Origin of the sequence: Prauserella sediminis, assembly GCF_014195435.1 — a bacterium.
Classification (GTDB): domain Bacteria; phylum Actinomycetota; class Actinomycetes; order Mycobacteriales; family Pseudonocardiaceae; genus Prauserella; species Prauserella salsuginis.
This window is the reverse complement of the sequence record NZ_JACIBS010000001.1, coordinates 3,934,474-4,049,506: the sequence shown is the minus strand read 5'-3', so window position 1 is coordinate 4,049,506 and position 115,033 is coordinate 3,934,474. Positions and strand designations below refer to the sequence as shown.

Here is a 115,033-nt window from a genome sequence, read left to right as displayed (position 1 = left end):
CAAACACGAGCGCACGCAGCAGGCCGCGACACAGGCCCGCGAGCGTGCCGAGCAGGCCAGCGGCGCGGCGGAGTCCGCGGCCGCACGCGTGCGCGGCATGCGCGGCGACGTCGACCGGTTCGCCTCCGCGAGCTTCCGGCAGGGCAGCACGGTCGGCTCGATCTCGGCCTACCTCGGAGCGGAGAGTGCGACCGAGATGCTGGAGCGCTCGTCGCTGCTGAACGCGATCAGCGACGATCAGCTCAGCGTCCTCGACCGGATGCGTGCCGCGCTCGACAAACGGCGTGCCTCGCAGCGCGAGGCCACCGCAGCCCTGCGCGAAGCGTCCAGCAACGAACAGGCGGCGGAGTCGGCGAAAACGGAGGCGCAGCGCGCCTTCGGGGCGGCGAAGGCCAAGAAGCAGGAGGCGCAGTCCGAGATCGACCGGCTCTCGGCTGCCACCGCACAGGTCAGCACCGGCGGTGCCGCCAAGCCCGCCGAGGGCGAGCTGACCTCCGAATACGGCGCCCGATGGGGCACGGTCCACTACGGGATCGACATCGCCAACAGCATCGGCACGCCGATCCACTCGACGCTGCCGGGTGAGGTGATCGACGCCGGCCCGGCGAGCGGTTTCGGCATGTGGGTGCGCGTGCAGCACTCCGACGGTCTGATCTCGGTGTACGGCCACATCGACCAGGCGACCGTGTCGGTGGGCCAGCAGGTCGCCGTGGGCGAGCAGATCGCCACGATGGGCAACCGCGGTCAGTCGACCGGTCCGCACCTGCACTTCGAGATCCACGAGAACGGCAACAAGATCGATCCGCTGCCGTGGCTGCGCAGCCGCGGCGTGGACATCTGAGACCCGGCCTGCTGCACGGGCGCTCGTACGAGGAGGCGGTCCGCCGGGGTCACCCGGTGGGCCGCCTCCTCGTCGGTCACGCGCCCTCGGTCGCGACGAGCCGTCGGCGAGACGCCGCGGGACCGCGGACGACCCGGGGCTCCGGGTAGGGGTGGGTGCGATCGCCGTCCGGCCGGCGCAGGCCGGACGGCCACGTCACCAGCTGAGCAGTTCGCGCGGGATGCCGTGTTCGGCCGATCCGCGCCCGCCGACGGGCACCGATGAAACGGCCGCGAGCACCGCGCCGAGGCTCGGCAGCCAGCGCCGGGCCGCATCCGGAGCGACGAGCCACCGGGCCGCACATTCGTGCCTGCCGTCCGGCAGGGGCACGACCGATCCGGCGGGCAGCACGCGGATCCCACCGGGGAGCGGCTGCTGCATCGTGCCGAAGTCGTCCGCCTCGGCCAGCAGCACCGTGACGCGCTCCCGCCTGGTCGGTAGCGCGAGAGCGGGACCGGCGCAGTCGAGTTTCCGCAGGTCCGCCAGGACCGTGTCGGACAGTGCGCGCGGCACGACGACGGCTGCGACCCCGGAGCCGGTGATCAGCCGCTGCCCGCCCGCGTGCTGTTCGACGGGCCAGCCGTACGTGCCGCGGTAGTCGGGACGGGTGCCCTGGGACTCGTCCAGTTCGAGGGTCATCGCGGTCCTCCTGCGGTGCGTCGTCGCTCCACGTACATTCTCACGCTAGTGGCACTGAGTGCCGTTAGCAAGGGATTCCTGGTATCTTTCCCGCCATGGCCGCCACCGCGTCATCGCCGTCGCCGTCTTCGCGGGCCTCGCCGCCGGCGCGGCCCGCCGCAGCACAGGCCGCATCACTGGAACCGGACCCCCCGCGCCCCCGCGCCGGGCGTACCGCCGCGGGCAGGCGCAAGGTGCGGCGGAGCATCACGCGCGCGGCGATCGACCTGTTCCTCGCCCACGGCTACGACACGACGACCGTGGACGACATCGCGGCGGCCGCAGGGGTCGGCAGGCGTACGTTCTTCCGCTATTTCCGGTCCAAGGAAGACTCGATCTTCCCCAACCACGACGAGCTGCTCGCCGACATCGAACGCACCCTCGCCGAATCCGATCCCGCCGCGGAGGCGCCGGTCGACGTGGTGTGCCGAGCGGTCCGGCTCGTCCTCGACTCGTACCTCGCCGACCCGGACGTGTCCCTGAAGCGCTACCGGCTCACCCGCACCGTGACCTCCCTTCGGGACAAGGAGGTCGCGAGCGTGGACCGGTACCAGCGGGTGTTCACCCGCTTCCTGCGCGGGCGCCTGCACGCGGCGGGAGACCCAGCGGCCGACATGCGCGCCCCCATCATCGGCGCGGCCGTGGCGGCGGCCCACAACCACGTGCTGCGCCAGTGGCTGCACAGCGACGGCGAGGTGGACGCACACCGCCTCGCCGACCGGGCGTTCGCCATGGTCCGGCAGGCGAACCCGCCCTATACGACCGGCGCCTCCGACACCGTCGGCCCTGGCCGGCAGGAGACCGTCTCCCCGGACCGGCCCGCGGAGGAACGGGAACACCCATCCCAGAAGCACCCGGCAGCGCAATCACCCTCGGAGCCCGCCGGCGGCGAGACCCGGGCGGATGCAGCCGAACCCGTGGTGGCCGTGCTCCACACCTCGGTGCCGGCCGACGAACTCGTCCGGCGGATCAACGCCGCACTCACCGACGCCGCCGCCGACACAGCGGGTACGGCCGGCACGACGAGCGCACCGACTGACACCGGTACGGGTTGAGATCCGGCATGGAGCCCGCACCGGTCGGCTCCGCTGGCCCACGACGGAAGGGCGCCGAACACGTGTCGGGGACTAACGGCACCCCGTGCCATTAGCCCCCGACGTGTGCGACGCGACGCGCCGGGCCGGTCCCGGCTCACGCCGGCAGTCAGTTGGCGGTCAGCGACCTCCGCGCGACGGGGAAGTCGAAGTAGGTGTCCGGATACGGCTCGTCGTCGAGCGTGAAGTGCCACCATTCGAGCGGGTAGTTCGAGAACCCGGCGTCGGCCATCAGCCCGCGCAACAGGAACCGGTTCGCCCGAGCCTCGTCCCCGACGCCGGGTGCCTCCGTGGCAGCCAGCTCGTCGAAGCAGTCGTAGCCGGTGCCCATGTCGATCGAATTGTCGGGGAACCGCTCCCCTTCCGGTGCGAAGCACTCGGTGAGTGGCTCACCCGGCCGGTAGGGGCGCTGCGGCTGGGCCGGCAGTTCGACGAGGGTCAGATCGACGGTGCTGCCCCTGCTGTGCCCCGACCGCTCGGCGATGTAACCCTCGGGGAACAGCCGCGACTTCTCGATCCGCGGGTAGAACTCGTCACGCATCCGCGCGTTTCCGTCCTGCTGAGCCCAGCGGACGAAGTCGTCGACCGAACGCTGCGGCCGGAAGCAGTCGTAGACCTTGAGCGTGTAGCCCCGTGCGAGCGCCGCGCGCTGAACCTCGCGTAGTGCCTCCGCGGTCTCGCGGGTGAGCAGGCACAGCGGTTCCTGGTAGCCGAGCACCCGGCGGCCGACGAAGTTGTGTGCCGTCTCGTACCGGATGTCGTGCCGGATTGTCGGATCGACATCACTCAGCGCGACGAACGACTCCGGTGCGCGATCGTCGCCCTGGGTGCCGGCGGCACCGGCGGGCACTCCGCCCAGCATCGCTCCGCCCAGCAGGACACCGACCAGCACACCGACGACCCCGCGCTTCCGCCATTGACGTTCTCGCCACAGACTCAGCATCATCCGGGTTTCTTAGCACCGCCTCGCAGGCCGGACAAGGTCCGTCCGAGCGGCATCGCGTCGCGTCCACTGTGGACCAGCGCGACCGCGAGTCGTGATCACGGCTGAGACACACGTCACCGGCCGTCCGCTGTGGGCGAAACTCGTTCGCAGCGGATTTTGTCGGTGTGCCAATCTAGACTCGGGACCTGCGCCGGGTGAGCCGTGTCAGCCACCACCGGCGGCGTCAACTCCCGCCGAGCCGAGCCGGTCGCCGGACACCCCGGACCGACGGCATCGTCCGGCCCGAGTGAACCGCCACGCGCTCCGGCACGCCGAGCACGCCCGGTCCACCGAACACGCCAGTTCACGAGGGGGATGTATGACCGACACTGCCCAGACCGGCACCCACACGGCGGAGCCCGGGCAGCAGGATCGGCAGGCGGTGGACCCGAAGGCACTGCTGCTGATCGGCGTGCTCGTCGCATCCGCCTTCGTGATGATCCTGAACGAGACGATCCTGAGCGTGGCACTGCGGCAGCTGAGCCAGGAGCTCGGCGTCGCGACGACCACCGCCCAGTGGGTGACCAGCGGATTCCTGCTGACCATGGCCGTGGTCATCCCGACCACCGGGTTCCTGCTCGAACGCTTCACGCCGAGGCAGGTGTTCCTCGCCTCGCTCACCTCGTTCAGTGCGGGCACGCTGCTGTCGGCGCTCGCACCCGGCTTTCCGATCCTGCTCGCGGGGCGGGTCGTGCAGGCGTGCGGCACCGCCGTGATGATCCCGCTGCTGATGACCTCGGTCATGCGACTCATCCCGGAGAACCGCCGCGGCTCGATGATGGGCACGATCGGCATCGTGATCGCGGTGGCGCCGGCGCTCGGGCCCACCATCGGCGGTGCGATCCTGTCCGGCCTCGGCTGGCGCTGGATGTTCTGGCTGGTGCTGCCGCTGGCGATCGCGGCGCTGCTGATCGGCGCGCGCTGGCTGCGGCTGGACAGCGAAACCCGGAAGGTGCCGCTCGATGTGCTGTCGGTGATCCTCTCGGCGCTCGGCTTCGGCGGCCTGCTGTACGGCCTGTCCTCGATCGGTGAAGGCGGAGGCGGCCACGCCGTGCCGCCGCTGGTGCCCATCCTCGGCGGCCTGGCGGTGCTCTCGGTGTTCGTCTGGCGGCAGCTGAGGCTGCAGCGCCGCGACCGCGCGCTGCTGGACCTGCGCCCGTTCGAGTCCCGCGACTTCGTCGTCTCGCTCACGCTGACCGGCCTGCTGTTCATGTGCCTGCTCGGGGTCGCCTCCATCATGCTGCCGCTGTACTTGCAGACGGTGCTCGACGCGTCGGCGTTCGAGAGCGGGCTCGCCGTGCTGCCAGGCGGCCTCGCACTCGGACTGCTGGGCAGGCCGGTGGGGTCGCTGTACGACCGCATCGGTCCGCGACCGCTGGTCATTCCCGGCACGGTCGCCATGGCGACCGGACTGTGGCTGTTCACCACGCTCGGCCACGGCTCGGCCATCACGACGGTCGTGATCTACCACGTGATCATGATGATCGGGCTGGCGCTGATGATGACCCCGCTGATGACGCAGGCGCTCGGCTCGCTGACCGAACACCTGCACTCGCACGGCAGCGCCATCCTCGCGACACTGCAGCAGGTCGCCGGCGCCCTCGGCACCGCGGTGTTCGTGACCGTCGCCGCGGTCGCCAGCGGCGCCGGCTCCACAGGCCCCGATGCGGACGGACTGCGCGTCGCGTTCATGATCGCCGGCGCCATCGGGCTGATCGCGGTCGCGACATCGCTGCTGTTGAGCAAGCACAAGTCGAGTTCGGCCGCGGGCGGCCACGGTCACTGACGGCCCGCACCGAGTGGTGTCCGCCGTGCATCCTGCGCGACGGGCACCACTCGCCTGCGCACCGCTCAGGTGAGCTCGAAACCGTGATAGCCGGCGACGGCCACGCCGTCGCCGATCTGCTTGTAGGTGCCGACACCGCCCACGAAGGGCATGAACACCCGCTGTTTCCCGGGAATGTTCGCGCCCATGTACCACGATGCGGCACGCGGCATCAGCGTCAGATCGCCGACATCGTTCGTCGTGTTCACCCAGTTGTCCTCGGCCGCGACAACCGGCTCCATGCGGCGGCTCCCACGCGTCCGCAGGTGGTCGAGCGCCCTGGTGATCCAATCGACGTGGTATTCGATGGACGTCATCATGTTCGACAGCACCGAGGGGCTCTGCGGTCCGGTGATCATGAACAGGTTCGGGAAACCCGCCGTCATGAGGCCCAGGTACGTGCGCGGACCCGCCGCCCACTTCTCCGCGAGCGTGCCGTCCGTGCCGCGGACGTCCATGGCGGTGAGCGCGCCCGTCATCGCGTCGAACCCGGTCGCCAGGATGATCACATCGAACTCGCGCTCCGCGTCGCCGGCGACGATGCCGCGTTCGGTGAACCGCTCGATCGGCTCCTCGCCGAGGTCCACCAGCGACACGTTGTCCCGGTTGTAGACCTCGAAATAGCCGGTGTCGACACACATGCGCTTCGCCCCGATCGGATAGGAGCGCGGCGTGAGCTTCTCGGCCGTCACCGGATCGTGGACCTTCTCCCGGATGCGCTCCCGTACGTACTCGGCGAGCGCCTCGTTCGCCTCGGCGTCGAACAGCACGTCGCGGAACGACAGCGTGAAACACAGGCCGCCGTCGGACCACCTGCGCTCGAGCTCACGGCGCACACCGTCTGCGGGCGTCTCGGCGTAGTATCCCGTCGCGTCCTCCCCGCAGTGGAATCCCAGCCGGGACAGCCTGCTCTCCTCACGGAACTCCGCGTAGCCGGGTTTGACCTCGTCGAGTCGTGAGGAGATCGGACCGTTGTGTGCGGGCACGGCGTACGACGGGGTGCGCTGGAACACCGTGAGCGACCCGACGACCGGGGCGATCGCCGTGATCGTCTGCAGCCCCGACGAACCGGTGCCGACCACCGCCACCCGCTTGCCCGCCAGGTCGACGCCGTCGTGCGGCCAGTTGGAGGTCCAGTACAGCTCCCCGGCGAAATCCGCCATGCCCGCGAAGTCCGGTCGGGACGGCACCGACAGGCACCCCGTCGCGGCGATCACGAAGCGAGCGGTCCGGCTGCGCCCGTCGTCGGTCCTCACCGTCCACCGCTCCGAGACGTTGTCCCACCGCATCGCCTCGACGCAAGTCTCGAACGTGATGTCGCGTCGCAGGTCGTACCGCTCGGCGACGTGGCGGATGTAGTCGAGGATCTCCGGCTGCGATGCGTACCGCTCGGTCCAGTTCCATTCCTGTTCGAGGGCACGGTCGAACGAGTAGGAGTATTCGATCGACTCGACGTCGCACCGCGCTCCCGGGTACCGATTCCAATACCAGGTCCCGCCGACGTCGGCGCCTGCTTCGAGCACACGCACCTCGTAGCCGGCCTGGCGAACGCGGATCAGCTGGTACAGACCCGCGAACCCGGCTCCGATGACGATCACGTCGTGGTCGTTGCGTTCTTCGGTCGTCACGGGGCTCCCACCTCTCGCCTTTCGGCCCGGCGCTGGGCGACGAACTCGTTGATGTGCCCCGACACGAGCCGGATCCCCTCCTCGTAGCCGGGCAGGATGTCGGCCATCTGGAAGAACGCGTGCATCTGATCGGTCGCCTCCTCCAGGACAACGGGCACGCCCGCTGCTTCCAGCGCACGCGCGTACGCCACGCCCTCGTCGTGCAACGGGTCGTACCGCGCGACGTACACGAGAGCGGGCGGCAGACCGGTGTGGTTGGCCGCCCGCAGCGGCGATGCGTCCGGGCCGGTGCGCGCGGCCTCGTCGGGCAGATAGTGGTCCCAGAACCACCGCATGGTCTCCCGGTTCAGCAGCAGCTGATTCTCCGGAGCCGTATAGGACGGCGTGTCGAGGTCGCAGTCGGTCACCGGGTAGATGAGCGCCTGGTAGTCGATCGCCGGGCCGGATCGGTCGCGCGCCCGGAGCGTCATGACCGCGGCGATGTTCCCGCCTGCACTGTCCCCTGCGACGATCAACGGTGCGCCGTCGGGCGCCAGCTCGGCCGCGTGGTCGGCCGCCCACCGCAGGCCGGCATAGCTGTCGTCGATCGCCGCCGGGAACCGGTGTTCCGGGGCCTTGCGGTAGTTGACCAGCACCACGGTCGACGAGGTCAGGTTCGCCAGCCTGCGCCCGACGTGGTCGTACTGGAGGTCGATGTCGCCGATCACCCAGCCACCGCCGTGGAAGTACACGATGACCGCCTGGGGCTCGGCGGGCCGGAGCACCCGCATCCGGAACCGGCCGCCGTCACCGTCGGCCAACGTGACGTCGGTGGTCTCGGCGACGTCGGGACCGGGACCACTCATCCCGGCGAAGATCGGCCCGCTCATCCGCGCGATAGCGGGTGTGGACTCGTGGATCGGTGGCGTGCCGGACTCGGCGAGCTGGGCCAGGAACTCCTGGGACGGACCGTCCAACGGCATGTCGAACCTCCTGGAAGAACGGGTGACGAGGAATGTCCACAGTGGCGTGGCAAAACGCCGGGGACGGGGATCAGTGGTCGCCGTCGGAGAACAGGACGAGACCGCGAAGATTCTTTCCGTCGGCCAGGTCCTGATAGCCCTGGTTGATGTCCTCGAGCCGGTACGTCGAGGTGACGAGCTCGTCGAGTTTGAGATGTCCCGCCCGGTAGAGGTGCAGCAGCCGGGGAATCGTCGTCCGCGGACCGGCACCACCGAAGATCGCGCCCTGCACCCGCTTCTGCAGCAGAGTCAGTTCGAAGAGGTTGAGCGAGACGTCGGTGTCACGGAAATCGCCCATGCCGGTCACCACGACCTGACCGCCCTTACCCGTCATGTCGAGCGCCTGCTGGATGTGCTCACCACGGATCTCGCCCACCGTGACGATCACGACCTCGGCGCCGCGGCCCCAGGTCAGATCCGGCACTTCCGCCGCGGCCTCCTCTACGGACGCGTACGCGTGTGTGGCACCGAAGTCGAGCGCCGTCTTGCGCTTGTACTCCACGGGATCGATCGCCAGCACCTGCCGCGCTCCCGCGAACACCGCGCCCTGCACGGAGTTGATCCCGACTCCGCCGACACCCATCACGACGACCGTGTCGCCGGGTCGGACCCCACCGATCTCCGTGGCCGAACCCCAGCCGGTCGACACCCCGCAGCCGAGCAGCGCCGCCTTGTCGAGGGGGATGTCCTTCTCGATGGTCACCACCGACGATTCGCTGACCGTCACGTACGGGGAGAACGTGCCCAGCAGGCACATCTGCACCGCAGGCCTGCCGCCGACGTGCGCCCGGAACGATCCGTCGGCGATCGCTCTGCCCGTCAGCAGGCCGGCACCCTCGTCGCACAGGTTCTGCAACCCCGACGCGCACGCCGGGCAACGCCCGCACGCCGGGACGAAAGCCAGCACGACGTGGTCGCCCTCCTCGACTCCGCGTACGCCCGGGCCGACCTTGGTGACGACACCCGCTCCCTCGTGTCCGCCGACCACCGGCAGGAACGCCACCGGGCTCGCACCCGAGACCACGTGGGCGTCCGAATGGCACAGTCCCGACGCGGCCAGGCGCACCTGCACCTCACCGGCCACCGGGTCGCCGAGTTCCACGTCCGAGATCTGCCACGGAGCGCCGACTTCTTCGAGGACTGCCGCCTTCACCTTCATGCGAGGTCTCCGTACGTCGATGGGCAGGTGTGGGCTCGTGCGGATCGCCCGACCCGAATGCCGGCATGTGACCCGAGTCACGGCCCGTGAGTCAACGTACGGTCATCCGGCGCGGCATCCATAGCGCCATCGCGGCCACAACCGTGCCGTTCCGGCCATGCCGCCCTCGTCGCCGCGCGGGACGCGGACTGCGACCGCGGGCCGGCTCGGCGTTTCTGCGAACGTTGACGCGCGATTCGGGCTCGACGAAACTGGCCCGATGGATCCCGGCAGCGCTGCCGACGACGTTCCACCGACTGCAGGACCCGACTCCGTCGAACGGCACACGGCGCACCGGGATGCCGCCGCTGCCGACTCCAACCGGGTCATCGCCGCCATCACGGACTCGTGGGACCACCCACGGACGATGGTGGGTGTGTCGACCCTGCTCGACTGGGCCGCCGAGCACGGTCTCGACCGGCAGGCGCTGCTCGACGGATCACACATCGAACCCGCGCTGCTGCCCGATCCGGTCGCGTTGATCGAAGCACGCCAGGAACTCGCCGTGATCCGTAACCTCGTGCTCGCGTGCGACGACCGCCCGGGACTGGGCGTCGATGTGGGTGCCCGCTACCACCTGACGGCGTACGGGCATTTCGGCTACCTCCTCGCGACCTGCGGTTCGGCGCGGGAGATCGCCGAACTCGGCCTGCACTATGCACTACTGACCTTCGCCTTCTCCACGATGACGGCTCACCTCCGTGACGGGGACGGCTACGTGCTGGCCTTCGACGCCGACGACGTGCCTTCCGGCGTCCGGCGGTTCGCCGTCGAGCGCGACGCCGCGGCCACGATGCAGATCCAGCGCGAAGTGTTTCCGGGTGCCGACCGCGTGCCACTGCGCGCGGCGCGGTTCGCGTTCCCGCTCGACCGGCCCGGTGACGCGGCGGCCTACCGCAGGCATTTCGGAGTGCCGGTCTCGTTCGACGCGCCCCGTACGGAACTCGTCTTCGACGCCGCCTACCTCGACCAGGTCCCGCCGATGGCCAACCGCCACACGGCCAAACTGATGACGGCCGAGTGCGAACGCATCCGCACCGAACGTCTCCACCGCACCGGGGTGGCCGCGCGGGTGCGGGCACTCCTGCTCGATCAGACGTCGCTCGGCCTCACCCTGGAGACGGTCGCCGAACGGCTGCACTACGCACCGCGCACGCTCCGCAGACACCTGGAAGGCGAGGGCACGACGTTCCGGGCGATCCTCGACGAGGTACGGCGCGTCGTTGCCGAGAAGCTGCTCCACGATCCGTCGGTGCCCCGCTACGAGATCGCGCGCCGCCTCGGCTATCAGGACTGGTCCAGTGTCGCCCGCGCACGCCGCCGCTGGTCGAGCCGCTCGGTGACGGCGTGACGGGCCTGCCGGTCACCGTTCCGGACGGGTGGGCGGGACCCACGCCGGGGCCAGGGTGAGCTGTTCGAACGCGTGCTCGCGCATCGCGGCGACGAGCGTTTCCACGGCGCCGGGCGCCAGCTGATGTCGGCGTCCAGGTTCTGCATCCTGGGGAACGGATGGACGAGCAGTCACTCGAGCAGCGGCTACACCGGGCGAGCAACGCCGGGTCCGGTGAACTGGACCGAACCTGCGAGGCCGCGGCCCACGAGTCGATCAACGCGGGTGAGCAGCCGCCGTTCGAGGTCGACAGCGCCGACTTCGCGGGCGACGACCCCTCTCTGATCACGGCCTACCGCCACTGGCTGCGCCTTATCGAACTGCCCACTATGGACACTGCCGCGCCCGGTGCGGCGAATGACTGGAACGGCGCGTCGCCGATGAACGCCGTGCCGAGAACCGGCAACACGGCCCCTGAAACACGGCCGCGCCCCAGCGCTCGGTGAGAGGTGGCGGGTTGGGCGCAGGCACGCGTGGCCGGAGTGCAGAACACGCGTGGGCACGCCCTCACGCGTCAGCGTGTCCTGGAGGGGTGGCGGCCGGGTGACGGGTGGGCGCAGAACACGCGACCCCTGGGGCGGGGATTCCCTCGCACGGCGTAGTGTGCCATCTTGTCCGTACAGCTTATGCGTACAAGTTCTCGGCGCGAGTGTTCGTGCCGGATGCCGACAAGGAGGCCGGCGTGAGCAACCAGGAAACTTCGCGCGTCCCGATCTTCGCCACGATGCAGCGGATCCCCGGCGGGCTGATGCTGATCCCGCTGATCCTCGGGGCGATCATCGGCACGTTCGCGTCCGGTGCCCTCGAGATCGGCAGCTTCACCACGGCACTGTTCGCCGACAGTGCGCTGCCGCTGATCGCGCTGCTCATCTTCGCCACCGGCACCCAGGTGAGCGCGCGCACCGGTGGGCCGATCCTGGCGACCGCGGGCACCCTGCTGCTCACCAAGAGCCTCATCCCGGCAGGACTGGCCGTACTGCTCGGCCTGTTCGTGGGCCTCGACGGCATCTTCGGCATCTCGCTGCTGGCACTGCTCGCCGCGGTCGACAACAGCAACGGTGGCCTGTGGCTCGCGTTCACCGGCCAGTACGGCGACGAGCGCGACCGTGGCGCCTACCTCGCCAGCGCGATCAACGACGGCCCGTTCCTGACGCTGCTGTTCCTCGGCGCGTCGGGGCTCGGCGACATCCCGGTGCTGGCCCTGGTCGGCGCGATCGTGCCGTTCCTGCTCGGCGTGCTCGTCGGCAACCTCGACGCCCAGTGGCGCAAGGTCGTGGCGCCGGTGCCGAACATCGTCATCCCGTTCTTCGCCTTCGCGCTCGGCACCGGTATCGACCTCGGCGACATCGTCACCGGCGGCGTCAGCGGCCTGGTGCTCGGCGTGATCGTGGCGCCGGTCACGGGCTTCCTCGTCTACCTCGGCTACCGATTCCTGCTGCGCCGCGGAAAGATGTCCGGCATCGGTTTCGCCGCGGGCACGACGGCGGGCAACGCGATCGCCACCCCGGCGGTCGTCGCCGCGGCCGACCCGACGTTCCAGCAGTACGTGGGCACGGCCACCGCGCAGATCGCGGCGTCGGCGCTCGTCACCGCGATCCTGGCGCCCTCGATCGCCGCGTTCATGCTCAAACGTTCCGGGGCGCTCGTGAAGCCGGATCCCGCCCGGGACGCCGCCGGCTCGGCGGAGCCCGCATGACCGGCAACCTGGAACCCGGCGCACCGCTCCAGCGCCCGCACGACGTCGTGATCATCGCCGACGACGTCACCGGAGCCGGCGACACCGCGGTGCAGTTCGCGGAGGCGGGTTGGACGGCCGAGTTGCGGTTGCAGCCGGGCACGAGCGATGCCCAGGTCGTCGCCGTGAGCAGCGACTCGCGGGCATGTCCGGCCTCCGACGCCGCGGCACGGGTCCGGCGGGCCATGGCCACGACGCCGGGCAGCCGGGTGTTCAAGAAGATCGACTCCACGGTGCGCGGCCCGATCCGTGCGGAGGTCGACGCGCTGCTGGAGGAGCTGGGACCGGACGCCGTCGCGGTCGTGTGCCCGGCGTTCCCCCGAGTGGGCCGCACGGTCGTCGACGGCACCGTGCTGGTCGACGACGTGCCCGTCGGCGACACGCCGGTGGGCCGCGACCCGGTCACCCCGGTGACCGAGAGCCACCTGCCCACGCTGCTCGGCGCGCCCCTGGTGCGGCTCGACCCGGCGGGCGATCCGGCGGAATGGGCCGCCCGGCTCCGCGAGGCCGGGCCGGTGGTGGTCGTCGACGCCGCGACCGACGCCGACCTCGACCGGATCGCACGGGCCGTCGACGCACTCGGCGACGACGGCCTGCCGGTCGGCGCCGCGGGCCTGGCGGGCGCACTCGCCCGCCGGTGGCGCCCGTCCGCGCCCGCAGCCACACCCGCACCGGCGCCCGCGCCGGCCGACCCGGACGCCGCGGTACTCGTCGTCGTCACGAGCCTGCACGCCGCGGCGCGCGCACAGGTGCAGGCACTCCTCGACGACGGCGCCGCACACCACGAACCGACGCCGAGGCAATTGCTCGACGACAGCGCCTGGCGTGCCCTGCTGGCCGGCCTCCCCGGCGCACCGACGGCCGGTGCGGCCACGTCGCAGCCACGCACGGTGGTGCTCAGCGCCCCGGAGCGCGGCGACACCCCGGTGCCGCCCGACCTCGTCGCACGCCGCCTCGCCGAAGCCGCGGCCGAACTCGTCCGCACCACCGCGCCCGCGGGCCTCGTCGTCACCGGCGGCGACGGTGCCCGCGCCCTGCTGGCCGGGCTCGGCAGTAGCGGCATCCGGCTCGACGCGACCGGCACCGGGGCAGGAGTTGGTGTCGCAACGGGCACGGTCGTCGCGGGCCGGGCCGAAGGACTGCCGATCGCGACCAAGGCCGGTGGTTTCGGCGAACCCGACGTGTTGATCACGGCCGCAGACGCGGTCCGTAGAAAAAGGAGTGACCGTTGACCGCTGCAACGCAGCCACACGTGCCGACCCTCGCCCTCACGCTCGGCGATGTCGCGGGCATCGGGCCCGAGATCACGGCGCGGACCCTGCTGGCCCATGATGAGCTCCGCAGCATCTGCCGTCCCGTCGTCATCGGTGACGCCGACGCCCTGCGCCGCGCGGTCACCGACGTCCTCGGCCTCGACCCGGCCGTCGTGCGCACCGTCGGCCGTCCCGCCGATGCGACGAACGACCCCGGGATCATCGAGGTCGTCCAGGAAGGACCGTCACTCGGTCACGTGCCGTACGGCGAACTCAGCCCCGATGCCGGAGACGGCGCGGCGCGGTTCGTGATGCGCGCGTGCGCACTCGCACGCGCGGGCGAGGTCGACGGCATCGTCACGGCGCCGCTCAACAAAGCCGCGATGCACGCGGGCGGACACAACTGGCCCGGCCACACCGAGTTGCTCGCGCACGAGTTCGGCGTCGACAACTTCAGCCTCGTCCTGTCGGCCGGCGAGCTGTACTTCTTCCACCTCACGACGCACGTATCGCTGCGGGACGCGATCAGCGGCGTCGACGCCGAGCGCACCGACAACGTGCTCCGGCTCGTCGGTTCGTTCGCCGGTGCCCTCGGCAGCCCGGACGAACCCATCGGTGTCGCGGGGCTGAACCCGCACGCGGGCGAGAACCGGCTCTTCGGCGACGAGGACGCCGACGTGCTCGAACCGGCCGTGCAACGTGCCAGGGCCGCCGGTGTCAACGCCGTCGGACCGCTGCCCGCCGACGCGCTCATCCCCCAGGCCGTCAACGGAAAGTGGCGCTTCGTCGTCGTCTGCTACCACGACCAGGGGCACGCCCCGTTCAAGGCGGTGTACGGCGACGACGGCGTGAACATCACGGTCGGTCTGCCCGTGGTGCGTGTCTCGGTCGACCACGGCACGGCGTTCGACATCGCGGGTAAGGGCATCGCACGCGAGGCCAGCCTGGTACTCGCCGCGCGCCGCGCCGCCGAGCTCGCGCCCGGCTGGCATCAGGTGTGGGAGACGGCGCGGACCGGGTCGGCGTCGTGACCGGCACGGCCTCGCCGGCCTGCCACTGCTGGGCCGCGCCGGCTTCGTAGACTGCTCCGTCATGGGCGTCGACCGCAGCACTCGCGCACCGCTGCACCAGCAGGTCGCGGACACGTTGCGCCAGGAGATCCTCGGCCACGACCTCCCGGCGGGCGAGGCCCTGCCGAGCGAAGCGGCACTGTGCGAGCGGTTCGGCGTCGCGCGCAGCGTCGTGCGCCAGGCCGTCGCCGGTCTCGCCGGGGACGGCCTGGTGATCCGCAGGCAGGGCAGGCCGACGATCGTCGCACCGCCCGCCGAGTACCGCCGCCTGGTGCAGCGCGCCACCGGCATGTTCGACCAGTTCGCACGACGCGGCCACCAACTGCGCACGACGATCCGCGACCTCTCCCCTGCACCACCGCCGCCCGGCGGGCGCGACTTCCTCGGCACCGACGACACGATCCGGATCGAACGGATCCGGCTCGTCGACGGCGACCCGCTGTCCTATGTGCGCACCTGGCTGCCCGCCGACCGCGTGCCTGGCCTGCGCGCCGAGCACCTCACCGACGCCTCCCTGCACCGGCTGTTGGCCCGGAGCTACGACCTGCGCCCGATGCGCGGCAGGCGGCAGGTCCACGCCGTGGCGGCCGACGAGCGCCTCGCCGACGCGCTCGCCACGGCCACCGGTGACCCGCTGCTGCTGCTCGAAGGCGGCACGACCGATCAGCACGACCGTCCTCTCGAATGGTTCAGCGCCTGGCACCGCGCCGACCGCGTGGTGTTCGACATCGACGTCTCCGAGTCCATGGAGACGCTGCGCCTCGACACGGTCGACACCGGACACTCCGCTGCCGACGATGGCCGTGACGCTGGCGAGGACGGCGACACCGGCGGCGACGTCACACGTGGTGACCGCGAGCCGGGAAACACCGGCGCCGACACCGTCGACCTCGAGCGCGCACGCAGGCTCCTCGCCGAGCTGACCCGTATCCTCGGCTGAACCCCGCGCCCGCGGCGATCGCGACGCCGGAATGTCCGGACCACAACGTCGCGCGGGCACACAGGGCGACGGCCCGAGTCGCAGCACACACCCGAGGGCGCAGTCACGCACGGCGCGTCGGTGGGAGGCGGCGACCGGGCGACGGACGGAAGCAAACCCACTCCTGCATTCCGCCTGTCGGAACATTCGTTCGTTATCACCCGTTAGTGATCCTGCTTGACCGTCAATTTCGCCTGGTGGGACACTTGACCCACCTATTCCTCCAACAGAAACGATGTCGTGGCCGAACGCACTGTGCCGTCCTCACCGCAGACGTCCTCACAACACCCGCCCTCACAGCACGCCGTGCCACCCCAGGGCGGCACCGGGACCGAGGCCGCCGCGCGGGTCGCCGACGTGCTGCTGCTGTTCACCGGCGGTCCCGAGTATCTGGGCGTCAGCACCATCAGCCGCAAACTCGGCATTTCCAAGGCCGTCGTGTACCGCATCCTGCAGTCGCTCGTGTCGCGGGACGTACTGGCCACCACGCCCGGCGTGACCGGATACCGGCTCGGTCCCGCCGCCGTCGCACTCGGGGCCAGCGCGCTTCGCCGGTTCGACGCCAAGACCGCGGCCGCGCCGGTTCTCCGGCGCCTCCGTGACGAGACCGGCGAAACCACGACACTGTCCGGACTGGTCGGCGACGAACGCGTGTACCTCGAGCAGTTCGAGAGCCGTGCCGAGATCAAGATGACGGTCGACATCGGCACCCGGTTCCCGCTGCACGCCGGCTCGTCGGGCAAGGCCATCCTCGCGCAGCTGCCGGAGTGGCGCCGCGAGGAGATCCTCGCCGGAGACCTCGGCGCGCTGACCGACCGCACCGTCACCGACCCGGCCACCCTGCGCCAGCAGCTCGACGCCATCGGCTCCGACGGCGTCGCAGTGTCCCTCGGCGAACGGCAGAGCGGCGCCGGTTCCGTCGCCGCCGCGCTCGTCACACCCGACGGAGAGGTGCACGGCGCGATCAGTGTCTGCGGCCCCGAGTACCGATTCACGCCGGAGAAGATCGACCGTTACCGGACTCTTGTGCGCGATGCCACCGCCGAGATCATCCGGAACTGGGCCAACGGAAAGGCCACGGGCGGGCACCGGAGCTGATCCGGCGCCCGCCCGTGGCCGGAGTGCTCAACGACCGCGCGCCAGATACCGGCCCACCGGGTCGCCCTGAATCTTGCCGTCGGCGAACACATGGTGGCCGCGCACGAAGGTGTCGGTGACCCTCGCCGTCATGTCGAAGCCTTCGAACGGCGTGTACTCCTGCGTGGATTCCGAATCGGCCGCGCGCACCGTCCACGAGGCCGTCGGGTCGACGAGCGCGATGTCGGCGTCGTAACCCTCGGCGATCGTGCCTTTGGTGAGCAGTCCGTAGCGCCGGGCCGGATTCCACGACGTCAGCTTCGCGACGCGCTGCGGGGACAGGCCACGCTTGGCGCCCTCGCCGACCAGGCCGGGCAGCAGGTACTCGGCGCCGCCGAACCCGGACTTGGCGACGAACACGTCGTCACGGTCCTCACCGAACTTCAGCTCGTCCTTGCAGCACGCGTGATCGCTGACGACCCAGTCGACCTCGTCGGCCAGCACGTGCCGCCACAGCGCCTCGACGTCCTCCCGTTCCCGCAACGGCGGGTTCACCTTGCCGCCGATGCCGCTGGCGGTGTCCACGTCGGCCAGCAGGTGGCCGACCGTGATCTCCCGCCGGAAATCCACGTGCGGGAACGTCTTCGCCATCCGCAGTGCCGCGTCGAGCGCCTTCTCCGACGACAGGTGCAGCAGGTTGATGTTCGGCAGGCCGGTCTCGTGGGCCAGGTACGACGCGATCGTCACCGCAAGCCCCTCCGAGTGCGGCGGACGCGACCGGCTGTAGGCGCGCAGTCCGGACAACGACGGGTCCTGCTCGACGAGCTTGGTGTAGGCGGTCATGATCTCCGCCGTCTCGCAGTGCAGCGACAACGAGAGATGATCGGCGTAGTCGGGAAGCGCCTCGCGGGCCGCCTGGACGCCGCGCATGACGAACTCGAAGTGCGCCAGGTCGTAACGCTCCTCCGGCGGTGTCATGAGGAACTCGCTCTGGCTCGCCGACCGGCCGTGGAGACCGTGACTGCCGTAGAACATGAAGATCTTGAACGACGTGACGCCGTGCTCCTCGACCAGATACGGGATCTCGTCGATGTGCTGCGACATCATCGGTGCAAGGTGGAAGGCGTAGTCCACGTAGGCGTTCCCCGACGCGGCCGAGAGCACCTCGGGGAAGAACTCGCGGTACGGTCCGCCCTTGTTGAGGTAGTACTGGCCGGTGCGCATGTACGTCAACGCCGTCGTCACACCGCCCTGCGCGCTCGCGCGGCTCTCCGTGCGCGTGTCGGCGGGCAGTTCGTTGTAGATGCCCCAGTGTTGATGCGCGTCCACCACTCCGGGGAACGCCAGCAGGCCGCGGCCGTCGACGACGGTCGCGGCGTCCTCACGCGACTGTCCACTTGCGACGCGCACGATCGTGCCGTCGTTGACCGCGATGTCGGTCGTCGCCGGCGTCGCGTTGTCGGGATCGTCGGGGCGCACCACCCGGACATCGGTGATGAGCAGTTCCGTCGTCGCCATCTGTCGTTCTCCTTACTGCGTGTGCGAATACCGGAGGGCCACGTCGTCGGCGGCCAGCCAGGACAGGCCGAACGCCGGCAGCAGCCCGTTGCCCGGCAGATAACCGGCGGCGCCGCGGCCCGAGATTCCGGCCGCGGCACCCCCTGCGGCGTACAGACCTGGGATGGGCCGGTCGGCGGCGTCGACGACCGCCGCACGCTCGTCGACCAGCAGGCCCCCTTGCGTGTGGAACAGCGCGGGCACGACCCGGACCGCGGCGAACCTGCCCGTCAGCGGACGCTCCCAGTTCGTCCTGCCGAACCGGTCGGTGCGTTCACCGCGCGCCGCCGCCGCGCTGTCGGCGAGCTCGGCGGCGAGCGACTCGGCGGGCAGGCCGGTCACCTCGGCCAGCTCCGCGGCGTCGGCGCCCCACACGATCGCGCCCGCGTCGACGTTGTCCTGGAAATCGCGGAACGGCAGGCACTGCTGATAGATCGTCTCGTCGAGGACGATCCACCCGGTCGAGCCGCGGCGGGCGGCGAGTTCCGCGGCGTACTCCGAGTAGCCGCGTGTCTCGTCGCCGAAGCGCCTGCCGTCGAGGTCGACGAGCACGCCGCCGTGGATGATCGTCGCCCACCCGACGAGCGTGCCGGATTTGGCCCCGACCGCGCCGTGTCCCTGGTAGGCGTCGAGGAATCCGGATGCGGCACCGAGCTTTCCGCCGATCCGCAGTGCGTCGCCGAGCGAGTTCTCCCCGCCCTGGTACAACGCCCCGACGATCTCGGACAGGTGCTCGGCCACGAGACCACGGTCGGCACCGAAGCCGTTCGTGGCGAGCAGCACCGCACGAGTCGGGATCTCCTCCTCCGTGCCGTCGGGGTACCGCACGGCCACCGCACGGACCGCGCCCTCGCCGTCGAGGCGGACGTCGGTCAGCCGCGCAGGCGCCAGCAGTTCGACGTCCGGATGTTCGGTGACGGTGCGGGCGAGATGGTCGATCACCCCGGAGCCGTGCCTGCCCGGGATGGTGTGGCAACGCGGGACGGCGTGCCCGGGATAGTTGAAGTCGGTGACCAGCGACAGCGGCAGCCCCGCCGAATCGGCCAGCCATTCCACGAGCGGCGCGCTGATCCCGGCCAGTGTCCTGGCCAGCCGCGGATCCGCGGTGCCGTGGGTCTTGGCCATGATGTCGGCGACGAACCGTTCCGGCCCGTCGTCGATCCCCGCATCTGCCTGCCAGCGCGAGCCGGCCCCGGGGAACATCGCCGTGGACATCGACGTGTTGTTGCCCCTGCGGAAGTGCTCACTCGCCTCGACCACGAGCACGCTCAGCCCGTGTTCGGCCGCGCGCAGCGCGCCGGCGAGGCCGCCGCCGGCACCGGCGACGACGAGGTCGGGCCCCTCGGTCTCGGTCGGGTCGGGACCGGTCATGCGGTCGGTGCTCCTTCCACGGTCAGCAACCGCAGCGCGAGCGCGGTCGGGTCGACGATGCGCGCGGCCAGGTCGGCGGGTTCGACGTCCACCGCGGAACAGCCGTTGAGCACCGCGGTGGCTCCGCGCTCGGCGAGCCGGGTCACCGCCCCGCCGAGCGCGGCGTTCCAGGTGGCGGTGTCGGCGATGGCGTCGAACGGCAGGTCCAGCACCTCGACACCCGCCGAGTACGCCACCAGACCGTACGCCGCGAGCCGCCGGGTGAGTTCCGCGCCGATCGCCTCGTTGCGGACCACCGCGCCGAACCGCTCGCCACGGGCGGCGAGGAAACCGGCCGAGAGCTTCAGCAGGCCGTGCACCGTCGGGCCCGCGGTGGCCGCGCCGTCGGTGCCGACACCGTCGGGCACGGCCGGGTCCAGCACACAGTCGGGAAACGCCAGATCCCAGCCCGCGGTCCGGTCCGCCAGCGCCGCGTCCAGCGCGGATTCGACGGCCCGTTCGGACGCGCGCACGGCCGCGTCGGTGTCCAGCGCCGCCGGTGCCGCCGTCCCGACGTCACGCAACACGATCTCGAACCCCGGCGGTGCCAGCCGGTCGTACCGGTCCTGCCGCCTGCTGATCTCCTCGTCGGGCAGGTGGATCGGGGTCACGGCGAACGCGCGCATCACGCTCATTCCTCCTTGTCCGGGGCCGTGTTGTCCGGGGCCGTGTTCTGCGGGGTGGTGCCGTCCGGGGTGGTGCCGTCCGGGACATGGGCGAGTCCGCGCAGCGCCTCGCCCACCCGCGGCGACGCGGCGAAGCGCGTGCTGAACGCCACCAACCGGTCGAGCAGGTCGTCGTCGCCGAGCCAGCCGCGGAGCAGTTCGGTGACGGCGTCGCGGTCGAACGGGCGGTGATCGGCGTCGCCGACCGGATTGGGCACCTCCGCGGTGCGGGTGTCGCCGTCGGCGTAGCGCACGGTCACGCGGGTGGCCCGTTCCGCAGGCAGGCGAGCGGTGAGGTCGTCGGCGGCGACGACGGTCACCCGGCGGGCGAGCTCCCGCAGCCGCGAATCGGCCTGCCGGTGGCGGGTGTAGGTCTGCGGGCCGACGGCACCGTCGAGGGCCGCCGCCGCGACCACGAACGGCGTCGAGAACATCGCCGACAGCCGGTTGTCCCAGTCCGTTCCGGACAGGCCTGCGCCCAGCGCGTGCGTCTCGACGCGCACGTCGGCGATCGGCCCGCCGTCGGCGAGCTCGAGAATCGCGTCCGCGGCCGGATGCGTGAACGAGCACGACGCGTGCCGCTTGAAGTATCCGGCCGTGATGTCCCAGCGCGTACCGAGCCCGGCCGTGAGCTCGCGGGGGTCGAACTCGCCCAGCAGCGACCCGAGTGACAGCGCTGCGGTGCCGGTGTTGCGGGCGACACCCGCGGCTGCCATCCGCGCTGCGGCGAGGCCGGAGGTGTTGGCGGCCCCGAGCCAGGCGTCCCGCACCGGGTTGCCGGTCGTCGCGGAGTCGAAGTGCCCCGCAATCGGCATCCCGGCTCCGGTGTCGATGGCGGCGGCGCACGCACCCGGGCCGAGGCCGAGCAGCCGGGCGCATCCTGCCGCCGCGCCCGCGACGCCCCAGTTTCCGTGCGGGTGCGCGCCCGCACGCAGGCCGGTCGCCCGGCCGAACCGGGCCGCCACCTCGTAGGCGGCCAACAGCGCCGCGGCGGTGTCGTCGCCGGAGGCGTCGCGCTCGGCAGCCAAGGCGAGCACGGCGGGAAAGCCGTGCACCGCCGGATGACCCTTGGCGTATTTGTTGCCCTCGTCGAGTTCGAGGCACGCCATCGCCACGGCGTTCAGCCACGCGGAGGTGTCCACCGGTGCGGTCTCGCCGGTGCCGAACAGGGGCGCGGGCCCTGCCGGTGCGGCCCAGGCGTGCCGCAGCGCCCGGTGATCGGCGGTCCTCGCGCCGACGGCGGCCACGCCGACGACGTCGAGCACCACGAGGCCGAGACGGTCGACGACGGTGGCCGGCACGGCAGCGGGGTCCAGTTGCGAGACCCACGCTCCGAGCTCGGCGGTGGCGGCCGCCGCATCCCGCCCCGCCGGCGACGTCGTCGTGTGCGTACCCATCACAGTCCCAGGTACGCCTTCCGCACGCGTTCGTCGCCGGCGAGTTCCCCACCGCCGCCCGACAACACGACCGATCCACTCTCCATCACGTACGCCCGGTCGGCGATCGCGAGCGCCTGTTTCGCGTTCTGCTCGACGAGCAGGACCGACACCCCCGTGTCCCGGATCTCCCGCACCGCGTCGAGCATCGTCCAGGTCAGCTTCGGCGACAAGCCTGTCGACGGCTCGTCGAGCAGCAGCAGCCGTGGGCCCGCCATGAGGGCGCGTCCGATCGCGAGCATCTGCTGCTGGCCACCGCTGAAGGTCTGCGCCACCTGACCCCGGCGTTCGGCCAGGATCGGGAAAAGCTCGTACACCTGTTCCAGCCGCTTCGTGGTGTCCTCGGCCTGCGCGGTCCACGCACCCATCCGCAGGTTCTCCTCGACGGTGAGCGTGCCGAACAGGGCCCGGTCCTCGGGCACGTGCACCAGGCCGTCCCGCACGAGCACGTCCGGCCTGCGTCCCGCGGTGTCGCTGCCGTCGAACACGATCCGCCCCGCCTGCGGCGGGAGCTGGCCGCAGATGCTGCGCAGCGTCGTGGTCTTGCCGGCACCGTTCGCGCCGACCAGCGCGACCAGCTCACCGGCACCGACCTGCAGGTCCACCTCGTGCAGGATGCGCATGCGGCCGTATCCGGCACTCAGGCTCTCAAGCGTCAGCATGGGTCGTCGGCTCCTCCCCGAGGTAGGCCTCGATCACGCGTGGATCGGCCGTGACCTCGTCGGGCGTACCGGTGGCGAGCACCGCGCCCTGGTCCAGCACGAGCACGCGATCGGACAGCCGCATCACCGCGGCCATGATGTGCTCGATGAACACCAGCGTCGTGCCGTCCTGCTCGCGCAGTTCGGCGAGCAGATCGAGCACGGGCTCACGCTCGGCCGGCAGCAGTCCGGCGAGTACCTCGTCGAGCAGCAGCACTCGTGGCCGCGCGGCGAGCGCCCTGGCCAGTTCGAGCCGTTTCAGGCCCGCCGTGGGCAGCTCGGTCGCCGGCCGATACGCCCACTCCCGAAGGCCCACCCGCTCGACGATCTCCACGGCGTGGCCGCGCAGCCGCTCCGCCCCGCGCGTGTGATGCTGCGCGGCCAGACTCACGTTCTCCGCGACCGACATGGTCGCGAACGGCCGCATCAACTGGAAGGTCCGCACCATGCCGCTGCGGGCGATCTTCTCGGGCTTGTGGCCGGTCACGTCCTCACCGGCGAAGCGCACCGATCCCGCATCGGGTTTCAGCGCACCGCAGATCACGTTGAACAGAGTCGTCTTGCCGGCACCGTTGGGTCCGATCACTCCGACGATCTCGCCTTCCGACACGGCCATATCCACATCGGACAGGGCGCGCAGACCCCGGAAACTCTTGTCCACACCGGATAGTTCGAGCACGCTCATCGGCGCCGCCTTTCCGAAAACTTCTCCGCGAGAGTCCCGAAGATGCCCTTCGGCATCAGCCGCACGATGAGGATCAACATCACCGCGTACAGGATGACGTCGAGGCCGCTGCGGCCCTGCAGGAAGCTCAGGAACTCGGGCGGGGTCGCCAGCAACGTCGCGGTCACGTCCGAGAGCGAGCCCACGATCACGGCTCCCACCACCGGGCCCCAGATGGTGCCGATCCCGCCGATCACCGCGGTGACGATCGCCTCGATGGACACCGAGGAGCCGAACGCCAGCTGCGGGTCGATGAACAGGTAGTACTGGGTGTAGAACGCGCCCGCGACCGCCGTGATCGCACCGGACAGCGCCACCGTCAGCAGCTTGTGCCGCATCACCGGGGCTCCGACCGACGCGGCGGCCAGCTCGTCGTCGCGGATCGCCACGACGTAGCGGCCCGCGGCCGAGTGTCGGAACAGGATGCTCAGTGCCACGGCCCCGCCCGCCAGCACGAGCGCGATCCAGAAGTACGCGGGCGACCCGGCGGGGAACTGCATCTGCCCCAGCGACGAACCCTGGATCAACGGCACCTGGTAACCGACGGCACCGTTCACGGCGTCACTGCTGGTGGTGATCAGCCGCAGCATCTCGGCGAACGCGAACGTCGCCAGCGCGAAGTACGCGCCTTTGAGTTCGTAGCGGAACGAGAAGTAGCCGATCACCATCGCCACCGCGGCCGCCACGACCATGCCCGCGGCCATCCCCACCCATGGCGACACACCGTGTTCGACCAGCAGGTACGCGCTCGTGTAGGCGCCGAGGCCGAAGTAGGCGGCGTGACCGAAGCTGAACATGCCGCCGAACCCGCTCATGATGTTCCAGCCGACCGCCATGATCAGGAAGATCAGGATCCGGACGGCCACGGCGCCCTGCGCTGCCGGCAGGATCAGCGGTAACGGGATCGCCAGCAGTACCAGGACCGCGAGGACGGCGAACTGCCGGTTCTGGGGACGCAACGGCGGCGCCGCCGGCCCTGCGGACCGGGTCTCCCGCCGCGACTCGACTGCGGTGTCGGTCATGTTCGCCTCCCGAACAATCCTTGCGGACGCAGGAACAGCACCAGCACGAACACCACGAACACGCCGAGCAGCGAGCTCTGGCCGTCGAGATAGATCGTGGTGAGTTGCTCGACCAGTCCGATCAGCAGCCCGCCGACGAGCGCGCCGACGACGTTGCCCATGCCGCCGAGGACCACCACGACGAACGCGGTGATGTTGAACTGCTCGCCCAGCGTCGGTGTGACCGACAGCAGCGGTACGGCCAGCGCCGCGGCCGCACCGGCGCACGCCGCACCGATGGCGAAGGTCAACGTATGAATCCGGCGCACGTTGATGCCGACCAGTTCGGCACCGGCGCTGTTCGATGCGACCGCACGGATCGCCGTGCCGAGCCGGGTGTGCTGCAGCATCCAGTACAGCAGCAGTCCGAGCGCCATGGCTCCCAGGAACGCGTACAGCCGCGACCCGGCCACGACGGCACCGAACACGTCGAGGTGTGTCTCGCCGGGCAGGCCCACGTTCTTCGGCTCGGCGCCGAAGAACAGCAGCAGGCCGTTCTCCAGCAACAGGGACAGCCCCAGCGTGATGAGCAGTTGGTTCTCCAGCGTGGCCCCGCCCGAGCCGGACAGCAGACCGCGGTGCACGAGCACGCCCACGAGGAACAGTGCGGGCACGGTGATCAGCATCGTCAGGTACGGGTGCAGACCGGTCACGGCCACCACGCCGAACGAGATGAACATGGCCACGGCCAGCATGGCGCCGTGGGCGAAGTTCACGATGTCGAGCACGCCGAAGATCAACGTGAGGCCCATCGCGATCAGTCCGTACAGACCTCCGGTGAGCAGTCCGGTCACCACCGACTGCCAGACCACGATGCCGCTGCCCGACTGGACCAGTGCGACCGCGACGGCCGCCGCCACCAGGGCGCCCACGACGCCCGCGCGCTTCAGTACCGCCAGTGTGGCCGACGGGGCCCGGGTCTCCGGGGCGTCGGTGTCGATCGTCGTCGTCATCGTCACCAGGCCACCGAGTAGTCGGGGTCGGATTCGGCCTTCTCCGGGGGATACACCTGTTTCACCCGTCCGTTCTGAATCTGCATGAGCACCGCGGCCGAGTTCACGTTCTCCCCGTCGGGTCCGAACCGGACAGGGCCGTCGCCGACGGTGAGCGGGTCGATCTGCGCCCTGGCGATCCCGTTGCGCACAGCCGCCGGGTCGGTGCTGCCCGCCTCCTCGACACCCGCGGCGATGGCCTGCACCGCGTCGTAGGACAGGACCGCACCGGTGCGCATCGGTGCTCCGAAACGCTGTCGGTACTCCGCACGCAGCCGCCGGGTCTCGGGGTTCTGCGCGTCGAAGTGGTAGTTGGTGCTGAAGTACCGGTCGCCGAGTTCTCCGGCGTCGGACACGAATTTCGGCTGGTCGTAGGCGCCGTTCGAGACGCCCCACACCGCGTCGAGGTCGGGTTTGACGGCGTCGATGGCCTGCGCGATGAGCAGGCTGTCGCCGTAGTACCCAGCCACGACGAGGACGTCGGCATCCGAGGCCTTGACCTGCGTGATCTGGGAGGTGAAGTCCGAGGCCGTCGTCGCGTCGTAGCTGACCCGCGGGCCGACCTCCATGCCCAGCTTTCGGGCCGCGGCCTCGAACGTGTCGGCCGCTCCCGTGCCGAAGTCCGTCTGTTCGTGGAGCACGGCTACCCGTCCGGCCGGTTCACCGGCCTGCTCGGACACCTGTTTCAGGTGGTCGGCCGCGGACTCGGAGATCTTGGCACTGCCCGGCTGCACACGGAACGAGTGCCGATAGCCGTGCTGGAAGATCTCGTCGGAGGCGGTCACGTCCATGACGAACGGCACCTCGTTGCGCTCGGCCACGACGGCCACGTTGCTGCTGACCGAACTCTGATAAGTGCCGACCAGGCCGACCGCGCCGTCCGAGATCAGCCGCTGAGCCTCGCTCTGGCCGATCTCGGGTTTTCCCTGGGTGTCGGCGGTCGTCAGCTGAACCCTGCGGCCGCCGAGCGAGGCGATGCCGCCGGATTCGTTGATCTGCTCGACCGCGAGTTGTGCACCACGTCGCATCTGCAGTCCGTCGACCGCCATCGACCCACTGACCGGGTGCAGCGCCCCGATCCTGACCGGACCGTCACCACTCCCGGCGGCATCGACCGCGGCGCCGGACGGTGCGGAACCACCGCAGCCCGCGGCGGCGAGCAACGCGCCCACGCCGAGGACGGCGATCAGCCTGCGAACGATCATCTCTGATCCCTGTTCCCTGAAGTGTTCCACCGAAGGAAGTTGTTCCGCTCGAAGAAACATCATGTCGAAGTTGAGCTATCGTGACACCGGCCGCAGTGCTAGGTCAACAACCTTGCACAGCTTGACTCTCCGCGATCAGCAGTGCGAACTTGGTCAGCAGGGGAAAGCGTGGGTCGCGAAACACGGCGTTCATCGGTGTTCCCCTAACCGAAACGCACAACGAAAGGCAGGTGCCGCCCCATGACGGGCGCATTGTCGGGAATCCGCGTCCTGGACGTGGCAACGCTGTTCGCCGGCCCACTGGCCGCGACCACACTCGCCGATTACGGCGCCGAGGTCATCAAGATCGAGCACCCGAACGGCGATCCGGTCCGCAACCACGGTGCACAGCGCGACGGTGTCGGCCTGTGGTGGAAGCTGCTGGGACGCAACAAGAAGGCCGTCACGCTCTACCTCGGATCCCCTGAGGGCCAGGAGATCTTCCGCGAGATGGTCGCCGACGCGGACGTGGTGATCGAGAACTTCCGGCCCGGCACGCTCGAACGCTGGGGTCTCGGCTACGACGAGCTCCGCGCGATCAACCCAGGGATCGTCCTCACCCGGGTCACCGGGTTCGGCCAGGTCGGGCCCTACGCCAAGCGCCCCGGGTTCGGCACGCTCGCCGAGGCGATGAGCGGATTCGCCGCCATCACGGGCGACCCGGACGGCCCGCCGATGCTGCCGCCGTTCGGGCTCGCCGACGGCATCGCGGCATTGGCGACGTCCTTCGCGGTCACGACGGCCCTGCGTGCGAGGGAGCAGACCGGCCACGGGCAGGTCGTCGACATGGCCATCATCGAGCCGATCCTGACCCTGCTCGGGCCGCAGATCATCGCCTACGACCAGCTCGGTGTGCTGCAGGAACGCACCGGAAACCGCTCGAGCAACAACGCGCCCCGCAACACCTACCGCACCAGGGACGGCAGCTGGGTCGCGATCTCCACGAGCGCCCAGTCGATCGCCGAACGCGTCATGCGCCTCGTGGGCAGGCCGGAGTTCATCGACGAGCCCTGGTTCGCCAGCGGAGCCGAGCGCGCCCGGCACGCCGACGAACTCGACGAGGCGGTCGGATCGTGGATTGCCGCGCGCGACCGCGACGAGGTCATCAAGGCCTTCGAGGAGGCGGAGGCCGCGATCGCGCCGATCTACACGGCGGCCGACATCGTCGAAGACCCGCAGTTCCAGGCGCTCGGCACGATCGCAACGCTGCCCGACGACGAACTCGGCCCGGTTCGCATGCAGAACGTGCTGTTCCGGATGTCCGAGACGCCCGGTGCGATCAACTGGACCGGCCCGCCGGTCGGCGCGCACACCGAGGAGGTCCTCGGCGAGTACGGCGTGACGCCCCAGCGCCTGGCCCGGCTCCGCGAGCAGGGGATCGTCCGGTGACCGCACCGGTGCGGACGTGGCTCTACGTTCCCGCCGACCGCTCCGACCGGATCGCCAAGGCGCTGGCCTCCGACGCCGACGCCGTCATCCTCGACCTCGAGGACGCCGTCGCTCCGGAGGCCAAGGAGCAGGCACGGCGCAACGCCGTCGCGACCCTCGCCGACGGCAACCGCGCGTACGTACGCGTCAACGAGCCCGGCACGCCACACGGGACGGCCGATGTGGACGCACTCGCCACGGCTTCCGTGCCACCAGCTGGGGTCCGGATTCCCAAGTGCGAGGACCCGGAACGGCTGAGCGCCGTCGCCGAGAGACTGTCCGTTCCCGTGCACCCGGTCGTCGAATCGGCACTCGGCGTGGAACGGGCCTACGCACTCGCCACGGCGCATCCCCTCGTGTCCGGCATCTCCCTCGGGGAGGCCGACCTCGCGGCGGACCTGCGCGTCACCGACCGGAACGCGCTCACGTGGCCGCGGTCGCGGGTGGTCGTCGCGGCCCGCGCGGCGGGCCTGTCCAGTCCCGCGCAGAGCGTGTGGACCGCGGTCCGTGACCTCGACGGCCTGCGCGGTGACACCGAGGAGGGACGACGGGCGGGCTTCTTCGGCCGGTCGGTCATCCATCCGGCACAGATTCCCGTGGTGCACGAGGCCTGCCGCCCCGACCCCGACGAGGTGGCGTGGGCACGGTCGCTCGTGGACACGGTGCGCGATTCCGGCGAAGCGGCGTGGATCGACTCCGCGGGCCGCTTCGTCGACAAAGCAGTCGTCGAACGAGCGCTGTGGCTGCTCGCCATCGCCGACGAGGACCCGAACGTCAAGGAAGGCCAGACGTCATGACACGTTCCCAGGACCCGCTGCTCGCCGCCGTCTCCGGCGGGGTCCGGCTCTACGAGCTCGGGCAGCCCTTCTTCACGGGCATGCCCTGCTCGCCGAACCACCCAGGTTTCCGGATGACGCTCATCCGCAGGCACGGCGACATGGAACGCCCCGACGGCGGTTCGGCCGCCAACGAGATCATCGTCACCGGCGGCCACGTCGGCACCCACATCGACGCGCTCTCGCACGTGAGCCACTGCGGCGAGCTCCACGGCGGGGTCGACGCTGCGGAGGCTCAGCAGGGCGGCACGTTCAGCACGCACGGCGCGGAGAACCTGCCCGGGCTGCTGCGGCGTGCGGTGCTGCTCGACGTCGCGGCCGTCCACGGCGTCGATACGCTGCCGGCCGGGTACGGCGTCACGGCCGACGATCTCGCCGAGGCCGCCAAGCTGGCGGGTGCCGAACCGGGCCAGGGTGATGTCGCATTGGTGCGCACCGGCTGGGCACGCAACTTCGCGGATGCCGCGACGTACATGGGCAAGGAGACCGGTGTGCCGGGGCCGACCGTGGAAGCGGGACGGTGGCTCGCCGATCGGGGCGTCGTCGCGACGGGCGCCGACACCACCGCCTACGAGCAGATTCCCGCGGGCGCGGGACACGCCGTGCTGCCGGTGCACCGAGTCCTGCTCGTCGAATCGGGCATCTTCATCATGGAGCACCTCAACCTCGAGGAGGTCGCCGAGGCGGGCGTCCGCGAGTTCACCTTCCTGCTCGCTCCCCTGCGCATCACCGGCGGCACCGGTTCGCCGATCCGTCCGCTCGCGGCGGTGAGCGCATGACCACACTCGTCCAGCACCTCGCCGGATTCGCCACGACCACCCGCGACGACGGGCTCGCCCCCGAACTGCGGGACGACGTCGCGCGCCGGGTCCTCGACGTACTCGGCAACAGCCTCGCCGCGACGGCCGAACCGCCCGCGGAAGCGGTCGGTGCGCTCGTGCGCGAATGGGGCGGCGCAGGAAGATCCACCGCGATCGGCGCGCAGCCGGTACCGGAGCCGAGCGCCGCACTGCTGAACGGCACCCTCGCCCATTCGCTCGACTTCGACGACACGCATCTGCCGTCGGTGCTGCATCCGTCCGCCTCCGTGGTGCCCGCCGCGTTGGCGGTCGCCGAGTCGCATGGCGCCGGCGGCGCCCAGCTGCTCGACGCGATCGGCGTGGGTATCGAGGTGGCTGTCCGGCTCGGCATGGCGGGCTACGATTCCGACCTCGGCAACTCGGTGTTCTTCGAACACGGCCTGCACGCCACGGCGATCTGCGGCGCCGTCGGTGGCGCGGTGTCTGCCGCCATGCTGTCCGGTGTGGATACCGACGGCATCGCCCACGCCGTGGGCATCGCGGCGAGCATGGGGTCCGGGTTGCTCGAGGCGAACCGGACGGGCGGCACCGTCAAGCGGATCCACTGCGGCTGGGCCGCGCACGCCGCCGTCACCGCCGCGGGGCTGGCACGCACGGGCATCACAGGACCCCCGACCGTGCTCGAGGGCCGCTTCGGCATGCTGCAGGCGTTCTGCGGCGACCGGGTCGACCTCGACGCCGTCACGTCCGGGCTCGGCGAGCGATGGGAGCTGCCGGGCATCTTCTTCAAGCCCTACCCGTGCAACCACTTCACCCACGCGGGCATCGACGCGGCGCTCCGGCTACGGGCCCGCGGGGTCGACCCCGCCGCGATCGAGAGCATCGAACTCGGCGCGCCCACGGCGGTGTTGCGGACCATCGGCGAGCCTCCCGAGGAGAAGGCCGTCCCCACGTCGGGATACCACGCGGCGTTCTCCGGCCCGTACACCGTGGCCGCGGCGCTGCTCGGCGGCGGCGGGCTCGGCGTGTTCCACGAGGACTTCACCGATACCGCGGCCGCCGATCCGGACCGGCTGGCCCTCGCCGCCAAGGTGACGTGTGTTCCCGACGCGGAATGCGACGGGATCTTCCCGCACCAGTTCCCCGCGGTGCTCCGAGTCCGGCTCTCCGACGGGAGCGAGCTCACCGAGCGGGTGAACGCCAACCGGGGCGGCCACGGCAACCCGCTGTCGGCCGACGAGCTGGCGACGAAGTTCCGCCTCAATGCCGGCCGGGCGGTCACCGAGGAGCGCGCCGAACGCATCACCGAGCTCACCTACGGACTCGCCGGGCTGCCCGGCGTCACCACGTTGACCCGGGAACTCGCCGCAGACGCCTGACGTCGATCCGCTCGCCCGTTCCCGGAACGCCCGGGAACGGGCGAGCACCTCGAAGCCGTGTTGCGCTATCCGGGGCCCATGTTGCGGATTCCGGGAGCCGTGTCGCGCCCTCCGGGGCCCGTGTTGCGGATCCCGGGCACCGCGACGCGGACCCGGTCGACCATGTCCCGTCGCCCGCGGGAACCTCGGGTCAGGAGTTCACATCCACGGCCTGGAACGTCGTGTAGTGGTCGGGCGTGTAGACGATCTCACCGTCCTCGCCGGAGATCACGCGGTCCTCGGAACCCACGTCGAACAGCTGGTAGTAGCCGGCGTCGCAGTCCGGCAGCACGCCCTCACGGTTCTCGTAGGTGGGGCCGGTGGCACCGCCGCGGACGTCGGCGACGACGGCCTGCGCCTCCTGCGACAGCGACGACAGCGCGACCGTGTCCAATCCGGACGTGTCACCGCACGCCGGTTCCTGCGGCGGAGGCGTGCCGCCGTCGCCGGTGTCGATGAGGATGAAGCTCGCATAGTGGTCGTCGGTGTAGAAGTACTCGCCACCGCTTCCCGCCACGATGCGCCGCGCTCCGCGATCATCGCTGCCGGGGGTCTCCACGGTGTACTCGCGGTAGTAGCCCTCGTCGCAGTCGGGCAGCAGACCCTCACGGTTCTGGAAGACCGTGTCGTCCTCCGGGTACGGGTACGGCCCGTCGCTCTGGATCAGTTCGTAGGTGTCGGTCGCCTCCGCCGGCAGGTCCCCGAGCGGAGTCGTCTCGAATCCGGAGGTGTCACCGCATTCCGCCTGCGCCGCGACCGGGGCCGCGAGCTCGGCACCGGCGGTCGGAGCCGCCGATCCGAGGCCGCCCACGAGAGCCACGAGCAGACCGAGAAGCATCGTCACGAGTCGTGATCGGTGAAAGCGCGATCGGTGAGTGCTCATGAGCGGACGGTAGCCCTCCGGCGTGACACCCGCCTAGCCGAGAAATGAACGATTAACCGAATCATCGCAGACAACGTCAGCTCTTGACCGGCATTCAGGGACATCCGGACACAGGACGGACGTATGGGGTGTACATCCGCAGTTCGGACGCTCACGGTGGTCACATCAGCCGACCGGCCGATCAGCCCGAGTCGGCGCCCGCGGCCGTCAGCGCCGGGATCTCCGGGTGGTCGAGCAGGGCGTCGACGACGGCGTCCACGGCCGCCCGCGGGGCGCTGCCACTGCGCACGACGATCGTGACGTTGCGGTGCACCGGCGTGGTCAGCTCGCACGTCGCGACCGCACGGTCGGCGGGGACGGCCAGGGCCGGCAGCAATGTCACCGCCCTGCCCGCCTCCACCTCGCCCAGCTGCAGCAGGTAGTTGCTGAAGCGGCTCGCGGTCCGTGGTTCGAAGCCGGACTGCCGGCACAGTCTGCGGGTCAGCTCGGCCATGTACGAGCCCGTGCGGTCGCCGGTCCACGTCTCGTCGGCGCACGCGGCGAGGTCCACGGCACGTCGGCGCGCCAGTGGATGCGCCCTGGGCAGCACGAGTACGACCGGATCGGTGCCCAGCGGCACGATCTCCAGGTCACGGCCCCATGGGAACTCGACGTAGTCGGTGGTCGTGATGATCACGTCGAGGTCGCCGGTCCGCAGCGCGGGGCCGCTCTCGTGCGGTTCGGACTCCACGAGTTCGACCTGCAACTGCGGGTGCGAGTCGGCCAACCGCGTCACGGCAGGCACGGCGAGCGGCTGGATCGCGCTCTGGAACGCCCCGACCCGGACCGTGCCGATCGGCTCGTCACCGAGCATGCGCAACTCGGCCTCGGCCTCGGCCATGCGGTCGAGGATCTCCCTGCCCCGCCGTGCCAGCAGGCTGCCCTGCCGGGTGAGCCGCACACGCCTGCCGGTCCGTTCCAGCAGCGTCGCCTTGGTCTCCGATTCGAGCACCGTGAGCTGCTGCGACACCGTCGAGGCACTCAGGTGCAGCGTCTCGGCCACCGCACGCACGGTGCCGAGACTTTCCAGCAGGGACAACAGCCGCAGTCGCCACGGGTTGAGCATGTCCCCAGTCTGCGCCGGATCGTTCGGGAAAACCGAACAGCGGCGTCGACATCGTGTGATGGACGCGATGCAACGAGCGTTCGTAGCGTCGGAGTATGACCGACACCGCGCACCTCATCCGCTATCAGGGCCGAGGCGGGTTCAACCCCTCCGTGATCGACCGTGCCGCAGGCACCTCGGTGTTCACCGAGGACGGCCGAGAACTGCTGGACTTCACGTCCGGCCAGATGAGCGCCATTCTCGGCCACTCCCATCCCGAGATCGTCGCCACTATCGGCGACCAGGCGGGCCGGCTCGACCATCTCTACAGCGGCATGCTCAGCCGGCCCGTGCTCGAGCTGTGCCGCAGGCTCGCCGACTCCCTGCCCGCACCGCTCGAGAAGACCATGCTCCTCAGCACCGGTGGCGAGGCGAACGAGGCGGCACTGCGCATGGCCAAGCTGGTCACCGGCGGACACGAGGTCGTCTCGTTCGCGCGGTCGTGGCACGGCATGACGCAGGCGGCCGCCGGCGCCACCTACAGCGCGGGCCGCGGCGGTTACGGTCCCGCGGCGCCGGGCAACTTCGCCCTTCCGGTGCCGGACCGGTTCCGGCCCGACATCGTCGACGCCGACGGCGAACTCGACTGGCGCCGCCAGCTGGAGCTGGCGTTCAACCTCATCGACGCGCAGTCAACCGGCAGTCTCGCCGCATGCCTCGTCGAGCCGATTCTCAGCTCCGGCGGCATCATCGACCTGCCGCCCGGCTACCTCGGTGCGCTGCGGGACAAGTGCCACGAACGCGGCATGCTGCTGATCCTCGACGAGGCCCAGACCGGCCTGTGCCGCACCGGCGACTGGTACGCCTTCGAACGGGACGGCGTCGTGCCGGACATCATCACGCTCTCCAAGACACTCGGCGCAGGACTGCCGCTGTCGGCGGTCGTGACGAGCGCCGAGATCGAGCAGCAGGCCCACGACCTCGGATTCCTGTTCCTGACCACCCACGTCAACGATCCGCTGCCCGCGGCTGTCGGCAACACCGTGCTCGACGTGCTCACGCGCGACCGGCTGGATGTGCGCGCCGCGGAGCTCGGCGTGCGGTTGCGTGACGGCCTCGGTGAGCTCGCGACGCGGCACCCGGCCATCGGGGACGTACGCGGCCGGGGGCTGCTCGTCGGACTCGAACTGGTCACCCCCGGCGGCACGGCCGACAGCGACCGGCTCGGCGCCGCCGTGACCCAGCGGGCGGGCGAACTCGGCCTGCACATGAACATCGTGCAGCTGCCGGGCATGGGCGGCACGTTCCGCATCGCCCCGGCGCTGACGGCCACCGAGGCCGAGATCGATCGTGGGGTGGAGATCCTCGACAAGGCACTCGGCGACGTCGCCTGAGGGCAGCGGCCCGGGTCGCGCCACCGCAGGCGCCACCCGGGCCGCGCGAGAGCCGGAGCCGTCAGCCCGTGCGCGTGTGCTGCACGGCGGTCACCCCGCCGTCGACGAGCAGGTCCGTGCCGGAGATGAAGCCGGCCGAAGAACCCGTGAGGAACGCGGCGACCTCAGCGACGTCGGCTGCGGTGCCGACACGTCCGGCATTGGACACGGCGACCGCATCGCGCATCCTCGCGCCGTGCTCGCTGTCCAATTCGGACTTGCCCATGGGCGTGGCGATGATGCCGGGGCTGATCGAGTTGATGCGCGCACCGCGCCGGCCCCAGGCCTCGCTGGCCGCCTGCACCTGCATCAAGTTGACGCATTTGGCGAACGCGTACGCGACCCCCGGGCCTGCGAAACTGCCCTCCTCCAGCAGCGGGGACGCGGCGAGCTCGGCGGCAGGCATCGTGGCCAGTGCGCGCAGGTCCGCGGCCGGGACACCCGGGTTGGAATGGCCTGCCATACTGGCGATCACCACCCCCGACCCGCCCGGCGCGATCACCGCACCGAACCCATCGAGCGCGTACGCCACGCCGAGCAGGTCGACGTCGAGAATCGCCCGGACCGGCGCCTGCACGGGGGACAGTCCCGCAGTGTGCACCACGGTCCGGACGTCGCCGAGCGCCGCGGCCCGCTCCGCCAGGGCGCCGACCGATGCCTGCGAGGACACGTCGACCTCCGCGGACATCGCGTCGTAACCCTCGTCGAGCAGCCGGTTCGTCGCCGATTCCACTGCGGACGCGTCGACGTCGGCCAGCAGGACCCGCCTGCCCGGCCCGAGCCGCCGTGCCACCGCAATCCCCATGCCGCCGACGCCGGTCACCACGAGCACGTCCTCAGGCACTGTGCCCACCTCCGTTCCGTATGTAAACTAAGTTTACACTCACTCGAGCGACCGTCCCGCGAACGCGCCCGGAGGCAGCCATGAGCACGACACCCCGCGTCCTGACCGCAGCCAGCACGGTCGGCACCTGGCTCGAACACCCCGAAGGCGGCGCCGCGATCCGCGAGCTGCTCGAACAGGCGGGCGTGGGCGCCGACGCGCTGGCACCCGTGGCGAACCTCCCGCTTCAGGAACTCGTCACCCTCAGCCAGGGAAGGCTGTCGCAGGACGTCGTCGACGCACTCGTGCGGCGGGTCGGCGGCGGACCCGCCGACGCGGACGAGTCCGTGTGGCGGGAACGCATCACTCCCGGCCGCTTCGACGGCCGCACCGTCGTGGTCACCGGCGCGGCGTCCGGCATCGGCCGCGCCACGGCGCACCGCATTGCCGCTGAAGGCGGCAGTGTCGTGGCGGCCGACATCACCGAACCGGGGCTCGAGACACTGGCGTCCGAATCGGACACCGGCCGCATCACCACCGTCACGGGCGACATCACCCGCGACGACGACATCGACCGCATCGTCACCGCGGCGGGCGGCCGCATCGACGGACTCGCCAACGTCGCGGGGATCGTAGACGACTTCTCCCCCGCCCACGAGACGTCCGACGAGATGTGGCGCCGCGTGTTCGCGATCAACGTCGACGGCGTGTTCCGACTCACCCGCGCCGTGCTGCCCGCCATGCTCGAACGCCGTGCGGGATCCATCGTGAACGTCGCGTCGGAGGCCGCGCTGCGCGGCAACGCCGCCGGTGTCGCCTACACCGCGGCCAAGCACGCGGTCGTCGGTATCACGAAGAACACGGCGTTCATGTACGGCCCGCACGGTATCCGCGTCAACGCGGTCGCCCCTGGCGGAGTCGCCACCGGCATCGCCCACGGCGGCGCGCCGGATTCGGCCTGGGGCAACGAGCGCACTCGTGACTTCCTCCGCATGATCCCGCCGATCGCGACGGCGCAGCACCTCGCGGCGTCGATCACCTTCCTGCTCAGCGACGACGGCGTGAACGTCTCCGGCGCGATCCTGCCCTCCGACGGCGGCTGGTCGGTGCAGTGACGTCGTACGGCGTGTCAGGGCAGCGGCGTTTCAGGGCTGCCGGGTTCCACGACTGCGGGTTTCAGGGCTGCGGGTTTCAGGACTGCGGGTTTCAGGGCTGCGGGTTTCAAGGCAGCGGGTTTCAAGGCAGCGGGTTTCAGGGCTGCGGGGCGACGAGCTGCTGCACGATCGCGCCGTAGCGCGCGACGAGTTCGTCCCGGTCAGCGGCCAGGTCTTCGTCCCCCACCACCCACAGCGAGTACAGCAGCCCACCCACCGCGGCGGCCGCCATCCGGGCGCGCAGATCCGCGTCCGCACCGGACAGCCGGGCGCGCAGCGGCGCGACGAGCGCCTGTTCGTGAACCTCCCGCAGCCGTTCGGCGATCCGGCTCTCTCCGCTGCCGCGTACGAGTGCGAGGTACACGCCGCGAATGTCGTCCGTGGACAGCACGACCTCGACGAAGCGCCTGCCGAAGGATTCGATCGGCACGTCCAGTAACGGCTCGTCGTCGATGGTCAGCCGCATCGTCTCGAGGAACAGTTCCTCCTTGCTACCGAAGTAGCGGATGACGAGCGCCGCGTTCACTCCTGCGGCGCCTGCGATGTCCCGCACCGGTGTCCGCGCATATCCGCGGTCGAGAAACAGCCGCTCCGCGGCCGCCCGGATCGCCTCCCTGGTGGCCACTCCCGATCCCCGCTCCGACATGAGCGCCAGCCTAGGTGTTGCCGGCTGGGACGGCGCGATGCGCCGCGCTCACTCCCCGGTCGCGCAAGCTGTGAGGCACAGCACGGTGCCCTCTCCACCGGCCGCGACGTACAGGGTTCCGTCCGGCCCGGCGTCGATACCGGCGAACGGCACGGCCACTCCCGGGAGACCGTGGTTGAACAGGGCAGGCTGGGTGCGCCCACGTCCCGCCGGGAATGCGAGCGGCAGCTCGTCGGCCACCACCACCGGCTCACCGACGTCAGGGTCGACTGCGACCACCCGCCGCCGACCCGCCTCGACGACGAACACCACGCCGTCGGCGACGGTGACGCCGTGCGGTGCGTCCAGGCCGTCCACCACGATCTCGACACCAGTTTCCGTGATCAGGCCGACGGTTCCCGCATGCTCGTCGGTGACGTAGCAGCTGCCGTGAGTGCCGATCGCGACATCCACCGGTTCGGCGAGGCCGTCCGCGAGCACGACGACGTCGCTCACCCCACCGGCCGTCGTCACCGCGTCGGCGGGATCGACCTTCACGACCCGGCCCGCTCCGGTTTCCGCCACGACGAGTCCGCCGTCGGGCAGCTCGGCGATCCCCGTCGGACGCGCGAGCCCCTCGGCGTGCGTGATCACGCTGCGCGCTTCCGGATCGTAGGTTCGCACCGTCCCGAACTGGGAGGTCAGATGCAGGCCGCCGCCCTCGGTGGCTGCGGCGACACCATGGGTGAGCAGCAGCAGTTCCCGGGTGTCGGCCCTGCCGCCCTCGAGGCCGGCGAGCTGGTAGTTGTCCGCCGCGAAGACGGTTCCCGAGAAATGTACGGCCACGCCGTACGGACCTGCCAGGCCCGGCGTGACGATCTCGCGTGCGCGTCCGTCGGGTGCGAGCTCGGCGATACCGCCCGCCGCAAAGCGGGAGACGAACATCCGGTTCTCGGCATCGAAGGCGGCGTTGTCCATTCCGGACAGATCACCGGGCGTGACACGGCGCCGACCGCCGGCGGACGATTCGAACCTGGTCACGATGCCTTCCACGCCGCGCGACAGCACCGTGAGCGTGCCCGCACGGTCGAAGCGCACCGCGACCGGCGCGTCGACGCCCGTCGCGACGACCTCCGGGCCGCCGCCGTCGGGCGAAACCCGATGCACCTCGCCGGTCAGCATGTGCGGGTAATACAGCATCCCGTCCGGCCCGAGCTGCATGGCGTTGCCCAGCATCAGATCCTCGGCGAGAACCGTTTGCCCGCCATCTGCCGCCAACTCCAGCAACCGGCCTCCGGCGCACATCTCGTTGACGAACAGCCGGTCGCCGACGCACGCGATCCCGTTCGGCACCGCGACGTCGTCGGAGACGAGGGTGACGGTGCCCGCGTGATCACGCCGCCACACGCGCCCGGGCGTGAGGTCCGTGATGTACATCGATCCGTCCGCGCCGAACGCGAGGTCGTCGGGTGCCTGCACCGGGCCGCGTTCGTCGACGACATGCTCGACGTCGCCCGAATCCAGGTCGAGGGCGCTGATCCGGCCGGCGACGAACTGCGCAACGTACAGCCGGCCGTCCGGCCCGAACGCGACGCCGTTCGAACCACGCAGTGGTCCCGGGCGGTTCATCCGCGTGACGTTCCGCATGTGGCGTGCCGACGGACGGGGCGCGCCGTCAGCCACCGCGGAGCACCTCCTCGATGCCGTCTCCGGAGCGCCACTCACGCAGCAGTCGTTGGAACGGACCCGGGCCGGGGCCATAGGTCTGCCGCGGACCGCGGGGACGACCCTCGTTGTTGTAGTACCCCGGCGTGCACTCGGCGTCGAACCATTCGCGGTCCGGAGACGTGCGGCCAATCGTCTCGGCCCACGAGGTCTCGGCCTCGACCGTCGGCTCGATCGACTTGACACCGCGGCGGCGAGCCTCCGCGATCGTTTCCGCGACGTGGATCGCCTGTTCGTCCAGCACATGGGTGAAGTTCACCGACGGTGCGTTCTGCAACGAGCCGAGGTGGAACAGGTTCGGAAATCCGTTGCTGGTGAACCCGTGCAGGGTGCGTGGCCCGGCGACCGCCCATGACTGCAGCAGGTTCGTGCCGTCCCGGCCGTACACGGGCAGCCGCCCGGTCATGACGTCCGACATGCCGACCTCGAATCCGGTCGCGAAGATGACGCAGTCGACCGGGTACTCGGCACCGCCGACGACGATCGCCCGCTCGGTCATCCGTTCCACACCGCCGTTATCCGCCGTGTCGACGAGCGTGACGTTCGGCCGATTGAACGCCTGCAGGTACTCGTCACTGAAGGTCGGCCGTTTGCAGGCGTAGCGGTACCACGGTTTCAGCAGCTCCGCCGTCGCGGGATCGTCGACGACCCGGTCGACCCGCGCCCGGATCTCCGCCATCTTCTCCAGGTCGAGGAACTCTTCGATCTGCTCCCATTCGTCGGGGTCGACATCGTCGTGGGCGTCCGTGCTGATGATCTTGCCGAGGACTTGGCCACTCGCGGTCCACGCGTCGGCCACGAGATCCTCGTCGGTGGCGTGCCCCGTGACGACCGCCTGGAAGTTCTCTCGCCGCCGCGTGTGCCAGCCGGGTTCGAGGGAGGCCGCCCACTCGGGATCCGTCGGCCGATTGTCACGGACGTCCACAGTGGATGGCGTGCGCTGGAAGACGTAGAGGTGCTCGGCGTCTCGAGCGACGGCCGGCACGACCTGGATGCCGGTGGCGCCGGTGCCGATGACGGCGACGCGCTTGTCGGCAAGACCGGCCAGACCGCCGCCGGGGTCGCCTCCGGTGTAGCCGTAGTCCCACCGGCTCGTGTGGAACGTGTGCCCGGCGAAGTCCTCAATACCGGGAATACGCGGCAGTTTGGCGTGATCGAGGGTGCCGTTCGACACGACGACGTACGTCGCGCGCACCTCGTCGTCACGGTCGGTACGGACGATCCATTCGCCGTCGTCCCACCGGAGCTCGCGGACTCCGGTCTGGAACAGCGCATCGGTGTAGAGATCGAACGTGCGGCCGATCGCCATCGCGTGCTGGCGGATCTCCTCACCCGGCGCATACTTCCACCGCGGCATGTACCCGACCTCTTCGAGCAGCGGAAGGTACACATACGACTCGATGTCGCAGTGGATGCCCGGGTAGCGATTCCAGTACCAGGTGCCGCCGAAGTCGCCGGCCTTCTCGACGATGCGAATGCGTTCGAGCCCGGCCTGCCGCAGCCGCGCACCGGCGAGCAGGCCGCCGAACCCGCCACCGACGACGACGGCGTCGACCCGGTCGGTCAGCGGCTCCCGCGTGAACCCGGATTCGACGTACGGATCCGCGGCGTAGTAGCCCCATTCGCCCTCCGCACGCCGGTAACGGGTTGACGTGTCGGTGCGGACACGGCGTTCGCGCTCCGCGCGGTACCGCTCGCGCACTCCGTCGAGGTCCGCGCCGAGCCGTGCACTCAGCTCGGACAACCGGGGAATCGACATACCGCCCCTTCTCGTGCCGGCCCACCACACGGAGGCGGCAGGCCGTGACACATTTTCAGTCAAGTGCCTTACCTGGACGATAGACTACCGGGACGGCTCATCGCCGTGACATATGGGGCACCTGGCCGCGCCCGGCCAGGTCAGGGTCGGCGGAACGACCGCATCCGCCGCAGGTACCGGAGCAGACCACGCAGCGGCACCGGTCTCGGCCACGCCTCGGGTCGGAAGTAGGCGTCGGTTCCGCCGTCCACGAACACGACGCTGCCCACCATGAAGTCGGCGGCATCGGACAGCAGGAACACGATCCAGTCCGCCAGCTGTGCCGGATCGCCGAAACCACCCGCCGGGACCGGGAACGAGGCCACCGCCCTGGCCGACGACGGATCGGCGAGCTGATGTTCCAGCAGCGGGGTCAGGATCGCCCCCGGCGCCAACGCGTTGAGCCGGATTCCGGAGCCCGCCCACTCCGGCGTCACGGCTTCGCGCCGGACCCAATGACTCACCGCGAGCTTCGATCCGCCGTAGCTCATCACCGCACGGGCCGGGCCGTGGCATCGCAGGGCCCGCACGGCCTTGGCGCCGTCGCCCGCGAGCAACGCCCGCACCACGCGCCGCGGCACCAACGGAGTCGTGGTGGTCGAATTGCTGGACAGGACCACCACTCGGCCGCCTCCTCCAGCGGCCAGCGCGGGCCGCCACGACCGCAGCAACTCGGTCACGCCGAAGTAGTTGACCTCGACGATCTCGCGTTCCCGGCCCCGCACCGGGCCGAGCCCGGCGGCCAGCACGGCACCGTCGAGCCGCCCGGCGCAGGCCTCGAGAACCGCCTCCGCAGCGTTCCGCCGACCGGCCGGTGCGGCCAGATCGACCACCACGTCCGCGTCGCGCAGATCCACGCCGAGGACGGTGTGCCCGGCGGCACGCAGGTTGTCGACCGCCGCCCGGCCCATTCCGGAAGCGGCTCCGGTGACCGCGTACACACCCATGCCACTCACCTTTCCGCGCGTGCGGCGGAACATAGCAACGACCCACCGCTGCGCCGCAGTACCGTTTCAATCAGTGGTGGACTGCGTCGACCGGTGGTGGTGTGCCGCTCGGTGGTGGTGTGCCGCTCGGTGGTGGTGTGCCGCTCGGTGGCGACGTCGGCCGGTCCCCGAGCGATTCACGCATCCTCCGGCAACACCGGTTGCCGGAGGATGGTCCGCCGCTTCTCCGACGGTGTCCTGCGCGGATCGCTGAAGTAGATCTCGTGATGGGTCCCGGTCATCCGCAACCCGCGTGCGGGGATGACGTCGTGGTGCATCGTGGCGAGCACGGGCGCCTCGTCGTCAAACGAGCCGACGTGCAACGTCTGGACACAGGTTCCTTCGGAGAGCACGTCACACCGGACGTCGTCGATGCGCGCGGGGCGCTTCTTCGTCGCGACGGCGGAGATGGCGGCCTCGACCATGCCGCCGTCGACCCACTCCGGCACCATGATCAGCATCGTCCACGACCACTGTGTCTTGTCCCGCCCCGTGGTGAACGCGGCCATGTCGTCGGCCCACCACAGTCCTTCCAGCGGCGGCACGACGTAGTCCCTGCCGAGGTCGCGTTTGCTGGCGAACTTCAGCGTGTAGGCCACCGGGTACAGCGCGCCGAGGGCGTCGGCGAACGCGGCCGACGTGTTCGGGTCGCCGTGCCCGTCGACCATCAGGAACCGCTGGTCCGGCACGTCGACGACGTCGAACCTGCCTTTCCGGGCGCGGTAGCCGTCGATCGTCTTCGTGACGTCGACTTTCTCGGTGGCGGCCATGGTCCGATCGTCCCGCATCCGGGTGCGGGTGTCGTGGGAACGGTCGTCCCGGGAACCGTTGGCCGGGAGGTCGTACGGTGGTCGATATGACCCCGATGCGCGTTCTGCCCGTCGTCGGCACCGCTGCGCTCGTGCTGCTCACCGGTTGTTCGTCCGCCCCCTCCGACGGCTCGGCGGAACGTGCCGACGCCCGAGGCAGCGCCGAGACCGTGGTCACGGGACTCGACGCACCGTGGTCGATCGCGTTCGCCGGGGACACGCCGCTGGTCAGTACGCGCGACGACGGCGAGATCCTCGAGATCATCGACGACGGCACGCGGGTGGCCGGGACGATCGACGACGTGGAACCCGGCGGCGAGACCGGATTGATGGGACTGGCCACCGACGACCGGGATCGCCTGTACGTCCACTCGACCGGGCCGGACGGCAATCGCGTCGAGCGCTACGCCGTCGAGGGTGAGCCGGGGGCACTGTCGCTCGGTGACGCCGAGACGATCGTCGACGGCCTGCCGTCCGCGACGATCCACTCCGGGGGCCGGATCGCGTTCGGGCCCGACGGCATGCTGTACGTCACGGTGGGCGATGCCGGGGACTCCGACGACGCGCAGGACCGCAGCAACCCCGCCGGGTCGATTCTGCGGTTGACACCGGACGGCGACGTGCCCGACGACAATCCGTTCGACGGCTCGCCGGTGTTCAGCTACGGACACCGCAACCCGCAGGGACTCGCCTGGGCCGCCGACGGCACCATGTTCGCGTCCGAGTTCGGCGCGGACACGTGGGACGAACTCAACGTCATCGAGCCGGGCCGCAACTACGGCTGGCCCGTCGTCGAAGGGATCGGCGGCGACGAGCGGTTCACCGACCCGGTCCAGCAGTGGCGGCCGGACGAGGCCAGCCCGAGTGGCATCGAGATCCACGACGGGACGATCCACATCGCCAACCTGCGCGGCGAAGTGTTGCGCACGGTGCCGGTCGCCGACCCGTCGTCGTCGTCCGAGTTGCTGGCGGGCGAGTACGGCCGGCTGCGCGACGTCACCACGACACCCGACGGTGACCTGTGGATCCTGACCAACAACACCGACGGCCGAGGGTCACCCACCGACGGCGACGACCGGATCCTCCGCCTGACCGGCCGGTGACCGGCAGCGGGTCGGCGCTACCCGGCAGGCTTCGCCGCCCCGCGAACCGAGCGCGTCCGGCCCCGACGTCGCCACAGTCGCTCGGACCGGATCAACCGACCCGTTCGACGGCTGCGGCGCCGATCCCTTCTTGGCCTGCGGAGTCCGCATCGCCGGAACCCGGGTCGGCGGCGACCGGCCGGGAATCGGACGGGTCGCGGTCCAGCATCCCGGCCACAACCGCGATTCCGAGGCCGACGACGGCCAGCACCGCGCCGATGATCGCGGGCGAGGCGTACCCCAGTCCGGCACTGATCCCGACGCCACCGAGCCACGCTCCACCGGCATTGGCCAGGTTGAACGCCGAATGGTTGGACGCCGCCGCCAGGGTCGGAGCCCTCCCCGCCTTCTGCATGATCAGCACCTGCAGCGGTGCGGTGACCCCGAATCCGACGGCGCCGAGCACGACGGTCATGACCACCGCCGACCACGGCGCGTCGATCGCGAACCAGAACACCAGCAGCGCGACGGCGAGTGCCATCAGTGAGCCGTAGATCGTCGGCCGCAGCGCGCGGTCCGCCAGCGGACCCACGATCAGCGACCCCGCGGTCATACCGGCACCGAACAGGGCCAGCACCACCGGCACCGCGCCGTCCGACAATCCGGCCAATTCGGTCAGCATCGGGGAGATGTAGCTGTAGACGGCGAAGACCCCGGCGAACCCGAACACCGCGGTCGTCAGCCCGAGCACGACCTGCTTCCTGCCGAGCGCGACCACCTCCGTCCGCAGGCCGACGCCCTCCGGCTTCGGCAGCGCAGGCACGAACGCGGCTACACCGGCCGCGGCGAGCAGCCCGAGCACGCCGACGACGAGGAACGCAGCGCGCCAGCCGAAGACCTGGCCGAGGAACGTGCCAGCCGGGACGCCGACGATGTTGGCCACCGTCAGCCCCATCAAGACGCGGGCGACGGCCGTGGCCTGCCGCGCCGGCCCGACGAGCTGGGCGGCGACGAGGCTCGCCGCGCCGAGGTAGGCACCGTGCGGCAGCCCGGCGATCACCCGCGACGCGAACACGCCGCCGTAGCCCGGTACGAACACGGTCGCGACGTTGCCCAGGACGAACAGCGCCAGGAACGCCAGCAGCGCCTGCTTGCGGCCCAGCCTGGTCGCCACCGCCGTCAGCAGTGGCGCGCCGACCACCACGCCGAGCGCGTAGGCCGAGATGAGGTTGCCCGCGGTGGCCACGGACACGTCGAGACCGCCCGCCACCTGCGGCAACAGGCCCATGATGACGAACTCGGTGGTACCGATGGCGAACGCTCCGAGCGCGAGAGCGCACAACGCCACAGCCATGAGGGCATACCTTTCCTGCACATCGGACGAGGGAAACGGCGACGGACGGGCCGGGCCCGCGGCGATGGAGGCCGGTTTGGCACGTGCCAAATCCACGGTCTCAGGACCTCTCGGGATCGTTCAAGTCGCAGGGCTGTGATCTGCCTCGCCGGCCGACGTCGGCCACGGCGCCGTGCGGGTCGCCGGTACGATCCCGGACACACCTCGCGCCGGTCCGGAGGCAGCGATCAGGAGGCAGTGATGCCGCGGTCGGAGGACTGCGAACCCACCCGACGTCCCACGATGGCCGACGTCGCGGCACGCGCCGGGGTGTCCCGCCAGACGGTGTCGCTCGTACTCGGCGACAAGCCGGGCCCGAACCCGCACACCCGTGAGCACGTCCTGCGCGCAGCCGAGGACCTCGGCTTCCACGCCGACACGGCGGCCCAGCTGCTGCGGCGGGCGCGCAGCCGTCAGCTCGGCGTGCTGTTCACCATGGAGCATTCCCTCGACCCGCTGGTGATCGAGGGGCTGTACGCCGCGGCCGCCGGTCTCGACTACAGCATCGTGCTCAGTGCGATCCTGCCCACCCGTGGCGTACGGCAGGCCGTGGACGAACTGCTCGGCCTCCGCTGCGAAGCGATCATCCTCATCGGACTGTCCATCGAGTCGCCTTCCCACCTGACCAAGATCGCGCGGCAGGTTCCGGTCGTCGAGATCGGCCAGCACACCGGCGGAGCGGGCATCGACAGTGTGCGTACCGCCGATGAGGAGGGTACCCGAATCGCCGTCGATCACCTCATCGAACTCGGCCACCGCAGGATCGTCCACGTCGACGGCGGCCACCTGCCCGGCGCCGCCGACCGGCGGAGTGCCTACCGCGGGCGGATGGCCGAGCACGGGCTTTCCGAGTACGTCGAGATCCTGCCGGGTGACTACACCGAGGAGTCCGGCGTCCGCGCCGCCGTGAAGCTGCTGTCCCGTTCGGACCGGCCGACCGCGGTGTTCGCCGCCAACGACAGCTGCGCGGAAGGACTACTGCACACGTTCGGCCGCGCGGGCCTGCGCGTGCCCCGCGACCTGTCGATCGTGGGCTACGACGACACCCGCGCGGCCGGCATGTCCTACGTGGACCTGACCACCGTCAGGCAGGACGCCACCGCGATGGCCGAGTTCGCCGTGCAAGCCTGCGCGGAACGCCTCGACGAACAGCGCACCGCCGCGAAGGACGTCGTCCTCACCCCGACGCTCACCGTCCGCGGCAGCACCGCCACACCCTGAACCACTGCGACGTCAACCCACCGGCAACCACAGCGCCGGCAACCACAGCGCCGTGATCGTGCTCGGTGCCGACGCACCGATCCGCCGGACCTGCACGTTCCGTTGCGGCCGGCGCTCGGTACGCCAACCGCGTCCCTACCGCCAGTCCTCGTTCTTGTTGTTCTCCCAATCACCGATGACCGGTGGTGCGATGACCTGTTCGGGAGCGAAGACATCCTCCTCGTCCTCGAGGTAGCCCGCCACACGGTGCTCCTTGTCCTCCTCACCTTTCCGGCCCGAGGCACCCATCCCGGGTGCCATCCCACCGGCCATACCGCTGCCTGCCGCGCCGGCACCGTTCGCGCCGCCGGTCACGTGCTGTGTGCCGGCAGCGCCGGAGGTGCCTCCCGCGCCCCACGATCCGCTCCCGGTGGCCGGACCGCGTCCTCCGGCGTTGGCACTGCCGGGACCACCGGCGAGCGCTCCGCCGATCGCTCCACTGCTGCCGGCCGCAGCCGCGCCTCCGAGCCTGCTGCTGATGTCACCGTTCACCGCGCCGGACCAGCCGGACGGGTTGCCGCCCGAGGGGTGCAGGTCCGGGGCGCTGAACTTCGGCGGTACGTACGACGAGGCACCCGTGCCGCTGCGGTCGACGTCCGGGATGTCGGGCGCGCTCGGCGAGAAGGATGCGCCGCCCTCCGGCACGTCCGGCACCTGCGGCCCGTCCGGCGAGAACGACTGCCCACCGCCGTCCGGCACCTGCGGCCCGTTCGCCGCGAACGGCTGTCCGCCCCGCGGAGCGTCCGGCGTCGCCGGTGGGGTCGGCGAGAAGGACTCGCCACCCTGCGGCACGCCAGGCACATCCGGGACATCCGGCGCATACGACCCACCACGCGCGGCCTCCGGCGAGAACGACTGCCCGGCACCGTCCGGCACTTGCGCCGCGAACGGCCGGCCCTCGCCGCCGGACCCTGCCGGGGTGATCGCACCGTCGCCCTCTCCGGCCGGGCCGCCGGGCGCGTACGAGCCGCCGACCGGTGACGCGGTCCCGGCAGCCGGCTGAGCCTCCTGTCCGGCGGCGCCGAACGAATCCGGGTCCTGGACCTGTGGCGTTACCGCGGGCGTGGCCGCCGCTCCCCCTCCGGCGGCCGGCGCGCCGGGGGACGCTGTGGCCCGCGGTCCGGCGAGCGCGGGCGGCGGCGAGAACAGTGGCATGTCGACGGCGCCTCCGACGGTCTCGTCGAACTGCGTCATGATCCGGGCTGCCTGCCCTCGCCTGGCCTCGCTCTCCTGCATCGTCTGCATTTCCTGCTGGACCGCCATGGCGTAGGCCGTCGGATCACCGATGTCGGCCAACCGCCGGTTGGCCTCTCCCGCGGAGAACGGCAACGGCGGGTTGCCATCCATCTGCTTCTGCGTCTCGTTGAGCGTCTGCGAGTGGATCTGTTGCTGACGTCCGGTGAGGACGGCACCCTGCGCCGTCGAACCCAACCACTTGGCGACTCCGGCGAGATGCTCCCTCGCGGCATCTCCACCGTCGCCCTGCCAATCGCCCATGCTGTCGTTGATCGCGTCCGCGACAGCTTGCTGGTGCAGGGTCAGCTCGTTGCCGGTCTTCACCCATTCCTCGGAGGTCTCGGCGACCGCCGCGGAATCGGCCTGACTGCTGAGTGTCTCGACCATCTGCTCGTGCGAGGCGTTCTCCCACACGGTCCTCGGCACCTCGCCCGCCTGGCGGATCTCCAGACCTTCGTCCATACCGGCCCGGTCGCTGGTGAGGAACCCCTGATAAAGAGCCTGGGTGAACGCGTCGCCGAAAGCACTGAACGGGAAGACGTCCGACAGCGCCTCCGCGACGTCGCGGAACTCGTGACCCGACTCCGCCTTGTCGCTGATCTCGCCGACGTAGAACGGCGACGACGAATCCACCGTCACGTCGTAGTGAGGACTGTCGGGGTCGTAGTTCTCGCTCTGCGGGTCCGAAACCGCCTGCGTCTTCTCTTCCGGAGTGGACGTGGACACGGTCGTGACACCTCTTTCGGCCGGAGGGAAAAGTCAGAAGCGGTCGTGGAAACTCTCGAGCTCGCCGCGAGCTCCCGACTCGGTGTCGGCGTACCGGCGTTTGGCCTCGCGGATCGCCTGGATGTACTGCGGAAGCTCTTCCTTCGCCTGGCGCAGTTGGGTGAGCAGACCGCGCTCGTCGGCGGCCGTGTTGACCGTGTGCTGCGCCACCCACTTCGCGGTCGATGTCGCGCTCAGCGGCGGCGACGTCTCGAGCTTCGAGAGCGTCGCCCAGCGGTTGTTGAGGGCTTCCAGAATGTCCTCGAGTGCGCTGATCATCCGGTTCCCCGTGGTCTCGTCGACCGTGAAACCGCCGTCGGTCGCCATGCGCTTGAGCTCACGCCCGCTCAGCATCGGGGCCCCTCGCTCGGCCGCCCTCAGCACCGGACCTGCCGCCACCGCCGCGGGTTGGATCTCGCGCGTCTCGTCCTCACTCATCACACACTCCCGACTCAGTAGGTTTCGGCGACCAGACCGTGGATGGCGCGTGCCACCTCGGCACGACCGGCGGGCTCGTAACGCGCGACGAATTCGTTGTCGACCTCACCGGCATGCACCAGATACCTGCCCTCGTCGGTGTCGACCCAGCCGACGGACCGCGGCGCGGACCCCTCGCCGCTCAACGCCGACACGACTATCTGCCCACCGCCCCGTCGTTCACCCGAGAACGCGCGGCGCAACCGTTCCTCTCCCGACTCGCCGGCTCCGCGCCGCCTCCGGCGTGTCGAGGTCTTCCCCACCACGCGGATGTTGCCGAACGCGTTGGTCTCCTCCTCGTCGTGAGCCCGTTCGGCGGCCTTCCGGGCGTCGAACGCAGAGCGGTACTCGGGCAGGCTCTGCCGGACCGTCGCCTCGGGACCGGCTGCCGCGGGCACGGCGGGCAACGCGCCCGCGAGGACGTCGACGAGATCGTCGTCGGAGAACAGCCAGAACACCAGATCGTCCTCACCGTGATGCTGCGCGATGCCGAGCGCGTCGGCGCCGTCGGTGAGGACCAGCATCGCGATCTCGTGACCCTGATCGTCGAGCCCACTGATGGCCACCGCCACCCGATGGCGGCCGAACAGCTCGAACGCCCTCCGCAGATTCGGATGGGGATCCTTACCGACGAGGAGTCCACGCTCCGCGAGCGTTCCGCTGACGATCCCGGCGAGCTTGCGCAACCGGCCGGGGTCGGTGGTGGTGTTGCGCACACGTAGCGGAAAACGCCGAATATCGACACCGAAGGCCTGAGCGACGACGCTCGCCTCGACGCTGCCCAGCACGAACTCGAAACTACCGAACACCTTGCTGAAGGCCACCTTTCCGGAAGAGCGCCGGGTGATCGCTTCGGCGCCGAAGGCTAGCAGCAGCCCGGAAAGGCGCCTATGAGGCCGTGTCGAATTCACACCGTGCGCGCTCATTTGAGCGCACACCGGCCGGAGTGTGCGGGGGGTCTGGACCACAGCGACGACGTGCCGATAGGTTGCCCATGGCATCGTTGCCTCCTCATTGGACTGCTCCGACCCCGCACGGGCTTTCGCCCGCTCTCCCCTCGCACGCCGGCTGCCGTGTCAGAGCGCGCGGAACGGCCACGTCCATCGCGACCGCGCAGGGTGGCATGCCGGCAACAGCCCAGCGTATCGAAGGAGAAGGGTGTGGAACCGAATCCGAATCCGAATCTGAGGCCAGGCGAGGACCTCCAGCACTACGTCGAACGACAGGCCGTCGAGATGCAGCAGCGGGCCACCGAGCTGCAGGACGCGTTCGCAGCAGCGGCGGCGACCGTGAGTTCGCGGGACGGGGCGGTCACCGTCTCGCTGGCCCCGAACGGTGCCCTGCGCAACATCCAGCTCGGCAAGCGCGCCTGCGAGCTCGGCGAGGCGCGGCTGACGGCGACCATCATGGACACCGTCCGCCAGGCACAGCGGCAGACAGCGCAGGCGGTCGCAGGCTCGGTGGAGTCCATCATGGGAGGTGGCGAGGTACTCGAGATGATGCAGGGATTCCTGCCGACCGACCCCGCTGCCGACGGTGGAATGGACCAGACCATGTTCGCCCGCGAGCCCGAGTCGGACGCGGACCCGCAACCGTCGAAGCCCACGACACCCCCGTCGCCGCCCCCGCCACCACCGCCGTCGTCGCGGCCCGCACCGCGGCGTCGACCCGCACAGGACGAGGCGGATGACGATGAGGTGAATCCCTGGTGAGCGGTGGGTACGAAGTAGACGATCCCGAGGCGTTCGACGTTTTCGGCAGACACCTGGACGAACTCGCCGACAACCTCCGCGGCACCGCGGAGATGATCGGCGGATGTGTCGCCGATCCCGGCCTGTTCGGCGCGGTCGGCCAGATCTTCGGCCTGGGCGCCACCATCCACTGCGGCAAGGCGCGGGACCAGTTCACCAGCTACGCGGGCTCGATCGGCACGTTCCGCGAGAAACTGGACAAGGCCAAACAGACCTACCGCCAGCAGGAGGAAGACGTGGCCGGTTCGATCGCGGAGCACAAGGCATGAGCGAGGACTACCGGCCGGGAGACTTCTGGCACGACCCGCAGGAAACGCTGACCAGGAAGGACATGCTCAGCGGCGCGGGCATCATGGATTCGGCCAACACCCTGAGCGTCGGCGTCGACGAACGCAACGACGTGGCGATCGGCCTCGGCGCCGCGGGGTTGGCGCTCGACACGCTCGGGTTGGCGATCGACCCGGTCGGCAGCCTCGTCTCGGCGGCCATCGGCTGGCTCATCGAGCACGTCACACCCTTCCGCGTACCCCTCGACATGCTGATGGGCGACCCCATCGGCATCGGTGCCGCCCAGGAGGCCATCGATGCCGAGCGCAAGAAGCTCTCCGAATGGGCCGAGGACCACCGGAAAGCCCTGGAAGAACTGCGGAAGTCGTGGCGGGGTGCAGCCGCCGATGCCTTCGCCAAGGACATGGAAGGCCTGAAAGCCCACCTCGACTCACTCGGCAAGTACGTCGATTCGGCCTCGCAGCAGATGGGCATCGCCGGCGGTCTGGTGGGCGCGTTCCGGGGCGTCATCCGGGACATCATCGCGGGTGTCCTCGGCGGAATCATCGCCGGTGCCTTCGCCGCCGCCGCGGCCATGCCCTTCACGTTCGGCGCCTCGATTCCCATCTTCCTCGGCACGGTCGCCGCAACCGTCGGCATCACGATGACGAAGATCGGCGTGCAGATCACCAAGCTCACCCAGAAACTCACCAAGAGCAGGGCGAACGTCGACGAGACCGGCAAGATCGGCGACGACGCCGCGAAGGCGTTCGCCGATGCGGCCGGCGGCGGGTCGAAGTCCACGCCGGGAGGCGGCAGCGGCAGCGGCAGCGGCAGCGGCAGCGGCAGCGGCAGCGGCAGCGGCAGCGGCAGCGGCAGCGGCAGCGGCAGCGGCAGCGGCAGCGGCAGCGGCAGCGGCAGCGGCAGGACGGATGGTGACACGGGCACACCGAGCGGGAACAACCCCGGCGACAACACCGCCACGCCGAACGACGGCACCGGTAGCACCGGTGGTCCCGGCGGCACCGGTGGTCCCGGCGGCACGACACCCCCGAAGCCGGATCTGACCATCGACACCAACGTGCCCAAGCAGGACACGGCGAGCACCCCGTCGAGCGGAGGCACGGAGTACTTCACGCCCGACACGTCTCCCCGTCCCGGATCCGGATCACCGGCGGGCGGGAACTCCCCGGGCTCCAACGGCAGCGACGCAAGCGGCACCGGGTCCATCTCGTCCAGACTGGACGGTGGTGGCCAGTCCAACGGCAGTGCCGGCGCCTCGAACGGCGGCAGTGGCAACAACGGCAGCGGGAGCAGCTCCGGCAGCAGTGGCAACGCCAGCGGTGGGAGCAACGGCAGCGGTGGCAACGGCAATGGCGGTGGAAGCAGCAACACCGGCAGCAACGGCAACAGTGGCAGCAACAACGGCAGCGGAAGCAGCTCCGGCAGCAGTGGCAACGCCAGCGGTGGCAGCAACGGCAACGGTGGCAACGGCAACGGCAGTGCCGGAACGCCCGACAGCGGCGGCAAGGCCGATGGCGAGACCTCCCTCAAACCCGGGCACGAACCACCCGCCGACAAGATGGTGCGTTATGCCAAGGAGAACCTTGAGCAGACGATCGTCGACAAGCTGCCCCACGCCAGGCCTGCCGAGCATCGGATCATCCTCGACAAGTTCGATCAGTATGCGGGGATGGGGAAGCCGGATCTGACGAAGGTGCTCGGCGACCAGGGCGCAGCGCGGTTCGAATCCATCGTCAAGACCCTGACCGACCCGGGATACGGCGTCCGCGGATTCCTGTCCAAGAGCTCGGTCGAGTTCATCAAGTCGATGGGCGGCGTCAATCAGGAACTGAACATGAACGACGAGCAGTGACCCAGGCACCGGCGGTCGAGCACGTCGGACGGGTGTGTGTGCTCGACCGCCGGCGTTCAGGCGCACCTCGCGCTGGAACGCCGGCGGTCCCGTGGAAACGTCCGCGCCTTCACGCCCACTACCGGTAGAGGTCCGGCCTGCGGTCTGCGATCACGTCGTTGTACTCCGATATCGACTTGTCTCGTGCGCGCGACAGGACCACGTCGGCGACGACCAGACGCGCCTCACCGGTGACAGCCGGCCCGCCCGCCACGACCCAGCCCGATTCGTCGATCACGACGGTGCCGCGGGTCCATTCCTGTCCGCGTTCAATTCCCCCGCGATCGCACACCGCCACGAACACCCGGTTCGTGCGGGCCGCAGCCATGGCCTGCACCACCTCCGGTGGCCGCTCCCCGTCGGGCCGCGGCACCACCGGCCAGTTCACCGGGGCCACGAGCAGCTCGGCACCGCGCAACGCGAGCGACCGCGGCATCTCGGGGAACTCGAGGTCATAACAGATCAGCACCCCGATCCGGCCCGCCGAGACGTCGACGACGGGTGCCGGTTCCTCGCCCGGCCGGAACACGAGTCGCTCGCGGTCCCACAGGTGCGTCTTGCGGTACACCGCCCGCACCCGGCCGTCGTCGAGCACCGCGGCGCTGTTGTAGAGACCGCCGTCGCCGCCGAGCTCGCAGAACCCGACGACGACGGTCGTCTCCCCCGCCGCGTCCGCCCACGCAGCCAACGTCGCATCGTCCGCGGGCATCGCCGCAGCCTGCGCCTCCGCCTCGTCGGCGAACACGTAGCCGGACGTGGCGAGTTCCGGGAGCACCGCGAGGTCCGCGCCGCATGCGCGGGCCCTCGCGATCCACTCGACCACCCGCGCACGGTTGCCGTCGGGGTCACCGACGACCGGCGCGAACTCGGCGCACGCGAGCCTGGTCACTCGCCCGGGTCGTCCCGCAACAGCTGGGCGAGGACGTCGAACTCGTTGAACAACGACCACTCCTCGACGATCTCCCCCTGCGCGAAGTAGAGCTGCGAGATACCCCAGAGGTGCACTCGCCTGCCCGTCGGGGTTCCGTAGAGCCCGTAACCGCGGTGCGTACCGGCCCCGCTCCAGCGCACCGACGCGCTGTAACCGTCGACGTCGTTGCCCATCCAGTACACCTCGTCGACCCGCACGCCCATGTCGGGGAAGGTCGCGAGCAGGTTCCGCGCCATGCCACGGACGTCCGAGCGCCCGTACCCGGTGCGGTTCGTCGCACCGTGCCACCGCACGGTCCGCGCATAGATGCGGTCGACAGCACTGAGGTCACGCCGGTTGTACACGTCGTGGAAGAGCCTGCGGACCTCGTGCTCGACGTCGAAACCCGGACTCGACGGCTCGGGGTACGGCATCGGCTTGCGCCCACCCTCGATACGGTCGACCTCGGCGAACCCGCGCTCGGCCAACCCCGGGAAGTCCTTGGAGTTGCCGTACTCCCGCGCCGCGGCCAGCACGTCGATGCCGAGCTGCTGCAACTTCGCCGCGGTGTTGTAGAGGACCCATTCCTCGTAGATCTCGTTGTTGCGCACGACGCAGTTGGCGATGACCCACGTCTCCAGCTTGCGGCCGGTCGGCTCACCCCACCGCCACGGGCCGGTGTGGTGTCCGATGTTGATAGCCCGGTGCGAGGTGACGAAGCCTTCCGTATCGGTACCCGCCCAGATCACGTCATCGGCGTAATGCCGGCAGTCCGGGAACGCGTTGATGCTCTGCATCGTGCCGGACACGAGTTGTTCGACACCGAAGTGGACACCGCTGTCGTCGTAGAGCCGGCAGCCGGGCGCGTAGGTGTCGTAGATGTAGCCCACGTCCTGGTCTTCCCAGATGCGGTGGGTGATGCGGACGATGTAGTCGACGATGTCGGTGTAGACGTCCTCGAAGCCCTGCAGTGACTGGCGACGTTCGCCGTGCACCACGTTGGGCGCGTCGACTCCGTAACCCGGGTCCACGGCGATGCTGTGGTCACCCGGCATGGTTCGGCGCCCCGGTGCCATGGTCCCGGGCGGGGTCGAGGGAACACCGGATCGCCCTCGCCGGTCGCCATCGGACGGGGCGCCGGCACTCGGCGACGCGGGAGCCGTCGGCGTCCTTCCCGCTGCCACTGGGGCCTTGCTTTCCGATGTGGACTGATCGGCCGTCGTCTCTCCAACGGCGTCGTGGTTCTCGGCTGCCTTGCTCATGAGTCCTCCTGCCCGTGGCGGTAACGCTCCAGCCGCACGGTCGCGGTTTTCCGGTGTGCTGCCATGCCTTCGTACTCGGAGATCGCGTCGACGGCTTCGGCCAGCAACGGTGTCGCATCCCGGCTCACCCGCTGGTACGTCAGCGGCTTCAGGAACCGCGACACCGACAGGCCGGCGCTGTGCTTCGCCCCGCCCGCGGTCGGCAGCACGTGGTTCGTCCCCGCCATTCCCTTGTCCGAATACGCCACGGTGCTCCACGGGCCGAGGAACACCGATCCGTAGTTGCGCAGCGCACCGTGGTAGTACGCGTCGTCGGCGGTGTGGATCTCCAGATGTTCGGGGGCCAGGTCGTCCATCAGTGCGACCGCCGTGGCGGCGTCCTTGGCCCAGGTGACCGAGCCGTGGTCACGCCAGGCGGGCCCCGCGATCTCACGGGTCGCCAACGTCGCGAGCTGGCGGTCGACCTCGGCGATCACCTGCTCCCCGAGCCGCTGCGACGTCGTGACGAGAGCCGCCGGTGAGTTCACCCCGTGCTCGGCCTGCCCGAGCAGGTCGGCCGCGACCAGCTCGGGATCCGCCGTCTCGTCGGCGATGACCGCCACTTCGGAGGGACCTGCGAGCAGGTCGATCGCGACCGTACCGAACAGCTGGCGTTTCGCCTCGGTGACGAAGGCGTTGCCTGCGCCCACGATCATGTCCACCTCGGGCTCGCCGAGCAGCCCGAACGCCATCGCGGCCAGGGCCTGCACCCCGCCGAGCGCGTACACACGGTCCACACCGGACAGATAGGCCGAGTACAGGACGGCGGGGTGGGCCCGGCCGTCCGGCCCCGGCGGACTGCACGCGAGCACCGTGGGCACTCCCGCGGCCTTCGCGACGCCCGCGGTCATGAATGCACTGGCGAGCAGGGGAAACCGCCCGGCCGGAAGGTACGCACCGACACGTTCGACGGGCACGTAGCGGTGACCCGTGACCAGTCCGGGCGCGAGCTCGGTCTCGAAGTCGACGAGGTGGGCACGCTGGGCCAGTGCGAACGCTCGGGTGCGCTCGGCTCCCAGTTCGAGGCCGGCCCGCACCTCCTTCGGCAACTCGTCACCGGAGCGTTCCAGGTCCCCCGCACCGAGTTCGATGTCACCGCCGTCCCAGCCGTCGAGTTCGCGCGCGTACCGCAGCACCGCGTCCATCCCGTCGCGCTCGATGTCGGACAACATCGCCGACACCCGTTCGGCGACGGCCGGATCCCGTTGGGCCGCCGGCCGGTCGACCGGTTCCTTCAGTACGCGGTACGCACCGTCCAGTTCGGCCAGTCGTGAAGAACTGAATTTCATGCGATCGACGCTAGAGAGACCACAAGCAAAGGACAACCCCATGCAATCCTGACCTTGCGATAGGGTTTCCCTGTGACTCTGAAACAGCTCCGCGCGTTCCTGGAGGCGGTGCGCACCGGGTCGTTCACCGCGGCGGCCGCGCGGATGGACATCACACAGGCCTCCGTGTCGGAATTGATCCGGAAGCTGGAGGACGAGCACGGCACCCCCGTGTTCTCTCGCGGCGGCAGGCGTCTCGTGCTCACGGCTGCCGGCTCGGCGCTGCTGCCGTTCGCCGAACGCGCCGTCGCGGCTGCCGACGGCGCCGAACAGGCGCTGCGGTCCGTCCGATCGCTCCGGGGCGGTGTCGCCACCTTCGGCCTGCTGCGCAACGCCGCGTACTATCTGCTGTCCGACCTGGCCGAACAGTTCCACGACAACTACCCCGAGGTGCGGATCCGGCTGATCGGATTGAACTCGGTCGAGGTGGCGTCCGCCGTGGCCGCGGGCACCGTCGAGGCGGGCCTCGTCGTGCTGCCCATCGACGACGACGGCCTCGACGTCACACCACTGCTGCGCGACGAGGTCCGGTACGCCAGCGCCGATCCGGCACGCGTGGCCGAACCGGTCACGACCGCGGGACTCGGCCGGTCCCGACTGATCCTCTACGACGCGCATTACGGCTGGGCCGATCCGACGCGCAGGCAGCTCGCCGAACGCGCGCAGGTCGCCGGTGTCAAGCTCGAACCGTGGATCGAGGTCGAACACGTCGAGTCCGCCCTCGCGCTCGTCGCTCGCGGTATCGGGGACACGATCGTGTCGCGTGCGGTGGCGGAAAGCTCCGTGTGCCCGCCGTCGGTGCACACGGTCGGGTTCGCCGAACCGCTCCACGACACGATCGCGCTCGTCCGCAGGGAAGGCGAGGTGCTCTCCCCCGCGAGCCGCGAACTCGCCCGGCTCGCCCAGCGCATGCTGCTCAGCAGATCATGACGGTTCGTCGCCGCGCGCCCGCGCGATCTGCGCCATGATCGAGAGCTCGTCGTAGACCCGCCATTCCCGCACGATCCTGCCGTCCCGGAACAGGAACTGCGAGGACCCAAGCAGGCGCACCGGTGTCCCGGTCGTCGGACCGTAGGCAGGCGCCCCGCAGTAAGTCCCGTCCAGCCACCACACGACGCCGACGCGGACACCGCCGTGCGGCCCGGACTCGTGCGCGACCACGTCCCTGATCTCGAAGCGCCCGTCCGGGACGGGCGCCAGCAGTTCGAGCAGTCCCCGCTGGTAACCGTCGGGACGGGTCAGCGTGCGGTCCCGGGAGATGTCGGAGGTGACGTCCCGTGCGACGAAGTCGGTCACCTCGTCGAACATCCGCTGGTTCCACACCCGCTCGATCAGTCCGAGGGCGTGCTCGCACTCCGCCCGGTGCAGATCCGGCCGCGGGCCCGTCTCGCCCGCCGTCAGCACGTCCGGCAACGGGTCGCGGTCCGGCCAGCCAGGGAACGCCAGTTCCCGCGCGACGGCGTCCGGGTCGAGACCGAGCTGCGCCACGACCGCGTACTCGTCGCGGATCACCCACTCGTACTCCATCACGCCACGGCGGTAGAGGCACGTGGCGATGGTGCGCGACGAGAACGAGCGGTGCGTCGGCGGTCCGTAGGCCGAGATCCCGGTGTGCGTACCCGTGCTGTAGATCCGGTGCGAGCTCAGGAAAGCGTCGTCGCCCCGCCGCTCCCACACCACGTCCTCGGCCTGCCCCACCCGATCCGGGTAGGCCGCGATCTTCGTCAACGTCGACCGCACGACCGGTTCGACACCGCGGCTCGTGCCGTAGGCCCCGTGGACCACCGCGTCGGCCGCGTAGTTGTCGCGGATCAGGCCGACCCCGCGGCGTACCCAGATGCGGTCGGTCCACTCGACGATGAACTCCTCGGGGTCGCGGTACGGCTCGTAGGCGACCGGGACCGGCCAACGCTCCACCGTCACGGTTTCGGTCATGATTCGCCTCCTGCTCGGCCACGGTCCAGCAGTGCCTGCACCTCGTCCGCCGCGCGGGCGAGCCGACTGGGCACATCGGCGCCGTGCGCCATCTCGTTGATCGCCACCTCGAGCACGTCCTGTACCTGAGGCCAGTCGATGGTCATCGGCACCGTCCTGGCACTGCGCAACGCGCGTTCCTGCAGTCGGGGCAGTCCGTGGTTGGCCTCGTTCACTGCGTCGTCGCGCATGTTCTCGTTGTGCACGACGACGCTGGTCGCCGTGTCCGGATCGGACTTGTCCAGCGCGACGTCCCTTTCGGTGTCGGGATGAGTGAGCCACTTCAGGTACTCCCACGCCGCGCCCTGGTTCTCCGACGTGTTGAGCACGCCCATCAGCCACGTGTAGCCGTACGTGACGGCCTGTTTGCCGCCCCACCCCGGCAGCGGCGCCACTCCGATGTCGTCGGCGACCTCCGGTTGCACCTTGCCGGGATCGGTGAAGTCGTCGATCTGCCAGCCCCACGTGAACACCGAATTGCTGCTGTTCTGCTCGAAGGACTGCGTCGCGTCGGTCTCCGTCCAGTTGACCGACGCCGGCGGGCTGTGACCGTCACGCAGCAGGTCGATGTACCGCTCCGTCGCCTCGACCGCCGCGGGCGTCGTGAACGCCGGATCCCCGTCCTCGTCGAGCACCTCACCGCCGTTGCTCCAGAGCATCGCCAGCCACGTGTAGAGGTTCTGGCCGCCGTTACGGCCGTACTGCCCGGCCAGGGCCGAGCGGCCGCCCGACCCGTCGAGCTCGTCCAGCTGCTTCCCGAACTCCGACCACGTCTCGGCGGGCTCCATACCGCGCCGTTCGAACTCGCTCTCGCGGTAGAAGTAGTTGTACGAGAATCCGCGGAACGGCAGCCCGTACACGGTGTGGTCGTCGCCGGCACGGGCGGCGTCCTGGAAGGGAGGCGGAAACTCCTCGATGGACCGATCCGAACGCTTCAGCATCGTGTTCAACGGCTGCAGGCCGATCTTCGCCGAAGCGCCGTAGGCGTCCGGCCACACGACGAGATCGTAGGTGCCACCGCCGATGGCGGTCTCGGCGACGATCTGCTGCAGGTACGACTCGTACGGGATGTTGGCCCACTCGACCGTGATCCCGGTCTTCTTCGTGAACTCCTCGCCGGTGCGTTGCTGCAGCGCCGCGAACTGCGCTGTCGTCTTGCAGCAGCTCAGCAGCCGGATGTGTGTACCGTCGTAGGGTTTGCCCTCGAGCAGTCCTTTCTCCCCGACCGGAGCGTCGGCGACCAGCTCGGACAGGTTCCGATCGCCGGGACCGGCCGTACAGCCGGTCGCCAGCAGCACGGCCGACACCCCGAGCGCCAGCGCCGCCCTGACGGTCCGTCGCATGCGCCTCATTTCACGGCTCCCATCGTCATCCCCTCGGCGAAGTGCTTCCGCACGAGGAAGGCCATCACCAGCATCGGCGCCATCACCAGCAAGCCGGCCGCGGCCATCTGTCCCCACGCGACGCCCTCCGGCAACACCAGCGTCATGAGTGCCACCGGAAGCGTCGTGGCGTCCGAACGCGACAGGAAGGTCGGGAACAGGAACTCGTTCCATGCCAGGAGGAACGAGAAGACCGCCGAGACGAAGATGCCCGGCGCCGCCAGCGGAGTGATCACCCGCCACAGCAGCGCGACCTGGCCGCAGCCGTCGATGCGGGCCGCCTCCTCGATCTCCGTCGGCAGGCCGTCGACGAATCCTTTCAGCAGCCACGTGATGTACGGGACCACGATCGACAGATTCACGACGACCAGCGCCAGATGCGTGTCGATGAGGCCGAGACTGCGGAACAGCGTGAGGAACGGCAACGCGATCGCCACTCCGGGGATGAACTGCGTCGCCACGATCGCCAGCAACATCGAACGGTGCCCCGGGAACCGATAGCGGGAGAACCCGTAGGCCGCGAGCAACGCCAACGGCACGGCGACCACGGTCGTGGCGACACCGATCAGGACACTGTTGACCAGGGCGCCGCTCAGGTCACTCGCTCCACCGAGTACGGCGGAGAAGTTCTCGAGACTCGGTGTGAACACCAGCGACGTCGAGAAGGCGTCACGTGCGGGCTTGAACGCCGTCAGTGCCATCCACACGATCGGGAACAGCACGAAGAAGAGAATCGCCAGGGTCGCCACCACTCGCGCCGTCGACCCCACCGCCGACCAGCCGCTGCGCCTGCGCTGCCGCCGCGGTGGTGGGGGCTCGGCCGGGACGGAGGCCGCCGGTTCCGGTTTCACTGCCATGTCGGTCATTTCGCCTCCTGCCTGGCCATCGCGATCAGATACAGGGCGGCCAGCACTCCGAGCACGAGGACGATGACCCAGGAGACGGCCGAGGCGTATCCGATGTCGAGGAAGGTGAATCCCTGGTTGTAGGCGAAGAAGTTCATGCTCTCCGTCGCGCGTCCCGGACCGCCGCCGGTGGTCGTGACGACCTGATCGAAGATCTTCACCGAGAACACGGCCTTGAGGAAGACGACGACGAGCAGCAGCGGACGCAGCAGCGGGAACGTCACGCGCCAGAACTCCTGCCACGGCGACGCACCGTCGAGCTTGGCAGCTTCCCGCACCTCCGGCGAGATCGATCCGAGTCCGCCGAGGAGCATCAAGGCGATCAGCGGAGCCCATCCCCAGACCTCCGTCAGCGCCAGCGCCATCAGCGCCCAGAAAGGGTCACCGAGCCAATTGATGTCGCCGAAGAACGGGAACACCGTGTCGAGCATCTTGTCGTAGACACCGGTGTCCGGGTTGAGCATGAACCGCCACGAGAAGCCCTTCAGGGCGGGTGCCACGGCGAACGGCAGGATCAGCAGCGCCTTGGTGAAGGCGCTCAGTCTCGTGCGATTGTTCAGGATCAGCGCGATGCCGAGGCCGAGGCCGACCGACAGCACGACCGAGATCACCGTGAACTCGAGCGTCACCCAGGCACTGTTGTAGAACGTGCCGTCGGTGAAGGCGCGCTGATACTGGTCCAGCCCGACGAATTCGCCCGGCTCTCTGGTCTCGTTGAGGCGCCAGTGCCGGAAGCTCGTGATGAGCGCGGAGACGAGCGGGTACACCGTCGTCAGTCCGATAGCAAGCAGTGCGGGCGCCAGATGTACGTACGGTTCGGCACGTCTGCGCCAACCGGAACGCCTGCGCGGTGGGGAGACGGTGGATGCCACCATCGAGGGTCGACCTCCTCTGCCGGAAGAACGGCGCGATCGGGGTGCCGCGCAGTGTATGCGTATTCACAGCTGCGAGACAATGCCCGAACGGAAGGTCTCTCGAGAATCTCGACTGCATCGAGTTAGAAGAGTTGACCAGGAAAGAACCACTGCACATCGATCCGGGCACCGCCGGATATCAGCTCAACGCAGGCGATTCTTCGTATGTACTGATCGCGCGAAGCCTGGAGACGACCGACGTCGAGCCGGGCGATCAGCTCTGCGACGGCTCGGAATGCGTGCGCCGCGCGACGAAGTGCGGCTCGAGCGTGACGCGCCGCTGGCCCGCCGCACCGTTGCCGTCCACTCCACTCGGCTCGAGGTTCGCGTCGTCGCCGGACACCCGCGCGACGAGGAGCCTCGCCGCGGTGCGCGCCATCTCGTCGAGGTCGTGGCGCACCGTGCTCAGCTCGAAACTCGCCCACGACGCCATCGGGATGTCGTCGAACCCGACGACCGACAGCTGCTCGGGGATGTCGACCCCGAACCGGCGGGCCGCATCGATCACACCGATGGCCACGACGTCGTTTCCGCAGAACACGGCCGTCGGCACCGGATCGGTGTCCAGGAGTTCGGCCAGCGCTTGCGCACCGGTCTCGAATTCGAACGGACCGTGCCGGACATGTGCGGGACGCAGGGCGATGCCGGCGTCGGCCAGCCCCTGCCGGAACCCGATCTCACGATCCCGTCCGGTGCTCGTGTTGTCGGGCCCGAAGATCGCACCGATGCGGGTGTGGCCCGACTTCACCAGCTCCTCGGCGACCAGTTCACCACCGCGCCGGTTGTCGACCACGATCGCGTCCGCGGGCACCGTTCCCTCACGGTTGAGATACACGAACGGCAGCTGTCGCCGGCTCAACTCGGCCGGCAACCCGGAGTCCAGCGTGGACGTCGCCAGGACGAGTCCGTCGATGGACCGGTCCACGAGCCGCTCCGCGGCCGCAGTGGCTTCGGACCGTTCCGTGAAGAGCATCATGCGGTATCCGAGCCGCTCGAGTTCGTCGTGCAACGGCCCGACCAGGTGCGGGTAGAACGGGTTGGTGAGGTCGGTGACCAGCACTCCGATGCGATGACTGATCTGCGTCGACAGTGAACGACCGGCCTCGCTGGGAACGTAGTTGAGCGCTTCCGCCGCCATACGCACCCTGCGCACGGTGTCCTCGGACACCCGCGGGTCCCCGCGCAGCGCCCTCGACACCGTCGGCTGCGACACGCCCGCCAGTCGTGCCACGTCGCGGCTGGTGATCCCCACGTCTGCCTCCCCGTTCCGGTCGCGATCGAGCATACGTCCTCGCACTGCCGACGACCCATCTGACCCAGGTGACGGTTGACAACGACTGCCCTGGTCCAACTAATGTGCATACGTATGAAGCAATCGGATGTGACCGTGCACAGTGACCAGGTGATGGTGAGCGAGGACGAGGCCGCCCGGCGTACCGTCCGCCGCAGCGACTTCGTCTCCTGCAACCAGGCGTTCATCGACTGCCGCACGCCCGGATCGGATCGCAAGGAGAACTACGCGATGATCGGGCCGGGCGTTTCGCAGAATTCCGATCAGGTGGTCAACCTGCGTGAACCGCACGGCTACAACATCGGCGCCGCCGCGATGCCGAACGGGATCACCAACAATCTGCACCTGCACTTCACGGCGGAGGTCTTCTACTGCTTCCGCGGGGAGTTCCTCCTGCGATGGGGCGCCGACGGCAAGGACGGCGAACTCGTACTGCGAGAAGGCGACATCGCCTCGATGCCGACGTGGATCTTCCGCGGGTTCACCAACATCGGCCCCGACGACGGCTGGCTGTTCACCACGCTCGGCCACGACGACACCGGCGGCATCATCTGGGGCCCCTCGGTGCTGCAGCAGGCGGCCGACCACGGGCTCTACCTCACGACCGAGAGCGCCCTCATCGACACCGAGGCCGGTGACGAGCCGCCGGACGACGACGAACTCGTCCGGCCGATGACGCCCGAGCAGATCGCGAACCTGCGCAGCTACTCCGTGGAGGAGATGCGCAGGCGCATCGCCTCGCCCGACGACCTCGATTTCTCCTCCTCGGCGTTCCTCGACAGCCTGCTTCCCGGCGGCGGCGCGGAACTGGCACTGGTCATCGGGTACGGCATGACCGAGAACCGGGACCAGGAGCCGCCGATCCACAACCCGCACGGGCACAACGTCGCGTGGCTGCGGGCCGAGCCGGGCAGCGGGATGCGCGGGCACCGCCACCATGAGACGCAGGTCCTGCTCGCCAAGGACGGCGAGTGGGAGATCGCGCTCAACTCCGAGGACTCCGACAACCAGGTCACGGTGCGACTGGGCCCGTGGGACATGCTCTCCGTGCCGCGGGGCGCGTGGCGGTCCATCCGCAACGTCGGCGACGAGACCGCCTCGCTGCTCGTCATCAACGGTGGTGACGGCCGGGTCCGGCTGCAGTGGGACGACGAGGTCACCAAGGCGGCCGCGGACACCGGAATCGCCATCGACCACAACGGCTACGTCGCGCCCTACGCGCTGGTGCCGAGGAAGATCGGGGAATGACAGCCGCCGCGCCCGTCGTCACGGTGTCCGGGATGCTCTGTGACACCGCGCTGTGGGACGACGTCCGTGCCGCATTCGGCCCGCGAGTGTCGGACGTCGTCCCGACGGCGCCGAGCATCGGCGGCATGGCCGAGGAGGTACTCGCCGCGTCGGACGAACCGTTCGTCCTCGTCGGACTGAGCCTCGGCGCGATCGTCGGCTTCGAGGTGCTGCGGCGCGCACCCGAGCGCGTCACGGCGTTCGCAGCGATGTCCACGAATGCCGGCGCACCGACGAAGGCCCAACGGGCCGGATGGGCGACGTTCGACGCGCAGACCCGCCGCGGCGGCTTTTCCGACGTCGTCCGTGATTCGATCCTGCCGACGATGTTCGCGGCACCCGAACCGCCCGCACAGCACGCCGGCCGGTTCACGGAGATGGCCGAAAGGGTGGGACCGGAGGCGTTCCGCAGGCAGCTTGCCGCGCAGGCGACCCGCACCGACGCCACGGCATCGCTGGCCGAGGTCGACGTTCCGACCCTGGTGCTGTGCGGCACGGCCGACGCGTTGTGCCCGCCGGAGTTCCACCGCCGGATCGCCGGCGCCGTGCCGGGCGCGGAACTGCACACCGTCCAGGGAGCCGGACATCTGCTCCCCGTCGAGCGGCCTGCCGAGGTCGCCGACCACCTGACCGACTGGCTCACCCGCTGCCGCATCCCGAAAGGAAACCCATGCCCGAACTCGTGAAGGCGCCCGCAGGTCAGCGGCCCGGCGCCACGCAGGACGCCGACGTCGCCGAGCGGGTCTCGACGATCATCGCCGACATCCGCGACCGCGGCGACGCCGCCGTCCGCGAGTACTCCGAGCGGTTCGACGGATGGTCGCCGGACTCGTTCCGGCTGACCGCCGAGGAGGTCGAACGGATCGTCGCCGGCGTCCCCGAGCAGGTGATCGAGGACATCCGGTTCGTCCAGGAGCAGGTCCGCGGATTCGCCAGGCACCAGCGCGAGTCGATGCGCGACATCGAGGTCGAAACGCTGCCCGGAGTGCATCTCGGACAGCGGCACGTGCCCGTGGCGGCCGCCGGGTCGTACGTGCCGGGCGGCCGGTATCCCCTGACCGCGTCGGCCCACATGACGATCGTGACCGCGAAGGTCGCCGGTGTGCCCAGGGTCGCGGCGTGCACTCCGCCCATCCGCGGCGAGGTTCCCGCGGCGACCGTCGCGGCGATGCACATGGCCGGCGCCGACGAGATCTATCTGCTCGGCGGCGTGCCGGCGATGGCCGCACTCGCCGTCGGCACCGAGACGCTGCCGCGGGTCGATCTGATCGCGGGGCCGGGCAACGCCTACGTGGCGGAGGCCAAACGGCAGCTGTTCGGTGAGGTCGGTATCGACCTGTTCGCGGGTCCCACCGAGATCCTCATCGTGGCCGACGAGACCGCGGATCCGTTCGTCGTCGCGGTGGATCTGTTGTCGCAGGCCGAACACGGGCCGGACTCGCCCGCCGTGCTCGTCACGACGTCGGCCGACCTCGGCCACGCGGTGCTCGAACACGTCGAGCGGCTGCTACCCGACATGCCCACGCGCGACTTCGCCGAACCGTCGTGGCGCGATCACGGCGAGATCGTCGTCGTGGATTCGCTGGACGAGGCGTTCGAGGTCGCGGACGGCTACGCCAGCGAACACGTCCAGGTCCTCACCGAGAACCCGCGGCAGGCGTTGGACCGGATGAACCAGTACGGCGCCCTGTTCCTCGGCGAGGGCACGTGCGTGTCCTACGGCGACAAGGTCAGCGGTACGAACCACGTGCTGCCCACCAAGGGTGCGGCCCGATACACGGGCGGCCTCTGGGTCGGCAAGTATCTGAAGACGGTGACGTATCAGGAGGTCACCGATCCGGCCGCCAGCGCGCGGCTCGGCGAGGTGTGCGGCCGGGCCGCACGCGTCGAGCTGTTCGAAGGACACGCCCGCTCCGGCGACGTGCGTGCCGCGAAGTACGGCGGTGCGTCACTGCCGTGGGCTCCGCAGGCGGAGGTGCGCACATGACGGACGTACTGTCGGGCAGGACGGCGCTGGTCACCGGCGGCGGTTCCGGACTGGGCCGGGCGATGTGCACCGCGCTGGCCGACAACGGCTGCCGCGTGATCGCCGCCGGCCGGACGGCGGCGAAGGTCGAGGAGACCGTGGCCGGACTGGCGGTGCCGGGACGCGCCGTCACGGTCGATGTCGCCGACCCGGACTCGGTGACCGCGTTGACGGCCGAGCTCGCCGACGAGGACGTGTCAATCCTCGTCAACAACGCGGGCACGCCCGGCCCCGTGAAACCGCTGACGGACATCGAACCGGCCGAGTGGTCGGAGGTGTTCGCCGGCAACGTGCACGGCACGTACCTGATGTGCCGCGCGCTGCTGCCCGGCATGCTCGCGCGGGGATCCGGTGACATCGTGAACATCGCGTCGGTCAGCGGGAAACGGCCGCTCGTCCGGCGGACTCCGTACTGTGCCTCGAAGATGGCCGTGCTGGGACTCACGACCACGCTCGCCGCGGAGGTCGGCCCGCTGGGGGTGAACGTCAACTCGCTCTCCCCCGGTCCGGTCGCAGGGCCGCGGATGGAACGCAACTTCCGGCTCGAGGCCGAGCGGACCGGCACCAGTTACGAGGAGGCGGAGGCCGCGTTCGTCTCGCGGGCGGCACTCGGCCGCATGGTGACCGAGCAGGAGGTGGCCACGGCGCTCGTGTCGATGCTCTCGATGCCCGGGCTGTGCGCTGCAGACATCGACCTGTCGGCGGGAATGGTGGCGCGATGACCGCGAAATCCGAACTCAAGCGGCGACTGTCGGCCGGTGATCGGCTGCGCGGCGGCCTGGTGCGCATGCCCTCGGACTACCTCGTCGAGCTGTGCGGCATCGGCGGCCTGGATTTCGTGCTCATCGACTGCGAGCACGGCCCCGCCGACCTGGTTCCGCTGCAGCAGCACATCCAGGCGGCCCAGGCACGGGGCATCGGCGTGCTGATCCGTGTCGGCCACGACGAGCCGGCATTCACGCTGCGCGTCCTCGATCTCGGCGCGGAGGGCGTGGTCGTGCCGCACGTCGACACGCCGGAGCAGGCCCGGCGTGCGGTGTCCGCGGCCCGGTATCCCCCGCTGGGCGAGCGCGGGTTCGCGACGTACTCGCGTGCCGGCTCGTTCGGCGCCACGGGGGCCGTGGAGCATCTGGCGAACGCGGCGGAGACCACGCTCGTGATACCGATGCTCGAGACGGAGTCGGCGTGCGCAGCGGCCGGTGACATCGCGGCCGTAGACGGTGTCGACGCGCTGATGATCGGCCCCGCGGATCTCGCGGTGTCGATGGGCAGGCCCGGCGGGACCGCCGACCCCGCGGTGCGGGCCGCCGCGGACGGTGCCGTCGACGCGGCCGCCGAGGCCGGCACGCCGCTGGTCACCATCGTGTCGACCACGGAGGCGGCGGCAGCGGCGCCCGCCGGGGCGGTCGTGTTCAACCTGGCCCATATCCTGCTCGGCACCGTCCGGGGTCTGGCCTCGGCATGATCGCCCGCACGGTGCCCTTCGACGTCCGGCCGACCGGCGGCCGGACGGCAATCTCCGCGGCGTCCGGCCGAAGGTGTCCGGCGCCCACGGTGAAAGGTGGTTTCCATGGCAGAGGTCAGCTACCGGAATGCATCCCGGCTGTACCCCGGTTCGCCCCCGGTGCGCGCGGTCGACCGGCTCGACCTGACCGTCGCCGACGGTGAGTTCCTCGTCCTGGTCGGCCCTTCGGGTTCCGGCAAGTCCACGGCGTTGCGCATGCTGGCCGGTCTCGAGGACGTCGACGAGGGCGCCATCCACATCGACGAAAGGGACATCACCGATACGCCCGCGAAGGACCGCGACATCGCCATGGTGTTCCAGTCCTACGCCTTGTACCCGCACATGACGGTTGCGGAGAACATGAGCTTCGCGCTCAAACTCAAAGGGGAATCGAAGGCGAGCATCGCCGACCGGGTGCGGCAGGCGGCCGAGCTGCTCGACCTCACCGCGTACCTGGACCGCAAGCCGAAGGCCCTTTCGGGCGGACAGCGGCAACGGGTCGCCATGGGCAGGGCGATCGTCCGGGAGCCGTCGGTGTTCCTCATGGACGAACCGCTCTCCAACCTGGACGCGAAACTGCGGGTCGAGACCCGCGCCAACATCGCCTCACTCCAGGATCGACTCAGCACCACCACGATCTACGTCACCCACGATCAGATCGAGGCGATGACGATGGGGCATCGCGTGGCGGTGCTCAAGGACGGCACGCTGCAGCAGTGCGACACCCCGCGCAACCTGTACGAACGGCCGACCAACGCGTTCGTGGCCGGTTTCATCGGCTCCCCCGCGATGAACCTCAAAACGGTGACCGTGGTCGACGACGGTGCCCGCCTCGACGGTCTCAGCGTGCCGCTGTCGCGAGACACCCTCGCCGCGGCCGGTGGCACGCTGACGCTGGGTGTGCGACCGGAGTCGTTGCGGCTGGCCGGTTCCGGTGAGGACGGCGCGGCGATGACGGTGGAGCTCGTGGAGGAGCTCGGCGCGGACGCCTACGTCCACGGCACCGTCCGGGTGGGCGAGCACTCCGAACGGTTCGTGGTCCGTGCCGACGGGCGCACGCCACCGAAACTCGGGGAGACCGTCACGGTCGCCATCACCAGTCCCGACGAGGTGCACGCCTTCCACTCGGAGACCGGCCTCCGGCTACCCGCGGCCGGCTGACCGGCACGCCGACTAAACCGGCACGCCGTTGGCGCACCCCGCCACCTTCCCGGTCGATGGCATCAGCGCCTCCTCGTCCCGCCGCACCACAGTGGCCTGCCCGCGGACCGGTGCCGCTCACCGACGTACCGGATGAGCGACCACCGGCCCGCGGTGTCCTCTCCGGCACGGCACGCCGTGTCGGCCCGGCACTGGTCCGGCGCGGCAGCACCATGAAAACGATTCAAGTGGGTTATGGTCCGATCATGAAAGGATTCACCGGTACGCACCGCCGCGACGGCGGCACTGCAGACGGGAGTCGGGGTGGCGGACCGACCCGATAGCCGCTCCCGCGGGGTGAGCATCAAGGATGTCGCCCGCGCAGCCGACGTGTCGGTGGCCACGGTTTCCAACGCGCTGAACCACCCGGAACTGCTCTCCGCCGACACGCACGCGCGGGTGATGCGGGCCGTCGAGAAGCTCGGTTACGTACGCAGCGAATCGGCCCGTCAGCTGCGTGCCGGCCACAGCCGCATGCTGGGCCTGCTCGTGCTGGACATGCGCAACCCGTTCTTCGTCGGCATGGCACACGGTGCCGAGCAGGCCGCCCGCGCCGACGGGCTCGGCGTCATGCTCTGCGACAGCTCCCAGGAGCTCACCGCGGAGGAGTTCTACCTCGGCCTGTTCGCCGAGCAACGGGTCCGCGGCGCGCTCGTGACCCCGACCGACAGTTCGACGACGTCGCTGTCCGTACTGCGCAGACACGGAATCCCGTACGTCTTCCTCGACCGCGTCGCCTCCGGCGACGAGGCGTGCTCGGTGTCGGTCGACGACGTCACCGGGGGCAGGCTCGCCGTCGGCCACCTGCTCGAACAGGGCCACCGCGACATCGCCTACGTCAGCGGGCCGATGTCGCTGCCGCAGTGCCTCGACCGCCGCACCGGCGCCCTCCAGGCGTGCGACGACGCCGGCGTCGACCACGACGCCGTCACCGTCATCGAGACCGAACGCCTGGACGTCGACGCCGGCCGGGACGCCGGTTCCCGCCTGCTCGGACTGAACCCACGCCCCACGGGCGTGTTCTGCGCCAACGACCTCATCGCACTCGGCGTGCTCCAGACTCTCGTCGCGGCGCGGGTCGCCGTACCCGACGACATCGCACTCGTCGGCTACGACGACATCGACTTCGCGGCCGCCGCTGCGGTACCACTCACCTCCGTTCGCCAGCCCGCGGCCCAGATGGGCGCCACGGCCACGGAACTGCTGGTCCGCGAGATCGCGGGCGACGAACAGCACGTCCACGAGAACGTGGAATTCACCCCCGAACTGGTCGTGCGGCGCTCCAGTCTCGCCCGCCGCTGACCGCCCGTCGCTCCCCTCCGAATTCGGGCCTTGTTCACACGGTCGTGGTCCCCTACAGTTTTTGAAACGATTCAACCAACGGCGGCTGAAGCGGGAGGACCAATGACGGTCCGAGTAGGCGCACGACACACGACAGGCTGGCGAGCGACGATCGCCGTGGCCATGTCCAACTACATCGAGGCGGGCTCGATCATCGCGATCGCCACGAGCCTGAGCCTGTGGCAGGAGCACTTCGGGCTCGACGACCTGGCCGTCGGCCTGCTCGCCTCGCTCAGCGCCAACGCCTTCGGCGCCGCGGCGGGCGCGGCCATCGGCGGTCCGCTGTGCGACCGCTACGGCAGGAAGTTCATCTACACCTACGACCTGCTGTTGTTCATGCTCGGGTCGCTGCTGGCCGTCTTCGCCGCGTCGTTCGCGATGTTGCTCATCGCATTCGTGCTGACCGGTATCGCGGTCGGCGCCGGTGTCACGGCCTCGTGGACATACATCGCGGAAGAGGCGCCGGCCGACCGCAGAGCCGCGCACGTCGGCACCGCGCAACTGGCGTGGTCGCTCGGCCCCATGGTCGGCTATCTGCTGGCCGCAGCCCTCGTTCCGCTCGGATTGCTCGGCAGCAGGCTGATCTTCGCGCACCTGTTCGTGGTCGCCGCGGTGACCTGGTGGGTACGACGGGGCCTCGCCGAATCCACGATCTGGACGAACCGCACCACCTCCGGCAAGCAGGTCACGTTCCTGTCCAGCCTGCGCGGACTGCTGACCAAACGCGTCAACCTCACCGCGCTGCTGTTCCTGTTCGGTGTCTACGCATTGTGGAACGCGGTCGCCGGCCAGGCGGGCATCTTCCAGCCGCGGGTGTACGACGCCGCCGGCTTCACGGAGGTCACCCAGCAGTACCTCCTGCAGGTCGTGGTCTGGGGCTGCACGAGCCTGACGACCTACCTCGGATTCATGCTCCTCGCCGACCGGGTGAGCAGGCGCTGGCTGTACTTCTCCGGCGCGCTGCTCGGCATCGTCGCGTGGGCCGCACTGATCTACGCACCGCCGGGAACCTCCACACTGCTGTTCTTCGCGATCGGCTGGGGTATCTCGTCCGGTATCGGCGCGCAGGCGTTCTACGGGTTGTGGACGAGCGAGCTGTTCGCCACGCAGTATCGCGCGAGTGCCCAGGGCGTGCTGTTCCTGTCCGCACGGATCGTCGTCGGCCTGCTGAGTGTGTGGTTCCCGGTGATGCTCACGCAGCTCGGCCTCCAGGGTGTCGGCGTGATCATCCTGGCGCTGCTGGCCGTCGCACTGCTCGTGGGCACGATCGGCGCACCGAACACGCAGGGCCGAACGCTGCAGGACATCGAGAGGGAGCGGTACGGCACGTCGCCGGAGGGCGAGGACGACCTGGCGGTGCGCTCGTGATCAGGGTCTGTTTCCAACTGCAGGTCGCACCCGAGCGGATCGACGAGTACCGCCGCAGGCACGCAGCAGTGTGGCCCGAGATGCTCCGGGAGATCGAAGCGTCCGGCAGGCGCAACTATTCGCTCTTCCTCCGCGAGGACGGCCTGCTCATCGGCTACTACGAGACCGAATCGGTGGAGCGCTCGGACGCCTACCTGGCGCGATCGGAGGTCGCCGCGCGGTGGGAGGCGGAGATGAGCGAGTTCTTCGTCGGCGACGGCCGCCCCGACCGGACCGCGGTCTCGCTCGACGAGGTCTTCCACCTCGAGGACCAGTTGTCCCGTACCGCTCGCCCGCAGGAAGGGAATGGCGTGTAATGCCCCGCTTCGCCGACATCACCGAGACACTCGCCCGGCAGGCCATCGAACTGCCCAGCTGGGCGTTCGGCAACTCCGGTACCAGGTTCAAGGTGTTCAGCACCCCGGGGACCCCTCGCACCCCCGAGGAGAAGATCGCCGACGCCGCCACGGTCCACGAGCTGACCGGCCTCGCCCCGGCCGTCGCGCTGCACATTCCGTGGGACACCGTCGACGACTACGCGGTGCTCGGGCGATATGCTCGCGAGCGCGGGGTCGAGCTCGGCACGATCAACTCGAACACGTTCCAGGACGAGGACTACAAGTTCGGCAGCCTGACCCATTCCGACGCACGGATCCGGCAGCAGGCGATCGACGCGCACTTCCGGTGCCTCGACATCATGCACGCGACCGGGTCGACGGATCTGAAGATCTGGCTGGCCGACGGCACCAACTACCCGGGACAGGATTCCCTGCGCGCCAGGCAGGACCGCCTCGCCGAATCACTGGCCACCATCTACGAACGGCTCGCCGACCACCAACGGCTCGTGCTCGAGTACAAATTCTTCGAACCGGCCTTCTACCACACCGACGTGCCGGACTGGGGAACCTCGCTGGCCCAGGTGAGCGCTCTCGGTGACCGGGCACTGGTGTGTTTGGACACCGGGCATCACGCGCCGGGCACGAACGTCGAGTTCATCGTCATGCAGCTGCTGCGGCTCGGCAGACTGGGTTCGTTCGACTTCAACTCCCGGTTCTACGCCGACGACGACCTGATCGTCGGCGCGGCCGATCCCTTCCAGCTGTTCCGCATCCTGCACGAGGTCGTCGCGGGCGGCGGGCTCGCCGAGGATTCGCCGGTGCGCTTCATGCTCGACCAGTGCCACAACGTCGAGGAGAAGATCCCGGGGCAGATCCGCTCGGTCCTCAACGTGCAGGAGATGACGGCGCGGGCGCTGCTGGTCGACCACGCGGCATTGGCGAAGGCGCAGGCGGAACACGACGTGCTCGCCGCCAACGAGGTGCTCATGGACGCGTTCCAGACCGATGTGCGCGGCGATCTGGCCGCGTGGCGCGAATCCCGCGGCCTGCCCGCCGATCCGATGCGCGCGTACGCCGAGTCGGGACACGGGCGCCGCCTCGCCGAGGAGCGGGTCGGCGGCACCCAGGCGGGCTGGGGCGCATGAGCGACGGTCGCACAACGAAGGAGAACACCGTGACCACAGCAGATTCCGTCGTCGCCGACCTGCTGGCGCGCAGTAACCGCCTCGGGTCCGACCCGAAGAACACCAACTTCGCGGGCGGCAACGCCTCCGCGAAGGGCACGGATGTCGACCCGGTCACCGGCGAGGCCGTGGACCTGTTGTGGGTCAAGGGATCCGGCGGGGATCTCGGCACCCTCACCGAACCGGGCCTGGCAGTGCTGCGGCTGGACCGGCTGCAGGCACTGCGCTCGGTCTACCCCGGGCTCGACCGCGAGGACGAGATGGTCGCGGCCTTCGACTACACGCTGCACGGCAAGGGCGGCGCGGCCCCGTCGATCGACACCGCCATGCACGGTCTCGTCGACGCCTGCCACGTCGACCACCTCCACCCCGACAGCGGTATCGCGATCGCCACGGCCGTCGACGGCCCCGCGCTGACGGAGAAGATCTTCGGCGGTGCGGTCGTCTGGGTGCCGTGGCGCCGCCCCGGCTGGCAGCTCGGGCAGGACATCGCCGACATCAAGCGGGATCACCCCGACGCGGTCGGCGTGGTCCTCGGCGGTCACGGCATCACGGCGTGGGGCGACACCAGCGAGGAGTGCGAACGGAACTCGCTGTGGATGATCGACACGGCCGCGGCCTACATCGCCGAGCACGGCAGGCCTGAACCGTTCGGTGCGGTGCTCGACGGCCGCGAACCGCTGCCCGAGGCGCAGCGCCGTGCGAAGGCGGCCGCGCTCGCGCCGATCATTCGCGGCCTGGCGAGCACGGACCGGCGGCAGGTCGGCCATTTCACCGACAGCCCCGAGGTGCTCGATTTCCTGTCGCGGGCCGAGCATCCGCGGCTCGCCGAGCTCGGCACCAGCTGTCCGGACCACTTCCTTCGCACCAAGGTCAAGCCGCTCGTGCTCGACTTGCCCGCGACCGCCACGGTCGAGGAGTCGGCGCAGCGACTGCGCGAGCTGCACGCCCGGTATCGCGAGGACTACGCCGGCTACTACCACCGGCACGCCACCGCGGACTCGCCGCCGATGCGCGGGGCCGACCCGGCGATCGTGCTCGTACCCGGGGTCGGCATGTTCAGCTACGGCGGCGACAAGCAGACCGCCCGAGTGGCGGGCGAGTTCTACGTCAACGCAATCAACGTGATGCGTGGCGCCGAGGCCGTCTCCAGCTACCGGCCCATCGACGAGTCCGAGAAGTTCCGCATCGAGTACTGGGAGCTCGAAGAGGCGAAGCTGCGCAGGCGTCCCGCTCCGAAGCCGCTGGCGACGCGCGTCGCACTCGTGACCGGCGCGGCGTCGGGCATCGGCAAGGCCACGGCGCAGCGGCTCGCCGCGGAAGGTGCCACCGTGGTGGTCGCCGACCTCGACGCCGACAAGGCCGCAGCGGCCGCCGCCGAACTCGGGTCTCCGGACGTGGCGATCGGGGTGCGCGCCGACGTCAGCGACGAGGCGGGCGTGGCCGAGGCCGTACGGGAGGCCGTGCTGGCGTTCGGCGGGCTGGACCTGGTGGTCAACAACGCCGGGATGTCCTTGTCGAAGCCGCTGCTGGACACCACCGCGGAGGACTGGGATCGGCAGCACGATGTGATGGCGAAGGGCTCGTTCCTGGTCAGCCGCGCCGCCGCGGAGGTCTTCCTCGCGCAGGGACTCGGCGGCGACCTCGTCTACGTCGTGTCGAAGAACAGCGTGGTCGCGGGGCCGAACAACATCGCCTACTCGGCGACGAAGGCCGACCAGGCGCATCAGGTGCGGCTGCTGGCCGCCGAACTGGGCGAGCACGGCATCCGGGTCAACGGCGTCAACCCCGACGGGGTGGTGCGCGGCTCGGGCATCTTCGCGGGCGGCTGGGGTGCCGAGCGAGCGAAGGTCTACGGCGTCGCGGAGTCCGAGCTAGGCGCGTTCTACGCACAGCGAACGCTGCTCAAGCGGGAGGTGCTGCCCGAGCACGTGGCCAACGCGGTGTTCGCGCTCACCGGTGGCGACCTGAGCCACACGACGGGGTTGCACGTGCCCGTGGACGCGGGCGTGGCCGCGGCGTTCCTGCGGTGAGGAGGGGTCGGTGAGCACTGCCCACGGGAGCGTCGCCGCGGTCGACCTGGGCGCGTCGGGCGGGCGCGTCATGCTCGGCCACGTCGGCGAGCACGAGCTGCGGCTGGAGACCGTCAGCCGGTTCGGGAACGAACCGGTGCGCACGCCCGACGGGCTGCACTGGAACATCCTCGAGCTCTACCGGCGGCTGCGGGAAGGAGTCGCCGAGGCCGCGATCCGGGCGCCCGGCCTGCTGAGCGTCGGCATCGACTCGTGGGCCGTCGACTACGGCCTGCTGCGCGCGGGCACGCTGCTCGGCGTTCCGTACCACTATCGCGACCCGCGGACCGCCAACGGGGTGCGGGACGTGCACGCGGTCGTCGGTCCCGAGGAGCTGTACCGGCACAACGGGCTGCAGCATCTGCCGTTCAACACGCTGTTCCAGCTCGCCGCTGACCGGCGCACGGGACTGCTCGACGTCGCGGACCGGATGCTGCTGCTGCCGGATCTGCTGGCCTACTGGCTGACGGGAGTGCAGGTCGCCGAACGCACCAACGCGTCGACCACCGGGCTGCTCGAGCCCGGCGGCGAAGCGTGGAACCGGTCGTTGCCGGAGCTGCTCGGCATCGACCGTTCCCTGCTACCTCCCCTGGTGTCGCCCGGCGACTCGATCGGCGAGACCGAGGTACGGGGCGGACACCGGACCCGCGTCACCGCGGTCGGTTCGCACGACACGGCGTCGGCGGTGGCGGCCGTACCCGCGGCCGAGGAGTCGTTCGCCTACATCTCGTGCGGCACCTGGTCGCTGGTGGGTGTCGAGTTGGCCGAGCCGGTCCTGTCGGAGGAGTCGCGCGCGGCCGGGTTCACCAACGAGCTCGGCGTCGACGGCCGGATCAGGTATCTGCACAACGTCACGGGACTGTGGCTGCTGAGCGAGTCCGTGGCGCACTGGCGCGGCAACGATCCGGACGTCGACCTGTCCACGCTGCTCGCGCAGGCGGCCGACGTGCCACCGGGGCGCGTGCCGGTGTTCGACACCGACGACGAGCGATTCCTGCCGCCCGGCGACATGCCCGCGCGGATTGCGGCGTGGCTGTCCGAACACGACCTGCCCGTCCCCGGAACCCGGCCCGAGTTCGTGCGGTGCATCCTGGAAAGCCTTGCCGAGGCCTACGCCCGGACGATCACCACGGCGGAGAAGCTGACGGGGCGCTCCGTACCGGTCGTGCACATGGTCGGCGGAGGATGCCGCAACACCCTGCTGTGCCGGCTCACCGCCGAGCGCACGGGCCGCCCGGTCGTCGCGGGCCCGGTCGAGGCGACGGCCACCGGCAACGTGCTCGTCCAGGCACGAGCCGCGGGGCTGATCCGCGGAGGCCTCGACGACCTCCGTGCCCTCGTCGCCCGTACCCACCACCTGGAGACCTACTTGCCGTCGTGAGCGGTTCGCCGAGCCGGCACATGCCGGCCTCCGCCGCCGGCCGCCCAGGGCCGACGGCGGCGGAGACCGGCCGTCGCGGCAGCGGCTCACCCGCTCATGCGGGGACCGACTGTTCGGCCGGTGCACGCGGAGTGGTCAGCAGGCTGCCGACGACGAGTGCCAGTACGGCCAGTGGCAGGGCGACGAGCACACTGTTCCAGTCGAAGGGCTTGTCGAGGCCGAACTCCCATCCGACGGTCGCCACGATGCCGGTGATCATCGACGCGATACATCCGACGGCGGTCGCCCGCCGCCACAGGAATGTCGCGAGCAGGGACGGCGTCACGACCGCGCCGTACATGGTGTACGCGAACACCTGGATCTCCAGCACCCCGGGGAAGAACTCGCCGATCACGAACGCCGCCGCGCCGAGCAACACGATCGTCATCCTCGTCAGCAACAGCTCCCTGCGGGAACCACGTTCCTTCTTCGACAGCGAACCGTAGATGTCACGGACCAGGTTCCCCGCGGACGACAACAGGTACGAGTTGGCGGTCGTGATGATGAACGCGGTCGCGGCCATGAGCATGATCGCCCCGAGCGCCACCGGCAACGAGTCGGTCGAGAGCCGCAGCACCGCGGTGTCCGGTTGGATCGCAGGGAGCAGCACCGCCGCACCCGAGGAGATGACGATGACCGCCCCGTAGAACAGCAGGTCACCTGCCAGGAATCCGACGGTCGATCGTTTCGCCACTTCCGGGCTCTGTGCGGCACTGAACCGCTGGTACATGTTCTGGTCGCCCAGAATCAGCAACAGCGTCGGCAGCACGTACCCCAGCATCTGGATCGGGGTCAGTCCGCCGCTCCACGTCATGTGGTCCTCGGGGAGCCGCTCGGCCAGGCCGCCGAAGCCGCCGAGCGTCACGAGCACGAAGATGAACGCCCCGACCAGGCCGATGGTGATGAGCAGCGCGCTCAGCGCGTCGGTGTAGGCCACCGAGATCAGCCCGCCACTGAACGCGAGGAACACGACCACGACGAGCCCCACGATCTTCGCGACGCCCTCGGGGAAGCCCGTCGTGAGGTGCAGGATGTAACCGAGGCCGCGCACCTGTTCGGAGACGATCGCGCTGTAGGCGATCACGATCGCCACGGCGGTGACGATCCGGACGGACGGTCCGTAGCGTTGCTGCATGAGCTCGGGAACCGTGTACTTGCTGTGCTCGCGGACGCGCTTGGCGAGGAACAGGTACATGATCAGGATGCCCAGCGGAGCGCCGATGCTGTAGAAGATGCTCGCGAGCGGCCCGTAGGTGTACGAGAACGACGCCCGCCCCATGATCGTGCCCGCGCCCGTCCAGGTGGCCAGCAGCGTGCCCATCAGCACGAGCCTGCCGAGCCGCTGTCCGGCCAGCATGAAGTCGTGATTGTTCTTGATCTTCCTCGCCGCCCAGAAGCCGATCGCGACCATCGCGGCGACGTAGGCACAGATCGAGCCGAGAATCAGCGCATCCCTCATGGCTCACTCCTCACCACGCGAGCGCCCTGCACGACCGTGCGGATGTTGCCGGGGTCGGCCAGCACGGTGACGTCGGCGAGCGGGTCCTCGTCGAGGACGACCAGGTCGGCGTGCGCCCCCGGCGCGAGCGTGCCGAGCTCACCTCGCATGCCGACGAGCGCCGCCGCGTTGGTCGTCGCCGCCCGGATGACGTCGAGCGGGCGCTGTACCTGCGCCCTGATGCGGAACTCCTCGTTTTGCCTCCGCTGCATCCCGCCGAGCAGGTCGGAGCCGTAGGCCAGCCGCACGCCCGCCCGTGAGGCCGTCTCCAGCGCGCCGAGGCCGTTGTCGAGCACTTCGCCGACCTTCTCCCAGCTGGCCTGCGGCAACCCGTGGTCCCGGCCCTCCTCGCGCAGCGCGAAGTAGGTCACGAGCGTGGGGACGAGGAACGCATCACGTTCGAGCAGCAGCTCCACCGTGCGGTCGTCGAGCAGGTTACCGTGTTCGACGCAGTGGACACCCGCCTCGAGCGCACGGTTGATGGCGTACGGCGGGTAGGCGTGCACGGTGACGTAGCGGCCCGCCGCCTCGGCCTCGTCGACGGCCGCGCGCAGCTCGTCCATCGAGTACTGCGTCGAGCCGATCCTGTCCCCCAGTGACGACACCCCGCCCGAGGCGTGCAGCTTCAAGTGGTGGGCACCGCGCCGCAGCTCCTCCCGGACGGCCTTGCGCACCTCGTCCGCGCCGTCGACGACCCGGCCGGTTCCGGAGCAGCACGGGTGCCCGTCGACGTGGTTCTGCTCGACGGTCCGCTTGTCACCGTGCCCGCCCGTCTGGCTCAGGGCCTTGCCGCCGTAGAACAGTCGTGGCCCGCGGATGAGCCCCTCTTCCCGAGCCCGTGCCAGGCCGAAATCCGCGCCGCCGGTGTCGCGCACGGTCGTGAACCCGCGGTCGAGCATCGCACCCATGTTGCGGACGGCTCCGGCCGTGACATAGGTCGGCGGCGCGTCGGCGACCACGGTGAGGTTGCCGCTGAAGGCGAGGACGTGCACGTGGCAGTCGATCAGGCCCGGCAGCACGTGTCCGCCGTGGACGTCGAGCACCGGGATGTCGGACGCCGGGCGGATGCGGTCGTCGACCTCGACCACCCGGCCGTTCTCGCACCGTAGGTCGGCTCGCCGGTACTCCCCCTGCTCCGGATCGAGCACGTGGGCGTCGCGGACGAGGAGCGTTGCGGTCATCGGACTAACCTCCGATCAACAGAACAATATGACCGCATACCTTCAACTGATGAGGTGAATCTGTCAATATAGATCCATACATGACTCTGATCGTTCACACAGAGCGCTCGTGCTAGAAACAGGACATGCTGGCGGAGACCCTCGACCCCGAAGACCTCGACCTCGTCGCGGCGCTGCAGCTGGCGCCACGGGTGAGCTTGCAGGTGCTCGCGACGACGCTCGGGATCTCGACGGGCACCGTCAGCAGGCGGTTGACGAGACTGCGCGAGCACTACGGGCTCCGCATCGTCGGCCAGATCCCCTGGTGGCTAGACGGCGCCACCCCGCACCACGTGTGGATCTCCACGGCGCCGGGACACGCACGCGAGGTCGCCACGGCCGTCGCGGACCTGCCCGAGGCACAGTTCGTCGCGTCGACCACGGGCCGCGCCGACGTCTACTGCATCCTCCACCCCCGCCGGCGCGCGGACGCCGCGGAGCTGCTGGCCACGACTTTGCCGTCGATCGCAGGCATCCTCACGACACACTCGGAGCTCGGTCTGCACCGGTACGTCTCCGGGTCGCGGTGGCGCCTGCACCGGCTGACACCGCAGCAGGAGGAGACACTCGCCGCGCACCGGCACGGCGCACCGCCCGACGCCCCGGTGCCGATGGACGACGACGAACGTGCCGTCGCCGCGGTACTGCACCGCAACGGCAGAGCGAGTGCCGCCGAGATCGCCCGCGAGCTCGGCAGGAGCGCGTCCACCGCGTATCGCACGACCCAATCGGTGCTCGACCGCGGGCTCGTGCAACCACGTGTCGAGATCGAGCCGGCGTTGCTGGGCTACCCGCTCGAGGCCGTCGTCTCCCTGGCCACGTCACCGGCGTCGATGCGCAGCGTCGCCACCGCCCTGGCAGGCCACGAGTCCGCGCGCTACGTGACCACCGTGGCCGGGACGTCCTCGGTCCTCCACCACGGGCTGTTCCACCACGAGGACGACCTCGCGACGTTCCTGTCCGACGACCTCGGCAGGCACCCCGGCATCACCGGATTCGAGGTGTCGACCGTCCTGTCGGTGCTGATGCGGTACTGGTCCCCGCGGCGCTAGCGGCACAGACCACCGGGCGCCCCGCAGGCCGGCACGCCGGTCAGTAGAGCTCGATGACGAGCTTGTCGGTGAGCGCGCGCGAGACGCACAGTGCCATCTGGTCGCCCGCCGATCGGTCGGCCGCCGACAGGCACCGGTCCCGATGATCCGGGGTGCCTGCCAGCACGCCGGACACGCACGATCCGCAGATCCCTTCCTCGCAGGATTTGAACACCTCGATGCCGTTCTCGCCGAGCACGCTGAGGATCGACTGCCCCGCCGGGATCTCGAACGTCTCCCCCGTGTCCAGTTCCACGGTGAAGGCATCGTCCTCGCCCGCCTCGTCCGCGGCGGCGACGAAGTGTTCGATGTGGACCCGCTGTTCGCCCACCACCGGGGCGCAGGCCGTCACCACCTCGGTCATGAACCCTTCCGGCCCGCACGTGTAGACGTGACTCCCCGGCGTCAGCTCCGGCACCAGATCCGCCAGCACCGCGGGAAACTTGTCCCGCGGGGTACCGAACCGCAGGTGGACCCGGCCCCGGAACTCGGTGACACTCTCGAGGTGGTCGACGAACGCGGCCTCCTCTCTGGAGCGCGCGAAGTAGTGGAGTTCGAACTCCGCTCCCCTGGCGGCCAGTTCGTAGGCCATGCCCAGCAGTGGTGTGACACCGATGCCGCCAGCGACGAGCAGGTGCCGGTCAGCGTCCGGGGCGAGCGTCAGCAGGTTCCGCGGCTGCCCGACCTCCAGGGAGTCGCCTACCGAGACGGTGTGCAGCGCCTGGGAACCACCGCGCGAATCCGGCTCCCGCTTGACGGCGATGTGCAGCGACGATCGGTCACTCGGCCTGCCACACAGCGAGTACTGCCGGGTCAGCCCCGTCGGGCCGACGACGTCGACGTGCGCGCCCGCCTCGTACGCCGGGAACTCCGCGCCGTCGGTCCTGGTCAACCGCAGACTGCGGATGTCGGCCGTCTCGTCGACGACGTCCGCCACTCGTACGGGGATCCTGTGCATCGCCATGCTCACTTCCGTTCCCGCCCTCCGGGCATCAGCGCAGATACAGACCACCGTTGACGTCCCAACACGCTCCGGTCACCGAGGCGGCCCCCGGAGACGCGAGCAGGGCGACCGTGTCGCCGATGAACGCCGGATCACCGAGCCGGCCCACCGGGATCGCCGACGCGAACGACTCGAGGTTCTCCTCACCGACGATCGACCGCACCATCGGGCTGTCCTGCGGTCCCGGCGACACCGCGTTGACGGTCACGCCGCGGGGAGCGAGTTCGCGGGCGAACACCTTGGTCGCCGACAGGATGGCGCCCTTGGACGAGGCGTAATGACCCCCGGTGGCCGTCCCGCCGTTCTGACCGGCCAGCGATGCCATGTTCACGATGCGGCCGTATCCCTGTTCGGCGAAGTGCGCCCCGAAGATCTGGCACGCCTGGAACGTTCCCGCGACGTTGACCGCCAGGACGTCGTCGAGTTCCTCGGCGGTGATCTCGAGCAACGGCGTCGCCCGGGTGCGCGCCGCATTGTTCACGAGCACGTGCGCGCCGCCGAAGTCCGCGAGCACCCGAGAGAGCAGGTCCTCCAACGCGGCCCGGCCCCGTACGTCCACGCCGTACCCCTTCGCCGTGTGCCCGGAGCGGTCGAGCTGTCCCGCCACCGCATCGGCGGCGTAGCCGTCCACGTCGGCGATCGCGACGCGGTATCCGTGTTCGTGCAGCCGACGCGCGATCGCCTCGCCGAGTCCCGCTCCACCGCCGGTCACGACCGCGGTCTGTGCCGCGCTCACAGCAGGAACCCCGCCGCGGGCACCGCGTCCTCGCTGTCGACCAGCCGGACGATCTTCAGCGCGATCCGGTCACCGGCCGGGCCGTCGGCGGCCAGGCGGACCCGGTGCGTCAGGTCGGCGGCCCAGATGTCGTGCCGCCGTCGCTTGTAGGCGATCAGCACCTGCGCCGAGCGCAGCACCACCTCGGTGTCCGATACCGACTCCGGCACGAATCGCGACACCGTGCGTACCGTGCGGGCGGCGTCGACCGCGGCGATGGCGTAGCCCTCGGTCATCCGCCCCACCCGCAGCTCCCGCATACGGGCGTCGTCGTAGACCATGTTGAGCGTGTTCTCGAAATCGTCGGTGTCCGGATCGATCGGCACCACGTAGAACCCGTCGCCGGTGAACAGCTCGTTCCACCCGACGTAGTCGGCGCGGTCGAGCAGCTCGGCCTCGCGCCACACGAGGTCGATCGCCCTGGCGACCCTCGCGTCGGTCGTGCTCACCGGCTCGGCCACGGCCGGCGCTGTGGTGGCTTCAGTCATCGCGCATCATCCGCTTCCACTGGTTGTACGCCGCGCGCATGCCGGTCTCGTCGGTCACGTGCGACGTCGGCCATCCCTCTGCACTCGTCTTCTCCCGCGCGCTGCCGCGGTTGACCAGGATCGGCATCGCCGGTTCGGCCCGCGCGCCACGCTGAACCCGGTCCCAGCCTTCGGCGTCGTCCGGCGTGCCGAACCCGAACGGCCCCTGGAAGTGTTCGTGGATCCGCAGTCGCTCACGGTTCAGCGGGTCCAGTTCGGACGGTCCGTCGGGGCCGATCGCGATGTGCTCGATCACCGTCTCGTCGACCGCGACGGGCCGCAGCACCCGGAAGAACGCGGACGACATCGCCACGTTCGGGAACAGGTTGAGGTTGAATCCGGTGCCGTGCATCGCACGCAGCAGTCGGCGTACCTCCGTATCGGAGAAGGATTTCGACAGTTCCGCCGCGAGGTCGTCGAACCTGCCCTGCAACGGCTCGCTGCCGTCGTCGACGTCGAGGTCGGCGTGTTCCGGCACCATCTGCATGACACTGTGGCCTTTACCAAGGTCGTGGGTGATCGCATCGGGGTCGGTCATGAACGACATCATGTCCGCCGTTTCGGCATCGACCGACGCCATCCAGGACCGGTGCACGATCGGGAAGTGGTAACCGTCCGTCGTGTTCTCGAGCTGGATCTTCCAGTTCCCCTTGAATCGGAACTGGTGCTTGCCGAGAACCTTGATCGGGTAACCGCCACCCTGCTTCATGAATCGGTCGATCCACAGCTTCGCGTCGCCGAGGAAGTCGGCGAGCGGCTCGACGTCCTCCGCGAAGGTCGCGAAGACCATGCCGCCGTAGCTCTCGGTGCGCAGCTTCCGCAGCGACAGGTCACGCTTCTCGACGACGCCTTCGTAGCCGTCGGGGTACGGAATGCCGCGCAGTGTGCCGTCGAGGCCGTACGACCACGCGTGATACGGGCAGGTGAACCCGTTCGCACGGCCCTGCGGCTTCTCGCACACGCTCGCGCCGCGGTGGCGGCACCGGTTGAGCATCGTGTGCAGGTTGTTCTTGCGGTCACGGGTGACGATCACCGGCTGCCTGCCGACGTAGGTCGACTTGAAGCTCCCCGGCGTCGCCAGTTCGCTCTCGTGGGCGACCCACACCCACGTGGTTTCGAAGATGGCCGCCATCTCGCGTTCGAAGATGTCGGGATCGGTGTAGAGCCGGCCGGCCACGCGGTCCGCTGCCACCAGGTCCGCGGGCGCTGTGTCATCGATGTACTGGTTCATCCGGGCTTCTCCGTAATGTCATTCGGGGAGCGTGACGTCGTCGCGGACCGTGAGCGCACGGCCCATCCGCGCCTCGACCTTGGCGAACCGCCAGAGTTTCGCGTCGCCGTCGCCGACCGGGGTCGTGCGGAACAGGTTGCAGGCGGCCTTGACCGTGTCCTGGGAGTCGACGTCGGCCAGGATGTAGCAGGTCCACGGCCAGCCGTCCGACGGACCGACCAGGTGCGAGTCGTCGTCCATATCACCGATGAAATCGACGCCCGGCATCTCCTTGATACCGTCCATCATGGACACGAACGCTTTCCAGACGTCGCCGGGCGCGATGCCGCCGGAGGGAAGATCGAAGAAGTTCTGGTTGATTCCGATGCAGAAGAGCACGCGAAGCGGTTGTGCGGTCACGCCGGCCTCCTTGCCGTCACGGGGTTCACGGTGTCGCTGACGGACGTCGCGGCACCTGTCACTGAAAACCGGGAGTCGTGGGGTCCAGCCCCATCAGGACCGCCCCGGCGGAGTCGTACATGGCGGGGCCGAGGAACGCGTGCTGCTTCGGCACGAGCGCGTCACCGAGCAGTCGCTGCAGCGGGTGGCTCCGGTTGATCGGTGCCGTTCCGGAGATCTCCACGAGGTCACCGACGACATCAGAGGCGGTCTTCGCCAGGTGCGCCGAGGCCAGCCGCAGGTGGGCGTTCTGCTCGTCGGTGGCCGGGTCGCCTGCCACGACCGTTTCCCACACCTCGTGGCTGAGGTCGTAGAACCACGCCCTCGCCGAGCGCAGTTCCGCCTCGGCCGAGGCGACCCGGGTCCGGTAGTGCGGCCGGTCGGCGAGTTTCGGGGCTCCGGTCACCCCGGCATAGCCGCCGCCGACCTGTTCGGCGTGATCGAGCGCGGCCCGTGCGACGCCCGAGCCGACGACGGCCAGCACCTGCGCGGCGTATGCGATGACCGGATACCGGTAGAGCGGTTCGTCCACAGTGGCCTCGCCGCCGCGGATGAAGGTCCACTCGCGCGGCACCTCGGTGTCGCGGACGACCAGATCGAACGATCCGGTACCCCGCATCCCGACGACGTCCCATTCCTGCACGATCTCGACCTGATCGGGGCTGAGCAGTGCCGTGCGCGGCTTGCCCCCAGTCGACGAGTCCCCGGGGATACCGACCCCGAGGATGTCGGCGCCCATGCAGCCGCTGGCGAACTTCCACCGCCCGTCCACGCGGAATCCGCTGTCGGTGGCCTCGGCAGGCTGAATCGGGAACAGGCCGGCGGCGAACGTCACGTCGGGGCCGTTGCGGTAGAGCTCGGCCTGGGTTTCGACCGGCAACGCCGCGAGATAGATCAGCGCGGAACCGAAGCTGGCGACCCAGCCGGTCGATCCGTCCACGGCGGAGATCCGTTCGATCCGGTCCAGGAATTCGGCGGGCGGCAACGGCCGCCCGCCGAATTTCGCGGGCGTGGACGCGCGATAGATCCCGACTTGTTTGAGGCGCTCGACGAAATCCTTCGGGACGTATCGCTGCTCGTCGAACTCGGTTCTCCGGTCCTCGAGTTCCGCCAGCACGTCGTCGAAGGTGACGGCGTCGTCGCCGCGTCCCCGCGTTTCCACGGATTCGCGTACCCGCGTCTGCACCATTGCTCCTCCTCGTTCGACCGACTTCGACGCTACGAAGCCGCAACGGGACGCGGTATTGGGTATTGCCGATGCCGGCCTAGGGGATTTCTTCAGCCCCGCTCCCCGCGGCCGGCGTTCTACCCTGACCGAATGCACGTCGATCCCCAGGCACCCGAGATCACGGCGAACGACTTCGTCGCGATGATGCGAGCCACGAAACTCTGCGTCCTGATCCACGACGCCGACACCAAGAACATCCTGTGGGCGAATCCGGCCGCGTGCGAGATGCTCGGCTGGAGCGTCACCGAGCTTCGCCCACTCAAGGCCAACCACATGAGCAGCTCGGCCCAGCAGTACGACCGCGTGATCGGCAGGGCGTGGCTGCAGGAGGCCGTCGACAAGGGCGCCAGCAGGATCGAGTGGCACTACCGCTCCAAGAGTGGCCGGGTGATCCCCACCGACGCGGTCGCCGTCCGGGTGGAACTGGACCGGGGCACCGCCGTGATGGTGCAGTTCCGCGACATCGAGCGGGAACAGCAGATCGAACGGGAACTGCGGCTGACGACGTCCTACATCGACGCGCTCGCCCGGCACACGTCGACGATCGCGCTCATGCTGGACTCGGCCGGAACACTGCGTTTCGCCACGGACACCGCCGTGGCACGCATCGGCGCGACCCCGAACGAGCCGCTGGGCCCGCTCACCGACTACGGCAGGCTGTGGCTGGAGGGACGTACGGTCACGTGGGACGAGGCCCTGGCGCGGGCGAACCCGTCGACCGCCATCCAGCTCGAGGTCGCGCACGACGACGGCACGTCGGTGTGGCTCGAGGGAAGCCTCGAATCCGTTCAGGACGCCGGCGACCACGCACTGCTGATGATCCTGCACGACGTCTCCGACCGGGTTCAGGGCGAGGTGCGACGTGAGCGCGAGCTCCACCGCGAGAACTACCTGGCGCGGTACAACGCGATGGGCGACATGGCGATGGCGATCGCCCACGAGCTGGGCCAGCCGCTCGCGGCCGCAGGAAACTTTCTCGCAGGTGTCCGAGCTCGCAGTCGGTCGCTGGCCGAGGCGGGAACGGTCCCGCCCGAGGCCGCATCCCAGCTGTCGTTCGGTGTCGACAGAGCGGTCGGGCAGATCGAACGCGCCAGCACGATCGTCGACGCGGTGCGTGAGTTCGTCGGCCACCTGGAGCAGGTGGACCAGGTCGTGGACCTGGGCGACGTGCTCGACCAGTGTCTCCACTTCGTCCGGCTTCGCGCGGTGCCCGCCGGCGTGACAGTCACGGTGCACCCTCATCCCGAACCGGTGCTGGTGCGCTGCGAACGCGTCCTCACGGGCCAGGTGCTCCTCAACTTCTGCGTCAACGCGATCGACGAGATGACCTCGTGCCAGCAGCAACGGCGAGAGCTCACGATCACGACCCGTCTCGACGACGGCTTCGGCGTCCTCACGGTCGACGACCGGGGCCGCGGGCTGCAGCACGATCCGTTCGAGGAGTCGTTCACGTCCAAGGCGCACGGCAGTGGCATCGGCCTGGCACTCAGCTATCGCGTCATCACCCGGCAGCACGGCCGGATCTGGGCCGAGCCGCGGGACGAGGGCGGATCGCGATTCGGCTTCGCGCTGCCGCTCGCCGACGACGAGGAGTAGGGGAAACCCTCAACGGGCCCGGTGTAAGTCTCGATATCGACACCGTGACCGGAGTCGTAACGTCGCAGCAGGAACCAGACAACGGCGCCCCGGCCCACGCGCTCGTCGCAGGAGGATTCGTGTCAGAGCTGTCGAATGCCCAGCGTGAGTTCCGCTCCGCAATGGCGAAACTGCCCGCGGCGGTGAACGTGATCACCACGGACGGCGCCCTCGGCCCCGCCGGGATGACGGTCAGCGCGACCTGCTCGGTGACCGATACACCTCCCACGATGCTGGTGTGTGTGAACCGCTCGAGCCGCTCGCACGACATCTTCACGGCCAACGGAAGGGTCGCCGTGAACGTGCTCGGCGCGGACCAGGACGAACTCGCGCTCCACTTCGCCGGTGCGACGAAGGTTCCGACCGCCGAACGGTTCGCCGAAGGGTCCTGGGACTTCACCACCCACGGCGTTCCCGTGCTGCAGGACGCGCTGGTCGCGGTCGTCGGCCGGATCGTGACCGACCGCACCCTCGGCTCGCATTCGGTGCTGTTCGTCGAGGTCGACGCCGTCCACACACACGCAGACACCGGAGCGCTGGTCTATTTCCAACGCCGGTTCCACAGTCTTGCCACGCCGTCGCTGAGCGCGTAGGCACTGGCGCGTGAGCATTCATGCGAAGGAGGGTCTGGTGACCGAGCGGGACGACGAAGGTATTCGGATGACGCTTACCTGCTACAACGACACGCACGGATACGGCTGGCGGCACGTCGACCTCTTCGAGCACGACCGCGACGGCAGGGAGCGGAGCTGGGTGCACTGGCAGGTTCCCGAGGACGGGCCCGAGGCTGCCGACGCCGTGACCGCAGCGGTGGAGCCGCTGCTGCGGCGTACCTCGGAATGGCGGCACGGGGTGAGCGCGAGCGGCATGGACTTCTGGGTCGCCGACGCGGCATGGGGCCAGCCGTGACCGGCCCGGCGACGCCCCGCGAGCCGTGGTCGCTGCGCGAGCTGCACCGCGACCTCCGCGACGGGCGGACCACCCCTGCCGACGCGCTCGCCCGCTCGCGTGCGGCCGTCTCCGACACCGAACCCGAGGTGCGTGCCTGGGTGGCGCACGCTCCGGAATCCGAGCCCCGCGACACCGGGCCGCTGGGCGGCGTTCCGCTCGGCGTGAAGGACATCATCGACGTGGCTGGATTCCCGACGAAATGCGGTACATCGCTGCGGGAGGACGCCGCACCGGCCAACAGGGACGCCGCGATCGTCACGTCGTGGCGACGGGCGGGCGCGATTCCGGTCGGCAAGACGGTCACCACGGAGTTCGCCTACTTCTCGCCCGGTCCCACCCGGAACCCGCGGGATCCCGGCCGCACTCCCGGCGGTTCGTCGAGCGGCTCGGCCGCAGCCGTGGCCTCGGGACACGTCCCCCTGGCGCTGGGCACCCAGACCGCAGGGTCGGTGACCCGGCCCGCGTCCTTCTGCGGCGTGGCGTCACTGGTCATGACCCATGACCGGATCGCCATGGACGGCACCGCCGGGTTGAGCCCGAGCCTCGACAGCCACGGCGTGTACGCCGCAGGAGTCACCGATCTCGCGCTGGCCTGGTCGGCGTTCACCGGCGAGGTGGATGCCGGCGCGACGGCACCCCGTCCACCGCGACTGCTGCTGTGGACCGCGAAACCGCTCGGTGTCGTCGAGGACGGGATGCGCGAGGCGATCGACGGCACGGCCCGCCGGTTGGCCGAGGCCGGGGCGGTCGTCGACGCGTTTCCGGAGGAGGATCTCGTCGCGGAGGCGGTCGCGGCCCAGAAGGTCGTGATGGCCTACGAGGCCGCCCGGGAACGTGCTGCGGAACTGGCCGTGGCGTCCTGCATAAGCGAGCAGCTCGCGACGCTGTTGCGGTCCGGGGACGCGATGCCGGACACCGAGTACGACGCTGCTCGGGACCGGCTCGCCGAGATCGGCGCTGCGCTGACCCGCTTGTCGGAGTCCTACGACGCCATCGTGGGTCCCGCCGCGCCCGGCCCGGCTCCGATGGGCCTGTCGGCCACGGGCGACCCGGTGCTGAGCAGGCCGTGGCAGGCGCTCGGCCTGCCCGTGGTCACCGTGCCGGGCGCCGCCGACGCCGCCGGGTTGCCGCTCGGCGTTCAGCTCGTCGGACGGGCGCGGGACGAACAGTCGCTGCTGGCCGCGGGCTGCTGGGCCGAACGCGCCGTCAGCGGCCAGGTGTGACGCCGGCACCGAGGCTCGGTCGCCGTCACCGGGCCTCGGTCGCACCGGCACCGTGGCACGGTCCTGCCTCACCGGTGAGGAAGACACGGCGATGCGACGGCGATGCGACCGCCGCCGTCGCATCGCCGTCGCCGTCCGATCACGACGGCACCGCCAGCGTCGAACGGCAGCTCTCCGGACCGCCCTTCGAACGCAGCTCTCCGAACGCAGCTCTTCGGACGCCCAGCCGCGCCGGAACGTTCAGACCGATACCCGGTGCAGCAGGATGTCCCGCACCAGCGCGCCGAGCGTCTCCGACTCGGTCTTGGACTTGATGCGGGCACGGTGGACGTCGACCGTCTTCACGCTCATCCCCAGCTGCTTGGCGATGAGCTGACTGGACAGGCCCTCGATGACCAGCCGGAGCACTTCCCGTTCACGTTGGGTGAGAGTGTCGATCCGCTGCGTGATATCCCGGCGTCCCGCGTGCTCGGCGAACCGCTCCTTGGCCTCGTGCAGGTGCTTCTGGACGACCTCGAGCATCCGCTGTGTCTGGTAGGGCTTCTCCAGGAAGTCGACCGCTCCCTGTTTGAGCGCTCGCACCGACATGGGAATGTCGCCGTGCGCCGAACAGAAGATCACCGGTGCCGGGTAGTCGGCGGCAAGCAGCCGCTCCTGTAGTTGGAATCCGCTGATCTCCGGCATGCGGATGTCGACGATGACGACCGCGGGCTCGTCGGCGTCGAACTCGTCGAGGAACGACGTCGCGTCCGGATAGCTCAGCGCCTGGATCCCCACGCTCTCGAACAGGAAGACCAGTGACTGCCGCAGATCCTCGTCGTCGTCCACGATGTGCACGACCGGGTCCGGGCCGGACGATTCGGTCGATGTCATCGGGTTGTCCCTCCGGGGGTCGTGGCGGCTCCGGCTGCGGCGCCTCCTACGGCTTCATCAGCACCGAGGCCGCAGGGTAATCACTCGCCCAGTCCTCGCCCAGCGGCGCGACGAACACGTTCTCGGTGCGGGTCCTGCTGATCCTCCACGATCCGCCTTCCTTCCGGAAGGAGTTGTTCAGGCGGCTCGACCGCAGCAGGCCCGTCCCGTCGGAGAACAGCCACGGCTGCATGTGGATCCACTGGCCGGTCGCGGTGTCGCGGTCGACCCGGATCTGTTCCGACGTCAGGTAGTGGGCGTTGAGCACGAGCGCCGGGGTGCGCTCTGCTGCCCAGAACCGCTCGAAGTGTGCACGGATCGCGGCCGCGCCTTCTGCCTTGCCGAACTGGTTGTCGTAATACTCACCGACGCCCTCCCACACCGCGTCGTCGGTGTAGAGCTCCATGATGAGGTCGATGCGGTGCTGATCGTCCCGGACTCCGAACTCGGGATTCGGGGTGTCGCACAGGAACATGTAGCGCGCCTGCAGTCGGCGGATGTCGGCCTCGGCCTCCAGCGCCTCGATCCGTGAGACGAGCGCGTCGATCGTCCTGTCGTCACTCATCGGTCGTATCTCTCCTTCATCGCTGGGCTGTACGGCCGGTCCGGTCATCGCGTGCCCGCGGGGTCGCCTTCGTCCTCGACGCTGCCGCGCCCGGTGACCGCTTTCGTCCGGAGCATGCGGAACACCGCACGATCGCGTTCGGCAGCCACACCGCGGGACGGCGCCGCCACCGCCACGGCGATCGACACGAGCAGGCTCAGCGGCACCGTCACCAGTGCGGGGTTGCTGAAGCCCAGGACCGCGGACGAGCCGAGTACGGCGGGACTGAGCAGGATGATCCCCATCGAGCTCACGAGTCCCACCGCCATGCCCCACAGGACGGCCCGTGCTGTCATCCGGCGCCAGTAGATCGTGAGCAGCAGGGCGGGCAGGTTGGCGCTCGCGGCGACGGCGAACGCGAGCGAGGCGAGGAAGGCGACGTTCTGATCCACGGCGGCCAGCGCCAGCAGAACGCCGACCGCACAGGTCGCCAGCGTCGCGATCCGTGCGGACACCAACTGTGCCCGCGGAGTCACCGAGCCACGTTTGATCACCTGGGCGTACAGGTCGTGGGCGATGGCACCGGACGCCGCGATGACGAGTCCGGACAGCACCGCGAGGATGGTCACGAAGGCCACCGCGGACACGAGCGCGAGCAGCGCCCCTCCCCCGACGGTCTCGGCCAGCTGCGCGACCGCGAGGTTGCCCGCGGGATTCTGTGCCGTGATCGCGTCCCGCCCCACGATCAGGGAGGCGCCGTAGCCGATCACCGGGATCATCAGATAGAACGCGGTGAACACCCAGATCGCGGTGATCGCCGACGACCGTGCCGCGCGCGCGTCGGGGACGGTGAAGAAACGGATCATGACGTGCGGCAGGCCCAGCACTCCGAGCACGAGACCGAACACCTGGGACAGCTGGTCGAAACCGGCCAGCGGGGACTCCCGGCCCGGTGCGACGGCCTCCGCCCCGAACGTCTCGAACGCGTCCTGGAACACGCCCAACGGATTGCCGCCGTAGCGGACGAGCACGAGCACGAACAGGGTGACCGCACAGGCCAGCATCAGTGTGGTTTTGACGATCTGGATCCAGCTCGTGGCCAACATCCCACCGAGCATGGTGTAGACCGTCGTCAGGCCGCCGATCACCAGTACGGCCACCGTGTAGTCGACCCCGAACAGCAGCCGCACGAGCAGAGCCGCGCCGACGAACTGCGCCACGAGATAGAGGGTGCTGATGATCAGCGTGCTGCCCGCCATCACGGCGCGCACGCTGCGGCCATCGAACCGGGTGGCCAGCACATCCGCGAGGGTGAACCGCCCCAGGTTGCGGAGCGGTTCGGCCACCAGCAACAGCGCGAGCACGTACGCCACCGGCACGAACACCGCGAGGTAGAACCCGCTGAAGCCGGACAGGGCGATGGCTCCGGTCACGCCGAGGAACGACGCCGCGGACACGTAGTCGCCGGCGATGGCCAGGCCATTCTGCTTGCCGGTGAGCTGGCCATCGGCGACGAAATGGTCGGCGGCCGACTTGCCCCGCCGCGCCGCGACGTAGGTGATGACCAGCGTGAGCCCGACCAGGACGCTGAACACGATCGCGGAATAGATGTTCATGACCGCTCCTTCCAGGCCTGCTCCGACGCCCGGTCGAGTTCCCTGGCACGCACCGAGTACCGGGCCGCGGCGAAGAGTGCGACGGGGAACTGCACGAACGCGTAGATCCACGCCCACGTGATGCCGCTACCGACCACGCCGTCCAGCACATCGGTGAACTGCCCGAGAATGGGCAGTGGGAAGAAGAACAAGCACGTCAGTGCGGAAAGCTTTCCGACGAGCCGCGTCCGTTTCCGGACCAGGTCGTCGAAAACATTCCATTCCGTTTCGGCCGGCTCGGGTCCTGGCACGCCGGGATCGTCGTGCGGCATATCCGCGCCCCTTCTGTCAGCGGTCGAGAGCCTCGGCCGTCGACCGGTACTGCGAAGCCTGGCAACATAAACCACCAGCTCATCGCCTGAGCCCTCACGGACACAGCCGGTTCGGGTACTCGCAGAGGCTACGAACCCGCATTCCGTGCCGACAATGAGCGTTACTCCCCTTCGGGATCGGAGAAATCCCGCTCACCACTAAAGAAATTCCCGATACCGCCGGGAGGCGTCGTGTGTTGTTACGCGCGGGCGGTGACGGTGCCACCGACCAGTGACCGCGATCAGCGACGGCGGTGTGTCGGTGTCGGGACGGCGGATTCCGGCGGCGCACGCGGGGCCGCACGGTCGGCCCTGTCGGGCGGGTGCGGTCAGCCGACAACGCGGAAGCCGAGGTTCCCGCTGGTGCTGTCCGGCGTGTTCTTGGTCCGCGCGGCGACCCGGTACCGGTTGCAGTAACTGTGGTGACACAGGTACGAACCGCCACGCAGCACCTTCGCGGAACCGTCGGCCGGTCCCGCAGGATTCGCGACCGGCGCCGCGGTGTGGTCGGTGGACCACCAGTCCCCGCACCATTCCCACACGTTGCCGGCCACGTTGTACAACCCGTGGCCGTTCGGCTCGAACGCGTCCACGGGCGCGGTCCCCCGGTACCCGTCCTCGACCGTGTTCTTCGCCGGGAACGCGCCCTGCCAGATGTTGCAGCGGTGGACACCGCCCGGAGTCAGCTCGTCACCCCACGCGTAGCGCCGCTGAGCCAGGCCCCCGCGTGCCGCATACTCCCATTCGGCCTCGGTGGGCAGTCGCGTTCCCGCCCACCCGCAGTAGGCCACGGCGTCGTGCCACGACACGTGCACCACCGGATGGTCCTCCCGGCCTGCGGTCGAGCTTCCCTCTCCCTCCGGACGCGCCCAGTACGCCCCTTCGACACCGCACCACCACGGCGCACCGTCCGGCCGCGGCGCGCCCTTGCGCAGTCCGGCAGGTAGGAACGCGGCGAAAACGTAGGACCACCCGAAGCGCTCGGCGTCCGTGCGATACCCGGTGTCGGCCACGAACGCACCGAACTCGGCGTTGGTGACGGCGTACCTGGCGATACGGAAGGCGTCCACGGCCACCGGGCGCACCGGGCCCTCACCGTCGTCGGGAAACCCCTCCGTGTCGTCGGTTCCCATGAGGAACTCACCGCCGTCCAACGACACCATCCCGTCGAGTGCGGCACTGCACGGTCCGCCCGCCCGGACCGGCGGCGCATCGGCGGCTCCGGTACCCGACCCGGTTCCACGCGAAGGCGCGCAGCAGCTCGTCACCCCTGTCGGGACCCCTTCGCCGTTCACCGGACCACCCGCTCACAGCTCGACGGCGAGGGCCCGCAGCTCCCGACAGCTCGCCGGCGCCGCAGGCCCCATCTCCCGGCCCGGCCCCGACTGCCTGAACCCGCCGAACGGCGCGTCGAACGCGTGCCGGCGCCGTTCACACTCACCCGGCCGGACCCGGCCGGCCGCAGCTCAAGCCCGTTATCAGCGGCGGGCAGATCTGCGCGGTACCGCACCACATTCGGCAATGCGACACCGCCGGTGCAGGTGCGCCGTGCACCCGTCTCGGACGACGCGGTGTCGGCGACGACATCGACGTCGGCCTCGAGATACTCGGCGGCCATTCGAGGGAAGGTCGCCCGAACGGCCCTTGACGCGTCGGCCCGGCTCGGGACGGTGGCCGCCGCCTCGGTTGCCGCACGCCGGGTGGCTGCCGGGCCGGCGAGCTGCGCTTCCCCCACAACGGCGCCGTCGGCCGGGTCCGTGGCCACCGCGCGCGGGCCGTCGAGGAAGTCGGCCCGCGCCCCTCCGACGAACGGCTGGTCCCGCTGCACACCCCGCACCGGGTGGCGCCTCACCTCCGCCGTCACGCGACCTCCCTGCCCTCCGGAACCACGACCGCTCCGCCCACTGTGGACGGATGACCAGGTCAACCGGCACAAATGCCACTACCACATCCGGCAATCATGCGTAATGATGATCAGAGTGCCATCGCGGCGCGCCGAGGACCAAGACCCGAACGTGTCACCGCCCATTCAGCCCACCTATCACGCCTGGTCACCGGCGCCGGAGGGACGAGAGGACGGACGGCCACCCACGCCAGCGGCCGCGGCCGGCCGGGACAAGGAGGTCCGATGGATCGACGACACCTCGAGTACTTCGTCGCGGTGGCCGAGCACGAATCGTTCACGGCTGCCGCCCACGCACTGCGGATCGCACAACCGTCGTTGAGCCAGGCCGTCAAGGCGCTGGAGAACGAGGTCAAGACCGAGCTGTTCCACCGAACGGCACGAGGAACTTTCCTGACGTCGGCAGGAGAGGCCATGCTCGGACCTGCCCGGCAGACATTGCGCGGGTTCGAGACCACGGCCGCGGCCGCCGTGAACGTCCGTGACCTGACGACGGGCTGGCTCGACGTCGCCGCAGTGGCGAGCGTCGCCACGGATCCGCTGTCGGACGTGCTCGCCCATTACCACGCGCGCCACCCCGGCGTGGTCCTGCACATCGCCGACTCGGGCAGTGCCGACATTGCCGACCTCGTCCGGACGGGCGCCCACGAACTCGCGCTGACCTGGAACCCGCGCAGCGACGAGGGCCTTGCCACCTACTCACTCGCACCCGAACCGATCTACCTCGTGGTCGGCGCCGATCGCGGTTTCGCCCACGGCGCATCCGTGACGCCGGAACAGCTGGCCACGGTCGGCCTGGTCGTCAACACGGCGTCCCGTGTCTACCTCGCCGACCTGATGCGCGTGCAGGGCATAGTCCCGCGTATCACGGCCGAGACCACCGCACGCGAGGTCATCGTGCCGCTGGTACTCGGCGGTATCGGCGCTGCGCTCCTGCCGCCCCGCGCCGCGGCGGACGCCCGTAACCGCGGTGCCGTCGTGTGCCGGCTGGAGGTGCCGCTCACCCGTCAGGTCACGGCGATATGGCGGCCCGGTGAGCTCACCCCGGCGGCAGAGGCGCTCATCGGCATCCTCCGCACACCGGGCCTCACGGCACCCCCTGATCCGTTTCGGTGACCGTGCGTTGTCAGCCTTCGGCCGGAAAACCGATCACGCTACGTGCACCGTCGGACCCGTCCAGCGCATCGAGGCCGCGGTTCACGTCGTCGAGCCCGATCGTCTCCGAGATGAGCTCGTCCAACAACAGCCGGCCCTCCAGGTACAGCCGGCAGTAGTAGGGAACGGCCAGCCGGAAGTGGCGGGACCCCATCTTGCTGCCCTGCAAGCGCTTCTCCTGCAGCATCGAACGGGCCGGGATACGCACATCCTCATCGTCGGCAGAGAATCCGACCACGGTGGCGGTACCGAACGGCAGGATCATCGCGTACGCCTGCTCGATGGTCGCCGCACGGCCCACTGCCTCGAGCGCATGGTCCACACCGCCGCCGGTCAGCTCGTGCACCGCCGCGACGGGATCCACGACCGAGGCGTCCACGACGTCGGTCGCACCGAAACGGCGTGCCCGCTCCAGCTTCGCCGGCAGCACGTCGACAGCGACGATGCGGGATGCTCCGCGAAGCCGCGCTCCCTGTACCACGTTCAGCCCCACTCCGCCGCATCCGATGACGGCGACCGTGTCCCCCGCGTCGATGCGTGCGCGGTGTGTCACCGCGCCCACACCGGTGAGCACGGCACAGCCGAGCAGCGCGGCACGGTCGAGCGGCATGCTCCTCGGAATCGCTACCGTGGCGTTCTCGTGCACGAGCATCCGGGACGCGAAGCCGCCGAGACCGGTGAAGCCGGTGGCTCGGACGCCTGCCCGAGTCAACCGCGGTGGCGCCGCATCGCCACGTTGGGCCGGCGGCGCCGGGCACTGCTGCGGGATGCCCCGCAGACACCGATCGCACGCCCCGCAGGATGGTGTCGCGGCCACCACGACGTGGTCGTCCACCTCGAGGGTGGTGACCGCCGAGCCGACCCGCTCCGCCACTCCCGCCGACTCGTGACCGAGCACCAGCGGCAGCGGGAGATCCCTGGCCCCGAACTGCATCGTGCGATCGCTGTGGCAGATGCCGGACGCCACCGTGCGAACCAGCACCTCGTCGGGTGCCGGTTCGTCGACCGCCAGCTCGCCGACCACCAGTCTCGACCCGAACTCCTCGAGGATCGCCGCGCGCGTCGCCGTCATTCCCACTCCCTCCACGTTCCGACAGCCGTCATGGTCACCCCGCTTCCGACAGGGGAGCCGGTGGCTCGACATCCGTCCGATCGGCCGCCGCTGGTGTCAGGCTGAAACCCTCGTAGTCGTTGTCGGCGACCCGTCGGCAGGCTTCCCGGTAGGCGACCAGACCGCCCGGGTACGGCATGAACACGCGAGGTTTGCCCGGCACGTTCGCCCCGAGGTACCACGAGTTCGCCTCCGGATAGAGCGTCCGGGACGCCAGCTCGTTCACGTGCTCGACCCAGCGGACCTCGGCATCCTCCGTGGCCTCGACGTGCCGAACGCCGGCCGAATCCATGCGTTCCAGCAGCTCGACGAGCCATTCCACGTGGTGCTCGATCGACACCACGACGTTCGTCAGTACCGAGGGGCTTCCGGGTCCTGCGACGACGAAGAGGTTGGGAAAGCCGGCCGTGGCGAGTCCGAGATAGGTGACCGGCCCGGCGGACCATTTCTCCCGCAGCGAGAGTCCGTGCCGGCCACGGATGTCGATGCGCGAGAGCGCGCCGGTCATCGCGTCGTACCCGGTGGCGAACACGATCACGTCGTACCGGTGGGTCCCCTCGGACGTGCGCACGCCCTCCCGCGTGATCTCCTCGATCGGATGCGCCCGCACGTCGACGAGTTCGACGTGCTCGTTGTTGTAGGTCGCGTAATAACCGGTGTCGACGCACAGCCGTTTCGCCGCGATCGGCACGTCCCGGGGACACAACCGGTCGGCGGTCTCCGGATCCTCGACGATCTCGCGGATCTTCGATCGCACGAACTCGGATGCGGCGTCGTTGGCACGGCGATCGGTCAGCACATCGGTGAACGCAGCGGGCAGGCCCGCTCCACCGCGTTCCCACCGCTGTTCGAACGCCGCCCGGCGCTCATCCGGCGGTACCTCCGTCGCGGACCGGTCGCCGCGCACGACTGTGGTCCCGGTCGGCGATTCCCGGGTGAGTCGCCGCCGGTCGGGGTAGGTCTCCTTGATGTGCCGCTTCTCGTCGGCCCCCAGCTCCCGGTTTCGGGCCGGCACGCTGAAGGTCGCCGTTCGCTGGAAGACGGTCAGGTGAGCGGCTTGTTCGGCGATCACCGGGATGGCCTGGACGCCTGAGGATCCGGTGCCGATGACCGCGACGCGCTTACCTTCGAACTCCACGCCCTCCAGCGGCCAGCGACCCGTGTGGCAGGTTTCGCCCGCGAAACGCTCCATCCCCGGAATGTCCGGGGTCCGCGCAGCGGACAGACACCCCGTCGCCATGACCACGTACCGCGCGGTCACGTCGTGTCCGCGATTGGTGCGTACCCGCCAGAGCCCTGTGTCGTCGTCGAAACGGGCCGACGCGACACGCGTGTCGAGCGTGATGTCCTCGCGCAGGCCGTACCGGTCGGCGACGTGCTCGAGATAGGCCCGGATCTCCGGCTGCGCCGGATACCGTTCGGTCCACTCCCATTCCTGGTCGAGCTCGGGATCGAACGAATAGCTGTAATCCCAGCTCTCGATGTCGCACCGGGCACCCGGATAGCGGTTCCAGAACCACGTGCCGCCGACCCCGCCGCCCGCCTCGAACACGCGGACGCGGAGACCGAGGCCACGCAGCCGGTGCAGCATGTACAAACCCGAGAAGCCCGCGCCGACCACGACCGCGTCCAGGTCCGGGGTCGCCGCTCCCTCGGCTCGCTCGTCCGTCGTCACAGTTGCACTCCCTCCGTCTACCGACACCACACCCGGCGCACCGCCACCGGCACACACCGTCGCTGAAGCCGGACGAACCGGTCGATGGATGGTTCGCTCGCACGTACCCCGAACCACGCCCGCCTCACTGAGGCGGAACAGGGCCGACACTCCGACCCTCGGACCAGCAATGATGATCAGAATGGCGACCTTGCACGCGGAAGCGCAAATACCGGTTTCGCCAGCACGCCATTCACTCGCGCTATCACCCCTGGTCAACGCCCGTCATCAGCGTGGACAGACCCTTCGCCCGGGTGCGGATCATTGACATTCCGTCAAAACAATGCGAATGATTATCTTGCGTTCAACAGTATGCGTGCCCCATCGCACCGCTGTCCATATCGGACATCCCGATCACGTACCCACCGTCCGCCGACCATCGACTGATCCATCCGAGGGCTGGAGGTCCTATGTCACAACAGGCCAACGCAGCACCGACGACACCGGGCACGCACGACCTGGTCGCCGCCCGTACGACCGTCCGACACCCCGCAGCCGACGACGTGCCCGGCCAGCTCGCAGCGATGGCCGCGTTGCGCGACCGCGAGGCCATCCGGGACCTCGCGCTCCTCTACACGCGCGCCGTCGACGGGTACGACCTCGATGCCGTCCTGGACATGTACACCGACGACGGCGTGTTCGAACGCCGTGGCCGCGCGAGTGCGGGCCGGGAGGCTCTCCGCGAGGCCTACGCCACGCCCATGCGGGCGTACCGCACCATGATTCACCGTGTCGACGCGCACGTCGTCGAGCTGACCTCCGCGTCCGACGCGGTCGGCTGGGTAGCCGGATATGCGGAGCTGGCCGACGACCACACGGTCGTGACCGCCGTGTTCCGCTACGACGACGTCTACCGCAAGGTCGCCGATCGCTGGCGGTTCGCCCACCGCGCGATCGGCTTCCAGTACGCGATGCCGCTCGAGGACCTCCCGACGGGACTCACCGCACAGGATCGCGTCCGGTGGCCGGGAACCGACCCGCGCGACGGCGACTACCCCGAGAGCCTGCCGGGTTGGACCGCGGTCCGCCGATGACCGCACGCACCATGCGAGACCGAGCAAGGGAGACCTCATGAGCACGAACGGCGGACGCCTCGCGGGCAAGGTCGCGCTGATCACCGGTGCGGCGTCCGGTTTCGGGCGCGCCGCAGCGGTACGTTTCACCGCCGAAGGAGCCGTCGTCGGCTGTGCCGATGTCGACCTCGACGGTGCGGAGGAGACCGCCACCCTGATCACGGAAATGGGCGGCAGAGCCGTGCCGATCCAGGCCGACGTGGCCAGCGGCGCCGACTGCGAGCGCATGGCCGACACCACCGCTGGCGAGTTCGGCAGGCTCGATGTGCTGTTCGCCAACGCCGGCGTTGCGGGCGTCGGCAGCGCGGTCAGCACGAGCGAAGCCGACTGGCAACGCGTGCTCGACATCAACCTCAAGGGCGTGTGGCTCTCCGCCAAGTACGCACTGCCCTACATGTTGGAGCAGGGCGCCGGCAGCATCGTCAACACCGCGAGCGTGGGCGGCCTCGTCGGAGTCGGCGAGATCCTGCCCTATTCCGCGGCGAAGGGTGGGGTCATCGCCATGACGAAACAGATGGCGTTCGACTTCAGTCCTCGCGGTATTCGGGTGAACGCGATCTGCCCGGGTACGGTACTCACACCGTTGGTCACGGCGACGTACGAAGAGCGGGCGGCGGGAGAGGTCGATCCGGGCGCCGCCGCCGACGAGGCACTGCAGCGGATGACGCAGAAGTACCCCATAGGGCGCGTCGGGACCACCGACGACGTAGCCAACATGGCGTTGTTCCTCGCCAGTGACGAAGCACAGTGGATCACCGGATCGGCACTGACCGTCGACGGTGGCTACACGGCACTGTGACGACGGCACCGTGACGACAGCTCTCGCGCACCGGTTTCGCGCGGAGGCGGCCACCCGAGCGCTTTCCCGCATAGGGAGGCTCGATGGCCGCCTCCTGCTTTTCGTCTTGGACGCCCGGCGCCGTCCGTTGCAATGGTGATCGGGTCACTGACGGCAATGGAGGGAGCCACCGCTCATGTCGGAACAGCCCGACCCCTACGAGAACTTCGGCGGCAGCATAGGCCGAACGTTCCGCTCTTCCCAGCCGTGGTGGCCGCCACGCACCGAACCTCCCGACAACGCCCCCAACGTCGTCGTCATCGTCGTCGACGATCTCGGCTTCTCCGACCTCGGCTGCTACGGCTCCGAGATCGACACGCCGAACATCGACGCCTTGGCCGACTCGGGCACCCGCTACACCAACTTTCATGTCACGCCGCTGTGCTCGCCGACCCGCGCCGCACTCATGACCGGACTCAATTCGCACGCGGCCGGAATGGGATACGTCAGCAATGCCGATCCCGGGTTTCCCGGTTATGCCGCCGAGCTGCCGGACAACCAGCCGACCATGCCGGAGATCTTCCGTGCGAACGGGTACCGGACCTTCATGCTCGGCAAATGGCATCTGACCAAGGACTCCGAGCTGTCGGAAGCGGGTGACCGTTCGTCGTGGCCGTTGCAGCGAGGTTTCGACGAGTACTACGGCTTCCTCGAAGCCATGACGAACCTGCATCAGCCGCACCGGCTCTACGACGGCAACTCCGTGGTCGACGTGGATCGGTACCCGGAGGGGTACTACCTCACCGACGATCTGACCGACCGGGCACTGCGCATGATCCACGGCTTGCGTGCATCGCATCCCCACAAGCCGTTCTTCATGTACTTCGCCCACGGCGCGGTGCACGCCCCGCTGCACGCCAAGGAAGCCGACATCGTCAAGTATCGCGACCGCTACGCGATGGGCTGGGACCGGCTGCGGCAGCAACGACTCGCCCGACAAGTGGATCTGGGTATCGTCGAACCCGCCACCGAACTGCCTCCGCGCAACAGCGAACCGGGCGAGGACGTCCGGGCGTGGGAGGAGCTCTCACCCGACGAGCAGCGACTGTTCGCACGGTACATGGAAGTCTACGCCGCTATGGTGGACAATGTGGACACGAGCATGGGCCGCATCGTCGACTGTCTCCGGGAACTCGGGGAGCTCGACAACACGATCATCCTGGTGACGAGCGACAACGGCGCATCCCGCGAGGGGAACGAACAGGGGTCCAGTCACTACTTCCGCGGACGTTCCCCCGAACCCGGAAAGGCCCGCCAGGAAAAGGACTTCTTCGAGCTCGACCTCGCCAACTTCGACGCTATCGGCGGGCCCACCACATGGCCGCACTACCCGCGAGGCTGGGCGATGGCCTGCAACACTCCGTTCCGGCTGTACAAGACGACGACGTTCGCCGGGGGCCATCAGGTACCGCTGATTCTGTCGTGGCCTCACCGGGCGAGCCATCCGAACGCGATCGTCAGAGAGCAGTACGCTCACGTCACCGACGTACTGCCGACCCTGGTCGACCTGATCGGTCTCGACGTGCCGAGAGAACGGAACGGGCGGCCCGCCGTTCCGTGGGCGGGGTCGAGTTTCGCGGCGACATTCGACGACCCGGACGCTCCCACCGCGCACAACGAGCAGTACTACGAGGTTCTCGGGGGCCGCGGCTACTACCGGGACGGCTGGGAGGCACTCACATATCGGGTTCCCCTCACCCCGTTCAGCGACGAACGCTGGCAGCTGTACCACGTCGCCGAGGATCCGACCGAGCTGCACGATCTCGCCGACGACCACCCGGCACTTGTGGCGGAACTCGCCGCGGCGTGGGAGGACGCGGCATGGCGCAACGGCGTGTTCCCGCTGTACGAGGGCGGCGGCATCAACTACCTGATACGGCCGGATTCGGAGAAGGCCTTCGACGAACCCGTGGTGTTGCGGCCCGGATACCCCACCACCGAGCGATACCGCACGAGCCGACTGCTGGCAGGCCGTTCCGTCCGGATCGAGGTCGACTGGCGATTCGAACACGGCGATCGTGGCATCGTCCTCGCGCACGGTGGTCAGGAGTCCGGGTATCTGCTCTATGTCGACGACGACGAGCTGCGGTTCCTCGTCAGCTCGTGCGGCGAGGAACACGCCGTGTGCCCCGTGCCGTTACCTGGGCGATCCGAGCGAGTCACGGTCGACCTTCACTCGCCGGGCGGTGGCCGATGGGACGTCTCGTTGGCGGTCGACGGAGATCTGCGCGCGCACGCGCCCGGATTGCCGCAACTGTTCTCGTTCATGCCGTTCGAGGGCATCGACGTCGGCCTCGATCGTCGTTCGCCGGTGTGCTGGCGGCTATACGAGCGCGAAGGCACCTTCCCGTTCACCGGAACGCTCGAGACCGTCACCTACACACCGGGTGAACACGCACCCGATGCTCCCGAAGTCCTCCTCGACCAGGCCAGGGCCGTCGGCAGCGCACTGGAGTGAGCACGCTCGCCCCAATGCCGTAGCGACGTGGCGGCCGTCAGGCCCGGCCTCCACGCTCGCCACCCGCTCCCGCCTGCGGTCATAGGTGTTGCGAATGACCGCCTCAGGCAGCCGGTCTTTGCTTCTCCCGACAGTTCCACGTAATCATGATTATGTTTTTGCGATCACCAACGAAGGTGGTGCGTGATGGTGAACCAACCGACCGCGGCTTCCCGAGTCGCCCGTACGGTCTGGACCCTCTGTTTCGCCGTCGTCTTTCTCGACGGCTTCGACCTCGTCATCTACGGAACCGTGCTGCCGTCGCTGCTCGCCGACGGTTCCTGGAACATGAGTCCGGAAACCGGAGGGGCGATCGGTAGCTATGCGCTCATCGGACTGATGATCGGCGCGCTGATGTCCGGCTACATCGCCGACCAGTACGGCCGCAGGAAGCCCCTGCTGTTCTACACGGCGATGTTCAGTGTGCTCACGGCACTGTGCGCCGCGGCCACCGGACCAGCCATGCTCGGCTTCCTTCGATTCCTCGTCGGGCTCGCGCTCGGCGGCGCGCTGCCGATGGCCATCGCCCTCGTCACCGAATACGCACCGGTCGAGCGCCGCAACTTCTACAACGCGACGATGCTCGCCGGATACGCCATCGGCGCCGTGGTCGTCTCGCTGCTGTCGGTCGTCATCGTCCCGAATCTCGGCTACCGTGCCATGTTTCTCGTCGGGGGCGTGATCGGCATCGCCGTCCTCCCCTTCCTGGCCTGGCGACTACCCGAGTCGATCGACCACCTCGTCACCCGCGGCCGACACGAACGCGCCCGCGCACTCGCGGCCTCCTTGGGCCTCGATACCGCGGTGGTCGAACGCAGTATCGAAGCCATGTCACTGCCGGAAGAGAAGGAGCCACTCGGGCGGACCGCCGCGATCCGAACGCTCGCGGCACCGGGGTACCGGATGGCGAGCATCGCGTTCCCCCTTGCCGGGTTCTGCGGGTTCATCCTGGCCTACGGTCTCAACACCTGGCTCCCGCAGATCCTGACCAGCTCCGGTTACAGCCTCGGCTCATCGCTGGCGTTCCTCGTCGCCCTCAATGCGGGTGGCCTGCTCGGCAATCTGGTTCTGTCCACAGTGGCGGACCGATCCAGTCCACGACTCGCCGTGGTCATCGCGGGGATCATCGCGTGCGCTTGTTTCCTGGCGCTCAGCCTGGGGCCGCCCACCGGGCTCGTCTACGTCATCATCTTCGTGGCCGGCTCGGGAGCGCTGACCTCCGCGGCACTCATCTTCAGCTTCACGGGCACGTACTACCCCGGCTACGCACGGGGCACGGCACTCGGCTGGACGATGGGACTGTCCCGGCTCGGCGGCGTGGCCGGCCCACTGATCGGTGGCTTCATCCTCGGTGCAGCCATCGGTCCGGAATGGAACTTCTACGTCTTCGGCATCACCGCGCTCGTACTGAGCGCCGTGATCATGCTCGTACCGCGACCCCGGCGATCGTCCCGACCGGACGCGCCCGCACCCCAACTCGAAGAGGCCTGAGTCGCACCGCTCGGAAAGGAGCGCTCCGTTGGACCGGCGAACATTACCTCTCACACCCCCGGATTCCGGCATTCCGCCCGCATTCGACGCTCGCGCACAGGATCCGCCGTACCCGGCAGAGGAACCGATCCGTCCCCCGGCCGATGCACCCAATGTGCTGCTCGTACTCATCGATGACATGGGATTCGGTGCGTCGTCGGCGTTCGGCGGGCCGTGCCGCATGCCTGCCGCGGAACGGCTCGCCGAAGGAGGACTCCGCTACAGCCGGTTCCACACGACCGCGATGTGCGCTCCGACCCGGCAAGCGCTGCTGACCGGACGCAACCATCACACGGCCGGCATGGGCTCGCTGCCCGACATCGCCACCTCGATCCCCGGTTACACCGCGCGCCGCCCCCGCGAGGTCGCGACAGTGGCCCGCATGCTCCAGGCCAACGGCTATGCCACGGGTGCGTTCGGGAAGATGCATCAGACTCCCGGTGCCGAGTCGACGCCGGCGGGACCGTTCGACCGGTGGCCGACCGGTGAGGGGTTCGACAAGTTCTACGGCTTCCTCGGCGCCGAAACCAACCAGTTCACCCCGAATCTCGTCGACGGCACGACACCCATCGAGCCGCCCGGCACGGAGGAGGACGGGTACCACCTCTCCGAAGATCTCGTCGATCAGGTGATCTCCTGGGTCCGGACCCACGACACACTCGCTCCGGACCAGCCGTGGTTCGCCTATCTGAGTTACGCGGCGTGCCACACCCCGTTCCATCTACCGCAATCGTGGCGCGAGGCATACCGTGGCGAGTTCTCCCACGGCTGGGACGAGCAACGCGAACGCACCCTCGCCAGACAGCGTGAGCTCGGCGTCGTGGGACCGGAGACGGAGCTGGCGCCGTGGTGCGACGGAGTCCCGCACTGGGACGAGCTCTCGGACGTCCAGCGCGAGGTCGCGCAGCGGCTCATGGAGTCCTACGCGGCGTTCGCCGAGCACACCGATGTGCAGACGGGCAGGCTCGTCGACGAGCTCGAAGCGATGGGCCAGCTCGACAACACATTGATCATCTACGTTCTCGGGGACAACGGCGCCTCGGCCGAGGGCGGCATCGACGGAACGCTGAACGAGGCGGTCACCGCCAACGGGTTCATCGACACGGCAGAACGCATCCACGACCAGCTGGACGAGATCGGCGGTCCGCACGCCTACGCCCACTACCCGGTCGGCTGGGCGCTGGCGATGAACACCCCGTATCCGTGGGCCAAACAGGTCGCCTCGCACTACGGCGGGACCCGGGTCGGCATGATCGTGCACTGGCCGAACGGAATCGAGGCCCGCGGCGAGGTTCGTCATCAGTGGCATCACTGCATCGACGTCACTCCGACCATCCTCCAGGCGGCGGGACTGCCCGAGCCGGCCGAGGTCGACGGAGCCACACAGATCCCGTTCGAAGGCATGCCGTTCAACTACAGTTTCGACGATCCTTGCGCCCCGGAGCGACGCCACACGCAGTACTTCGAACTGGCGGGCAACCGCGGCATCTACCACGAGGGCTGGACCGCGGTCACCCGTCACCGCATCCCGTGGATGATGGCGGCGCCGGCGCTGTCACCGTTCGAGGACGACGTTTGGGAGCTCTACGACACGAACACCGACTGGTCCCAAAGCCGCGATCTCGCCGAGAAGCATCCGGAACGACTGGCCGAGCTGCAGAACCGGTTCGTGGTCGAAGCGGCCAGGCACAACGTGTTCCCGTTGGACGACCGGCTCACGGAGAAGATGAATCCGGCGCTGGCGGGCCGCCGGGACCTGATGGCGGGGCGCCGGTCCGTGACGATGCACCCGGACCTGCCGGGACTCCGGGAGGATGCCGCGCCGAACGTCAAGAACACGTCGTACTCGGTGACCGCCGACATCACCGTCGACGGTGCGGCGGACGGAGTCCTCGTCGCACAGGGCGGCCGGTTCGGAGGCTGGTCGTTGTACGTCTCGGATTCCCGACTCGCTTATTGTCACAACCTCTGTGGCATGCAACGGTTCTACGTCTCCAGCGACACTGCTCTCGGCCCGGGTCGACACACCGTCGAGTTCCACTTCGACTACGACGGAGGTGGGACCGGCCGCGGCGGCACGGGGCGGCTCGTCGTCGACGGGACCGGCATGGGATCCGGACGGATCGGAGCCACGGTGCCGTTCTTCTTCTCCCCCGACGAAACCTTCGACGTCGGCAGGGACCGCGGTACGCCCGTCACCGAGGAGTACCCCCAGGGACGGGCGAACACCTTCTCCGGTCGGCTCCACTGGGTGCGCATCGACCTGAGACCCGACAGCGAGTCGGAAGCCGACCGCGGAGCGGTGCCGTGACGAGCAGCACTGCGACGGGACGAGCGCAGGACGGCAGCGAGCCCGACTACCGGTTCACGCTGGCCAACGAGCGCACGTTCCTGGCCTGGACCCGTACCGCGTTGGCGCTGACCGCAGGTGGCCTGGCGGTGGTGCAGTTGCTGCCGGAGGCGGCGGTCGACGCCGTGCGGTACGGGTTCGGCGCCGGCCTGACCGGCGTCGGCGGGGCGATCCCACTGATCGCGCTGCGCCGGTGGCGACGGGTGCAGGCAGCGATGCGGCGGGACGCCGACCTGCCGGACACGCGACTGCCTCAGTTGCTCGCGATCGTGCTGCTGGCCGGTGCGGCGGCCGTGCTGGGCCTGATCATGATGCCCGCCTCGTCCTGATGCCCCGGCCCCTCCCCGACCGGCCAGGTCTGCAACCCGAACGCACCGAACTGGCGTGGGAGCGCACCGCGGCCGCGTTCGTGGTGAACGGTCTGCTCCTCCTCGCTCGCCCGCACGAGGAGTTCACGGCCGCCCGCGTCGGCCTCGCCGTCGCCGCCCTGGTCGCAGCCTGCTTCGTCGCCCGGGTCGGGCGCCGGCGCGCCCGCGGGAGAGCGTGCACTCGTGGACTCCGCCGGCAGATCCACGCCGCAGCCGCGGCGACGGCCCTCTTCGCAGCGGCCGCGACGGCCTACCTCCCGTTCGCCGCGTAGCGGGCCCTGCCGGCCCGCTCACGGCAGGCTTCGGCCGATGCCGCGGGCCGCGACCTGCAGCGCGGTCAGCAGCCGGGTGCGTTCCCGTTTGAGGGTGGGCACGACGATGCCCAACGCGGCCACGACCTCCTGCTCGCCGCTGCCGGACGCGGCCCGCGCGATCGGCACGGCGATGGAGCAGGCGCCGAGGGTCATCTCGTCCTCGGTCGTCGCGTAGCCCTCGCGCCGGACCACGGCGAGCTGTCTGCGCAGACGTTCCGGATGCGTCACCGTGTGCACCGTCGGCCGCCGCATCTCCATGGTCAGGTAGTCCTCGCGCAGCTGTGCGGGTGCGTGTGCGAGCAGCACCTTCCCGACTCCGGTGGCGTGCAGCGGTAGCCGCGAGCCCGCACGGCTGACGACCGGCACCGAGGCCCGTCCCGACAGCCGGTCGAGATACAGCACCTCGGTCCCGTCACGGACGGCGAGGTGGACGGTCGCGCGGGTCGCCGCGTGGATGTCGCTCAGGAACGGCGAGGCGACCTGCTGGAGTTCGGTCTGCTCGGGGGCGAGCATGCCCACGTCCCACAGCCGCCTGCCGATCACATAGCGGCCGCCGGAGTCCCGGGTCAGCGCCTCGCCCGCGACGAGTTCGCGCAGCAGACGGTGCACGGTCGGCACGGGCAGGTCGGCGCGCCGCGCCAGCTCCGTGACGCCGAGTCTGCGGTGCCCGTTGTCGAACGCGTACAGCACGGCCAACACCCGGGACACCACGGTCGCGCCCGGGGACGAGACGTTGCCCGACATCGCCCACACCTTTCACTGAGTGAAAGTCCACTCTAGCCCTGGTCGTGATCACGGCGCACGATGTGGCCCATGACGTCCGCAACGCAGCGGTCCATCTCCGACGAGATCGCGCACATCCACGCCACGGCGCAGCCCGGCGAGACCCGCACCCGCCTGGACTTCGCCCCGTACCGCAGCTCCGTGCTGCGCCATCCCACGAAACAGCCCCTCACCGTCGACCCCGAAGACGTCGAACTCGCAGCACCCGTATTCGGCCAGTCCGATGTGGACCCGATCGAGGCGGATCTGACCCTCCATCCCCAGGGCGAACCGATCGGCGAGCGCATGGTCGTGACCGGCCGGGTACTCGACGCCGAAGGCCGCCCGGTGCGGGGCCAGTTGGTCGAGATCTGGCAGGCCAACGCCGCCGGGCGCTACGTGCACAAGCGCGACCAGCACCCCGCTCCGCTCGACCCGCACTTCCACGGCGCGGGCCGGTGCCTGACCGACGACGAAGGCCGTTACCGGTTCACGACCGTCAAGCCCGGCCCGTATCCGTGGCGGAACCACGACAACGCCTGGCGTCCGGCACACATCCACTTCTCACTGTTCGGCCGCGAGTTCACCCAACGGCTCGTGACCCAGATGTACTTCCCCGGCGATCCGCTGTTCCCGCTCGACCCGATCTTCCAGTCCATCACCGACGAGACGGCACGGCAACGGCTCATCGCGACCTACGACCACGACGTCACCACTCACGAGTGGGCCACCGGATACCGCTGGGACATCGTGCTGACCGGGTCGCACGCCACCCCGATGGAGGAGGACACCGATGCGTGAGCACGGACCGAGCGCCCCGACGCCCGGGCAGACCGTCGGCCCGTTCTTCCACTACGCCCTCCCCTACGACGACGGCCCACGGCTCGCGCCCGCGGGCGCACCGGACACGATCCGCTTGCACGGCACCGTGTACGACGGCGCGGGAGCTCCGGTTCCCGACGCCCTCCTGGAGATCCGGCAGGCCGACGCGTCCGGCCGCGTGCCCGCCACCGAGGGGTCGCTGCGCCGCGACGGCCGGTTCACCGGCTGGGGCAGGGCCGCGACCGACACGGCGGGCCGCTACTCCTTCAGGACCGTCGAACCGGCACCGGTCCGCGACGGCGCGGCCGCCTACTTCGCCGTGACCGTGTTCGCACGCGGCCTGCTCGACCGGCTGTTCACCCGCATCTACGTTCCGAGTCACGGCCTCGACGGCGACCCGCTGCTCGGCGCGCTGACCGAGGAGCGCAGGGGCACACTGATCGCCATGCGCGACTCGGACGGCGACCTGCGCCACGACATCCGGCTCCAGGGTGACCGGGAGACGGTGTTCCTGACGTTCCCGGGCCACGACTGATGGGCGGCCTGCTCGGCCCGGGAACGCACCGGGCCGCCGGGCTGACCGGCGACGCCGCGGTGGCCGACGCCATGCGTACGGTCGAGATCGCCTGGCTGCGGGCACTCGCCGCGACCGGCGTGCTGGAGGCCACCGAGGCGGACCGCGCAGCCGAGACGCTCAGCGGGGCGCGGCTCGACGTCGCCGATCTCTCACGGAAGGCCGAGGATGCGGGCAATCCCGTGGTGCCGCTCGTCACCGCGTTACGCGATGCCCTCGGCGACGACCCCCTCGCAGCGCGCGTGCACCGCGGGCTGACCAGCCAGGACACGCTGGACACCGCGCTCGTGCTGCTGATCCGGGACGCATTCGACCGGATCGGCACCGACCTCGACACCACAGCGGACCAGCTGGCGACGCTGGCCGCGCAGCACCGGGACGCCGTCATGCCCGGCCGCACGCTCACCCAGTACGCCGTCCCGGTGACCTTCGGGCTGACGGCGGCACAGTGGCTCGCCGGTGTCCTCGACGCCCGTGACGCCGTCCGGGACCGCAGGGACCACCTCCCGGTGCAGTGCGGCGGCGCTGCGGGCACGCTCTCGCTCGTGGCCGAGTTCGGGACCGATCCGGTGGCGACGGCACGCGCCTTCGCCGCCGAACTCACGCTCCGATGGCCCGGACTGCCCTGGCACACCCGCCGCCGCCCGGTGACCGACGCCGGCGACGCCCTCGTCGGCGTGTGCGACGCACTGGGCGTCGTCGCCACCGACGTCGGCGTGCTGGGCAGGCCCGAGATCGCCGAGGTCCGCGAAGGCGCTGCTCCCGGGCGCGGCGGGTCGTCGACCATGCCGCACAAGCGGAACCCCGTGCTGTCCGTCCTTGTCCGCAGTGCGGGTCTGCAGGCGCCGCAGCTCGGCGCGCAGCTGCATCTCGCCGCCGCGCAGGCCGTCGATCAACGGCCGGACGGGGCGTGGCACACCGAGTGGCCCACGCTCCGCCGCCTGCTCGAACTCACGATCACCGCCGCAGCGCAGGCCGCCGAGCTGACGGCGGGGCTGGAGATCGACACCGCGCTGATGCGGACCCACGCCGACGATGCCGCGGACCAACTGCTCGCCGAACGGGGCGGTTCCGGTGAGCCCGCCTCCTGCGAGCCGACGGAGTATCTCGGCGCCGCAGGCCGGTTCGTCGACACCGTCCTCGCCCGCCACCGCAGCTGACGTCCGACCGACCCCACGACGGGAGATATCCATGCCCGACCCGTACGACGACGGCATGCGGGTGCGCCGAGAGGTACTCGGCGACGCACACGTCGACCGCGCCGAAACGCGCAAGAACGAGTTCACCGAGGACTTCCAGGACCTCATCACCCGCTATGCGTGGGGCAGCGTGTGGACCCGTCCCGGCCTCGACCGGCGCATGCGCAGCGTCGCGGTGCTCACGGCGATGCTCGCCCGTGGCCACTGGGACGAGTTCGCCATGCACGTGCGCGCGGCCCGCACCAACGGCCTGACGGTCGAGGAGATCCGCGAGGTGATCCTGCAGAGCGCCGTCTACTGTGGAGTTCCCACCGCCAACCACGGGTTCGCCGTGGCACAGCAGGTTCTGGAGGAGCAGCGGGTTCTGGAGGAGCAGCGGGTTCTGGAGGAGCAGCGGGGTCCCGAGGAGCAGCACGTTCCCGGGGAAGGACCGGTTCCCGGCGAGGACGGCGACGACGAACGGACCGGCGGGGCATGAGCGCGCGCGAGGTCACCACGACGAGCGTGGGGATCGTCGGCGGCGGTCCGGCGGGGCTGATGCTCTCCCACCTCCTCGCACGACGCGGGATCGACTCGGTCGTCGTGGACCACCGCAGCCGCGACGAGATCGAACAGACCGTGCGCGCGGGGATTCTGGAGGCCGACAGCGTACGACTGCTCAGCGAGACCGGGGTGTCCGAACGGGTCCTGTCCGAGGGCGACCGCCACCACGGCACGTACCTGGCCTTCGGCGGACAGCTGCACCACATCGACTTCCAGGAACTCGCCGGGGCGTCGGTGTGGCTGTACCCGCAGACCGAGGTGTTCGTCGACCTCGCCGATGCCCGCGCCGCCGCCGGTGCGGACGTGCGGTTCGGCGTCCGCGACACGTCGGTGCACGACGTCACCGGCGAACGGCCGTCGATCCGATTCACCGACGCCGACGGCAGCGCTCACGAGGTCCGGTGCCGGTACCTGGTCGGTGCGGACGGCTCGCACAGCCTGTGCCGCCACGCCGTTCCGCCCGCCGAGCTCCGCCAGTACCGCAAGGAATACCCCTTCGCGTGGTTCGGCATCCTGTGCGAGGCACCGAAGAGCGCGCCGGAACTGATCTACAACCACTCCGACCGCGGATTCGCGTTGATCAGCCAGCGGACCGAGACCACGCAGCGGATGTACTTCCAGTGCGATCCGGACGAGGACGTCGATGCGTGGTCGGACGATCGGATCTGGTCCGAGCTGCAGGCCCGGGTCGGCGCGAACGGGCACCGGCTGGAGGAAGGGCCGATCACCGGGAAATCGGTCCTGCGGTTCCGCAGCAACGTCGTGGAACCCATGCGCTACGGAAACATGGTGCTGGCGGGCGACGCCGCCCATACCGTCCCGCCGACGGGCGCCAAGGGTCTCAACCTCGCGCTGGCCGATGTGCGCGTCCTCGCGGAGACCCTCGAGCGGGCGCTGGCCGACGGCGACGACGAGGCGCTGGACGAGTACTCCCGGCGGGCCCTCGACAGGGTCTGGCGCTCGCAGCACTTCTCGTACTGGATGACCTCGATGCTGCACCGACCGCACGGGGCCGACGAGTTCGACCTCCGGCGCCAGGTCGCGGAGCTGCGCTCGGTGGTGCGCTCGACGGCGGGGAAGACCTACCTCGCGGAGGCCTACACGGGCTGGCCCACCCGCTGACCGACACGCCGGGTCACTCCGGGTGACGGCGCTCGCCGGCAGCGCCGGCAACGACACTCACACCCGTCCCGTCGTGCGCGCTGCGCCACGTGTGGTTGGGCCGTCGGCGCGATACCGCCCGGCATCGGCGTGACCACTGGTGACAGCCGGTTCCCTGCTCCGCCACGGTTGAGCTGTGCGTGGCTCACTGGACCAGCTGGCTGGACGGCTGCTGCTCCAGTGCCGTGCCTCGCAGGCGGAGCGCGTCGCGCCGGTAGCCGCGGCACACGACGCCGGCATCGTCGTCACCGGCAGGCACCAGGATGCGCTCACGGCCGCGGCCGCCCTGCGTTCACGCGGTTTCGACGGTCCGGTGCTGTGCGACGCCGACCGCTACTCCGGCGGCAACCGGAAACCTGCGGCGCAGGGCATCCAGCCGGAATGGTGCCGCAGGCAGCGCGAGCGCGGCCTGATCGCACTCACCGATTCCGGTTACCTCGCCGCCGGCGACGACAACGGACTGGACAGAGTCCTTCGCGAAGCAGCGACGCAACCGGCGCCGACGATCGCCATGCTCCCGCTGGCCGCCGAATGGTTCGCATCCTCGGGGCGGCACCGGACACTGACGAACAAGATCGAATCACACGGCGTGCCGGTCGCCGTGGCCATCGAGCACGACAAGGACCCCTTCGCCGCGCAGTACGTTCTGCGCGGCTTCCTCGAACTGCTCGCTGCCGCCACGGTTCCGGTCCTCCTCCTGCGCAGCGACGTCTCCGCGCTGGGCGCGCTCTGCCACGGCGCCCACGCCGCCGCGATCGGCGTCACCAGCACGCTCCGCCATCTGTATCGGACGCCGTCCGGTGGTGGCGGCCGCCCGGCCGGGGTGTCCGCGTTCATCAGCGGCCTGCTCAGCTACCACCTGCTGGCGACCTGCGCCCGGGCCTTCGCGCACACGCCCGAACTCGACCACCTCTGGCGGTGCGACTGTCCCGTGTGCGGCGGCGCCCTTCCGGCACGGCTGGAGGCCACGGCCGATCCGTACACCGCCGCGACGTTCCATTCCCTCCACGCCCAGCTCGAACTGCACACCGAACTCCGGCCCCACCGGCACACCCGCGAACAACGGATCAGCGCCTGGCACGAGAGCTGCAGCCACGCCCTGTTCCTGCACGAGCAGGTGGCGGACCTGCTTCCCGCCTGGCGTGCTCCCGCGAATCTCCGGAGCTGGTTACGGGTCACCGAGGATCCGCTGGCGGCCCGCCGCTACGTCCCGGAACCCGCCGGCGAACGACCACCGCGCGCGGGCCGCCCTGGCTCACCCTCCGCCGGGGACGGCACGCCGTCGCCCCGACGAGCCGGCGACCCGGGACCGGGTTCCGGGCCGGAACGGGCTTGAACCCGGCGGTCCGGCACTGACAAGCTTCGTGCGCTGCGGCATCCGCACCGCGGCACCGAGAACGTCGTCGATTCAGGAGGAACACCCGTGGCGAACCCGGCTCGCGCGCTCTCCGGCGCTCTCGAACCCGTCGTCGGACAGGTCTACTTCGCGCAGGAATGCCACGACGCCTACGAGAAGCTCGGGTTCAACGGCAGCCCCGGCTCCCGGAACGGCGTGCCCAATCCGGACGGCCCTGCCTACTTCACGAGCCGCGGTTCGCTACTGGGGCAGGTGCCCGGTGACGTCGTCGCCGCGGCCTTCGCCGTGTTCAACCCCGAGGTCGTCGTCCCGGCCGTCACCTACGGGTGGTCGCTCACCGACGCCGCGACGATCTGCCGGGCGCGGACCGACGGCGCGATCCGCCAACTCACCGCCATCCTCGGCGAACACCCGGACCGGCTCGAGGAGGCACGGCCACTGCTGGAACGGGCCGTCGAACCGCTCCGGCCCGAAGGCAAGCCCCTGTTCGCCGGGCTTCGCGCACTCGGCCTGCCCGGCGATCCCGTCGGCGACGTGTGGCGGCTCGGCGACATGCTCCGCGAGTACCGCGGCGACGCGCACATCGCCGCTTGGACCGGTGCCGGATTCGACGCCGTGGAGATCGGCCTGCTCACCGAGCTGTACTGGGGCATGCCGATGCGCACCTACATCCGCTCGCGCGCGTGGTCACCCGAACACCTCGACGCCGCCGAGGAGCGGCTCGTCGGCCGCGGCCTCGTCGCCGACGGCGCGCTGACCGAACAGGGCAGGGCGGAGCGGGATGCGGTGGAGACCGCCACCGACCGCCAGTGCCGACCGATCGTCGACGCCCTCGGCGACGACCTGCCCACCCTCGTCGAGATCCTGCGCCCCTGGGGCCGCCGGGTCTGCGACGCCGGCAGCTACCCGTCCTCCGGGCCCATGGCCCGAACCGACGGGAGCTAGCATCCCGGAATGTCGACATGCCGGCAGGCGTACCCGCGCGGTGCCGGCTGCCGACGAGCCGCGCGACTCCTATGCCTGATGCCAGATGCCCGATCCCGTCGCGTCGTCGGGCGGGAGCGGCCAGCGCGGAAGCCCCTCGGGGATGTCTGCGCTGGGCCGCCCGGGGAATTGGGCGGCCCGCTTCTCGAGGAACGCCGCGACGCCCTCGGCCGCGTCCGCGCCGGCGCCGAGTCCGTACATCGCGCGGGAGTCGGCCCGGT

General features: G+C 69.8%; 104 protein-coding genes and 1 pseudogene (1 of these 105 cut by a window edge). 54 read left to right on the top strand and 51 right to left on the bottom strand.

The window, feature by feature from the left end; all coding sequences use genetic code 11:
* Positions 1 to 841: M23 family metallopeptidase (locus FB384_RS18375; protein ID WP_228726066.1), on the top strand; the 841-nt coding region annotated here is incomplete at its 5' end.
* A 195-nt stretch (positions 842 to 1,036) separates the two neighbouring features.
* Here the strand turns inward: FB384_RS18375 and FB384_RS18370 are convergent.
* Positions 1,037 to 1,519: a hypothetical protein gene (locus FB384_RS18370; protein ID WP_183784716.1), complete on the bottom strand. Its 483-nt coding sequence runs from the start codon at positions 1,517 to 1,519 to the stop codon at positions 1,037 to 1,039.
* A 95-nt stretch (positions 1,520 to 1,614) separates the two neighbouring features.
* On the opposite strand from FB384_RS18370, the gene FB384_RS27350 reads away from it, so the two are divergent.
* The gene (locus FB384_RS27350) at positions 1,615 to 2,613 is read left to right on the top strand and encodes a TetR family transcriptional regulator (RefSeq protein WP_323985278.1); all 999 of its coding nucleotides are present in this window, start codon (positions 1,615 to 1,617) and stop codon (positions 2,611 to 2,613) included.
* 148 nt (positions 2,614 to 2,761) lie between these two features.
* On the opposite strand, the gene FB384_RS18360 is transcribed toward FB384_RS27350, so the two are convergent.
* Positions 2,762 to 3,598: a M15 family metallopeptidase gene (locus FB384_RS18360; protein ID WP_323985276.1), complete on the bottom strand. Its 837-nt coding sequence runs from the start codon at positions 3,596 to 3,598 to the stop codon at positions 2,762 to 2,764.
* Positions 3,599 to 3,956: 358 nt separating this feature from the next.
* Here FB384_RS18360 and FB384_RS18355 point away from each other — a divergent pair, with 358 nt between their 5' ends.
* On the top strand, positions 3,957 to 5,423 hold the full coding sequence (locus FB384_RS18355; RefSeq protein ID WP_183784714.1) for an MDR family MFS transporter: 1,467 nt from the start codon (positions 3,957 to 3,959) through the stop codon (positions 5,421 to 5,423).
* A gap of 65 nt (positions 5,424 to 5,488) precedes the next feature.
* Here the strand turns inward: FB384_RS18355 and FB384_RS18350 are convergent, their stop codons facing one another.
* From FB384_RS18350 to FB384_RS18340, 3 genes are all read right to left on the bottom strand, one after another.
* Positions 5,489 to 7,090, bottom strand: a complete 1,602-nt coding sequence (locus FB384_RS18350; RefSeq protein WP_183784712.1) for a flavin-containing monooxygenase — start codon at positions 7,088 to 7,090, stop codon at positions 5,489 to 5,491.
* The gene (locus FB384_RS18345; protein WP_183784711.1) at positions 7,087 to 8,052 is read right to left on the bottom strand and encodes an alpha/beta hydrolase; all 966 of its coding nucleotides are present in this window, start codon (positions 8,050 to 8,052) and stop codon (positions 7,087 to 7,089) included. The genes FB384_RS18350 and FB384_RS18345 overlap by 4 nt, the downstream gene beginning before the upstream one ends.
* A gap of 70 nt (positions 8,053 to 8,122) precedes the next feature.
* Positions 8,123 to 9,250: an NDMA-dependent alcohol dehydrogenase gene (locus FB384_RS18340; protein WP_183784709.1), complete on the bottom strand. Its 1,128-nt coding sequence runs from the start codon at positions 9,248 to 9,250 to the stop codon at positions 8,123 to 8,125.
* Positions 9,251 to 9,509: 259 nt separating this feature from the next.
* On the opposite strand from FB384_RS18340, the gene FB384_RS18335 reads away from it, so the two are divergent.
* From FB384_RS18335 to FB384_RS27345, 7 genes are all read left to right on the top strand, one after another.
* Positions 9,510 to 10,640, top strand: coding sequence for an AraC family transcriptional regulator (locus FB384_RS18335; RefSeq protein ID WP_183784708.1), 1,131 nt, complete (start codon positions 9,510 to 9,512; stop codon positions 10,638 to 10,640).
* Between the two features lie 158 nt (positions 10,641 to 10,798).
* Positions 10,799 to 11,125, top strand: coding sequence for a hypothetical protein (locus FB384_RS18330; protein ID WP_183784706.1), 327 nt, complete (start codon positions 10,799 to 10,801; stop codon positions 11,123 to 11,125).
* A gap of 236 nt (positions 11,126 to 11,361) precedes the next feature.
* Positions 11,362 to 12,375, top strand: a complete 1,014-nt coding sequence (locus tag FB384_RS18325) for a 2-keto-3-deoxygluconate permease (protein ID WP_323985275.1) — start codon at positions 11,362 to 11,364, stop codon at positions 12,373 to 12,375.
* The gene (locus FB384_RS18320) at positions 12,372 to 13,646 is read left to right on the top strand and encodes a four-carbon acid sugar kinase family protein (protein WP_183784704.1); all 1,275 of its coding nucleotides are present in this window, start codon (positions 12,372 to 12,374) and stop codon (positions 13,644 to 13,646) included. The genes FB384_RS18325 and FB384_RS18320 overlap by 4 nt, the downstream gene beginning before the upstream one ends.
* Entirely contained in the window at positions 13,643 to 14,698 is a 1,056-nt protein-coding gene (gene pdxA / locus FB384_RS18315; protein ID WP_221212789.1) for a 4-hydroxythreonine-4-phosphate dehydrogenase PdxA, read from the top strand. Before FB384_RS18320 ends, pdxA begins: the two co-directional genes overlap by 4 nt.
* A 61-nt stretch (positions 14,699 to 14,759) precedes the next feature.
* Positions 14,760 to 15,677 carry a GntR family transcriptional regulator gene (locus FB384_RS18310; protein WP_183784702.1) on the top strand — a complete coding sequence of 306 codons (918 nt, stop codon included), beginning with the start codon at positions 14,760 to 14,762 and terminating at the stop codon, positions 15,675 to 15,677.
* Between the two features lie 279 nt (positions 15,678 to 15,956).
* Complete coding sequence (locus FB384_RS27345; protein ID WP_258937779.1) at positions 15,957 to 16,814, top strand: IclR family transcriptional regulator; 858 nt, start codon at positions 15,957 to 15,959, stop codon at positions 16,812 to 16,814.
* 27 nt (positions 16,815 to 16,841) lie between these two features.
* Here FB384_RS27345 and FB384_RS18300 read toward each other — a convergent pair whose 3' ends face one another.
* Genes FB384_RS18300 through FB384_RS18260 form a run of 9 tightly spaced genes read right to left on the bottom strand, consistent with a single transcriptional unit; the run spans position 16,842 to position 26,544 of the window.
* Positions 16,842 to 18,311: a dihydroorotase gene (locus FB384_RS18300; protein WP_183784700.1), complete on the bottom strand. Its 1,470-nt coding sequence runs from the start codon at positions 18,309 to 18,311 to the stop codon at positions 16,842 to 16,844.
* Between the two features lie 12 nt (positions 18,312 to 18,323).
* Positions 18,324 to 19,721: an FAD-dependent oxidoreductase gene (locus tag FB384_RS18295; RefSeq protein ID WP_183784698.1), complete on the bottom strand. Its 1,398-nt coding sequence runs from the start codon at positions 19,719 to 19,721 to the stop codon at positions 18,324 to 18,326.
* Complete coding sequence (locus FB384_RS18290) at positions 19,718 to 20,395, bottom strand: hydantoin racemase (RefSeq protein ID WP_228726065.1); 678 nt, start codon at positions 20,393 to 20,395, stop codon at positions 19,718 to 19,720. The genes FB384_RS18295 and FB384_RS18290 overlap by 4 nt, the downstream gene beginning before the upstream one ends.
* A complete protein-coding gene (locus FB384_RS18285) occupies positions 20,392 to 21,822 on the bottom strand; it encodes an MmgE/PrpD family protein (protein ID WP_183784696.1) in 1,431 nt (476 codons plus the stop codon). Before FB384_RS18285 ends, FB384_RS18290 begins: the two co-directional genes overlap by 4 nt.
* Entirely contained in the window at positions 21,822 to 22,523 is a 702-nt protein-coding gene (locus FB384_RS18280) for an ABC transporter ATP-binding protein (protein WP_183784694.1), read from the bottom strand. The genes FB384_RS18285 and FB384_RS18280 overlap by 1 nt, the downstream gene beginning before the upstream one ends.
* Positions 22,510 to 23,247: an ABC transporter ATP-binding protein gene (locus FB384_RS18275; protein WP_183784692.1), complete on the bottom strand. Its 738-nt coding sequence runs from the start codon at positions 23,245 to 23,247 to the stop codon at positions 22,510 to 22,512. Before FB384_RS18275 ends, FB384_RS18280 begins: the two co-directional genes overlap by 14 nt.
* Complete coding sequence (locus FB384_RS18270) at positions 23,244 to 24,308, bottom strand: branched-chain amino acid ABC transporter permease (RefSeq protein WP_183784690.1); 1,065 nt, start codon at positions 24,306 to 24,308, stop codon at positions 23,244 to 23,246. Before FB384_RS18270 ends, FB384_RS18275 begins: the two co-directional genes overlap by 4 nt.
* Positions 24,305 to 25,300 carry a branched-chain amino acid ABC transporter permease gene (locus FB384_RS18265; RefSeq protein WP_183784688.1) on the bottom strand — a complete coding sequence of 332 codons (996 nt, stop codon included), beginning with the start codon at positions 25,298 to 25,300 and terminating at the stop codon, positions 24,305 to 24,307. Before FB384_RS18265 ends, FB384_RS18270 begins: the two co-directional genes overlap by 4 nt.
* A 2-nt stretch (positions 25,301 to 25,302) precedes the next feature.
* Positions 25,303 to 26,544 (bottom strand): ABC transporter substrate-binding protein, encoded by a 1,242-nt coding sequence (locus FB384_RS18260; RefSeq protein WP_183784686.1) that lies wholly within the window; start codon positions 26,542 to 26,544, stop codon positions 25,303 to 25,305.
* A gap of 240 nt (positions 26,545 to 26,784) precedes the next feature.
* Between FB384_RS18260 and FB384_RS18255 the strand changes: the two genes are divergently transcribed.
* The 4 genes from FB384_RS18255 to FB384_RS18240 are packed head-to-tail and all read left to right on the top strand — an operon-like array spanning position 26,785 to position 31,026.
* Entirely contained in the window at positions 26,785 to 27,972 is a 1,188-nt protein-coding gene (locus tag FB384_RS18255; protein WP_183784685.1) for a CaiB/BaiF CoA transferase family protein, read from the top strand.
* Complete coding sequence (locus FB384_RS18250; RefSeq protein ID WP_183784683.1) at positions 27,969 to 28,808, top strand: HpcH/HpaI aldolase/citrate lyase family protein; 840 nt, start codon at positions 27,969 to 27,971, stop codon at positions 28,806 to 28,808. Before FB384_RS18255 ends, FB384_RS18250 begins: the two co-directional genes overlap by 4 nt.
* Positions 28,805 to 29,626 carry a cyclase family protein gene (locus FB384_RS18245; RefSeq protein WP_183784681.1) on the top strand — a complete coding sequence of 274 codons (822 nt, stop codon included), beginning with the start codon at positions 28,805 to 28,807 and terminating at the stop codon, positions 29,624 to 29,626. Before FB384_RS18250 ends, FB384_RS18245 begins: the two co-directional genes overlap by 4 nt.
* Complete coding sequence (locus tag FB384_RS18240; RefSeq protein ID WP_183784679.1) at positions 29,623 to 31,026, top strand: MmgE/PrpD family protein; 1,404 nt, start codon at positions 29,623 to 29,625, stop codon at positions 31,024 to 31,026. Before FB384_RS18245 ends, FB384_RS18240 begins: the two co-directional genes overlap by 4 nt.
* Positions 31,027 to 31,216: 190 nt before the next feature.
* Here FB384_RS18240 and FB384_RS18235 read toward each other — a convergent pair whose 3' ends face one another.
* Positions 31,217 to 31,948 carry a ribonuclease domain-containing protein gene (locus FB384_RS18235; RefSeq protein WP_183784678.1) on the bottom strand — a complete coding sequence of 244 codons (732 nt, stop codon included), beginning with the start codon at positions 31,946 to 31,948 and terminating at the stop codon, positions 31,217 to 31,219.
* A gap of 181 nt (positions 31,949 to 32,129) precedes the next feature.
* Positions 32,130 to 33,053, bottom strand: a complete 924-nt coding sequence (locus FB384_RS18230; protein WP_183784676.1) for a LysR substrate-binding domain-containing protein — start codon at positions 33,051 to 33,053, stop codon at positions 32,130 to 32,132.
* Positions 33,054 to 33,148: 95 nt separating this feature from the next.
* On the opposite strand from FB384_RS18230, the gene FB384_RS18225 reads away from it, so the two are divergent.
* On the top strand, positions 33,149 to 34,426 hold the full coding sequence (locus tag FB384_RS18225) for an aspartate aminotransferase family protein (protein ID WP_183784674.1): 1,278 nt from the start codon (positions 33,149 to 33,151) through the stop codon (positions 34,424 to 34,426).
* Between the two features lie 61 nt (positions 34,427 to 34,487).
* On the opposite strand, the gene FB384_RS18220 is transcribed toward FB384_RS18225, so the two are convergent.
* The gene (locus FB384_RS18220; RefSeq protein WP_183784672.1) at positions 34,488 to 35,309 is read right to left on the bottom strand and encodes an SDR family oxidoreductase; all 822 of its coding nucleotides are present in this window, start codon (positions 35,307 to 35,309) and stop codon (positions 34,488 to 34,490) included.
* Between the two features lie 80 nt (positions 35,310 to 35,389).
* On the opposite strand from FB384_RS18220, the gene FB384_RS18215 reads away from it, so the two are divergent.
* Positions 35,390 to 36,403 (top strand): SDR family NAD(P)-dependent oxidoreductase, encoded by a 1,014-nt coding sequence (locus FB384_RS18215; protein ID WP_183784670.1) that lies wholly within the window; start codon positions 35,390 to 35,392, stop codon positions 36,401 to 36,403.
* A 136-nt stretch (positions 36,404 to 36,539) separates the two neighbouring features.
* On the opposite strand, the gene FB384_RS18210 is transcribed toward FB384_RS18215, so the two are convergent.
* The 5 genes from FB384_RS18210 to FB384_RS18190 all read right to left on the bottom strand — a co-directional run bounded on the left by FB384_RS18210 (position 36,540) and on the right by FB384_RS18190 (position 42,346).
* Complete coding sequence (locus FB384_RS18210) at positions 36,540 to 37,088, bottom strand: TetR/AcrR family transcriptional regulator (RefSeq protein ID WP_183784668.1); 549 nt, start codon at positions 37,086 to 37,088, stop codon at positions 36,540 to 36,542.
* A 48-nt stretch (positions 37,089 to 37,136) separates the two neighbouring features.
* Positions 37,137 to 38,696 carry a hypothetical protein gene (locus FB384_RS18205; RefSeq protein WP_228726064.1) on the bottom strand — a complete coding sequence of 520 codons (1,560 nt, stop codon included), beginning with the start codon at positions 38,694 to 38,696 and terminating at the stop codon, positions 37,137 to 37,139.
* A gap of 46 nt (positions 38,697 to 38,742) precedes the next feature.
* Positions 38,743 to 40,551 (bottom strand): flavin-containing monooxygenase, encoded by a 1,809-nt coding sequence (locus tag FB384_RS18200; RefSeq protein ID WP_183784667.1) that lies wholly within the window; start codon positions 40,549 to 40,551, stop codon positions 38,743 to 38,745.
* A 140-nt stretch (positions 40,552 to 40,691) separates the two neighbouring features.
* Positions 40,692 to 41,537, bottom strand: a complete 846-nt coding sequence (locus FB384_RS18195; protein WP_183784665.1) for an SDR family oxidoreductase — start codon at positions 41,535 to 41,537, stop codon at positions 40,692 to 40,694.
* Positions 41,538 to 41,713: 176 nt separating this feature from the next.
* Positions 41,714 to 42,346, bottom strand: coding sequence for a GyrI-like domain-containing protein (locus FB384_RS18190; RefSeq protein WP_183784663.1), 633 nt, complete (start codon positions 42,344 to 42,346; stop codon positions 41,714 to 41,716).
* 86 nt (positions 42,347 to 42,432) lie between these two features.
* Between FB384_RS18190 and FB384_RS18185 the strand changes: the two genes are divergently transcribed.
* Positions 42,433 to 43,488: a PQQ-dependent sugar dehydrogenase gene (locus FB384_RS18185; RefSeq protein ID WP_183784661.1), complete on the top strand. Its 1,056-nt coding sequence runs from the start codon at positions 42,433 to 42,435 to the stop codon at positions 43,486 to 43,488.
* A 91-nt stretch (positions 43,489 to 43,579) separates the two neighbouring features.
* On the opposite strand, the gene FB384_RS18180 is transcribed toward FB384_RS18185, so the two are convergent.
* The gene (locus FB384_RS18180) at positions 43,580 to 44,821 is read right to left on the bottom strand and encodes an MFS transporter (RefSeq protein WP_183784659.1); all 1,242 of its coding nucleotides are present in this window, start codon (positions 44,819 to 44,821) and stop codon (positions 43,580 to 43,582) included.
* A 240-nt stretch (positions 44,822 to 45,061) separates the two neighbouring features.
* On the opposite strand from FB384_RS18180, the gene FB384_RS18175 reads away from it, so the two are divergent.
* Positions 45,062 to 46,081 carry a LacI family DNA-binding transcriptional regulator gene (locus tag FB384_RS18175; protein WP_228726063.1) on the top strand — a complete coding sequence of 340 codons (1,020 nt, stop codon included), beginning with the start codon at positions 45,062 to 45,064 and terminating at the stop codon, positions 46,079 to 46,081.
* A 135-nt stretch (positions 46,082 to 46,216) separates the two neighbouring features.
* Here the strand turns inward: FB384_RS18175 and FB384_RS18170 are convergent, their stop codons facing one another.
* Genes FB384_RS18170 through FB384_RS18160 form a run of 3 tightly spaced genes read right to left on the bottom strand, consistent with a single transcriptional unit; the run spans position 46,217 to position 49,407 of the window.
* Positions 46,217 to 48,082, bottom strand: a complete 1,866-nt coding sequence (locus FB384_RS18170) for a hypothetical protein (protein ID WP_183784657.1) — start codon at positions 48,080 to 48,082, stop codon at positions 46,217 to 46,219.
* Between the two features lie 33 nt (positions 48,083 to 48,115).
* Positions 48,116 to 48,559 carry a hypothetical protein gene (locus FB384_RS18165; RefSeq protein ID WP_228726062.1) on the bottom strand — a complete coding sequence of 148 codons (444 nt, stop codon included), beginning with the start codon at positions 48,557 to 48,559 and terminating at the stop codon, positions 48,116 to 48,118.
* A 14-nt stretch (positions 48,560 to 48,573) separates the two neighbouring features.
* Positions 48,574 to 49,407 carry an ESX secretion-associated protein EspG gene (locus tag FB384_RS18160; RefSeq protein WP_183784656.1) on the bottom strand — a complete coding sequence of 278 codons (834 nt, stop codon included), beginning with the start codon at positions 49,405 to 49,407 and terminating at the stop codon, positions 48,574 to 48,576.
* A gap of 351 nt (positions 49,408 to 49,758) precedes the next feature.
* Between FB384_RS18160 and FB384_RS18155 the strand changes: the two genes are divergently transcribed.
* Genes FB384_RS18155 through FB384_RS18145 form a run of 3 tightly spaced genes read left to right on the top strand, consistent with a single transcriptional unit; the run spans position 49,759 to position 52,492 of the window.
* On the top strand, positions 49,759 to 50,310 hold the full coding sequence (locus tag FB384_RS18155; protein ID WP_323985274.1) for a YbaB/EbfC family nucleoid-associated protein: 552 nt from the start codon (positions 49,759 to 49,761) through the stop codon (positions 50,308 to 50,310).
* Positions 50,307 to 50,618 (top strand): hypothetical protein, encoded by a 312-nt coding sequence (locus FB384_RS18150; RefSeq protein ID WP_258937758.1) that lies wholly within the window; start codon positions 50,307 to 50,309, stop codon positions 50,616 to 50,618. Before FB384_RS18155 ends, FB384_RS18150 begins: the two co-directional genes overlap by 4 nt.
* Entirely contained in the window at positions 50,615 to 52,492 is a 1,878-nt protein-coding gene (locus tag FB384_RS18145; RefSeq protein WP_183784654.1) for a WXG100 family type VII secretion target, read from the top strand. The genes FB384_RS18150 and FB384_RS18145 overlap by 4 nt, the downstream gene beginning before the upstream one ends.
* A gap of 118 nt (positions 52,493 to 52,610) precedes the next feature.
* Here the strand turns inward: FB384_RS18145 and FB384_RS18140 are convergent, their stop codons facing one another.
* From FB384_RS18140 to hisD (FB384_RS18130), 3 genes are all read right to left on the bottom strand, one after another.
* Positions 52,611 to 53,420 carry a nitrilase-related carbon-nitrogen hydrolase gene (locus FB384_RS18140; RefSeq protein ID WP_183784652.1) on the bottom strand — a complete coding sequence of 270 codons (810 nt, stop codon included), beginning with the start codon at positions 53,418 to 53,420 and terminating at the stop codon, positions 52,611 to 52,613.
* Positions 53,417 to 54,496 (bottom strand): ester cyclase, encoded by a 1,080-nt coding sequence (locus tag FB384_RS18135; protein ID WP_221212787.1) that lies wholly within the window; start codon positions 54,494 to 54,496, stop codon positions 53,417 to 53,419. Before FB384_RS18135 ends, FB384_RS18140 begins: the two co-directional genes overlap by 4 nt.
* 203 nt (positions 54,497 to 54,699) lie before the next feature.
* The gene (gene hisD / locus FB384_RS18130; protein WP_183784650.1) at positions 54,700 to 56,031 is read right to left on the bottom strand and encodes a histidinol dehydrogenase; all 1,332 of its coding nucleotides are present in this window, start codon (positions 56,029 to 56,031) and stop codon (positions 54,700 to 54,702) included.
* Between the two features lie 72 nt (positions 56,032 to 56,103).
* Between hisD (FB384_RS18130) and FB384_RS18125 the strand changes: the two genes are divergently transcribed.
* A complete protein-coding gene (locus FB384_RS18125) occupies positions 56,104 to 57,000 on the top strand; it encodes a LysR family transcriptional regulator (protein ID WP_183784648.1) in 897 nt (298 codons plus the stop codon).
* Here the strand turns inward: FB384_RS18125 and FB384_RS18120 are convergent.
* The 5 genes from FB384_RS18120 to FB384_RS18100 form a co-directional block, all read right to left on the bottom strand.
* Positions 56,995 to 58,005, bottom strand: coding sequence for a nuclear transport factor 2 family protein (locus FB384_RS18120; RefSeq protein ID WP_183784646.1), 1,011 nt, complete (start codon positions 58,003 to 58,005; stop codon positions 56,995 to 56,997). The two genes, FB384_RS18125 and FB384_RS18120, sit on opposite strands and share 6 nt — an antisense overlap.
* Positions 58,002 to 59,387, bottom strand: a complete 1,386-nt coding sequence (locus tag FB384_RS18115; protein ID WP_183784644.1) for an ABC transporter substrate-binding protein — start codon at positions 59,385 to 59,387, stop codon at positions 58,002 to 58,004. Before FB384_RS18115 ends, FB384_RS18120 begins: the two co-directional genes overlap by 4 nt.
* 5 nt (positions 59,388 to 59,392) lie before the next feature.
* Positions 59,393 to 60,292: a carbohydrate ABC transporter permease gene (locus FB384_RS18110; protein WP_183784642.1), complete on the bottom strand. Its 900-nt coding sequence runs from the start codon at positions 60,290 to 60,292 to the stop codon at positions 59,393 to 59,395.
* Positions 60,289 to 61,206 (bottom strand): carbohydrate ABC transporter permease, encoded by a 918-nt coding sequence (locus FB384_RS18105; protein ID WP_183784640.1) that lies wholly within the window; start codon positions 61,204 to 61,206, stop codon positions 60,289 to 60,291. Before FB384_RS18105 ends, FB384_RS18110 begins: the two co-directional genes overlap by 4 nt.
* Positions 61,207 to 61,459: 253 nt before the next feature.
* Complete coding sequence (locus FB384_RS18100) at positions 61,460 to 62,497, bottom strand: LacI family DNA-binding transcriptional regulator (RefSeq protein WP_183784638.1); 1,038 nt, start codon at positions 62,495 to 62,497, stop codon at positions 61,460 to 61,462.
* A 114-nt stretch (positions 62,498 to 62,611) separates the two neighbouring features.
* On the opposite strand from FB384_RS18100, the gene FB384_RS18095 reads away from it, so the two are divergent.
* The 12 genes from FB384_RS18095 to FB384_RS18040 all read left to right on the top strand — a co-directional run bounded on the left by FB384_RS18095 (position 62,612) and on the right by FB384_RS18040 (position 76,276).
* The gene (locus FB384_RS18095; RefSeq protein ID WP_228726061.1) at positions 62,612 to 63,784 is read left to right on the top strand and encodes a cupin domain-containing protein; all 1,173 of its coding nucleotides are present in this window, start codon (positions 62,612 to 62,614) and stop codon (positions 63,782 to 63,784) included.
* Positions 63,781 to 64,509: an alpha/beta fold hydrolase gene (locus tag FB384_RS18090; RefSeq protein WP_183784636.1), complete on the top strand. Its 729-nt coding sequence runs from the start codon at positions 63,781 to 63,783 to the stop codon at positions 64,507 to 64,509. The genes FB384_RS18095 and FB384_RS18090 overlap by 4 nt, the downstream gene beginning before the upstream one ends.
* On the top strand, positions 64,494 to 65,810 hold the full coding sequence (gene hisD, locus FB384_RS18085; RefSeq protein ID WP_183784634.1) for a histidinol dehydrogenase: 1,317 nt from the start codon (positions 64,494 to 64,496) through the stop codon (positions 65,808 to 65,810). Before FB384_RS18090 ends, hisD (FB384_RS18085) begins: the two co-directional genes overlap by 16 nt.
* A complete protein-coding gene (locus FB384_RS18080) occupies positions 65,807 to 66,571 on the top strand; it encodes an SDR family NAD(P)-dependent oxidoreductase (RefSeq protein WP_183784632.1) in 765 nt (254 codons plus the stop codon). The genes hisD (FB384_RS18085) and FB384_RS18080 overlap by 4 nt, the downstream gene beginning before the upstream one ends.
* A complete protein-coding gene (locus tag FB384_RS18075) occupies positions 66,568 to 67,314 on the top strand; it encodes an HpcH/HpaI aldolase family protein (RefSeq protein ID WP_183784630.1) in 747 nt (248 codons plus the stop codon). The genes FB384_RS18080 and FB384_RS18075 overlap by 4 nt, the downstream gene beginning before the upstream one ends.
* A 105-nt stretch (positions 67,315 to 67,419) precedes the next feature.
* Positions 67,420 to 68,514 (top strand): ABC transporter ATP-binding protein, encoded by a 1,095-nt coding sequence (locus FB384_RS18070; protein WP_183784628.1) that lies wholly within the window; start codon positions 67,420 to 67,422, stop codon positions 68,512 to 68,514.
* A gap of 336 nt (positions 68,515 to 68,850) precedes the next feature.
* The gene (locus FB384_RS18065) at positions 68,851 to 69,855 is read left to right on the top strand and encodes a LacI family DNA-binding transcriptional regulator (RefSeq protein ID WP_258937746.1); all 1,005 of its coding nucleotides are present in this window, start codon (positions 68,851 to 68,853) and stop codon (positions 69,853 to 69,855) included.
* A 102-nt stretch (positions 69,856 to 69,957) separates the two neighbouring features.
* A complete protein-coding gene (locus FB384_RS18060) occupies positions 69,958 to 71,262 on the top strand; it encodes an MFS transporter (RefSeq protein WP_221212785.1) in 1,305 nt (434 codons plus the stop codon).
* Positions 71,259 to 71,618: an L-rhamnose mutarotase gene (locus FB384_RS18055; RefSeq protein ID WP_183784624.1), complete on the top strand. Its 360-nt coding sequence runs from the start codon at positions 71,259 to 71,261 to the stop codon at positions 71,616 to 71,618. The genes FB384_RS18060 and FB384_RS18055 overlap by 4 nt, the downstream gene beginning before the upstream one ends.
* Positions 71,618 to 72,784, top strand: coding sequence for an L-rhamnose isomerase (gene rhaI / locus FB384_RS18050; protein ID WP_183784622.1), 1,167 nt, complete (start codon positions 71,618 to 71,620; stop codon positions 72,782 to 72,784). The genes FB384_RS18055 and rhaI overlap by 1 nt, the downstream gene beginning before the upstream one ends.
* Entirely contained in the window at positions 72,781 to 74,856 is a 2,076-nt protein-coding gene (locus FB384_RS18045) for a bifunctional aldolase/short-chain dehydrogenase (RefSeq protein ID WP_183784620.1), read from the top strand. The genes rhaI and FB384_RS18045 overlap by 4 nt, the downstream gene beginning before the upstream one ends.
* A 10-nt stretch (positions 74,857 to 74,866) precedes the next feature.
* Entirely contained in the window at positions 74,867 to 76,276 is a 1,410-nt protein-coding gene (locus FB384_RS18040) for a rhamnulokinase (protein ID WP_323985272.1), read from the top strand.
* A 94-nt stretch (positions 76,277 to 76,370) separates the two neighbouring features.
* Here the strand turns inward: FB384_RS18040 and FB384_RS18035 are convergent, their stop codons facing one another.
* Both FB384_RS18035 and FB384_RS18030 read right to left on the bottom strand, forming a co-directional pair.
* The gene (locus FB384_RS18035) at positions 76,371 to 77,774 is read right to left on the bottom strand and encodes a sodium:solute symporter family protein (protein WP_221212784.1); all 1,404 of its coding nucleotides are present in this window, start codon (positions 77,772 to 77,774) and stop codon (positions 76,371 to 76,373) included.
* Positions 77,771 to 78,994, bottom strand: a complete 1,224-nt coding sequence (locus FB384_RS18030; RefSeq protein WP_183784618.1) for a metal-dependent hydrolase family protein — start codon at positions 78,992 to 78,994, stop codon at positions 77,771 to 77,773. Before FB384_RS18030 ends, FB384_RS18035 begins: the two co-directional genes overlap by 4 nt.
* Positions 78,995 to 79,119: 125 nt before the next feature.
* Here FB384_RS18030 and FB384_RS18025 point away from each other — a divergent pair, with 125 nt between their 5' ends.
* Entirely contained in the window at positions 79,120 to 80,085 is a 966-nt protein-coding gene (locus FB384_RS18025; protein ID WP_228726060.1) for an Lrp/AsnC family transcriptional regulator, read from the top strand.
* 40 nt (positions 80,086 to 80,125) lie between these two features.
* Here FB384_RS18025 and FB384_RS18020 read toward each other — a convergent pair whose 3' ends face one another.
* From FB384_RS18020 to FB384_RS17995, 6 genes are read right to left on the bottom strand one after another with little or no spacing between them, the layout of a single operon-like run.
* Positions 80,126 to 81,088, bottom strand: a complete 963-nt coding sequence (locus FB384_RS18020; RefSeq protein WP_307876978.1) for a PDR/VanB family oxidoreductase — start codon at positions 81,086 to 81,088, stop codon at positions 80,126 to 80,128.
* Positions 81,089 to 81,116: 28 nt separating this feature from the next.
* Positions 81,117 to 81,863: an SDR family NAD(P)-dependent oxidoreductase gene (locus tag FB384_RS18015; protein WP_183784616.1), complete on the bottom strand. Its 747-nt coding sequence runs from the start codon at positions 81,861 to 81,863 to the stop codon at positions 81,117 to 81,119.
* Positions 81,860 to 82,390 carry an aromatic-ring-hydroxylating dioxygenase subunit beta gene (locus tag FB384_RS18010; RefSeq protein ID WP_183784614.1) on the bottom strand — a complete coding sequence of 177 codons (531 nt, stop codon included), beginning with the start codon at positions 82,388 to 82,390 and terminating at the stop codon, positions 81,860 to 81,862. The genes FB384_RS18015 and FB384_RS18010 overlap by 4 nt, the downstream gene beginning before the upstream one ends.
* On the bottom strand, positions 82,383 to 83,660 hold the full coding sequence (locus FB384_RS18005) for an aromatic ring-hydroxylating oxygenase subunit alpha (RefSeq protein ID WP_183784612.1): 1,278 nt from the start codon (positions 83,658 to 83,660) through the stop codon (positions 82,383 to 82,385). The genes FB384_RS18010 and FB384_RS18005 overlap by 8 nt, the downstream gene beginning before the upstream one ends.
* An 18-nt stretch (positions 83,661 to 83,678) precedes the next feature.
* Positions 83,679 to 84,059 carry a hypothetical protein gene (locus FB384_RS18000; protein ID WP_183784610.1) on the bottom strand — a complete coding sequence of 127 codons (381 nt, stop codon included), beginning with the start codon at positions 84,057 to 84,059 and terminating at the stop codon, positions 83,679 to 83,681.
* 58 nt (positions 84,060 to 84,117) lie between these two features.
* The gene (locus FB384_RS17995; protein WP_183784609.1) at positions 84,118 to 85,287 is read right to left on the bottom strand and encodes an acyl-CoA dehydrogenase family protein; all 1,170 of its coding nucleotides are present in this window, start codon (positions 85,285 to 85,287) and stop codon (positions 84,118 to 84,120) included.
* A gap of 129 nt (positions 85,288 to 85,416) precedes the next feature.
* Between FB384_RS17995 and FB384_RS17990 the strand changes: the two genes are divergently transcribed.
* The 4 genes from FB384_RS17990 to FB384_RS17975 all read left to right on the top strand — a co-directional run bounded on the left by FB384_RS17990 (position 85,417) and on the right by FB384_RS17975 (position 89,135).
* Positions 85,417 to 86,922, top strand: a complete 1,506-nt coding sequence (locus FB384_RS17990; protein ID WP_183784607.1) for a PAS domain-containing sensor histidine kinase — start codon at positions 85,417 to 85,419, stop codon at positions 86,920 to 86,922.
* 119 nt (positions 86,923 to 87,041) lie between these two features.
* Positions 87,042 to 87,554, top strand: a complete 513-nt coding sequence (locus tag FB384_RS17985) for a flavin reductase (protein WP_183784605.1) — start codon at positions 87,042 to 87,044, stop codon at positions 87,552 to 87,554.
* 10 nt (positions 87,555 to 87,564) lie between these two features.
* Positions 87,565 to 87,870 carry a hypothetical protein gene (locus tag FB384_RS17980; RefSeq protein WP_258937739.1) on the top strand — a complete coding sequence of 102 codons (306 nt, stop codon included), beginning with the start codon at positions 87,565 to 87,567 and terminating at the stop codon, positions 87,868 to 87,870.
* Positions 87,867 to 89,135, top strand: a complete 1,269-nt coding sequence (locus FB384_RS17975) for an amidase (protein ID WP_323985270.1) — start codon at positions 87,867 to 87,869, stop codon at positions 89,133 to 89,135. Before FB384_RS17980 ends, FB384_RS17975 begins: the two co-directional genes overlap by 4 nt.
* A 240-nt stretch (positions 89,136 to 89,375) precedes the next feature.
* Here the strand turns inward: FB384_RS17975 and FB384_RS17970 are convergent, their stop codons facing one another.
* From FB384_RS17970 to FB384_RS17950, 5 genes are all read right to left on the bottom strand, one after another.
* Entirely contained in the window at positions 89,376 to 90,008 is a 633-nt protein-coding gene (locus FB384_RS17970; protein ID WP_183784602.1) for a response regulator transcription factor, read from the bottom strand.
* A 46-nt stretch (positions 90,009 to 90,054) separates the two neighbouring features.
* Complete coding sequence (locus FB384_RS17965) at positions 90,055 to 90,612, bottom strand: nuclear transport factor 2 family protein (protein ID WP_183784600.1); 558 nt, start codon at positions 90,610 to 90,612, stop codon at positions 90,055 to 90,057.
* Positions 90,613 to 90,656: 44 nt separating this feature from the next.
* Positions 90,657 to 92,207 (bottom strand): solute symporter family protein, encoded by a 1,551-nt coding sequence (locus FB384_RS17960; RefSeq protein ID WP_183784598.1) that lies wholly within the window; start codon positions 92,205 to 92,207, stop codon positions 90,657 to 90,659.
* A complete protein-coding gene (locus tag FB384_RS17955) occupies positions 92,204 to 92,497 on the bottom strand; it encodes a DUF485 domain-containing protein (protein WP_221212782.1) in 294 nt (97 codons plus the stop codon). Before FB384_RS17955 ends, FB384_RS17960 begins: the two co-directional genes overlap by 4 nt.
* A gap of 389 nt (positions 92,498 to 92,886) precedes the next feature.
* Complete coding sequence (locus FB384_RS17950) at positions 92,887 to 93,825, bottom strand: formylglycine-generating enzyme family protein (protein WP_456319894.1); 939 nt, start codon at positions 93,823 to 93,825, stop codon at positions 92,887 to 92,889.
* A gap of 860 nt (positions 93,826 to 94,685) precedes the next feature.
* Between FB384_RS17950 and FB384_RS17940 the strand changes: the two genes are divergently transcribed.
* Entirely contained in the window at positions 94,686 to 95,576 is an 891-nt protein-coding gene (locus FB384_RS17940) for a LysR family transcriptional regulator (protein WP_183784590.1), read from the top strand.
* A 10-nt stretch (positions 95,577 to 95,586) separates the two neighbouring features.
* On the opposite strand, the gene FB384_RS17935 is transcribed toward FB384_RS17940, so the two are convergent.
* Both FB384_RS17935 and FB384_RS17930 read right to left on the bottom strand, forming a co-directional pair.
* On the bottom strand, positions 95,587 to 96,687 hold the full coding sequence (locus FB384_RS17935; protein WP_183784588.1) for a Zn-dependent alcohol dehydrogenase: 1,101 nt from the start codon (positions 96,685 to 96,687) through the stop codon (positions 95,587 to 95,589).
* 34 nt (positions 96,688 to 96,721) lie between these two features.
* On the bottom strand, positions 96,722 to 98,401 hold the full coding sequence (locus FB384_RS17930; protein WP_323985269.1) for a flavin-containing monooxygenase: 1,680 nt from the start codon (positions 98,399 to 98,401) through the stop codon (positions 96,722 to 96,724).
* A gap of 449 nt (positions 98,402 to 98,850) precedes the next feature.
* Here FB384_RS17930 and FB384_RS17925 point away from each other — a divergent pair, with 449 nt between their 5' ends.
* The 7 genes from FB384_RS17925 to FB384_RS17895 all read left to right on the top strand — a co-directional run bounded on the left by FB384_RS17925 (position 98,851) and on the right by FB384_RS17895 (position 107,368).
* Entirely contained in the window at positions 98,851 to 99,474 is a 624-nt protein-coding gene (locus FB384_RS17925; RefSeq protein WP_183784586.1) for a nuclear transport factor 2 family protein, read from the top strand.
* Between the two features lie 37 nt (positions 99,475 to 99,511).
* Complete coding sequence (locus tag FB384_RS17920; protein ID WP_183784584.1) at positions 99,512 to 100,312, top strand: SDR family NAD(P)-dependent oxidoreductase; 801 nt, start codon at positions 99,512 to 99,514, stop codon at positions 100,310 to 100,312.
* 175 nt (positions 100,313 to 100,487) lie between these two features.
* Complete coding sequence (locus FB384_RS17915; RefSeq protein ID WP_183784582.1) at positions 100,488 to 102,809, top strand: arylsulfatase; 2,322 nt, start codon at positions 100,488 to 100,490, stop codon at positions 102,807 to 102,809.
* A gap of 186 nt (positions 102,810 to 102,995) precedes the next feature.
* Entirely contained in the window at positions 102,996 to 104,339 is a 1,344-nt protein-coding gene (locus tag FB384_RS17910; RefSeq protein ID WP_183784580.1) for an MFS transporter, read from the top strand.
* 154 nt (positions 104,340 to 104,493) lie between these two features.
* On the top strand, positions 104,494 to 106,689 hold the full coding sequence (locus FB384_RS17905) for an arylsulfatase (protein ID WP_323985268.1): 2,196 nt from the start codon (positions 104,494 to 104,496) through the stop codon (positions 106,687 to 106,689).
* Positions 106,686 to 107,057, top strand: coding sequence for a YidH family protein (locus FB384_RS17900; RefSeq protein ID WP_183784576.1), 372 nt, complete (start codon positions 106,686 to 106,688; stop codon positions 107,055 to 107,057). Before FB384_RS17905 ends, FB384_RS17900 begins: the two co-directional genes overlap by 4 nt.
* A complete protein-coding gene (locus tag FB384_RS17895; protein ID WP_183784574.1) occupies positions 107,057 to 107,368 on the top strand; it encodes a DUF202 domain-containing protein in 312 nt (103 codons plus the stop codon). Before FB384_RS17900 ends, FB384_RS17895 begins: the two co-directional genes overlap by 1 nt.
* An 18-nt stretch (positions 107,369 to 107,386) precedes the next feature.
* On the opposite strand, the gene FB384_RS17890 is transcribed toward FB384_RS17895, so the two are convergent.
* The gene (locus tag FB384_RS17890) at positions 107,387 to 108,154 is read right to left on the bottom strand and encodes an IclR family transcriptional regulator (protein ID WP_183784572.1); all 768 of its coding nucleotides are present in this window, start codon (positions 108,152 to 108,154) and stop codon (positions 107,387 to 107,389) included.
* A 69-nt stretch (positions 108,155 to 108,223) separates the two neighbouring features.
* Between FB384_RS17890 and pcaH the strand changes: the two genes are divergently transcribed.
* The 7 genes and pseudogenes from pcaH to FB384_RS17855 all read left to right on the top strand — a co-directional run bounded on the left by pcaH (position 108,224) and on the right by FB384_RS17855 (position 114,773).
* Positions 108,224 to 108,973 carry a protocatechuate 3,4-dioxygenase subunit beta gene (gene pcaH / locus FB384_RS17885; protein WP_183784570.1) on the top strand — a complete coding sequence of 250 codons (750 nt, stop codon included), beginning with the start codon at positions 108,224 to 108,226 and terminating at the stop codon, positions 108,971 to 108,973.
* Positions 108,966 to 109,529: a protocatechuate 3,4-dioxygenase subunit alpha gene (pcaG, locus tag FB384_RS17880; protein ID WP_183784568.1), complete on the top strand. Its 564-nt coding sequence runs from the start codon at positions 108,966 to 108,968 to the stop codon at positions 109,527 to 109,529. The genes pcaH and pcaG overlap by 8 nt, the downstream gene beginning before the upstream one ends.
* Complete coding sequence (locus FB384_RS17875) at positions 109,529 to 110,728, top strand: lyase family protein (protein ID WP_183784566.1); 1,200 nt, start codon at positions 109,529 to 109,531, stop codon at positions 110,726 to 110,728. Before pcaG ends, FB384_RS17875 begins: the two co-directional genes overlap by 1 nt.
* 31 nt (positions 110,729 to 110,759) lie before the next feature.
* A pseudogene (gene pcaC / locus FB384_RS17870) lies at positions 110,760 to 111,122 on the top strand (4-carboxymuconolactone decarboxylase); the annotation flags it as partial.
* A gap of 119 nt (positions 111,123 to 111,241) precedes the next feature.
* Complete coding sequence (locus tag FB384_RS17865; RefSeq protein ID WP_183784562.1) at positions 111,242 to 112,432, top strand: 4-hydroxybenzoate 3-monooxygenase; 1,191 nt, start codon at positions 111,242 to 111,244, stop codon at positions 112,430 to 112,432.
* Between the two features lie 175 nt (positions 112,433 to 112,607).
* Complete coding sequence (locus tag FB384_RS17860) at positions 112,608 to 113,807, top strand: hypothetical protein (protein WP_183784560.1); 1,200 nt, start codon at positions 112,608 to 112,610, stop codon at positions 113,805 to 113,807.
* 87 nt (positions 113,808 to 113,894) lie between these two features.
* A complete protein-coding gene (locus FB384_RS17855) occupies positions 113,895 to 114,773 on the top strand; it encodes an SCO6745 family protein (RefSeq protein WP_183784558.1) in 879 nt (292 codons plus the stop codon).
* Between the two features lie 69 nt (positions 114,774 to 114,842).
* On the opposite strand, the gene FB384_RS17850 is transcribed toward FB384_RS17855, so the two are convergent.
* Positions 114,843 to 115,033: the 3' portion of an enoyl-CoA hydratase-related protein gene (locus tag FB384_RS17850; RefSeq protein WP_183784556.1), read on the bottom strand. 718 nt of this gene lie beyond the right edge of the window; the window shows 191 of its 909 coding nt (coding positions 719-909); its start codon lies off the right edge, out of view; its stop codon occupies positions 114,843 to 114,845.

Excerpts from the sequence above, each read along its gene's own strand:
- FB384_RS18280 (WP_183784694.1), bottom strand. The coding sequence starts at position 22,523 with ATGCTGACGCTTGAGAGCCTGAGTGCCGGATACGGCCGCATGCGCATC.
- FB384_RS18070 (WP_183784628.1), top strand. The coding sequence starts at position 67,420 with ATGGCAGAGGTCAGCTACCGGAATGCATCCCGGCTGTACCCCGGTTCG.
- FB384_RS18010 (WP_183784614.1), bottom strand. The coding sequence starts at position 82,390 with ATGACTGAAGCCACCACAGCGCCGGCCGTGGCCGAGCCGGTGAGCACG.
- FB384_RS18290 (WP_228726065.1), bottom strand. The coding sequence starts at position 20,395 with ATGAGCGTGATGCGCGCGTTCGCCGTGACCCCGATCCACCTGCCCGAC.
- hisD (WP_183784650.1), bottom strand. The coding sequence starts at position 56,031 with ATGAAATTCAGTTCTTCACGACTGGCCGAACTGGACGGTGCGTACCGC.
- FB384_RS18355 (WP_183784714.1), top strand. The coding sequence starts at position 3,957 with ATGACCGACACTGCCCAGACCGGCACCCACACGGCGGAGCCCGGGCAG.
- FB384_RS18270 (WP_183784690.1), bottom strand. The coding sequence starts at position 24,308 with ATGACCGACACCGCAGTCGAGTCGCGGCGGGAGACCCGGTCCGCAGGG.
- FB384_RS18265 (WP_183784688.1), bottom strand. The coding sequence starts at position 25,300 with ATGACGACGACGATCGACACCGACGCCCCGGAGACCCGGGCCCCGTCG.
- FB384_RS18285 (WP_183784696.1), bottom strand. The coding sequence starts at position 21,822 with ATGGGTACGCACACGACGACGTCGCCGGCGGGGCGGGATGCGGCGGCC.
- FB384_RS18180 (WP_183784659.1), bottom strand. The coding sequence starts at position 44,821 with ATGGCTGTGGCGTTGTGCGCTCTCGCGCTCGGAGCGTTCGCCATCGGT.
- FB384_RS17890 (WP_183784572.1), bottom strand. The coding sequence starts at position 108,154 with ATGTCGGGCAACGTCTCGTCCCCGGGCGCGACCGTGGTGTCCCGGGTG.
- rhaI (WP_183784622.1), top strand. The coding sequence starts at position 71,618 with ATGCCCCGCTTCGCCGACATCACCGAGACACTCGCCCGGCAGGCCATC.
- FB384_RS18165 (WP_228726062.1), bottom strand. The coding sequence starts at position 48,559 with ATGAGTGAGGACGAGACGCGCGAGATCCAACCCGCGGCGGTGGCGGCA.
- FB384_RS17910 (WP_183784580.1), top strand. The coding sequence starts at position 102,996 with ATGGTGAACCAACCGACCGCGGCTTCCCGAGTCGCCCGTACGGTCTGG.
- FB384_RS18080 (WP_183784632.1), top strand. The coding sequence starts at position 65,807 with ATGACGGACGTACTGTCGGGCAGGACGGCGCTGGTCACCGGCGGCGGT.
- FB384_RS18205 (WP_228726064.1), bottom strand. The coding sequence starts at position 38,696 with ATGAACCGCCCGGGACCACTGCGTGGTTCGAACGGCGTCGCGTTCGGG.
- FB384_RS17865 (WP_183784562.1), top strand. The coding sequence starts at position 111,242 with ATGAGCGCGCGCGAGGTCACCACGACGAGCGTGGGGATCGTCGGCGGC.
- FB384_RS18240 (WP_183784679.1), top strand. The coding sequence starts at position 29,623 with ATGACCACACTCGTCCAGCACCTCGCCGGATTCGCCACGACCACCCGC.
- FB384_RS18275 (WP_183784692.1), bottom strand. The coding sequence starts at position 23,247 with ATGAGCGTGCTCGAACTATCCGGTGTGGACAAGAGTTTCCGGGGTCTG.
- FB384_RS18320 (WP_183784704.1), top strand. The coding sequence starts at position 12,372 with ATGACCGGCAACCTGGAACCCGGCGCACCGCTCCAGCGCCCGCACGAC.
- FB384_RS18135 (WP_221212787.1), bottom strand. The coding sequence starts at position 54,496 with ATGCCGGGTGACCACAGCATCGCCGTGGACCCGGGTTACGGAGTCGAC.
- FB384_RS18370 (WP_183784716.1), bottom strand. The coding sequence starts at position 1,519 with ATGACCCTCGAACTGGACGAGTCCCAGGGCACCCGTCCCGACTACCGC.
- FB384_RS18145 (WP_183784654.1), top strand. The coding sequence starts at position 50,615 with ATGAGCGAGGACTACCGGCCGGGAGACTTCTGGCACGACCCGCAGGAA.
- FB384_RS18045 (WP_183784620.1), top strand. The coding sequence starts at position 72,781 with ATGAGCGACGGTCGCACAACGAAGGAGAACACCGTGACCACAGCAGAT.
- FB384_RS18110 (WP_183784642.1), bottom strand. The coding sequence starts at position 60,292 with ATGACCGACATGGCAGTGAAACCGGAACCGGCGGCCTCCGTCCCGGCC.
- FB384_RS18115 (WP_183784644.1), bottom strand. The coding sequence starts at position 59,387 with ATGCGACGGACCGTCAGGGCGGCGCTGGCGCTCGGGGTGTCGGCCGTG.
- FB384_RS17895 (WP_183784574.1), top strand. The coding sequence starts at position 107,057 with ATGCCCCGGCCCCTCCCCGACCGGCCAGGTCTGCAACCCGAACGCACC.
- FB384_RS18120 (WP_183784646.1), bottom strand. The coding sequence starts at position 58,005 with ATGACCGAAACCGTGACGGTGGAGCGTTGGCCGGTCCCGGTCGCCTAC.
- FB384_RS17915 (WP_183784582.1), top strand. The coding sequence starts at position 100,488 with ATGTCGGAACAGCCCGACCCCTACGAGAACTTCGGCGGCAGCATAGGC.
- FB384_RS18020 (WP_307876978.1), bottom strand. The coding sequence starts at position 81,088 with ATGGCGATGCACAGGATCCCCGTACGAGTGGCGGACGTCGTCGACGAG.
- FB384_RS18310 (WP_183784702.1), top strand. The coding sequence starts at position 14,760 with ATGGGCGTCGACCGCAGCACTCGCGCACCGCTGCACCAGCAGGTCGCG.
- FB384_RS17965 (WP_183784600.1), bottom strand. The coding sequence starts at position 90,612 with ATGAGTGACGACAGGACGATCGACGCGCTCGTCTCACGGATCGAGGCG.
- FB384_RS17990 (WP_183784607.1), top strand. The coding sequence starts at position 85,417 with ATGCACGTCGATCCCCAGGCACCCGAGATCACGGCGAACGACTTCGTC.
- FB384_RS17925 (WP_183784586.1), top strand. The coding sequence starts at position 98,851 with ATGTCACAACAGGCCAACGCAGCACCGACGACACCGGGCACGCACGAC.
- FB384_RS18215 (WP_183784670.1), top strand. The coding sequence starts at position 35,390 with ATGAGCACGACACCCCGCGTCCTGACCGCAGCCAGCACGGTCGGCACC.
- FB384_RS18340 (WP_183784709.1), bottom strand. The coding sequence starts at position 9,250 with ATGAAGGTGAAGGCGGCAGTCCTCGAAGAAGTCGGCGCTCCGTGGCAG.
- FB384_RS18105 (WP_183784640.1), bottom strand. The coding sequence starts at position 61,206 with ATGGTGGCATCCACCGTCTCCCCACCGCGCAGGCGTTCCGGTTGGCGC.
- pcaG (WP_183784568.1), top strand. The coding sequence starts at position 108,966 with ATGCGTGAGCACGGACCGAGCGCCCCGACGCCCGGGCAGACCGTCGGC.
- FB384_RS18025 (WP_228726060.1), top strand. The coding sequence starts at position 79,120 with ATGCTGGCGGAGACCCTCGACCCCGAAGACCTCGACCTCGTCGCGGCG.
- FB384_RS18300 (WP_183784700.1), bottom strand. The coding sequence starts at position 18,311 with ATGGCGACGACGGAACTGCTCATCACCGATGTCCGGGTGGTGCGCCCC.
- hisD (WP_183784634.1), top strand. The coding sequence starts at position 64,494 with ATGCCCGAACTCGTGAAGGCGCCCGCAGGTCAGCGGCCCGGCGCCACG.
- FB384_RS17875 (WP_183784566.1), top strand. The coding sequence starts at position 109,529 with ATGGGCGGCCTGCTCGGCCCGGGAACGCACCGGGCCGCCGGGCTGACC.
- FB384_RS27350 (WP_323985278.1), top strand. The coding sequence starts at position 1,615 with ATGGCCGCCACCGCGTCATCGCCGTCGCCGTCTTCGCGGGCCTCGCCG.
- FB384_RS18295 (WP_183784698.1), bottom strand. The coding sequence starts at position 19,721 with ATGACCGGTCCCGACCCGACCGAGACCGAGGGGCCCGACCTCGTCGTC.
- FB384_RS18095 (WP_228726061.1), top strand. The coding sequence starts at position 62,612 with ATGAAGCAATCGGATGTGACCGTGCACAGTGACCAGGTGATGGTGAGC.
- FB384_RS18260 (WP_183784686.1), bottom strand. The coding sequence starts at position 26,544 with ATGATCGTTCGCAGGCTGATCGCCGTCCTCGGCGTGGGCGCGTTGCTC.
- FB384_RS18185 (WP_183784661.1), top strand. The coding sequence starts at position 42,433 with ATGACCCCGATGCGCGTTCTGCCCGTCGTCGGCACCGCTGCGCTCGTG.
- pcaH (WP_183784570.1), top strand. The coding sequence starts at position 108,224 with ATGACGTCCGCAACGCAGCGGTCCATCTCCGACGAGATCGCGCACATC.
- FB384_RS18005 (WP_183784612.1), bottom strand. The coding sequence starts at position 83,660 with ATGAACCAGTACATCGATGACACAGCGCCCGCGGACCTGGTGGCAGCG.
- FB384_RS17920 (WP_183784584.1), top strand. The coding sequence starts at position 99,512 with ATGAGCACGAACGGCGGACGCCTCGCGGGCAAGGTCGCGCTGATCACC.
- FB384_RS18200 (WP_183784667.1), bottom strand. The coding sequence starts at position 40,551 with ATGTCGATTCCCCGGTTGTCCGAGCTGAGTGCACGGCTCGGCGCGGAC.
- FB384_RS18190 (WP_183784663.1), bottom strand. The coding sequence starts at position 42,346 with ATGGCCGCCACCGAGAAAGTCGACGTCACGAAGACGATCGACGGCTAC.
- FB384_RS18030 (WP_183784618.1), bottom strand. The coding sequence starts at position 78,994 with ATGACCGCAACGCTCCTCGTCCGCGACGCCCACGTGCTCGATCCGGAG.
- FB384_RS18210 (WP_183784668.1), bottom strand. The coding sequence starts at position 37,088 with ATGTCGGAGCGGGGATCGGGAGTGGCCACCAGGGAGGCGATCCGGGCG.
- FB384_RS18360 (WP_323985276.1), bottom strand. The coding sequence starts at position 3,598 with ATGATGCTGAGTCTGTGGCGAGAACGTCAATGGCGGAAGCGCGGGGTC.
- FB384_RS18075 (WP_183784630.1), top strand. The coding sequence starts at position 66,568 with ATGACCGCGAAATCCGAACTCAAGCGGCGACTGTCGGCCGGTGATCGG.
- FB384_RS18035 (WP_221212784.1), bottom strand. The coding sequence starts at position 77,774 with ATGAGGGATGCGCTGATTCTCGGCTCGATCTGTGCCTACGTCGCCGCG.
- FB384_RS18195 (WP_183784665.1), bottom strand. The coding sequence starts at position 41,537 with ATGGGTGTGTACGCGGTCACCGGAGCCGCTTCCGGAATGGGCCGGGCG.
- FB384_RS18255 (WP_183784685.1), top strand. The coding sequence starts at position 26,785 with ATGACGGGCGCATTGTCGGGAATCCGCGTCCTGGACGTGGCAACGCTG.
- FB384_RS18060 (WP_221212785.1), top strand. The coding sequence starts at position 69,958 with ATGACGGTCCGAGTAGGCGCACGACACACGACAGGCTGGCGAGCGACG.
- FB384_RS18225 (WP_183784674.1), top strand. The coding sequence starts at position 33,149 with ATGACCGACACCGCGCACCTCATCCGCTATCAGGGCCGAGGCGGGTTC.
- FB384_RS17960 (WP_183784598.1), bottom strand. The coding sequence starts at position 92,207 with ATGAACATCTATTCCGCGATCGTGTTCAGCGTCCTGGTCGGGCTCACG.
- FB384_RS17995 (WP_183784609.1), bottom strand. The coding sequence starts at position 85,287 with ATGGTGCAGACGCGGGTACGCGAATCCGTGGAAACGCGGGGACGCGGC.
- FB384_RS18330 (WP_183784706.1), top strand. The coding sequence starts at position 10,799 with ATGGACGAGCAGTCACTCGAGCAGCGGCTACACCGGGCGAGCAACGCC.
- FB384_RS18335 (WP_183784708.1), top strand. The coding sequence starts at position 9,510 with ATGGATCCCGGCAGCGCTGCCGACGACGTTCCACCGACTGCAGGACCC.
- FB384_RS18090 (WP_183784636.1), top strand. The coding sequence starts at position 63,781 with ATGACAGCCGCCGCGCCCGTCGTCACGGTGTCCGGGATGCTCTGTGAC.
- FB384_RS18235 (WP_183784678.1), bottom strand. The coding sequence starts at position 31,948 with ATGAGCACTCACCGATCGCGCTTTCACCGATCACGACTCGTGACGATG.
- FB384_RS17970 (WP_183784602.1), bottom strand. The coding sequence starts at position 90,008 with ATGACATCGACCGAATCGTCCGGCCCGGACCCGGTCGTGCACATCGTG.
- FB384_RS18345 (WP_183784711.1), bottom strand. The coding sequence starts at position 8,052 with ATGCCGTTGGACGGTCCGTCCCAGGAGTTCCTGGCCCAGCTCGCCGAG.
- FB384_RS17935 (WP_183784588.1), bottom strand. The coding sequence starts at position 96,687 with ATGACGGCGACGCGCGCGGCGATCCTCGAGGAGTTCGGGTCGAGACTG.
- FB384_RS17940 (WP_183784590.1), top strand. The coding sequence starts at position 94,686 with ATGGATCGACGACACCTCGAGTACTTCGTCGCGGTGGCCGAGCACGAA.
- FB384_RS18175 (WP_228726063.1), top strand. The coding sequence starts at position 45,062 with ATGCCGCGGTCGGAGGACTGCGAACCCACCCGACGTCCCACGATGGCC.
- FB384_RS18230 (WP_183784676.1), bottom strand. The coding sequence starts at position 33,053 with ATGCTCAACCCGTGGCGACTGCGGCTGTTGTCCCTGCTGGAAAGTCTC.
- FB384_RS18245 (WP_183784681.1), top strand. The coding sequence starts at position 28,805 with ATGACACGTTCCCAGGACCCGCTGCTCGCCGCCGTCTCCGGCGGGGTC.